This is a genomic window from Paenibacillus sp. J53TS2, assembly GCF_018403305.1.
In the GTDB taxonomy this organism is placed as follows: Bacteria; Bacillota; Bacilli; order Paenibacillales; family Paenibacillaceae; genus Fontibacillus; species Fontibacillus rhizolycopersici.
Genome location: NZ_BOSK01000007.1, coordinates 56,494 through 171,836 on the forward strand (window position 1 = coordinate 56,494; position 115,343 = coordinate 171,836).

A 115,343-nucleotide genomic window follows, 5' to 3' on the forward strand; every position below is an offset into this window, starting at 1 on the left:
CAACTGGGAGATATGCACAAGCCCATCGTTTTTGATCCCGATATCAACGAAAGCACCAAAATCGATGACATTACGTACGGTTCCCTGCAGCTCCATGCCCGGGACCAAGTCCTCGATCTTCAACACGTCGGTACGGAAGATCGGCAGCGGCAGCTCCTCGCGTGGATCGCGTCCTGGGCGCTGCAGGCTTTCGAGAATGTCGCGCAGCGTTGGGACGCCAACCTCGAGGCGAGGCGCCAGCTCGCCGGGATCCAGCCCAGCCAGCTTCTCATTCAGCTCCTTGGAGCCCAACTGATTCAAAGAAACGCCCAGCTCCGCAAATAGTCGGGTCACCACGTCATAAGATTCCGGGTGAATCGGCGTCTTATCGAGCGGATGCTCCCCTCCGTCAATCCGCAGGAAGCCGACGCACTGCTCGAACGTTTTGGCGCCGAGCCGCGGCACCTTCTGCAGCTGTTTGCGGCTCTTGAAACGCCCGTTCTCTTCGCGGAATTTAACAATGTTCTTCGCCGTAGTCGCGTTAACGCCGGACACGTAGGACAAGAGCGCCGGGGAAGCGGTATTCACATCCACGCCGACGTGGTTTACAGCCGATTCCACGACGTTCTTCAAGCTTTCGTCAAGATGCTTCTGGGAGACGTCATGTTGGTATTGCCCAACACCAATCGCCTTCGGCTCAATCTTGACCAGCTCTGCCAGCGGATCTTGTAGCCGCCGCGCGATGGAAGCCGCGCTCCGCTCCGCGACGTCCAGATCCGGAAATTCCTCCTGCGCCAGCTTGGAGGCGGAATAGACGCTCGCCCCCGCTTCGTTGACGATCAGGTACGCCAGCTCACGGTCCTTGCCCTTGCGTTCGGCGATGACCTCGGCAACGAACTGTTCGGTCTCCCGCGAAGCGGTGCCGTTGCCAATCACGATCAGCTCGACGCCGTATTTGTCGATCAGCTCGTGGAACTTGGCCGCCGCCTCCCGTTTCTTGTTGTTCGGCGGCGTCGGGTAAGTGACCGCCACCTCCAGCAGTTTGCCGGTGTCGTCGACAACGGCGAGCTTACAGCCGGTCCGGTAGGCCGGGTCAACGCCAAGCACGTTCTTACCTCGAACCGGCGGCTGCAGCAGTAAGCTGCGCAGATTGCCGGCGAAGATCGATATCGCCTGGGCTTCGGCTTTCTCCGTCAGCTCGCCGCGCACCTCCCGCTCGATCGACGGGGCGATCAGGCGTTTATAAGCATCGTCGATCACCGCGCGCAGCACGTCCTCCGTTGCGGAACGCCCGCGGATGACCTGGCCGGCGATGTAGCGGCAAATCGCTTCGGCGTCCACTTCCAGCGACACCTTCAGCACGTTCTCCCGCTCGCCGCGGTTCATGGCGAGGATGCGGTGGGACGGCATTTTTTTCGCGGCCTCCCGGTAGTTGTAATACATCTCGTAGACGGATTCCTCTTCCGGCGTCTTCGCCTCGGACACCATCAGCCCGTGATCCATCGTATATTTGCGGACCCAAGCCCGAATGACGGCTTCGTCTGCCACTTGTTCGGCCACGATATCCATCGCGCCTTGCAGCGCCTCCTCGGCCGTATCCACGCCGTTTTCGATCCCGGCAGCCGCCGTGAACTTCGCCGCTTCCCCCAACGGATCGCCCTGCTTCGGCTGCGACAACAGCCATTCCGCCAGCGGCTCCAGCCCTTTCTCCTTGGCCACGCTCGCCCGGGTTTTCCGCTTTTGACGGTATGGTCGATACAAGTCCTCCACTTCCTGCAGCTTTACCGCCTTCCCGATAGCCGCCGCCAACTCGTCCGTCAGTTTCCCCTGCTCGTCGATGATTCGAATGACTTCCCGTTTCCGCTCCTCTAGATTGCGGAGATATTGCGTCCGCTCCTCGATGTCGCGTAGCTGGTTCTCGTCGAGTTCTCCGGTCATTTCTTTCCGGTAACGAGCGATAAACGGAATCGTGTTGCCTTCGTCCAATAGCCCGATCGTCGTTCGTACCTGCTTCAGCGATAATCCCAGCTCCTTGGCGATTTGAACGATGATCCGCTCCTGTTCCCCCGTGTCGGCCGTACCTTGTACCGCTGTTCCGTTCGTCTCCGTTTGCGCCATGGCAGAATCCCTCTTTCATTCAAAAAATTGCGATTGTTTCTATTATCACAAACTTTGCACGCCTTTTCCAGCGTGTCCGGACGATCACCTCCGGGGAAAAACAAAGAAACACCGCGCCTTAAGGCAGCGGTGCTTAGTTTCGGGCAATTTAAAACGTGCTGTACGTCGAATCAAACGTTGTGGCATATACCAGAACCGCGATGATCGCGATCACGATAATGATGCCGTACAACACCGTGCCAACGATGCCGCAAACGAGGCCGGCGACACTAAGTCCCTTGCCCTGCTCGCCCGTGCGTTTGATCTCTTTGAACGACAGACTGGAGAATACAATAGCGACGATCCCCAGAATAAAGCCTACATAAGGAATGACGATCGATAAAATGCCCAACACCAGCGACACGATCGACTTTCCGTTCGTTTTTGCCGGCGCCGGCGGTGCCGACGGCGGATATTGACTGAAGGTGGAATAGGAATAAGGCGTTTCAGACGGACGTTGATCCATGAAAAAAGGTTCCTCCCCGGAAAATGTTACATTTATTGTACTTGATCGTAGCAGATGACGCCATGATATATTTTTTCGCAAACCCCGGCTTTATCAAAAATCCATTCAGAAAACTTTCAGCTAGACTTCAGGTTGGCCTCATCTTCATCCCTTAAAATAGGTTCGACTTGTTGAGTGTAAAGGGCCGTACAAGCCCCGACGCTTGTTGGCGGAATACATAGGTTGGAGGGATTCGATTGAAGAAGAAGTGGTTATGGATCGGGATTGGAGCCGGGGTCATTATCGCGATCGCCCTGATTTTGATCTTAACGATTCCGAACAAACCGAAGCAAGCAGCGACACCCGTTCAGAATACGACGCGGGTCAGCAAAGGCGACATTACGGTCAGCGTCTCCGGTTCCGGTTCTACCGTCTCTACGGAGAGCGAAAGCGTCCGCACGAAAGACGAAGGCAAAGTCAGTGAGGTTCGCGTAAAGGCGGGAGATATCGTAAAAAAAGGACAGGTGCTGCTTACGTTTGAAGGCACCGATAACTCCGATAACCTCAAAGCGCAGCAATCCTCCTTGGAGTCGCAACAATTGGACCTAGTCGATTTGCAGGAGCAGTTTAAGCGTCAGGTGCAGGAAGGAGCCGATGAACAGACGCTAAACGCCACGAAAAAGTCGATCACCAAACAGGAGCTGAACATCGGCAACACCGAAACGGAGATTGCCAAGCAGAAGGAGGATATGGTGCCCCCTGACCCGTTAACCTCGCCGATCGACGGCACCGTCACGGCTGTCAATATCACGGCTGGCGAACAGGCCAAAACCGGTGCCGAACTATTCGTCATTAACGATTACCAGAAGCTGAGCGTCAAGATTCAAGTCGATGAACTGGATATCCCTAGCGTCAAGGAGGGGATGAAGGCGACCGTACAGGTCGATGCCCTTCCGGATCAGACCTTTGAAGGCACTGTCTCCGACATCGCCGACGAAGGGACTGCCTCAGGCGGCGTATCGTTATTTGACGTCACGATTGCACTAAACGATTCTGAGGGCGTGCGGGTAGGCATGTCGGCGGAAGCGACGATTATCACCGAGGAAAAACAGGACGTTTTGACCCTGCCGATCGAGGCGGTTCAGCAGCGGGGCGGCCGGTACGTAGTCTTGTTAGCGGGAACCGAAGCCGGCACAGAGAACGCAGCCGCGGGTGTGGCGAACCCGGCCGAGGGTGCGACCGGCGCCGGTCGGACGGGCCAGCCCGGGGCCGCACTGGACGCCGAAGGAACGCCGCCGCAAACCAGTTCCGGTACCCGAAGCAGCGGTGCCTCGGAGGCCCCGGCGAACCGCCAGGGCCGGGGCACCGGAGCCGCCGGGGGGGCCGGTGGCATGGGAGGTCGCATGCAAGTCGTAGAGGTCGGCGCGCATAACGAAACGTTAATCGAAATCGTCAGCGGATTAACTGAAGGCCAGGAGGTCATCATTCCTACTGTGATCAGCAACTCCTCCGGTTCCGCCAACCAGCAGCAGCAGACAAGAATCCAGAGCGGATTTGGTGGAGAAAGTGGATTTAGCGGCGGTAGCGGCGCTGGGTTCGGCGGAGGTGCGGTGCCCGGCGGAGGCGGGTCTGCCCCCACCGGCGGCGGAGGTGGATTTGGCGGCGGAGGTGGCAGATAATGGCCCTAGCACATCCCCCGCTGATTGACGTGCAGAACCTTGGCCATGGTTATCGCATGGCCGGTGAAATGATGACCGTGTTAAGCGAGATCAGCTTCCAGGTCGGGCACGGCGAATTCGTGGCCATTATCGGTCCGTCCGGCTCCGGCAAATCCACGCTGATGAACATGCTGGGCTGCCTGGACGTAGCGAACGAAGGCACTTATCTGCTCGACGGACAGGACGTTCGCAAGCTATCCGATAATAAGTTGGCGACGATTCGCAACGAGAAGATCGGGTTCATTTTTCAGCAGTTTAATCTGCTGCCCAAATTAACCGCCTACGAAAATGTCGAGCTCCCGTTAATCTACCGCAATGTTCCGCATAAGGAGCGGAAAAGATCCGTCGAGGAGTCGCTCCGTCTCGTCGGCTTGGACGACCGGATGCACCACCGCCCGTCCGAATTGTCGGGCGGGCAGCAACAGCGGGTGGCGATCGCCCGAGCGATCGCCGGCGCGCCGCCGATGCTCCTTGCGGATGAACCGACCGGGGCGCTCGACAGCAAAACCGGCGTCGAGGTGATGGATAAAATGAAGGAACTGAACGCGCTGGGCCATACGATCATCATCATCACCCATGACCTCTCCATCGCCGAGCAAGCCAAACGGCTCATTCGGATTCAGGATGGACGGATCGTCGAAGATCGGGGGAACCCGGCATGAACCTGCTGCAAAGCGTCAAAATGGCCTGGAAGAGCATCGCAGGCGCTAAGATCCGTTCTTTTCTCACTATGCTTGGCATCATCATCGGCGTCTCTTCCGTGATTACGCTCGTCTCTGTGGGGCAAGGCACGACGTCGCAAATTACCGATCAGCTTGAAGGTCTGGGAACCGATCTGCTCACGGTAAATATCATGGGCCGGGGCAGCGCAACCTCGCTCTCTTTCGAGGAGGCGATGGCTTTGGGAGACCTCGATGGAGTGAAAGCCGTATCGCCCGTGATCAGCGGCTCCGTCACCGCCAAGAAAGGGACAACCAACGATACCCTATCGATTGAGGGCATTGCCCCTTCCTACGAGGAGGTTCAGGATTTCCACGTCCAAGCCGGTCGTTACATCATCGACATGGACAACGAATTCCGCATGAAGGTGGCATTGATCGGCACGGAAGCAGCCAGCACTTACTTCGGTACCGACAACCCGGTCGGACAAACGATTCAGCTTAACGGGAGCCGCTTCACCATCGTTGGTTTGCTGGAGTCGAAGGGCTCGAGCTTGACCGCATCCAACGACAATAAGCTGTTGATTCCGATCGCCACGGCGGAGCGCTTTCTGCAAAGCCGCGGCGTGCGTTCGATTACGGTCCAGGTGCAGGACACCAAGGAAATCGATACGGTCAAAACCTCGCTGGAAGCTGACTTGGACAAGAAGTTCCAGAACGCCGACAACGCCTACAGCATCTTTAACTCTCAAGAAATGCTTGATACGTTGAACTCGACGACCCAGATGCTGTCACTGGCTCTCGGCGGCATCGCCGGCATCTCGCTGCTTGTCGGCGGCATCGGGATCATGAATATCATGCTTGTGTCTGTAAGCGAGCGTACACGAGAAATTGGCGTACGCAAAGCGATCGGCGCCAAGAAACGCGACATCTTGATGCAGTTCATGGTCGAATCGACGGCGCTCAGCGGCTTCGGCGGTTTAATCGGAATCGCGTTGGGCTACGGCGCCTGCGCATTGATTGGACACTACTCAGCTTTGACGACAACCGTCTCCTTTCCGATCGTCCTCATCGCTTTTGGCTTCTCCTTGTTCATCGGCGTCGTCTTCGGGATGATTCCGGCCAACAAGGCGGCCAAGCTTCGCCCGATTTACGCGTTGCGCACCGAATAAGCGAAGAAAATAGCGAAAGAATACAATATTTTAGGTTAGAAAAGTAAGGAATTTATGCTATATATTAAAATAGAATTCGAGGGGGAAGGAAGAGAAAACATTGAGTTTAATTGAGACAAGAGGACTGCGGAAAGTGTTCCGGCAGGCGGTCAAAGACCCAGGACTGTCTGGTGCGGTGAAGCATTTGTTTACCCAACGGTACAAGGATAAATGTGCCGTTGAAGGGATCGATTTGAGCATCGAGGAAGGGGAGAGCGTTGCTTACGTCGGCCCTAACGGCGCGGGAAAATCGACAACGATCAAAATGCTCAGCGGCGTGCTCGTTCCTTCCGACGGCGAGATCACGGTTGACGGGCTGGTCCCCTACAAGCAAAGGATGGAGAATGCCCAACGGATCGGGGCGGTCTTTGGCCAGCGAACGCAGCTTTGGTGGGACATCCCGGTCCGGGAATCGCTGGCATTGCTGAGAGATATCTATCAGGTTCCGACTACGGTGTTCAAGAAAAATATGGATGCTTTTTCGGAACTGCTTGGGATGGAGGACTATCTTCACCTATCGGCCCGCAAGCTGTCGCTTGGGCAAAGGATGCGTGCCGATTTGGCCGCCGCCCTGCTGCATGATCCGAAGATCGTCTACCTCGACGAGCCGACGATCGGGCTCGATGTTGCGGTGAAGCATCGGATTCGTGATTTTATCAAAGAGATGAACCGGGAGAAAGGAACTACGATCCTTCTGACCACACATGACCTCGGCGATATTGAGGATTTATGCGAGCGTCTGGTCATCATTGATCAGGGCAGAATCATATACGACGGCAAATTGCAAGAAGTGAAAGACGCATTTGCCCAGGAGCGTACCCTACATATCCAATTAAGCTCGCCTTTGTCGGATGCGGAGAGCTTGTTTCGGGACTTGCCGGAAGTAAGCGTTAAACGGACAAACGACGGCTCGGAGGCTGCGTTTTCATTATCGATCCGTTTTAACCGTTTTCGCAGCACGGCCAGCGATATCGTCAAACGGGTCATGAGCCATGCGGAGGTTATCGATTTTCGCATCGATGAGCCCAGTATCGAAGAAATCATCCGCCGCGTTTATGATGGACAGCTGGATGCGGCGGAGTTGGCCGCTGCTGGGAAGGGAAGTGCTTAATACTATGGTACCGGCCTTCAAGAAATATATCACACTTGCACTTTGTTCTATGCAAAACACACTGGCTTACCGGCTCTCATTCATCTTAAATTTCTTATCCGGCTTTATCGGGTTAATTGCAATGTACTTTCTCTGGCAGGCCGTTTATATCGGCAGGGATCAGCTCTCCGGCTTTACATGGGAGCAGATGCAAGCTTACTTGCTGGTCACGTTCTTCGTAAACTCGATGCTGTCCTATTACTCCGAATCGAGTATTACAAATAAAATCATCGACGGCAGCGTGATGATGGACCTGCTGCGTCCGATCCAATTCCAAAAAGCCAGACTCGCGGAAACCCTTGGCTCCTGCGTGTTGGAAGGGCTGTTGAGCTGCATCCTGATTGGACTTGCGGCGATATTCACCTTCGGCATTACCTTGCCGCATGACGTTTGGACTCTTACGCTGTTTGCCTTAAGCCTGCTTTCCTCCATTCTGTTGAAATTTTGTATCGTCTATTTGTCTGCTTTGCTCTGCTTTTGGACCACCAGCGGTTTCGGCATTTATTGGGCCAGAGTCTCCATTACCAACCTGCTATCCGGCGCGCTCGTGCCGCTGGCATTCTTTCCGGGCTGGCTGCAATCCTTCGCCATGGTACTGCCTTTCCAGGGGATTGTGAACACGCCGGTCATGATCGGCCTCGGGATGAGGGGGAGCTTCGAAGCGCTGGAACTGATCGCAATACAGCTGGGCTGGATCGTCTTGCTCTGGCTGTTAGGCAAGATGCTGTGGTCCCGGGCCATCCGGCAAATTACGATTCACGGAGGATAAGGTCATGAAAATCAGAAATACGCCTTGGCGGATTTTATATCTATATTGGCGGCTTTACAGCCAACAGCTTAAGGCGATGATGGAATACTCTGCAGACTTCTATATCATGGTGGGATCCGCGGCGCTGACCCAAATCACCGGCTTTTTATTCCTGTGGGTGGTGTTCTCCCGCATCCCGGATATTCAAGGCTGGGGGCTGTGGGAAGTAGCTTTTATGTACGCCGCGATTTATGTGTCGGAGGGCGTCGGGTCGCTGTTTTTCGAAGGTACCTGGCGGATGCTGCGGCTGATCAATATGGGAGAGCTGGATCGTTATCTCGTTCGGCCGGTTCCGCTTGTGCTGCAAATTTTCTGCACGGGAATCGGGATGAACGGACTTGGCAACATTGTGATCGGCGGGAGTATTATCGTCATGTCGTTAACTCGTATGGATATCGCTTGGAGCGCGCAACATGTGGCTATGGCTTTCCTGCTTTTCGTTTCCGCAATGACGACTCGGGTCGCCATCAATCTGGCGGCAAACTGCTCGGGTTTCTGGATTCGCAGCAGCGGGAACGCCTTCCCGATCATGATCCACAATCTCGGCGAGTTCGCCAAATATCCGATCACCATTTTTTCACAAGGCCTGCAGCTTTTTATTTCGCTTGTCGTGCCGTTTGCGTTCGTCAGCTTCTTTCCGGCGGCCGCCATATTCAGCAAGGCTCCCTGGAGTTACTGGGGTTGGCTCGGCCCGCTGGTCGCTGTCTATTTCGTCTTCCTAGCCCTGCTGATTTTACGTATCGGACTTACGAAATACGAAAGTGTGGGGAACTAAAAACAGGCATTGCTTCCCTTGCTCATGCAAGGAAGCAATGCCTATCAAATTCCTTGGAGCCTCCTCTTCTCGTTGACGCTCAGCTCACCCCGTACACCGATGCCATGCAATCCACGAACATTCGGTTGTACTCCTGCCGGGTCAGGTCCTTGTTACACTGGATATCGCGACCCAGGAACTGGTACCAGGTGATCTCGACCTGATCCTTCTTATACAGGAACCGGCCGTTCGCAAGCGAAAACTTGTCGTTTTCGAAAGATGCTACATTTCCGTAATCCAGCTTGCTGCCTTGCTGCTCCGCCACGAATGTCGCCAACAAAATCAACATTTTAAAGGGATCGTCATAGATTTCATATTGAGCGTTCAAACGGCAACCTCTCCTTTATCCGTGATTACTCTCATCGTACTCGAATTGCCTCCGATCGAAATAGCAAAATCATAAGATTCTTTTATCAAAATTATCGGCAAAACAAAAAACGCCCCGGAGCAAAGTCCAGAGCGTTTGAAGCAATCTGAAAACGCATTAGTTAAAGAAAACTCAAAAATCGATTAAACCGAGACTGATGAGCAGCGAATCATTCACTTTCTTCATCGTCTCATCGTCCAAATGCGTAATTTTATCCGTTAATCTTTGTTTGTCGATCGTTCGAATTTGCTCCAGCAAGATGACGGAATCCCTATCAAATCCGTGCGTAGCCGCGTCAATCTCAACATGGGTTGGCAATTTCGCCTTTTGGATTTGCGCCGTAATAGCGGCAACAATAGCCGTTGGGCTGAATCGATTTCCGATATCATTCTGGATGATAAGCACCGGTCTGACCCCACCCTGCTCCGATCCTACCACAGGAGAGAGGTCTGCAAAAAAAACGTCGCCGCGCTTTACGATCAATGTTTACACCCCGCTTACTAGGCGGTCCAGAGTGATGTCTGCATCTTCTTCCGCGTGGAACGCTTCGGAGGCCATGGACAAATTGATTTTTGCCATCTCCATATAGCCGCGCTGCATCGATTCCCGGATGAATCGTTTCTTCCGCTCGTTCAGATACAGCTTCATGGCCTGCCTGATCAACTCGCTGCGGTTGGAATTCTCCATCGCGACGATTCCATCGACTTCCTGCAAAAGATGATCCGGCAAACTGATCATAATTCTTTTGGTGTTGTGCATATTGGCCATCTTAAAACTTCCACCCCCAAAACCTACTCGACCCTGTTTCCTGATATCAGTATAGCATTATTCAAGGAAATTTATACAAAAGAAATATATGCCGATAGTATATCAAGTATGCTGCATTTCATTATAAACAAAAACGCTCGTGCCGTACATACCTGATCATTTCCATGTTTAGTATTCGATAGACTCGGCATAAATTCCTTCCCTCAGGAAAAGTTTTGTAGAATTTTGTCTGCCGCTCCATTCTGTCACAGCAGCGGGTTTAGCAATACGTCAGGTTCACCCTTCCGTCTGTATACCCGGGGCACTCGGTGGGCCAGCATGCAGATCAACTCGTAATGGATCGTTCCCATGGCGGAAGCCAGCTCCCCGGCGGTAATTTCCTCGCCGGCTTGCCGGCCGATGAGTACAACCTCTTCGCCGGCTTGAATTTCTTCGGCTTCCTCAGCCAAAGCTTGAAGCGATACCATACATTGGTCCATACAAATAACGCCTGCTACAGGAACGCGGCGGCCGCGTATCAGTACTTGTGCTTTGCCGTTCAGCAATCGCGAATATCCATCGGCATACCCGATCGGGAGGGTGGCAATGCGCTCCTCCTGCTGGGTGACGTATTTCGCTCCATAGCTGATGGCGGAATGAGGCGGCAGCGTCTTGACCCGTACCGTTTCGGTTTTCAAGGATAAAACCGGGGTGAGCCGCACTTGATCGCGGCGGACCTCGTCGGACGGATACAAGCCGTACAAAGCGATGCCGATGCGAACCATTTGTACTGACAGTTCCGGCATATCGATGGCGATTGCGCTGTTCCCCGTATGTATGATCGGGATACGAATTTCATGTTCCCGCAGCGCGTCCACCACACCCTGAAACCGGCGAAATTGTTCCAATGTATAGCTTTTGTCTTCCTCGTCCGCCGTGGAATAATGAGTGAACAGGCCTTCCACTTCCACCTGCGGCGCTTGCGTGGCCTTGCGTATGAAGGCGACCGCTTCTTCTCCGGGCAGCAGTCCGACGCGGCCCATGCCGGAATCGATCTTGATATGGACTTTCAGCTTATGCGGGAATTCGTCGGGATGCAGCGCTTCGATCGCCTCCAGCACTTCCATGCTGAATACGTTCAGCGTGATATCTTGCTCCCACGCGGCGCGAACCCCGTGGGGCGGCGTATACCCGAGCACCAGAATCGGCAGCTTTACACCGGCTTTCCGGAGCTCCAGCGCTTCATCCAGGAACGCGACGCTGAGGTAATCCGCGCCGATCCGTTCCAACTCCTTCGCTACGAGCACGGCGCCGTGCCCATAAGCATTAGCTTTCACACATGCCAGCATTTTCATGTCCGCCGGTTGTTTTCTTCGCAATTCCTCGAAATTGCTGCGCAGCGCGTCCAAATCAATTTCCGCACGGGTAGGTCGATACATCACTTGCACTTTCGGGTCACCTTCTCCAAAGATTGAGAGTTCAAATATCTGAGCAATAACCTAATGGTAATGTTCATGGATGCGACTGTCAATTCTGCAAAAGAACCCAATTGCGAAAGAAGGGCCGTTTTCAGTTACAACCTCGCTATAGAATAAAGAAGCGAATCGTCGGGGCCGGTGGGAGAAATCTCCCGCCGGCGCAGCCGCAATCCGCCTGTTCTGATTTTATTTACCGGTTTGGTCCTGCATCGATGCGGCGACTTTAACCATTTCGGTCACCGGCAAATTCTCGCTGGTAATCCGGAATTCCAGCCCGTCCACGGTCCAGGTGAGGGTCCGCAGCGCATCGCCGGTCAGAAGTCCCCACGTAAAGCCCATGTCGACCAGTTCGCCCGGTACGAGCGAAGCGGTGCGGTCCGGGGAACGCGTCTCCGATAGCGTAAATTGATATGTACCATCATAACGCAGCATGACGGTCGTGCGATCGGCACCTTCCACGGCTTTGTCATCCTGGTACAAGACCCCTTCCGGCAGATAAGTCGGGATAATCACGCCAAAAGGTTCGGTTAAAGCCGGTTTAGCCGGAGTTTTCGCGCCATCCGCTTCGCTGGACGCGGCATCGCCGTTAGCGCCTGCGCCCTCCTCAGTTGGCGTCTTCTCCACGAGCATGCCGTTCTCATCGACTTCCAGCAGCGTGCCTTGAGAATCCTGAGCCGCCGTATCCAGATTGTGCTGCATGTCAAACGAGTTCTTGTCGAACTTGGCATCGAAGTCGAATTTATCGAATTTCACTTCGACGACGACTTTCGCCTCGGCATCGGATACCTGCACTTGCTTCGGCGCATAGTCATCTTTGGCCAGCCAAATTTTTTGCCGCACTAAGGCATGGGTGTTGTAATTGGCCGCGACTTCGAAGATGTAGTTCTCCTTATCGCTTTCGAATTGCCGCGAACTGTCGCTCAAAATGCTGCGAGCCAGCGTTTGGTACAGATACACCTGACCTTGGTTCTCCGGCCAGTCGCTTTGGAAGCGGAAGCTCTTGTTCAGGCTTGGCGTCAGCACGAACACTCCTTGTTCATTGCGGAGCACGATTTGTGTGACGTCCTTCTGTGCATTCGTGAGTGCGATCCGGTAGAACGACGGGTTTTGATACCAAACTTCCACCTTGTACTCCTGAGGCTTGTCACCCGTATAAAGCGTCATCGTGCCTGAACCTTGATAACTCTCCAACTGGGCAACCACTTTGTCCAAATCCTTGACGACGCCATCGGCGTCCTTTTTCCCGCATGCAGCCAGCACGAAGCTTAAGGCTATCACGATGGTCAGCATCCACGTGAAACGGCGCATGAGATCATCCCCTCTGCAGTTTGATTTCCTAAACTGATACATGTCTATGAGGGAACTTGGCCGATTATGCAGACTAGCCCCAGCAGGGCGAAGACAAGTTGCCGAATGCAGGTTACCCTGCCGCAAATGCAGTTTACCGATTACGGTATTGCGTATGCAAAAAACAGCGTGCTATGGTTAACTCACCAACTCATTTCACAGCGGATGTGGCTTACCCCGAACCCCGAGGAGTGAAACCTTTGAAATTGATTATTGAACAATCCCTCGACCACGAGGACGTAGAAATTACGATCAAATGCCAGCTGATCGACGCCGATTTGGAGAAACTGATCGCCCAGATACGGCTGTATGGTTTTTCCATCATGGGCAAAAAGGACGGTGCCGTCCATCCCCTGCGACCGGAAGATATCTTCTACTTCGAATCGATCGACGACAAGACTTTTGCTTATTGCGAGAAGGACGTCTACGATTGCAGCCTGAAGCTTTACGAGCTGGAGCAGCAGCTAGCTAAAGCCGATTTCGTTCGGATCAGCAAAAGCTGCATTATGAATATTGCGATGTTATCCAGCGTGAGAGCCCTAATTAACGGGCGTTTCGAGGCTCGCCTCCAAAACGGGGAGAAGCTGGTCATTAATCGCCATTACGTGCAGGGATTTAAGGAAAAATTCAATTTTTAGGAGGGCTGAAGGATGACCCAATTTAAAACCTACTTCACGATCGATTGCATCTCGTTTACGTTCGTTATTTTGATTTTCTCAGGTTTGTCACTGCTGGATCTGCTCCCTTCCTTAACGACCCTGATTGCCTTGCAGATTTTTGCTATGACGACATGCATCACCTTCTTAATGACGCTTACCAATCGCATCCCCTGGAAGAGCCTGTGGCCATCCATCCTTGTTGATATCGTGACCATGTTGTTTTCGGTATTTGCCATCGGGTGGCTATTTCACGTATTTCCGATGGATTGGCCCAATTTCGCGGTGATCAGCGGCATGTCGGTGGTGGTGTATTTTGCCGTATACGGCGTTCTGATCATCAAGGACCGCGTGGATGCGGATAAAATTAATCAGCAGATTCAATCCAAACATAACAAATAGTTGAAGTCGGAGGGGAATAACCCATGGGTAATATCATTGAGGTCACCGGCCTAAAGAAATCATTTGGTTCGCTGGAGGCCGTGAAGAAAGTGGATTTTACAGTGAAGGAAGGAAGTTTGTTTGCTTTTCTGGGTCCTAACGGAGCAGGTAAATCAACGACGATCGACATCATATCCACCCAGCTTCAGCCGGACGCCGGCGAGGTGATCATCGACGGGTATCGCTTGGGACAGGACGATGACCGGATTCGTTCTTCCATCGGGATCGTGTTCCAGGACAGCCTGCTGGATCCACTGCTAACGGTCGAGGAAAATTTGCAGATCCGGGGCCGATTCTACGGGCGGTCTCGTTCGGAACTCCAAGCGGCGATCGAAGTCGCGGCAGAGACGGCGGGTGTCTTCGAATTTCTAAAGCGTCCCTATGGTAAGCTGTCCGGCGGGCAGCGTCGGCGGGCAGACATCGCACGGGCGTTAATCCATACGCCAAAAGTGCTGTTTCTGGATGAGCCAACAACCGGATTGGATCCGCAAACGCGCAAGAGAGTGTGGGAAATGGTCCTCAAGCTGCAGCGAGAACAGGGCATGACGGTATTCCTGACCACCCATTATATGGAGGAAGCCGCTCAAGCCGACTACATCACGATCATCGACCATGGTGAAGTGTTGGCTCAAGGTACGCCGCTGGAACTTAAGAACCGGTATGCTTCGGACATGCTGAGAATTAAGCCAGCGGATGACGGCAAGTTGACTGCCCTGCTAGAGGAATTGGGCCTTGCCTTCGAACGGGATGCCGCAGGTATCTACCGTATTGCGCTAAATTCTACCCTAGAAGCGCTCGGGATCCTAGACCGGTGCCGGGACAATATCGCCAACCTGGAAATCGTCAACGGAACGATGGACGACGTCTTTATTAACCTGACGGGAACGGAGGTCAGAAGCTGATGTTAAGCATCGCAAACCGAAATTTGAAAATCTTTTTTAGGGACCGCGCCGCCGTATTGTTTTCCTTGCTGGCCGTGTTCATCATTCTCGGACTCTATGTCGTCTTCCTTGGTGACACCATCGCAAACAGTCTGCCGGTGATTGAAGGGGCGTCTGTTCTGATTAATAGTTGGGTACTGGCCGGAATCCTGGCCGTCACCTCCGTTACCTCAACCATGGGGGCTTTCGGAATCATGGTCGAAGACCGCTCGCGTAAGATCCTCAAGGATTTTACGACTTCTCCCCTCCGCAGAAGCCGGCTAACCGGCGGTTATATTCTCAGCGCTTGCTCCGTGGGCGTCATCATGAGCGTAGTCACGTTTATCCTTGGGGAGTTGTACATCCTGATGCTGGACGGGGAGTTGCTGCCGCTGCTCAGTATCCTGAAGGTGCTTGGACTCATCGTGTTATCCGTGCTCGCCAGCAGCTCGATCGTCTTCTTCATCACCACGTTCCTGCGCAGTCAGAACGCCTTCTCGGCAGCCAGCACGGTGATCGGGACGCTGATCGGTTTCCTAACCGGCATCTACGTGCCGATGGGCAGCCTGCCCGAGGCGGTGCAATGGGTCATTAAGATTTTCCCGATCTCCCATGCCGGGGTGCTGATTCGTAGCGTCATGCTGGAACATCCGATGGAAGTGTCCTTCAACGGGGCCCCCGCCGAGGCACTGACGGAGTTCACGGAAAGTATGGGCGTCATCTATCATTTTGGCTCCTACCAGGTCGAGTCCTGGTTAAGCATCGTCATTTTGCTGGCGACTACAGTGTTGTTCTTCGGCTTGTCCTTACTGAGTTTGTCGCGTAAAAGCAAATAAAACAAAAGACCGGACCGGGCGTGTGAATCGCCCGATCCGGTTATTTGGTGTGCCCTGACTTAGCTATTGTTGATGAACCCTATTAACGGTAGAAAATCCAGTGGGTTGATTACCTTATCAACCCGACACCCCCGCCTGCGCCTCCCCATTCCCAGCCGCCGCTTCTCGCACGGTTAAATGGCGTTTCGCCAGCAGCAGGAACGGCACGCCGAAGGCGGCCGTCAATGCGATGATCCCAAAGATGATCAGGGATTCTGGGGCACCGAAGGCATCCAATAGGAAGCCGCCCAGCAGCGGCGCGAGCACATTGCCTAATTGGTTAAAGCCAAACATGCCGAAATACGTACCGCGCAGCGATGCCGGGGCAATGCGGTCGACCAGCACGTCAGTCATCGTAAACATCAGCACCTCGCCGATCGTAAAGATGACGACGCCTAGCAGGAACGCCCAGATCGCGTGAACCGAGCCGAACAGCAGCAGGCTGCCGGAGACGAACAAATTACCCGCGATCAGCGGCACAACCGGCGAGAAGCGGCCGGCGAACTTGACGATCGGGAACTGTACCACCAGGACGACTACCGCGTTCAGTGACAGCATGTAGCCAAACAGCTTGGCCCCGTCCTGGATACTCGGCGTCATCTCTAAGTATTGCGCCAACGTCGAGCTGAAATGTCCGTACCCAAGCACGCAGAAAATCATACCGACCAGCACATACAAGAAGGTCCTGTCCTGTCCGGTCACCTGCATCGCGCCCTTCAGGGACAGGCGCTCGCCCGCTCCATGATCCGCCGTTCCGATCTCCTTATGCAGCATAAACTGGAATACCAAAACCAGCCCGTACACCAGATAGACGAGACCGGCGAAATAGAACGCAATTCCCGAATCCGAAGCCCCCATTTGCAAACCTAGGATCGGTCCGATGACTACGCCAAGATTAATCGCTGCGTAACGCAGATTAAATACCAGCATCTTGCTTTCCTGTGGCGTGATATCAGCCAACAATGCCCGGGAGGTCGGTTCGAACAACGCACGGCACAATCCGTTTAAGGCATTCATAATAAAAAAGAGCCACACTTGATTCGCCAAGCCAAAGCCAATGAACACGAGCACCCAGCCGAAAATGGAAATGTACAGCACTCTCTTGCGTCCGATGACGTCCGAGATATACCCTCCGTAAAAGCTGGCGAACACCCCGATCAGCGAGCTGACCGCAACGACGATCCCAGTTTCGGACGGGGACGCTCCAAGGGACTTGATGAGATAGATGGATAAGAACGGAATGCTCATGGACGAAGCCATACGTCCAAAAATGGTCCCCACGATGATGGTCCACGATAAAGGGTGAATATTTCTGAGATGTGCGTTCATACGGTTTTCGCCTTCTTTGTTCACGAGTTGTACAAAACTATCTCCCTATTAAACCCGCGAAGTAAATAATTGTCAAGGCTTGACAGGCTCCGTGTTCCCTGACATTTCAAAGACCCGCGAATCCCCCTGGATCCCCCCGACTGAAGGGATTGCCGGGAACCGGATCAACACTGTCGTGCCGATCCCGGGACGGCTAAACATCTTCACCCCATACTCCGTGCCGAAATGCAACTGAATGCGGCTATGTACGTTGCGTATGCCAAACCCGGCCTCCGCCCCGGGTGCCGGGTCGAAAATTTGCCGAAGCCGATCTTGCGGCATGCCGATCCCATCGTCGATGATTTTGAAGCAAACTTCCCGCCCTTTCGCATAACCTTGAACCCGGACGTGAATCGGATCGCCGAACCAGGCATGCTCCAACACGTTTTCGATAAACGGCTGCAGGACTAGCTTGACCGTGGACAAAGATAGGATCGCCGGGTCGACCTCGAAACCAAAGGACACCGCCTCCCCGAATTTCGTTCGCTGGATATTGATGTAAGCCTCCGCCTGGGCCAGCTCGCTGCGAATCGGAATGATGGTCCGCCCGTCGCTAAGCGACAAGCGGTAGAACTTCGCCAGATCAAGCACCATGCGCTGCAGCTTGTCAATCTCCCCGAACTTGGCGAGCCGGCTGATCGAGGACAGCGTATTATAGAGGAAATGCGGGTTGATCTGCGCCTGCAGCGTTTCCAGTTCGGCTTCCTTCTTCTCTAATTGGGACAGATAGACCTGCTCAATCAGCCGTTCGATATTGTGCCCCATCTCGTTTAGGGCAGAGGCGATCTGGGAAAACTCGTCTTTCCCCCGGTAGCGCATCCGTTTATGGAGATCCCCTTCGCGGAAGGCATTCAGAACCGACACGATTTTCGTTACCCGGATCGAAAAATAACGGGAAATGAACATCCCGGCAAACGTAAACACGATCAAGCACAACACGCAGATCAGGGTCACGAACCAACGTACCTTCGTCGAGTCCTGTTCCATGATCGTAAGCGGAACCCGGGCCGTGAGTACCCATCCCGGACCTGCGACCTCCTCGCGGATCGTTAAAAACTCTGCCGATTCCCCCCGACTTCCGGCAACGCCGGTCTCTTCGATCCCGCCGGATTCGTATAACGTCTTCCCCGCCCCATCTTGAATCAGCAATTGGCTGCCCTCGCCGATTTTGCGGTAGTCCAGTGCTTCGAACAACTCGCCGCTTCGCACGCTCAGTCGCAAGAAGCCGATTACCTGCAAATCGAGCGGCTTATCGCTGTCGACCAGCCGGCGCAGCAGCGAAATTCGGCCATACTCCATGTCCCTCTCTACCTCGCGCCAAACAAGCGTTTCTCCGTATTCCTCTTCCGGAAACTCCAGAACCCACGGTTTGTCCTGAATCCTCTGAAGATGATAGATGTTGTATTGCCCCTCGAGCGCATCCGGGTTCTCTTGTAGGAATGAACCGTGATACACTTCGGGCAGCGTATCGTTCTCAAGGAACACGTACATGGCCAAATTCAAACCGGTCGCATTCATGGCGATATGGAGCTTCGGTTGGAGTACCGTTGTCGTGCGTTCATAGCTGCTCCAGCCTTCCTCATAGCTGCGGAGTTGCCTCACCAGTGTATAGTCGTGGTATAGCATGGAGGAAACGCGCTCCACATCCGCCATTTTGTATTCCATGTTATCGCGGATTTGCAACAGCGTGCCTTGAATAGTGCTGCGGGTTTGCTTGCGGATGGATTCCTGATAAAGAGTGTGGGAGAAATAACCGATGGCGAGCACCGGAATCAGGATAAAAACAAGGTAGGTCAGCATCAGCTTGTAGCCGAACGGTAGGTAACGGGGCGACCGGTTTGGCGAAACGCGGAGAATCTTCATCAAGGCGACTCACTCCCGTTTGCGGAATTCCATCGGCGTCATCCCGAAGGTTTCCTTAAATTGCCGGCTGAAATATGGCATATAGCGATACCCGACCTGACCGGCGACCTCATAGATTTTCACCTTGGGGTCCCTTAGCAGCTCACGCGCCCGCTTCATCCGAAGCTCGGTCAGCATTTCGCTGAAGCCTTGGCCGGTTTCTTCTTTAAAGAGGTGTCCCAAATAATTGGGGGAAAAAGCAAACTGCTGGGCGATTTGCTTCAAAGTGAGGTTCTCGTGGAGACGCGCCTGCATGGTGGCCACGATTTCCTTGATCAACCGGCTGCTGCCTGGCATGTTCCTCAGGTCCGATGGGTCCGAAGGCTCCGGTTCGGCGAGCCGATCACGGGCGTCCTTTGACTCTCTGCCGTCTTGTGCTCCCAAAGCTTGCATCATTTGAAGGAACTGTTCCTCCGTGCGTTTGCGATTCGCCTCGTACTCAAGCTCAAGGGTGATTTGCCGCAACGAAGCGACCAGCTCTTCATCGTCCATCGGTTTCAGCACATAGCTGCACGCCTTCAACGAAAGCGCTTGCTTAACAAAGTGGAAGTCCTGGTGCCCGCTGACAAACACGACGCGGACGTCCGGCTTTCGGTCCAACGCTCGGCGCGCCAGCTCCAGTCCCGACATATTCGGCATGTTGACGTCTGTCACCAAAATATCGACGGACTGCCGTTCCATCAGCTCACAGGCCGAGAAGCCGTTGCTTACGGCGCCTACGACCTCCATCCCCAGCTCGGACCAGGGAATAAACGTCCTCATGCCCTCCAGGTCGAGATGCTCGTCATCGGCAAGTAATACCTTATACAAGATCGTCTGCCCCCTTTTCCCTTTGCGGAAGTTCGGTGTATCCCTAAGTATACCCGTCCCCCCCGGCGGTTGAGAACGGAGAATATCCTCTAATAACAGCAGGCGTTTACGGATGTTCGGCGCGATGCAAGAAAGGGGAGCCCGAAAAAAACGGGTCCCCTCTTCGTATGTCCTGCTTCCTCGCCCTAGTTGCCCTGGATCATCTTCAAGTTTTCATGCCAGCGCTGAGTGTAATAATCCAGCAGCTTCTCGAACCCGATGGACATCGTATCGTCATGCGCTTTGTCCAGAATCGCCAGCGCCTCCTCATCTGTCTTCGCGTACAGGGCTTGAGCTCTCGCTTTCTGCCAAATGTCTTTGCCGCTTTGGAAGGTGATTCCCTCCTCTGTATCCGGCAGCGGGAACAAGTTGATAAACTCGGTCGCATCCCCTTGGGTTTTCCACGTGATTTCATACTGCCAATAGGTCGACCAGTTTCGCTCGTTCTCCGGCAGCGTTGCTTCGAATTTCCCCTTGATGTCGTCGACGTATACGGTATTGCCGACCCACATTAACGGGTCCATCTTCGCTTGGTAGTCCGCGAGCTTCTCTTTGTCCTTCGTATAGTTCTCCGTAAACTTCGGCGTGATGCCGTCGGCTTCACGTCCCTGCCAGAACTCGCCCTCGACGCCCCACATCTGCAAGGTCATCCCTTCCGGACCGGTCCACCAATCCAGGAAAGCGAAGATCGCCTCCGGATCTTTGGCGCCGGTCGTAATCACAGCGGCGTTCCAGCCAAGCATATTATAGGTGCCGGGATACGTTTTGTTTTTGTCCAGCCCTTCCTTGTGGATCGGCCAGATCATGATGTAGCCGGCGTCCGGATCCTTCTGGGTTAAAGCCGCATGGGCCTGCATTGCATATAAGGTCGGGTTAGAGGAAGTATATACCGCCACTCGGCCGTTCATCAACTTCTCCTGCACCTGATCCCGCGTTTGCGTCATCGCATCCTGCGTCATCAGCTTCTCGCGGAACAGCTTCGCCGCGTACACCACCGATTCACGGTAAGCCTCATCCTTATAAATCGAAGTCATCTTATCCCCGCTCGGAACGGCAAAATAACGCGGAAAGCTTAAATTGTTCTCTTTAAACGCGGAGTAGATTTGATCCAGGCCGTGGCCTTCGCTGGCCAGATCCGTCTCCAGCGGAATCACGTCCGGATATTTCTCCTTCACGAGCTTTAAGTAGGCGTACAAATCATCGGTCGTTTCCAGCTTGGGCGAGCCCAGCTCCGTATATATCTTCTTGTTCACGACCCACCCGGCATTGCCGTTCGGACGGTTCGTATACCAGTTCGGGAACTGGTACAGCTTGCCGTCGGGGGATCGCAGCATATTTAGCGCTTTCGGATCCAGCCACTTCTTCAGATTCGGATACTTCTCGATGTAATCATCCAAGGGGACCAGCAGCCCTGCTTCACGCAACCGCTCGACATCGGCTCCCCGCTCGCCCCAAATCACGTCCGGCAAATCTCCCGAGGCGATCATCGTATTCAGCTTTTGAACCGTATTTCCGCCGTTCGGGATTTCCGTGATGTTCACCTTCTTGTTCTCCTTGACCCAGGTGGTGGTCTCATCGGCGCCCCATTTCGGCATGGTGTACCAATCGTAGTTGCCGTATAACGTAAATTCCAGCGGCTCCTTGCCAAGCTCGTAAAGCTGCGGTTCAGCAGATTCGGCTTGGTTGTTCTTCGCATTGCCGCTGTTCTCCTTCGGCGCCTCGGCGGTATTGCCGCCATTTCCGTTGTTCCCCCCGCCGCCGGAGCATCCCGCGATAAACAAGGCGATCACCAGGAAAATAACCATCATTCGGCTTAACCGTATTCCCCTCTTTTGCATGCGACTGTTATCCCCTTTCTACTTACATTTTTATGTTCAAAGCAAAACCATTTGCTCCAAACCCCATGGCTACTCCTTCAGGGAACCCACCAGAACCCCTTTGACAAAATACTTCTGCACGAATGGATACACCAGGACGATCGGGAGCGTTGCCACCATCATCGTTGCCATCGAGAGCGATTTGCTGGTGACGGTTTTGGCCTGCGCCATATGGGCCTGCGCCGCTGCGTCCAAATTGGCCGTCTGCTCGGAGACGATATTGGAGGCGAGAATTTGCTTGAGAATGGTCTGAATCGGCAGCAGCTCCTCCTTCGAAATGTAGATGCTGGCCACAAACCACTCGTTCCAGTGTCCAACTGCCGTAAACAGCGACAGCGTTGCGATAACTGGCCCCGACAACGGCAACACAATGCGGAACAGGGTTCCCCAATTCCCGCAGCCATCGATCTTGGCCGATTCCTCTAACCCTAGGGGTAGCCCCTGGAAGAAGGTACGGAAGATGATCATGTTCCACACCCCGATCAGCGAAGGAATAATATAAACCCAAAACGAGTTGAACATCCCTAAGTTACGAATGAGCAGAAAGGTCGGAATCAACCCGCCGGAAAAATACATCGTAAAGATACATATCAGCATGTAATACTTACGTCCCATCAGCTCACGTTTCGTCATTCCGTAGGAGAAGATCGCGGTTGCCAAGATCGCACTGACCGTCCCGACGACGGTCCGGAGTACGGAGATGACGAAACCCGACATTAACCGTTCGTCCTGAAAGACGACCTCGTAATTCTCCATGGTGAAGGCCCGCGGCCAGAGAGTAACCCCGCCTTTCGCGGTATCCAACCCCTCATTCAGCGAGATCGCAATGGCATTCAGGAACGGATATAACGTGGAGAGAGCAAAGACGATTAAGAAGACATAGATGAAAGCAACCATGACCCGGTCACCTCTGCTGCTAAACATCGCAAACACCTCCTCCTGATTACCATAAGCTGTTGCCGGATTTGCGGGCCACATAGTTGGCGATGGTCAACAACCCGACGCTGACGACCGCTTTGAATAATCCGACGGCGGTAGCGTAGGAATATCGGTAGTTGTTGATCCCGACCCTGATCACATACGTATCGATCACGTCAGACACATCCCGCAGCGCCGGGTTCACGGCCAACACGAGGATATCCTCGAAGCCGGCGCTTAGCAAATTGCCGATCGCCAATATCATAAAGATCGAGATCACCGGCATGATGGATGGAAGCGTTATCAAATAAATCTGCTTGAAGCGGCTGGCTCCGTCAATCGAAGCCGCCTCATACGTATTCGGGTCCACCCCGGCAATCGCCGCCAGGTAGACGATGGAACCGAAGCCGATTTCCTTCCACACGTTGGTCGTAATCAGGATGCTCCAGAAATACTCGGGCAGGGACAGGAAGTTGATCGGTTCCTGAATGGTACCGAGCCGCTCCAGCAACAGGTTTAAGCTGCCATTATCCGTTGCGAGCAGCGAGGCGACCAGTCCGCCGAGAATGACCCAGGACATGAAATGCGGTAAATACGTAATGGTCTGCACCACTCTTTTGAAAGCCATTTTCCGCACTTCGTTCAGCATTAGAGCCAACAGGATCGGCGCAGGAAAACCGATGCAGAACTTCAGCAAGCTGATCACAATCGTATTGCGCATCACCGTATAGAAATCCGGCGATTGAAAGAAGTAGGCGAAGTGCTTCCAGCCCACCCACGGACTACCGGTAAAGCTGTGTCCGATCTTGTAATCCTGAAAGGCGATCAGGACGCCGTACATCGGAATGTAGCTGAACACGAATATGAGCGCGAGTGCCGGGAGTACCATAAGCTGCAGGTCGATTTGCCGAATAAAACGCGCGAACCCGTTGTTCCTCCTCTTGTAAGGCACGCGCGGCATGGCGGGTTGCATTTCCTGATCGACGGATAGCCGGGCCATACGCTTCTCCCCTTTTCGCTTTATTCATCTTGTGAGTTATTGTATATTGGCCCCGGCCGCTTGCCTACCTGACCAATCAACGAAATGTGATAATAATCAATCGGCTATGATTTCATTTCCTCTGCCTGGGGAATTAGTGTAATATAAGTCCGTATTGCATTTAAGGGCATTTCGAGGATTTAACTTATGTTTAGGGGGCTTTATTTACGTGAAATCCGAATCTTCTACGCTGCAGAAAAAACTGCTGCCCCGCCATATCAGCTTCATGGCTATGGGCGGTGTCATCGGCACCGGCATCTTTAAAGGCAGTGCCGAGACCGTCAGCTTGGCAGGTCCTGGCGTGATCTTCTCCTACGTCTTCGCCGGCCTGCTGCTGCTTGTCGTCATGGGCGCAATTGCCGAAATGGCCACCGTGTATCCCGGCCGAAACATGAAGGACTTCATCCGCGAGGCGTTTGGGGAGCGTATCTCGTTCATCTTGGGTTGGCTGTATTGTTTCATGTGGCTAGCTGTTTGCGTGATTGAAGTGATCGCTGCCGGCAGCTTCCTGCAGTTCTGGCTGCCGGACGTGCCGCTGTGGGTGCTCAGCCTGGCCAGCGCCATCTTTATCCTCGCCATCAATATGATGAGCGTAGGTGGTTACGGTGAATTTGAATTTTGGCTGGCCGGGGTCAAGATCGCGATGATTATTGTGTTTATCTTGCTTGGTGCGGCTATGTTGTTTGGCTTCATCCCGGGTGCGGAAGCCTCGTTCCCGCGCAATTACATCGATTACGGCGGCTTTTTTCCGAACGGATGGACGGCAATCTTCTCGGCGCTGCTGGTCGTCATGTTCTCCTACGGTGGCTCCGAGCTGATCGGCCTCACCTTGTCGGAGGCCAAGGACGCTGAAAAGGTACTCCCCCGGGTAGTCAAAAACTTTATTTTGCGCGTGGTGCTGTTTTATACCTTGCCGATCTTGATCATTTGCGGGCTTATTCCGTGGAATAGTCTTAGCGAGCAGACCAGCCCGTTCGTACAAGTGCTGACGTCGGCAGGGCTGCAAGGCGCGGCGCATTTAATGAACTTCATCCTGATTACGGCCGTCTTGTCCGCAGCCAATTCCGGCATTTACGGTGCTACTCGGATGCTCCATTCGATGGCCACCGGCGGCGAGGCGCCGGCCAAGTTGGCGCGGATTTCGTCCAAGGGCGTGCCGATCAACAGCTTGATTCTTAGCGGGATTGTCCTGATCCTGGGCTCCATGCTCGCCGTTCTCAATCAAGCGGGATTGTTCCGCCTGCTGATGGCCGTGCCCGGCTTTGTCGTCCTGCTCGTGTGGATTACGATCTGCTTGTCCCAGCTGAAGCTTCGTCGGCGTTATCCGACTGTGCCTAGCTTTAAAGTTTGGGGATTTCCTTATCTAACGGTGCTGGCCGTCATCGGTTTAGCGGTCATTGCCCTGCTGTTCCTGTTCGACGCGCAGAACCGCATCAGCATCGGCGTATGCCTTGCCGTACTGGTTCTGTTGATCGGATGGTCAACTGTCCGATTCCGCACGCGCCCAAGCCAGAGAGACTAGCAGCCTAGCAGTTCAAAAGCTCGGACCCTGCATTCCCCTGTTCCTCCCGTTCCCCTGCCCATGTTACAATGAAGGCAGAGGAGAGATTACAACTATTGGGGGAGACCATGGAACTTCAGGTTGTTACGGAATTAGTATTGCGCAAGCCAAAACGGCGTCACCGGATCGCTCGCCGCATCCGGAATGCCTACCAATACGATACCGCCTACTGGCGATCCGCCGTTGCCGGCCCCTGGGGGGCCGGCATGTTCGCGTTTGGTCTGTTGGCGCTGGGCATGCCGACCGGGCTCGGAACCGCGGTCGACTTACTCCTGTTTCTGCTGGCGGGAACGCTCGCGCTTTACCTGATTGCTCACCTCACTACACTGCTGATAGCCTTGATCGGCTTGCCGATCCCCCGGCTGTTTACGGGGGCGGTCTTGTTTGATTACGCCGCCTCCTTCCTGATTTTCTACTATAACGAAGTATCCCTAGCCGCAGCTGCGATGGTGGCTGCGGTAATCAGCTTGGCGGGGATCGCCGCCGGACTGCTGGCAGGAATGCTTGCCAGCCGGCGCCTCCGGCTTCGTCATAAAGCGGCGATCACCCTGACGGCGGTGTTGCTCGTTGCGGCGGCTGCGATCTGGTCTTTTGCTCCGGGGACGGGCAACGACTCCACCGTGCCCGCATTCCAAGGCGTGCAAAGCGCCGGGTTGTTGCAGGAAGCCGGCGAGGCTGGGGACGGCGGCAGACTATTGGCCGATCAGCCGGATAACCCCGCCGAACCCGGGCCCTATGCTGTGTCGACCTTTACGTACGGTAGCGGGAACGACACTTGGCAACCCGAATACGGTGAATCGGTTGACGTTACGTCCCAGGCGGTGGATGCTTCAGCTTATATCAAGAAGTGGTCGGTCTACCGAACCGCTTATTGGGGATTTAATCAACGTGCATTACCGCTGAACGGCAGAGTCTGGATGCCCGCTATGGCGGAAGGGAAGGACTCTACTGAAAGTCCTTCCCACTTTCCGATCGTCCTCATCGTTCACGGGAATCACTTAATGGAAGACTTCTCCGACGACGGCTACGCTTATCTCGGGGAACTGCTGGCCAGCCGTGGGTTCATTGCCGTCTCGGTTGATGAGAATTTCCTGAATTACTCCGTATGGACAGGGATTCCCGACAACGATATGAAAGTCCGGGCCTGGGTCCTGCTCAAGCATCTGCAGCAAATCGGCGATTTTGCCAACGAGCCCGGCAACCCGTTGTACGGCAAAGTCGACTTTGCCCGCATCGGCCTAGCTGGCCATTCCCGAGGGGGGCAGGCGGTGGCGATGGCCGCCGATTATAAGGATTGGTTCGGGAGTGATACGGAGCTGATTCAGAGCCTCGCCTCGTACCAAATCGAGGCCGTAGCCGCCATAGCGCCTACCGACAGGAAAGTAGACGGCAAGGTCACTCAGTTGAAGGATGTCAGTTATTTAACGCTCCAAGGCGCCCGGGACGGCGACGTTAGCGACTTTGACGGAGACCGGCAGTACATGCGAACGAGTTATTCATCGGGCGAGGAGCGGTTCAAGGCTTCTCTGTACATCGGGGATGCCAATCACAGCCAATTCAACAGCAGTTGGGGCGGCCGCGACGTCAGCTATCCGAAGGGCATCCTGCTTAGCCGGGACGGAATGTTGTCGCCGGCCGAACAGCGAAGCATCGCCAAGGTGTACCTTTCGGCATTCTTCGAAGAGACGCTGCGTGGCGGGGAGTCAGGGAACGACGGCCAATCGGGCCGGTACCTCCCGTTACTGCAGGATTATCGCGTCGGTCTGGACTGGCTCCCAGACACGGCTTACTACAACCGGTTTGAGAGCGGTTCGTTTACGGCCTGGGCCCGCTACGATGAGGATTCGAACCGGGCGACGCTGCCCGGTGGCGGGAAAGCGGCAGCCCGTGGATTATCCTGGAGAGAAGAGGATGCGAAGAACCGGCAAAAAGGCGTCAAGCCCTCCCGCGGGATCGTCCTGGAGCGCCGGCTGAGCGGAAACGAGCCGTCCACTTACGCGCTAAGCTGGAAGCAAGGCGCTCCCCTACCAGCTAGCGGTAGGCTGGAGGGGCTCGCGTTCTCGCTAACCGACCGCAGCTTTGAGCTGGAAGACGATACGCCGGATGCGCCCTTGGCTGCGGGGGCCGTCACGGTTGAGGTAGAGCTCATTGACGGCAACGGCACCTCCGTCCGCCTGCCTCTGACGAGATTCATGGAAGCCGAACCGTTGCCAATCACGTCGTTTACGATCCACCCTTGGCTGGACCGCCACCTATCGGACGGGAAATACAAGCATCCGACGGAAGCGGTATATCAAACGTACCGGCTGGCGATGGAAGACTTCATTGCAGCCAATCCGGATTTCGACCCGGATACTGGAATCCTAGAGTTTGCCTTTCAACTCAGCGGCGGCTCCGCCAAGCTGATGCTCGACGATATCGGAGCCTACTGACACGCAAAAAACGCTTATTCCCAACGGCCACCTAATGGCGTCGTTGGAATAAGCGTTTCTTTTTTTGATCATGAACGTGATTCGGTTTCTTTCGGGACCAGCTTGTAGATCTCTCCGCTTTCCATCGTATCGATGAGACGATCCAGCCATTCGTAATACTTCACCGTTTCCTTCATCTTGCGGACGTCTTCCTCCAACACCCTGCGAAGCGGCCCCTCCACCTCTTCCGTCATCGCTTTGGTCAATTCCTCGATCGAGCGGCGCAACACCAGGATATTGCCTTCCACCGCTTTTCTCCATTTTATTGCGAAAAAGTCCGTAAACGTTTGGTACCAGTCGTATTCTACTTCATATAAGTCCTTGCGGGAGCCTTTCTCCCACACTTTATTGACCATTTTGAGATCCAGCAGGGTGCGAACTCCCGTACTCATGCTGGTTTTGCTCATTTTCATTTCCATGCCCATCTCATCAAGCGTCATCGGTTTGTCGGCAAAGAATAATAACCCGTACAAGTGCCCTGTCGATAAGGAGACCCCGTACAAATCCATGTTTCGTCCGATCGCCTCGATCACTCGCTTGCGTACCTTCATTAATAATGCCTGTTGCTCATCGGTGAGCTGGTCCAAGCTCATGCTTGCAACCTCCTATTCATTTGCAAAAAAACTCTCCGGCTGTAGCGCGTTTAACCCGTAAACCTTAAATCACCACGCGGCTCAACGCTTATTCTATCTTAAGAAAGTCAAGACCAAATGTAAAGAAGCAGCCTAGGGAGCATTTGGGAGGATTATGGAGTTATCCGGAAGATCTTTACGTTCAGTTTTTTCTGTACGTTCCTTACGTACGGTTTTCGGCTTTGCGTTCTTGACAAGAGGTTTGTTAAGCTTACATCACGGATTGATGCGATACGGTCTCGCTCGGCCATTTTCTAGCAGTGAGCTGATATCGAAGGGGGAACTGAAGATTTAGAAAAGGAGTGAATCTATGAATCAGCCATTATTGCAAGTACGTGAAGTCAGTAAGTTATTTGGCCCTCATCCAGAGCAGGGCATTCCCTTATTAAAACAAGGTTACACCAAAGAGCGTCTACTCAAAGACAAAGGGGTTACGGTCGGCGTCGGGCAGGTCAGCTTGGACATCCGAGAAGGTGAAATTTTCGTCATCATGGGCTTGTCCGGGAGCGGCAAATCGACGTTGGTTCGCATGCTCAATCGGCTAATTGAACCGACGGCCGGAGAAATCCTGCTGCATGGCCGGGACCTCCGTAAAATGAACAAAAGCGAGTTGCGCGAGGTGCGGCGTAAATCGATTAGCATGGTGTTTCAGAAGTTCGCCTTGTTCCCACACCGAACCGTCCTGCAGAACGTGGAATACGGACTGGAAATCCAGAAGGTTGCAAAAAAAGAGCGTCGCGACAAAGCGATGCAAGCGCTGGAGCTCGTCGGCTTGAAGGGCTGGGAGCTCAAAATGCCCGATCAGCTAAGCGGCGGTATGCAGCAACGGGTCGGCCTGGCCCGCGCGCTGGCCAATGACCCGGAAATCCTGTTGATGGACGAAGCGTTCAGCGCACTCGATCCGCTCATTCGCCGTGACATGCAAGATGAACTGCTAGAACTGCAGGAGAAGATGAAGAAAACCATCGTCTTCATTACGCATGATCTGGATGAGGCCCTGCGCCTCGGCGATCGGATTGCCTTGATGAAAGACGGGGCGCTCGTCCAGATCGGTACGCCGGAGGAAATGTTGATGAACCCGGCCAACCGCTATGTGGAACGATTTATCGAGGATGTGGATTTGTCCAAGGTGCTGACTGCGGCCCGCGTGATGCGCCGGCCGGAGACGGTCACCTTGGATCGGGGGCCACGTGTTGCCCTCGAATTAATGCGCGAACGTGCGATCTCTAACCTGTTCGTCATCGGTCGGGGCAAACAGCTGCTCGGTGTTATTACGGCTGAGGATGCCTCCCGCGCCGCGAAATCCGGTGTGGGACTCGAGGAGATTCTGATCACGGACGGCCCCCGCGTAGCTCCGGACACGGTACTGAGTGATCTGTTTGAGGTCACTAGCTCGTCCAAGGTTCCGCTTGCGGTCGTTGACGAGCAAGAGCGGTTGCTTGGCGTGATCGTACGCGGCGCCGTGTTGGGTGCCCTCGCCGGAGAGAGCCATCACGAATCCAAGGAGGTGAGCCCAAATGAAGTCCATACCGAAATTGCCGTTAGCCGAGTGGATTGAATCGCTGGTGGACGGTATGGAACAGACGCTCGGCGGATTTTTCGACGGATTGTCCATGGCGATCGAAACGATCGTTGATTTTTTCGCAGGATTGTTTCTGCTGCCGCACCCCCTGCTGTTTATCGTCATCATCGGAATCATTGCTTATTTGATCGGAAAATGGCAGTTGGCCCTATTCACCGTCATCGGGTTCCTTCTGATCGATAACCTCGGTTATTGGGACGAAACCATGAGTACGTTAGGTCTGGTTATCACGTCCGGGCTGATTTCAATCCTGCTTGGGATTCCAATCGGCATTTGGAGCGCCTACAGCAAGCTAGTCCATCGGATCGTTTCGCCGCTGCTGGATTTCATGCAGACGATGCCGGCATTCGTCTATCTGCTGCCGGCCGTGACTTTCTTTAGCCTAGGTGTCGTTCCCGGGGTGATCGCTTCGGTGATTTTCGCCATCCCGCCAACGATCCGGCTCACTTATCTTGGCATCAAGCAAGTGTCCGGCGAGCTGACGGAAGCGGCCAACGCCTTCGGCTCCACGTCCTGGCAGAAGCTGTTCAAGGTGGAGCTTCCGCTTGCCATGCCTACGCTGATGGCCGGGGTGAACCAAACGATCATGTTGTCGTTGTCAATGGTGGTCATCGCCTCCATGATCGGAGCGCAAGGTATCGGGGCTACCGTCTATCGAGCAGTCACCCAGTTGAAAATCGGGCAAGGGTTTGAGGCCGGTCTGGCCGTGGTCGTCTTGGCCATCGTGCTCGACCGCTTTACACAAAATTTGTTTAAATCCAAATCACAAAGGGGAGATTAAGATGAAAATGAAGTTGAAGACGACGAGGAAACTGATGGTGCTGGCAGGTCTGGTTGGAATGTTGGTACTCTCCGCATGCGGACAAGCGAACAATTCCGCCGCAGGGGGCGGTAGCAACGCACCTGATGCGTCGGCGAACGGGGCAGGCAACTCCACTGCCGTCGCGATTGGCGAGCAAGTCGACTACGAAATCATCGGGATCGACCCCGGCGCGGGGATCATGAAAGCGACAAACCAAGCAATCGAAACCTACGGCTTGGCGGACTGGAAGCTGATCGAAGGCTCCGGTGCGGCGATGACGGCGATGTTAGATAAGGCGATCAAAGCCGAAGAACCGATCATTATCACCGGCTGGACGCCGCACTGGATGTTCGCCAAATACGATCTGAAATATTTAGAGGACCCGCAGAAGGTTTACGGCGAAGCCGAGGAAATCCACACGGTGGCTCGGAAGGGCCTGAAGGAAGATCATCCGACCGCTTATGAATTCCTTGACCGTTTTGAATGGACTTCGGATGAAATGGGAGCGATTATGACCGCGATCCAGGAAGGTCAGGATCCGGCTGAAGCCGCCAAAGCCTGGGCAGAGGCCAACACGGACCGCGTTGACAGCTGGACCGAAGGCTTGACGCCGGTGGACGGGGACAAACTCAAGTTGAGCTACGTCGCTTGGGATTCCGAGATCGCCAGCACAAACCTGCTGGAATACGTGCTGGAGAGCAAGCTGGGTTATGATGTTGAGTCCCTCCAGGTCGAAGCCGGCCCGATGTGGACCGGCGTCGCCAGCGGGGACGTCGATGCGACCGCAGCCGCTTGGCTGCCACTCACCCATGCGGATTACTGGGACAAATACGGCGATCAACTCGATGACCTCGGCGCGAACATGACCGGCGTCAAAACCGGCCTGGTCGTCCCGGCTTACGTGAATATTGGCTCGATCGAGGATTTGAAGTAAGGAAGTCACGACCTTCTCTTCCTAACGGAACTCAGAGACCTTATTCCCCCATTTCCCGGTGATTTCCCGCTGTAACGGAACCCAGAGACCTTATTCGGCTCTAATGCCCGCAAATTAGCTGCTTATATCCGAAATAAGGTCTTCTAGTTCCGTTATCTGCGCTGAACATCTATAAAGTGCGAAATAGCGTCTCCTGGTTCCGTTAGCACTTTTAAGAGTGAGCAACGGAGCGACCGGCTGAATTCAAGGTTCGACGCCGAATAGGCTACATCGGCTTGCCTCGTGATCGGAAGATGACTTTTTGAACTACCGTTTCAATGAAGGTTCAAAAAGTTAGGTTTCGAGCACCGAGAAGCTTGAATGAAGCTAGGGAGTGAGTAGCGGAGCGTACGTTTTGGGTACGTGAGCAACGGAGCGACCGGCTGAATTCAAGATTCGACGTCGACTCAGCTCCTCTGATCCACTTCGTGATCGGAAGATAACTTTTTGAACACCCTTGCGTAACAGGAAGAAGCCACCCCGGGCAGGGGTGGCTTCTTCACGTATATATCAATTAAGAAGAGGGAGTATCTAAAGAATAGCATCGGTTCCTTAAAGGAACATTACAGAAACCTGAAGATCAGCTTAAAATTTTATTTCCAAATCCGTTTTCGCTGCAGCGCCTCCTGCACGTACCCATAAACGGAGACCGGGCTCATCACCATTTGATAGAGCAGCACATAGGCAATAAAGCCAAACAGGTTTTTGCGGATCCGCAGGTTGAGCGAGCGGAACACCTGACTTTGATACCGATACAAAATGAAGTTTTGGATAAACGTTAGCGGCAGCACCAGCAACGTTGCCGGCCCAACGATCCAGAAGATGCCGAAAAAGGCGAGTACCAAACCCGGCAGCCAACAGAAGGTGTACACCAAATCCAAATACGGCATCAGCAAATTGCAACCGGTCAAATATTTCGCATAAATGGACGGTTGGTTCCACGGCTTCAACATTTTCAGAGCTTCGATCATCCCCCGAGCCCAACGGCTCCTCTGCCTGACGAGATGACGGAACGATTCCGGAACGTCTGTAAAAGCGACCGCCAACGGTTCAAAATACACGCGCCATCGCCGGGCCAAGAATTTCCACGTCAGCACGATGTCCTCGCCGATCGCATCCGGCCAACCCTCCACGGCGCGCACGGCATCGGTTTTATAGAGGGAAAAAGCCCCTTGCGCTACCAGCGTTCCCTGGAACATTCCCTGCAACCTTTTTATGCTGGCAATCCCGAGAAAATAATCCCATTCCTGCAGCTTGGCCCAGAAATTATGGCGGCTGTTACGGGCAAGCACCGCTCCCGCAACTGCGCAGATATCCGGTGGCGCCGACTCCATGCGGGACACGATATGCTTGACCGCCAGATTGTGCAGCAGCGTGTCTGCATCCAGCGTGATCATCAGCTCGGTCTCCACCAAAGTTAGAGCCGTGTTAAGCGCATGGTTTTTGCCTGGCGTTTTCTCCTCGATCACGAGCAGGTCCAGACCAAGCTCCCTGCCGGCAGCCTTGGCCCGCTCCGCCGTTTGATCCGAGCTATTGTTATCGATCACGATGACCTTCATCGTTCCCGAATACTCTTGAGCGGCTAGATACGCAAGCGTGGTCCTGATCCCACGCTCTTCATTATGACAAGCGATCAACACGGTCACCGGCTGTTCGGGGGAGCCCCCCGGAAGCGGAGGTTGTCGGTCTAGCAACAGGCTGACGATCATAAAAGCGTTCATGTATCCGGGAATATACGAGATTCCCGCGATGATCAGAACCGCTGCAGGCAGCGTCACAAATCTCGCAAAATCTTGCAGCCACGGCATCGATACCCCTATGGAAAAGAGCATCCACAGACCTGCCGCCACATGGCTGATCCAAAATTTCTGATTCACCGATATGTAAATTCGTTTGGGATCGTCGTAGCTGCGATTCATGATGTTCTCCCTTATGTGAAAACGTTAGATTATGCCCATTATACGCGGTGGGTTCAACCCTGTAAATCATTCGACTCCTTGGGAAATTTATCATTTGTCACCGAACAGCCGATACAAAATGGAGAGGAGGTGACATTATGGATATTGCAGCAACGTCCGTAGCCATGAGCCAAAGCGCGCTTTCCCAAGCCGTTGGGATCCGCGTGTTGAGCATGGCCAAAGACCAGGCCGAAATCCAAGGTCAAAATCTCGTGCAAATGATGTCTCAAAGCCAAGCTCACCCGACGCTCGGGAAGAACTTGGATATCAAAGTTTAACTGTCCCAGTTCCACAGTCCTTGTTTGCCGAGGGCAGGAATCGGCTCGAGAAGCGGACGCAGCTCGGCCAGTTCCCAGGCGTACCGGCCTGGCGCAAAGTCTCCGAACCGGTATTCCTGCCCCACGGCTTCCAATTGTCTTTCTCCTCCACCCAGCCAGGCAGTCTCCCCGTTGTTGCTCAACACGGATAGACAATCATTCAACCGACAAACGGCTACGATCGCACCAACTGGCAGTTGTTCAGTAGACGAGTATCCGTGCGCTAGTAAAAGGGACCGAATCGGTTCTGTCTCGCAAGCCTTCCGATCCATATGCTTACCGGCATGTATGCCAAGCTCACCGCGATAATTCGTTCTCCAGCTCCTCGTTTCCAACCGCTTGGCCCCTATTGCAATCAGTGTTGCCCAAGGTTGTCGGATCGTGATGCAACGCATGATTTCCCCCCACTTCGATTATTTTTCATCTGAACGTTTAGTACTTCACCCGCCGTACCTCCGCCTTCAGCTCATCCATCATCAACTCGGCCGCTTCCTCTCCAGCTTTGATGCAATCGGTTATTTTGGAGAAGTCGAACGCGGACACATGCCCCACGTCCGGCCGGATGACGATGTCGGCAAGCCGCAGGCTGGTATGTTTGCGCTCCGCGGTCATCAGACTATAGGAGCGGTAAACAACCTCGATCATGTTGCGGGGCGGTTTCTTCTCATGTTCTCGGGTCACATCAACCGCAATAATCAACCCTACGTCCTTCCGCTTCAACTCCTGAACAGGCAAATTGTTCAACACCCCGCCGTCAACCAGCAGTTGATCCCCCCGTACTAACGGAGCAAACACTCCGGGAAACGCTGTCGTTGCCCGCAGCGCGGTCCCCAAGTCGCCTCGATCCAGGATGACCTGCTTACCCTGCATCAAATCGACGGCAACGGCCTTGAATCGGATGGGAAAATCCTCGATCTTTAGCTCATCCTTGCCATGCTGCTTCAATAATTCGTTGACCGTGTGATAGATTCTATTTCCGCCGATCAGACCCCGGTGGCGGATTCCTAAGTCCATCAACCGGTATTTCGGCGTGTGGTACAGCAAATCCTCAATGTCCCCCGCGGGAATGCCAGCCGCATATAAGCCCCCAATCGCACCGCCCATACTGGTGCCTACGATCGTGTCCACTGGAATCCCATGCCGCTCAAATACCTTCAGCACACCCAAGTGAGCGAGTCCACGTACGGCCCCGCCGCCTAACACCAACCCCACTTGTTCCATGGCCATCTCCCCGTCAGCCGTTCCTTTTTACTAAAATACATATTCTTCAGCTTGGCGGAAGTTCCTCCTCTCCCAAACAAAGCGCCCCGAATCGACGATGGCAACATCGACCCGGGGCGGACCAGAGCAAGTCAATCAACTTATTGGAAGGCGGCGTAAGGAGTCGTGAATTCCGGCATCCCCGCCGCATAAGGCGTATATTCATATTGGGTAAAGTAGATGACAACCCCATTCCGGTTCAGGAAAAAGTCGCGATCCGCCTCGATCGAAGTAAACGGATGAAGCAGCTCCAGCTTACGCTCTTTGATTTGCTCTTTAATTGTACTGTTAATAATCGAAACGTAATTGGCGTTATTGTTCGCCGCCTCTTTCAAGGTCAGCACTTTACCGGTAGACAAATCAAACGTGTACGGAATGCGTGCCGTCGTGCCATGTGCACCTCCAAGATCCACGTAATAATCCACATAGAGGCTTAACCGGCCTTTTTCGTTATAAGTCACTGTGAATCGTCCGTCAACGCTGGGCTGACGTACCGACGCGTTCGGGTCGTTATCGAGAATCCGGCTGTTTTCCTCCGCGACCAGGCCGATTTCCTTCGCTCCTGCAGCTACGTGCTTATCGGCTTCTTCCTTGAGGAAGGTATTGATTTTTTGTTGGACCCCGCTATCTGCCAATCCCGAAAGGACCGGATAATACACCAACAGCGATTTTCCGTCCCCGTCCGCTCCAAGCTCTTTAGCGCCAATTTTCACGTCATTCTCTTGAACGGCTTGAAGAGCAATAAGCTTTGTGGAGGAATCATAACCTACGATATACCCCATTTGTTCGAGAATGAAGCGCATCGGCAAATAGGTCGTATTATCCTGGACCACAAGCTGCGGCCCCCAGAGGAGCTGCTCATTTAACTTAAAAGAGGTTGCGTTCAGATTGATTTCCAGCACCCGGTTTTTGCCGGTGACTTTCGCCACCTGCGTCGCTTTATCGAAGCCGATGCCAAGCCCCAGACCATTACTCAAATCACGCAGCGCAATATACGTAGTGCCATGTAGGTTGATGGTTTTGATCGTTTTTTTGGCGCCTTCTATGCTGAACGCTTGAGGAGACACTGTATATTGGGCTTTGGCCGCAGCTTCTGCCTGCTGCCCCGGTAATGATATGGCCAATGGAGCCGCCATAAGTGCTGCAGCAAGGGTATAAATCATCCATTTATTGCGTTTATTCATCGTAAAGGATTCCTTTCCGGTGGGCTCACCTGAAACTAAGTATCACTGAAAAAACGAAATTGGGGTTAAAAAAGTTGCATGTTGTGATGGGTGGCCAAACTCGATTTTCGAACGAAATGAACTGCACTTTTGCAGTTGACTAACCTTAACGTACTCGGTGACCTTAGTGGGGCTGGTATGCCCACGAACAAATCGATTACAATGTTAACAACAATACATCGATACGATGGAGGGTTCCCCTATGTGCGGGCGATTTACGATTACACTTCCCCTGGACGAGCTGATTGTCAGGTATCTGATTTTTGAAAATCGGCTGGCGAAATTCGCTCCGAACTATAACGTAGCGCCGATGCAATTCATCCCCGCTATCATTTCGGGCAAGCAGGGCAACCGTCTCGGCGAGCTGCGATGGGGGCTGGTTCCATCCTGGGCCAAAGAGGACAAGATCGGCGGCAGCATGATCAACGCCCGGGCCGAATCGCTAACGGAGAAAGCGGCGTTTCGCAAGCTGCTCACGTCCCGGCGTTGTCTTATCCCGGCCGACGGCTTCTACGAATGGCAGCAGCGGGAAGGCGGCAAGCAGCCGTTCCGGATCGTCATGAAAGACGAGAGCCTCTTCTCCTTTGCGGGGTTGTATGATATTTGGAGCGATCCGCACGGAAACAAGCTGGCGACCTGCACCATCATCACCACGGAACCCAATTCGCTTATGGCTGAAATCCACACCCGGATGCCTGCCATCCTTCGTCCGGAGAACGAAGCCGAGTGGCTGGCGCGAGAGCATGCAGACGCCGCTTCTTTACTTAAGCTTCTTCAGCCCTACGAAGCAGCGAAGATGCGAGCTTACCCGGTATCTACGGCCGTCGGAAACGTGAGGAACAATTCCAAGGAACTGTTGGAAGCGGTCAAATAGTCGGATAGAATCGGTCTTACTCCCGATAAAAAGGGCTTCGCCTTACGCGCAAGCTGATCCACCCTGCTGCGTAAAAGACGAAGCCCTATTCGCTGTTCAAGCCTTCAATCGTGGTTACTCGCCCACATTCCGCCGCCCGGCAGCGGACAAGTCCTCTCCTTCAACCAGGCGACTACCGGGATGATGCAGCCGCAGGCCGTACAAGTCATCCCGTCCATCAGCTTGGGGCAATCACCGCAAACGCGCAGCCTTTCCTGATATTGCTCCTCGCTTACTCTTCGTTCCGGCGCAAACGCCGTCGTCTTCAGCAGGCGCTGGATCTGCTCGTCCGTGACCCGATAATCGTCTCGGCATGCTTTGCACGAGGTATCCGCCATCAGAGGTTAACCCCTTGTCACCAATTCGAGTGTCGTCACCGACATCGCCGGCAGGTTAACCGTCAGCTTGCCGCCATCCAGCTGAAACGACTCGAATGGCTGTGGCTTCACCGCGTCCGGTTGGTCGAACGTATTATGGGCGTCGATCGAATGGCCGGTCAACGTCGAACCCGTCGCCGTCAAACTGCCGCTGTCCAACCCCCGAACGTCGATCGTCACCTGCGCTTCCGCCTGATGCTGCAGATTACAGAAGCTGAGATGGATCTTCCCTTGCGTATCGCACGATGCCGTGGCGGTCACCGCCGGAATTTCCCCGCCGTCCAGCTTGTAGCTGCCTGTATCCAGCGACAGATCCAGCATCTCGGCATCCTGATGAACCTTATACATATCAAATACATGATACGTTGGCGTCAGAAGCATCTTCTCGCCTTCTGTCAGGATCACGGCTTGGAGCACGTTGACGGTCTGGGCAATATTTGCCATGCGTACGCGCTGGTTATGCTTGTGGAAGATGTTCAGCGTAAGCCCGGCGACGAGCGCGTCGCGCATCGTATTTTGCTGATACAGGAATCCTGGGTTGGTTCCCGGCTCCACGTTGTACCAGGTCCCCCATTCATCTACGATCAGCCCTACCCGACCTTCCGGATCGTATTTATCCATGATCGTACGGTGGCGGGTAATCAAGTCGTCCATCCGAAGCGCTTTTTGCAGAGTGGTAAACCAGGCTTGCTCGTCGAACCCGGTTGCCGGCCCTTTATCCTGCCAGTTATCGGTTGGCAGTGTATAGTAATGCAATGTGATGGAATCCATGAACCGTCCAGCTTCCCGCATCAGGACGTCCATCCAGTTGTAATCGTCGGAGTTCGGACCGCAGGCGATCCGGTGAATTCGGTTGTCGTCATAGTTGCGTACGTAGGTCTGGTACCGGCGGTACTCATCGGCATAATATTCCGGACGCATGTTACCGCCGCAGCCCCAATTCTCGTTGCCGACGCCGAAGTAAGTGACCTTCCAAGGCTCCCTGCGCCCGTTTTGTGTCCGAAGCTCCGCCATCGGCGACACACCGCCAAAGGTCAAATATTCAACCCACTCGGACATCTCCTGGACCGTCCCGCTGCCGAGATTACCGTTAATATAAGGCTCACAGCCCAGCTGTCGGCACAGCTCCATGAACTCATGGGTCCCGAAATGGTTATTCTCCACCACGCCGCCCCAATGGGTGTTAACCATCCGTTTGCGTGTTTCCTTTGGTCCGATGCCGTCTTTCCAGTGATATTCGTCAGCAAAGCAACCCCCAGGCCAACGGAGTACGGGAATCCGAATCTGCTTAAGCGCTTCCACAACATCGTTACGGATTCCATTCGTATTCGGGATCGGCGAATCCTCACCCACCCATATGCCCTCATAAATACAACGACCCAAATGCTCGGAGAAATGTCCATAAATATTGCGGTTAATCGTTCCTTTGCCGGAATCGGCGTTCAGCGCACCTCGTAGTGACATCCGTTGCTTCACTCCTTAGTTAATATATTTATTAATTAAATAACCATATCACTAATATTATAGGCGGCCCTCCGCCGGTTCGTCAAACGATTTTCGAGCAAGAATAGAACCCTGTCCATGCTTGCTAAACAAATGACTTTTCGTTAATATAATGGTTAATTAAACTTCGGTTAAGGTGGGGAAACCGTGAAACTCGATTTAACTGAAAAATCACTTCCGGTCTATGAGGCGCTTGCGAGCCCGGTTCGTCTGCGCATTCTGCGGCTGTTGGCCAACCGCCCAATGAACATTAAGGAATTGGCCGCAGCGGTCGGGTTATCCAGCGCGATCATGACCATGCATGTGCGCAAGCTGTCCGAATGCGGACTGGTCGTCACGCAAATGGCGCCCGGCAAGAGCGGTCTGCAGAAGATTTGTTCGCTTGCCGTCACTAGCGCGGATATTCACTTTCCGGTACAGGCAACCGCCGAGCGCAAGAGCTACCGGGTCGAAATCCCGGTGGGACATTACTCCGACTTTCATATCGAGCCAACCTGCGGCATTGCGACGACCGCCAAGATCATCGGCAGCTTTGATGATCCCCGGTATTTTTGGGATCCAGAACGGATCGATGCAGCCATCCTTTGGTTTGGCACAGGATTTATCGAATACAAGACACCTAATTATCTGCTATCCAGTCAAGAACCGGAGGAGTTAGTCTTCACGATGGAGCTCGCATCCGAAGCCCCGGGAACCAGGGATGATTATCCTTCCGATATTACGTTCACCCTGAACGGGATGCAGCTCGGCACCTGGACGAGTCCCGGCGACTATGGGGATCAACTCGGCAAATATACTCCCGATTGGTGGCCAAGGCAGGCAAATCAATATGGACTGTTAAAACGGCTGCGCATTACGGGCGACGGGACGTATATGGACGGCTTGAAAATGTCAGACATCACTTTTCGTGACATCGACATCAGGCAGAAGCAATGGACATTCCGCTTGTCCGTTGAGCCGGACGCCCGCTACCCCGGCGGTTTGACTCTGTTCGGTAAAGGATTCGGCAATTACGGCGAGCATCCGAGCGCGGAAGTGTTTTACGTGGAGTAACCAGGTTCACGAAAAACAATACTCATGAATGCTATCCATCCGACGGACCGTTGTTTCGCCCCCGGATGGATCTTCCTGACGTTAACGAGTCCCTGCCTCCCTCGTCTTGCCTCACTGACGAAACGTATAAGTTCGTCCGGCCTCACCTTCAAACGTCACGGGTACGAGACCAGGAGCCACCAAACGGCAAGTGCCAGTAACTGAGCATGTCACCAACGCTTCCGTCACTTGGCTCGCAGCCCAGGTGAAGTCGACGGTAAATCCTCCTCGAGCCCGAAGTCCCGTAACACTCCCTTCATTCCACTCCGCAGGCAGAGCTGGCAATAGCCGAATCACTCTATCGTGGCTTTGCAACAACATTTCGGCAATCCCCGCCGTTCCGCCGAAATTACCGTCAATTTGAAACGGAGGGTGGTTGTCGAAAAGGTTGGGTAGCGTGGAGTGGTTTAACAACTCCTTCAAGTTCTCGTATGCTTTGGAACCCTCGCGCAGTCTGGCCCAGAAGTTAATGATCCATGCCCGGCTCCAGCCGGTGTGGCCACCGCCGTTATCCAGCCTGCGTTCCAGTGTCGTCCTCGCGGCTGCAGCCAAGTCCGGTGTGCGATCCAAACTAAAGCCATCACCCGGATAAAGGGAAAATAGATGGGAAATATGGCGGTGTCCCGGCTCTAATTCTTCATAATCCTCCATCCACTCCTGAATTTGCCCATGTCTGCCGATTTGCGGTTTGGGCAGCCGCTTCAACGCGGCTGTGAGTTCCTCGCGAAACACCTCATCCTGCCCAATAAGTTCCGCACTGCGGATGCAGGCTACAAACAGCGCTTCGATAATCTGAAAATCCATGGAGGCCCCCACGCAGAGCACACCCATTTCCCCATTTGGGAGCTTATAGCTGTTCTCCGGTGAGACGGATGGACAAGTAATCAGGTGTCCTTCCTTGTCTTCGATCATGTAATCAAGCAGAAACAACGCTGCTTCCTTCATCGTTTCATACGACCTGGCCAGGAAGTGCTGGTCCTGACTATACTGATAATGCTCCCATAAATGCAGGCATAACCATGCGGCGCCCATCGGCCAGAAAGAAGCCGGAAGGTACGTGTCCTGCGGAGCTGTGTCCGCCCAAATATCCGTATTGTGATGCGCCGTAAATCCCCGGCAGCCATACATCACGCCAGCCGTAACTCGCCCGGGTTCTCGCATCCGTTCGATGAGATCAAACAGGGCCTCATGGCATTCGGCCAGGTTGCAATTTTCGGCCGGCCAGTAATTCATCTGCGCGTTGATATTAATAGTGAATTTGCTGTCCCATGGCGGGGTAAAGCTATCGTTCCAGATACCCTGAAGGTTTGCTGGTAACGAACCTGGCCGGCTGGAGGAGATCAGCAGGTAACGGCCAAATTGGAAATAAGTCGCGATCAGTCCATGATCCTCTTCACCCTTCCGGAGCCGTTCCAGCCTTTCATCGGTCGGCAGTAAGCTAATATCCAGACTCTCCGGTAGCTTCAGGCTAACCCGCCCGTACAGCTCCCGATAATTCGCTACATGCCGGTCTAGCAGCTCTGCATAAGGTACCCGGCTCCGTTCATCCAACTGCCGTTTGCAATAAAGCTCCGGGTCAGGCTGTCGGAACGTCGTACCGGCAGCGAGCAGCAGCGTGATCGCATCCGCACCTTCCACCAGCAAATACTCTCCCAAGGTCCGACAGGTCCCGCCTTCCGGGAGCGCCTTTAATACCGCGCAAAAAGAGCCGCCTCCCTGACCGCCGCATTCCCCGCGCATGACCAGTCCGCTTCCCTTCCATTTATCCGTCTTCTCCAGGTATCTCCAATCACGACGGTTAAACCGGGCTTTTAACGAAACACTCGCCTCCTTGTCCGCGGAAATACGGATTACAATCGCTTGATCCGGGTAACTGGCAAACATCTCGCGGGTATACCGAACCTCGCCGATCCGATAGCTGACCCGGGATACGCCCCACTCCAAATCAAGCTCACGGATATAGTCCTCGGCAGGTTGCCCTTGGTGGTCGAACGACAGCAGCAGATCGCCGAGCGGCAAGTAATGCCGCTGCGCTTCTGGCAGCCCGGCCATCGTCATCGCTGCCAGCTCCTCCGCCTTCTTCAGCTGTCCTTCCATAATCAGCCTGCGAATATCGGGCAAATGGGGCAAAGCGTCCTCATTATTGCGATTACGTGGCCCCCCATACCATACTGAATCCTCGTTAAGCTGTAGCTTCTCCTCGGCCGTGCCTCCAAAGATCATCGCGCCCAGTCTGCCGTTTCCGATCGGTAAGGCCTCGTTCCATTCGGAAGCAGGTTTACTGTACCATAATCGGTGCTTCTGTTCCGTGCTAGCCATGCTCGTCATGCTACTCCTCCTGTCCACTTCGCAAGCGAAAATACGTGTTAAAGGTTAGTCCAGCTCCACCAGTGCTTTAATCACTCCAGATTCAGGAAGAAGCCATCCCTCAAATTGGTCAATCATCTCTTCGAACGCGCAACGGTGGGTGATATAACTGCCGATGTCAATGCTGCCTCCCGTAATGGCCGTAAGCACACGCTCAAAATCCTCCCGGGTCGCGTTTCGACTGCCCTGCAACGTCATTTCGCGCGCATGAAAATCGGGATCACTAAAGCTGATCGTGCCTTTTACCAATCCGACATAAGTTAAGGTTCCGCCGTGGCCGACGAGCCCAAAGGCGCTTTCCATCGAAGAAGCGTTACCTGTGGCGTCGATGACATATTTCGAAAAATTGCCCTCCGTAAGCTTGGCTAACCGCTCCTTCGGCTCCTGAAGCGCGTTCACCGTATGTTCGGCTTTAGCCCATCTCTTACAAAATTCAAGACGCTCCTCGTTCACGTCCATCGCGATCACCTTCGCGCCGGTATATCCAGCCATGGCCATTACGCCGAGCCCGATCGGTCCTGCGCCGATGACCAGCACCTGATCGCCTGACTGTAGCCCGGAACGTCTGACGGCGTGAGCGCCGATGGCCAGCGGCTCCAGCATCGCAGCCTGGTCCAACGTAAGTCCTTCCGTTCGGATTAAATGAGCTACGGGCACAGCCATTCTCTCCCGCATTCCTCCGTCGATATGGACGCCGAGCACCTTCATCTGCTGGCAGCAATTCGTTTTACCGCTGCGGCAGGCATGGCAATGGCCGCAATGCATATATGGGATAACACTCACCTGATCGCCGATCCGTAACCCTTCCCGGTTGTCGCCGATCTGCTCGATCGTCCCGGATAACTCGTGACCTAATACGCGCGGATAAGTGAAGTAAGGTTGGTTCCCCCGATACGCATGCAGGTCGGTTCCACAAATCCCGATTCGTCGAATCCTTACGATTGCCTCACCCTCCCCCATTTGCGGTTCCGTCATATCCACCCGGAATCCGAATCGTCCGATCTCTTCACAGATCATTCCTTTCATGATCAAAGTCCCCCGTTCCACTGGGCCTGCTCCCCGCCCCATTCCGCACGTCCGCTTGGCCATGTTGCTCCGTCGATCGGCTTCAGAATCTCCAAAACTTCCTTCAGCAACCGCTCATCTATGGGTTCTTCCGTCCACAATATATTGTTGCGGATATTTTCCGGATTTGCCGTGCTGACCAGCGTCGTCGAGATGCGCTCATTCGCCGTAGCGTACTGAACCGCCAACTTTGCGATATCCGCACCATTGCTCCGGCAATACTCCGCAGCGCGCCGGCAAACCGCCTTGATATCCTCACTCGCGGGATGCCATTTCGGCACGTCCCGGTTACTTAGCAATCCCATGGATAACGGGGAAGCATTGATCAAACCGGTCCCTTGCTGTTCCAGCATCGGAAGGAGCCCCAGCAGTGTAGTGTCGTTCAAGGAATAATGACAGTACGAAAGAATCACATCCAGCGAAATGCGGGACAACACCACATCAAAGATACTCAAGGGCAACCCGGATACGCCGAAGAAACGGATTTTCCCGGATTTTTTTAACTGTTCGAGCGCGGGGATTCCTTCCTCCAGCACTTGCTCCAGCGAGCCAAATTCGATGTCGTGCAGCAGTAGAATGTCGAGGTAATCCGTCCCCAGACGCTGCATGCTTTCTTCCGCGCTTCGAATTAGCCGGTTTCTCGAAAAATTAAACTCATCTTGACCATAACGCCCCGCTTTGGTGGACAATACATATCGGTTCCGGGGAATCGACCGCAGCGCTTCGCCCAGCACCGTTTCAGCTTTCGTCAGGCCGTAATAAGGCGAAACGTCGATCAAGTTGATCCCCATATCGATGGCGGTATGAACCGTACGTATCCCCTCCTCCTTCTGAATGTCCCGAAACACGCCCCCAAGCGAAGAGGCCCCAAAACTTAACGCCGAGACGTCCAGCCCCGTATTTCCTAACTTTCTATAATGCATTGCGCCCGCCCTCCATTTATAAGTTCATCACAACTTGTAAAATTTCGCGGCGTTACCGCCAAATACCGCTTCGGTCTCTTCCGGCGACAGCCGGTCTTGTACGGTATACCGGAACAAGTCCACCACCTCATCATAAGTCGCGGCAAGCAGACAGACTGGCCAATCACTGCCGAACATGACCCGTTCTGGGCCAAACATATGGAGCGTTTCATGAACGTACGCCTTGAAATCTTCCTTTCTCCAGCCCATTCGGTCGGCCTCCGTCACTAATCCCGAGAGCTTGCAATAAATCTTCGGATGACGAGCAATTTCGGCCATTTGGCTTCTCCACGGCTCCATTGCCCCCAAAGCAATCGGCGGCTTTGCCAGATGGTCGACAACGCCCCGCAGCTGCGGAACCCGCTCCAGCAACTGGACAAGCTGCGGCAGCTGTTTCGTCAGCACAAGCAAGTCGATCGGCACATCCTGCTCCGCAAAATAAGAAAGCGCTTTTACATAGGTGGGGGATAATACAAGGTTCGGGTCCTCCATCTCCTGGATCATCACGCGAAACCCGACGAATTTGGGATGCTTGTTAAACCGCTCGTACTGTTCCCTGTAAGAAGGATCCGCAAGATCCAGCCAGCCAACGACGCCAGTGATGAAATCAGCTGTTTCGCTTAATTCAAGAATAAATTCGGTTTCTTCTATGGTTGGCGCCGCCTGTACCAAAATGGATTTTCCGATGCCATGTTTTTGCAAAAGGGGTTCAAGGTCGGATGGCCAATAATCACGGAAAAGCACCGGAAGTTCCGGAGTAATCCAACCATAATCGTTTCTATCGATCTTCCAGAAATGCTGGTGTGCGTCTATACGCATCGAATCCCCCCATTCCATTCATTGGGCATCGGACTGCATCTTCGTTAGAAGTAGGCACACGGCAGAAAACGGTTGATTTAGGCGGCAGGCGATATTCCCATCTTCCAGTGTGACCTCCGCAGTTCCATCCGAGAATACCTGCGTGATTTCGTAGCGCCCAAATGCAGGAAGCGGCAGCCGGATTGCCTCCGGGACATCGCCTCCAAAGGCGTGTATAACCGCCATCATTTCGGATCCGTCCGGAAACAAACGCGTAATGCCTTGCCATCCTTGGGGATGGCGATAGCTGTGCACCGCAGGTCCGAATCGACTAGTCGTGCCTTCCTTAAGGATTGGAGAAACCCGCTTGTAAAAAGAAATCGCCTCATCTACCTTTTTCCACTGATCTTCATTTAACTCATGAATATCGCCGGATAAACACATCCTGCCAAGCATCGTACTGGACAGGGAGTAAACCAATCGCTGCAAACTGTCGTTTTTCCTTAAAACAGCCCATATCTGATTTTGTCTAGGTAAGATCACCCTATGCATATTGGCGGCAATGATCGGGATTTCCTCGCATTCATGCGCGTCCGAAAAGGACGACATGCTTGTAAGCCCAACCATGGAAGGCTCCAAACGGTGTCCGCCGGATGCGCAATTTTCGATGACGAGATCAGGGACCTCTTGCTTAATCAACCGAAAAAAGTCCTGGACCGCTTGCATTTGCTTGCGTAATTCTTCACCAAGCGATTCAGCGCCATCACATCCAATGCCAAGATTATCGTTGTAATCTACCTTCAAGTATCCGAATCCATGATCTTTAATGAGACCGATCACTTTCTCTTTCAAATAGTTGATGACAAACGGATCACGGAAGTCCCAAAACCGCCGGCCGCCACTATTAATCGGCACACCGTCCCGCTTTAGCAAATGATCGACCCAATGGAACGCCGCAGATTCCGCACCACACACCTCCATTTCAAACCAGATCCCGGGAATCATCCCGCATCTTCGAATATGTTCGACGGTCAGCTTCAGTCCTTCGGGAAAAGCGATTGGACTGACTTCCCAATCGCCCATACTGTTGAACCAGTTTGTTCCTTCTTTCCTATACCAACCGCTATCGATCACAAGATAACGAATCCCCTTGTTTTTCAGCCGTTCGGCAATTTCGTAAAGATTTTCTGCGGACGGGGATCCCCAGGTCGTACAATACTCGTTAAATAGAATCGGCAAATCTTCTTCCACAGCCGGACCTTGCAATAGAGGCCGGGCCTGGATTCCGGTTAACCGCTCTGCAGCCCGGTCCACATTGCCTACTACGGAGGTGAGATAGGCACTGGGGGTTTGAAACGTCTCACCTGGCTCAAGCGTCTTGGTCCAGTGGCCGAATTCTCTGTCCGCCAATCCGCCTGACAGGTATAAGGCGTGATCCAATCTGCCGATTTCGATCTGCCAAGAAGCGGGGTGTGCGATCTGAACCCCCCAGGTCACGCCGGAGCAGATATCCTCGATAAATGCGGTCGGGAAAAATCCCCGCACCGGCATGGAACCGATTTGGCCGAATCGCAGGCATCGTGTTCCAAAAGGGGCCCAAGCCGGTTCAAGATTCAAATCTTCGATGGCATTGGAGAGGATCCGCCCTTCTGCAGACCACGAACTAAGAATACGGTGTAGAGTTAATGTTCCAGGCGCATCGTCTTCAGCAAACGGGGTTAGCCCTGTTAATGAGAAGGAGGAGAGCATTTCTAAGGTAACGGGAACCTCGCTTTCGTTCCGGATCACCGTATAAGACTCCAACGCAGGATACCCCGCATACCCTTTTAAATGATGTTCGATCCTGCATGAATTTGGGCTGCGCCATACGGTTACAACCGTCGAGCCGTCGTCGCGTTCAATTTCGCGAAACTCTTCAAACAACAACACGCCCATCGTTTCGCTGTTACGCATGGAATGACCGTGCGCAAAACCGCCAGGGTACGCGTCCCCGATGAATTTGAGCTGCACTAAAGGATCAACCTTGAATTTCTTTGGACACACCTGCGATACCGTGGACTTAGGCAATAAGATCAGCCCCATTTGCCCCGTAGGTTCATCCTTCACGTAGCGAGCGATCATATCGTCGAACGTATGGTCTATCCAATTCACGACTCCATCCCCTCTTCAATATCAATCGAGTTCTCGCTATTTCGATAGGCGCCCGGCGTAGTGCCCGTATATTTCTTGAACACCTTTGTAAAATAATGCTTGTTGTCATAGCCGACTTGCTGCCCGATGGTGCTGACGGGAAGCTCGCGTTTGGCCATCAGCAATTTCTGGGCTTCCTGAATACGCAGCATGTTCAGGTAATTCACGAAGGTATGGCCCGTTTCTTTCTTAAACAGGCTGCTGATATAATTCGGATGAAGGTTCATCCGATCCGCAAGATGATCTAGCGAAAGATCTTTCCTGAATTGGTTCTCCATGTACGCGAGAATGCGTTGGACATGGCAAGGATAATCGGAGTCGGATTCGTTCGGCAGTTCTCCCTGGACACGCTCAAGCAGCGAGGCGATTTCATTCTTATCGATCGGCTTGAGCAAGTAATCAACCACTCCGGCACGCAGCGCTTTGCGTACGTATTCAAATTCATCGTAGCCTGTCAGGATAATGAATCGATCGCACCATCCTCCCTGCCTGGCTTCCTCAATGAGCTCGAATCCGTTCTTCTCGGGCATATTGAGATCCGTAATGGTTACATCTGGCATATAATCCTTCATCAATGCGAGCGCCTCATAAGCGTTTGGTGCTTCACGAACCTCGGTTCCTGCAGGTGCGGCTTCACGGATGATCTTAACCAGTCCGCTCAGGATCAGTGGTTCATCATCAACAGTCAACACTCTCATCGTTAGCCCCCATCCTTTTTGTGATGAAGATGCAAAGACTCGTCCCCTTCCCCGGTTCACTCGAGACTTCGAGTCGTGAATCCCCGCCGAAGAAAGACTTGATTCGTTCGTTTACGTTCATAAGCCCCACCCCGCCTTCGCTTTCGGCCCCCTTGGTGAGATGGCCTAAAAGCCGGGATTGTAAGGCGACAAGCTTCTCTGGGGGAATCCCGTTCCCATTGTCTTGAAGAGCAATCTGTATCTCCCGTTCATTCTCGCTGGCCTGAAGACGAATGTGTACCGGACGTAGAATGGCCGAAGCTCCATGGACTACGCAATTTTCAATCAAAGGCTGTAAAATAAACCGCGGGCAAACGATATTCTCCGCGTTGACAGCGACCTCAATCTCATAGGTCAGTCGGCTCTGAAGTCGCATTTGATGAATATTGAGATAAAAGGTGACCATTTCGATCTCCTTCGCCAGAACGGTGACGTCCTGCTCGGACAATAAACTGTAGCGCATCAGCCTTCCGAACCAGTAGGAAATGTCGGCAACCTCTTTGTCGTTGTTGGACTCGGCAATCATCCGGATCGTTTCGAGCGTATTATAGAGAAAATGCGGTTTAATTTGGGCTTGCAGCACTTTGTAAGCGGCTTCTTTATTTCTTAGCTCAGCACGATGAACATTGTTTATCAGCTCATCCATCCGCTGGAGCATCGAATTGTAGGTTTCCGTTAAGAAACCGATTTCATCTTTCGGGTTTAGCTTGTCATGCTTGATCATTCGCTGCTTCAGATTATCGTCGTTTAAGGTGCGCATATGTCTGGCCAATCTGAGAATGCGTTTGGTGATCGTAGAGGCCATGACATAATAAGCTAACGACAATACTAGGAGTAACAAGACGATGATCGTCACCAATACGCTCTCTCTCTGCTTGATGGAGTGGAATACGTTGCGGACCTCCCCGGTGATCAGGAAGCTCATGCCGAGCTCTTCGATCTCCAGCTGATTCACAATGGTTTTTCGGTTGATGAAGAACGGCTTCCCCTCCGCTTGCCATTGCCGCAACGTGTCCTCATCCAGTTCCATTCCCATCCCATTCGCAGCCCGCGGCTTTCCCTCCTTGGAGAGGAGGATCGCCCCCCAGTTCCCTTCAACCCCTGCCGCCTTGTAGAAATTCGCGATTAAGCGGTTACTGACCCGCATTTCAAGGAGTCCGATTTTTTCGGTGTATTGACTATTGTATAAATATTGGTAATAAACTAACTCCGATGTCTTGGAATCAGCAAAGACCCATACGCCCTTGCCGGGTTCCAAATCGCGGGCTACCCCTTCCATCTGCGGATCCAGGAGCGAGCGGTCCACAAAATGATCCGTAATGGAAAAAACATCTCTTTTCATTTTATAGATTACAAGAGAGTCGATTTCCGGGTGGGCAAAAAACAATTGTGTATATAACGGCCGGATATAGCGAAGATACACATACACACTTTCGGCATCGGACGGATATGCCCCATCCAAATAATCTGTGACATACGGATTGTATTGAAGTATCCGTTGCACGGATTGAATCCGGGTAAAATCTGTTTTTAGATTCGCATAAGCCTGTTCCAATATTTTTTGCCGACTTTCAACAAACTGTTTTGTCAGGTTACTGTAGATTTGTGAATAGTAAAGGTAACCGAAGGCAATGACCGGGATGAAGATCAGAACGACATAACCGAAGAGGATCTTTCGCATGATGCTCATGGCACAATTCTCCCTTCAAGCATTGGAACTGTATGATAGTTACCTTACCATGAGCGATCCCCTTTCAGGAAGAAGCGCCGCAGCAGATAAAAGTTCGGTAGAGACATATAGTCCCTACCGAAGCATCTCTATTATTTAAACAAATCTTTCTTCTTCTGATAAATCCCGTTCGCCCAATCCACCAACTCCTGGAGTCCCATCGATTCGGCATTTTTAATCATCTTCTCATAATTGGCCACAGCTTCCTCTTCTGAATCGGCGAGATAGATCTTCACTTTTTCATTCTTAATCATTTCGTCTATCTTGGTTTTGATGGTCTTCTCTTTGGAATCCGGCTGCGTTTGGATCAACCCGATCTCCGGCTTATAGACCGTGACGGCTTTCCGTTCCATTAACGCCTGGGTCTTTTGCGTGCCGGGAACATAACCCTGCAATCCTTCCATCACGCCATCGTTGTACAAATACCACCACTTGATGCCATTGCCGTTGATGAAATCCGCGTCCGACGGGTCGTATTTCAGATTCGGGTATCCTTCTTCATTCCAAGTCCAATGCTCACCCTCGACGCCGAACATGGTCAGCTTCTTGCCTTCGTCGCTGGCTAGATATTGCAAGAATTTGATCGACGCTTCCGGATCTTTATTTTTCTTAGTAATAAAAGTACCTGCAAACCCTAGTCCCGTGCTGACGATTTTGGTTCGTTCCGACAAAGCGCTTGGAAGCATTTTGAACGTATACGGCTTCCCGCTCGTTTTGGCCTTGATGTTATCCGCATCCGCTACGCTGACGGTATGACTGTGTGCGAATGCCTTTCCGTTTAGGGCGTATTGATCATCGAGCTGATCGTTCGTATAAGCATAATTTTCGGCTAGAACATATCCGTTCCGGTAAAGGCTGTTCATAAACTTGAAGAACTCCAGCATTTCCGGCTGTCTGATCGCATAATCCACTTTTCCGTCTCGTTCATACCAACCATCTAATAACGCCTCAACACCGAACTGTTGCAGAAAATACTGCTCAATCCAGTCCTTGTCCATAATCATGGGCACCATATCGGGGTATTTCGTCTTAACCATGCCCAGGATTTTGACGAAGTCTTCCACCGATGCAAGCGGCGGATTACCCAGCTCCTTCAAGATGTCTTCCCGAACGGCAATCCCCGGATTTCCATCACTGCCGATCGCATATTTGTTCTGGGCCATTTCTTCCTGCGTAGCAAAGGAATTTCGCACGGTATAGAAATTTCCGTCGTCCATGGTATGGATCGCGATTCGAGTGTTATCGATTTTAAAATCCGGCGCATACTTCTCAATCAACTCATTCCAGGGATAGGAGAGCTTGGAATCCGACATCCGATCGATTTGCGCATAGGTAAAGACGAGATCGGGGAGATCGCCGGAGGAAATCATCAGGGGAAGTTGCTTGTCGTCCGTCGCGACGGTCACTTTTAGCTTAACCCCCGTTTTCTCCGTGATTTTCTCAGCCACCGGTCCCTTCCATTCCTTAACTGGATACCAAGATGCATCAATAAACAACGAAAGTTCCTTGACTTCTCCAGTATTCGCCGATGATGATGGTTTATTGGTCGAAGCGTCCTCTTGCGGGTTGCTCGTCTCCTTGCCGCATGCAGACAACAACGCCATGACCAAAACGGTGGCCAACGACAAAAGCATAACCTTCTTGCCTCTGTGCTTCTTCATATAACACCCCTCCATGCTTGTAATATATATTAAAGCCTAATGCCTTAATATCAAGTGGATCATCCGCCCATCAACCCTTTACTGAACCTAACATGATACCTTGAATAAAGAATTTCTGCAGGAACGGATATACGCATACGATCGGTGCGATGGAGATCACCATGGCTGCGACCTGTAGAGAATAACTGGTGACGCCTGCCGATGCACTATTAGCCACGGCAATTGCGTCCATCGGTGCATTGCTTTTATTGATGACTTCCATCATTCGAAAAGCTAGTGTCCGTAAAGCCTCCGATTGAACGAAGTACGCGGAATCCAGCCAGGAATTCCATTGGCCTACACCCATAAATAGCGCCATAGTAGCGATCAGCGGCTTGGATACGGGGAGAATGATCCGATAGAAAATGACGAACTCGTTCGCTCCATCCATATGAGCCGATTCTTTGAGTTCTCCAGGAATCTCGCGAAAAAACGAGATGGCGATGAGTAGAAAAAAGGTGCTTAACATCGACGGAATAATATACACGCCAAACGAATTGAGCAGCCCGACCGAACGCAGCACTACGTAATACGGAATCAGACCGCCCGAGAAATACATGGCGAAGATGATGACCGTGAAATACATTTTATGGAGGAGAAGATCTCGGTGGGACAGACCGTAAGCAACAAGGCAAGTAAATAAAACGCCCAATGCGGTGCCTGATAACGTTCTCGCAATCGTTACTAGAAAAGCCTGATACCAATGCGGATCACTTAAGAATTGAGTATAGTTCTCCAGCGTAAAGGTTCGGGGCCATAGGTAAATCCCCCCCAGCAGTGAATCGGTTCCCTTGTTGAACGAGAGGATCAGAACATAATAGAACGGATAAAGCATGGACAACATGATGAGAAATAAGAGGATGGTGACGAAGGTATCCATAATCCGGTCCTTTTGTCTTTGGCTCAGAGTCAATGCCGACCTCTCCTTTCCTAGAATAGACTTGATCCGGACGTTCGTTTCGCGATGAAGTTACTGGAGAAGATTAGAACGACCGAAATGACGGATTGGATCAAATCAATAGCCGCCGCATAAGAGAACCGGCCATCCCTAAGCCCAACCTTAAACGCGTAGGTTTGCACGATTTCGGATGTTGGATTGTTAATACTGTTTCCAAACAGAAAGGCCTGCTCAAAATTGGAGCCCACCAATCCTCCGCCCAAAATACTACCTATCGTTAGGATGAGCACGACAACGATCGTTCCTTTCATACCCGGGAAGGTGATGTGCCGAATGCGCGCTAGCCTTCCAGCACCATCAATTTGTGCCGCCTCATACAAAGCCGGATTGATGCCCGCTATGGCAGCCAAGAAAATGATCGTCCACCAGCCCATCTCCTTCCATACGGCGCTAGTGACAGCCAATCCCCAGAAATAGTTCGGATTCGTAAGGATATCCAGCGGCTGGTCAATCATCCCTAGGGACAATAGCACCTTGTTGACCATTCCAATATCCGTAGAGAGCAGGGAAAAGGCGATGCCGACAACGACGACCCAGGAGATGAAGTGCGGCAGGTAGCTGACGGTTTGGACAACCCGCTTGAATCTAAGGTTCTTCGCTTCGTTTAACAAGATGGCCAAGAGGATCGGAGCCGGAAAGGCAAATATGACTTTCAAGAAGCTCAAGACCAGCGTGTTCCTCACAATGGTTCCGAACTGATAGTCATTCACGAACTCATCGAAATGTTGAAGACCAACCCATTCGCTTGTGAATATACCTTTGATGCCCGTGGATATGGAATAGTCCTTAAATGCCATAACAATGCCGAACATCGGTGTATAGGAGAAGATCAGCAAGAAGATCATGCCCAGTCCAACGAATAGATGCAGAACCTTCTGTTTTTTAAACCGCTTCCAAAATTGGGATCTCTTCTTCGTTATTCCGGTGGGTCCGGCCAACCGTGTATCTACATCCATATGTGTCCCTCCCTTGTATATAGGTTACGCTCTGGAAAAGGGTCGGCGTAAGCCCACATTCTTAAGAAAGCGTTGTCATTTCTTAATATTAAAAGAAGATACCCCTTTCCGTTTTCGAAAAGGAGTATCTCCAAGCTTTATTCCAATGTAAATGAGGCCAAGCTTGCGCTCCCCATTCCCTTATAAGTAAAGTACAACGCCTGCGTCCCGTCAGGGAAGGAGAGATCGGCGGCGTACTCGGTCCAGATATTCGTAAAGTGAACCGGGATCTTTCCGAGGACCGGACCGTCCCATGCCGTCTTGACTTCAAAGTCTCCTTGGCAGTATCCCCGCACCTTGAGTTTAACCTTCACGATGCTTTGACAATTGAAGTACTTGAACCCAGCCGTAGCGGAGTCCGTCATATTGGCGATATAACCGATTTCTTCATCCCCGTCTCTCCCGTCCTGGGTGATCTTCGGAAAACGGCTGTCCATCCATTCCCCGGCACCGAAACCGCCGGTATACAGAGCCTCATCTTTACAGAACAGATTGCAAGCCAGGTAAGCGGGATATTCCCCGCGTCCCACAAGCGGTCCTCCATTCGGACCACACGAAGTCATTTCCGCCTGTCGAATCGTGCCGTCTTCCCGAATAGTAATCGGCTCGATGCAGCCCTGTCGGCAAAATGCCGTACCATTCGTGTGACGGTGGTAAAAAACGTACCACTTTCCGCCAATTTGCTCGATACTGCCGTGGTTATTTCCGCCATAATAAATCGGCTTATCGGCCGGCTTATAGGAATCGATGTGCAGATCATTATTACTGACGACAACGCCTTGGTAAACGAAGTCCTTGGTCGGAGAATGACTTGTAGCATAACACAACTCATGCATCGCAATTGAAGAGTACACAAAGTAATAGGTATCTCCTTTTTTGCGGATCGAAGGCGCCTCAAAAAATTCATGTCCTTCATATCCAGTCCCCTTGCTGTAAGGCTCGCTCGGCGCCACAAATACCGGCTCTTCCACGATCGTCAGCATGTCCGGACCAAGCACTGTCGCCATGGCCCCATGTCTTGACTGATCTCCAACCGCACAGAAGCCGGTGTACAGATAGGTCCGCTCTCCTTCCGTCAACACGCCGGGGTCAAACTGGGGCTCATCGCCTTCTCGTTCCCCAAGCCTCTGGCCTTCGGCATATCTGACATACCCATAAAACTCATATTTGCCAGCAGGGGTATCACAGACGGCTACTGAAACGACGGATACCTTATCGAGAACATAATAGAGATAATATCTCCCATCAGGTCCGACGGTAACGTCCGGCGCATACAGACACATCCGTCCGTCTGGATTTAGCGGATCATCGGTTTTTCTGTAGATCACACCTTCATACCGCCAGTCGCTGAGGTTCTCTGCGGGGGCCGACCAGCATACATAATCGTTTAGGCAAAATACATGTCCATTAAATCGGTCATGCGATCCAAATACGTACACTCTGCCGCCGAAAACATGCGGCTCCCCGTCGGGGATGTATTCCCAAGACGGAAGGTAGGGGTTCAGTCCTTGTTTTTTCATGACTCCCATTCACTCCTTTGAGGTTTCATTTCTTCTTCCTTGACGACAACTTGGGAGCCATGGTAGGCAACGACGATTTGACCGGAGTTCCCGGCCATTTCCACAACGAATTGTCGGTGCTCCTGCATCCCTTCGTAACTCCCAATCCTCCCTCCTATCGTCAGCATGCGATCCGATTCATTCCAGGACATCTCGATCATCGAACAGGCTCCGTTCTCGTAATGATAGGCGTCTCCTTCATCTTCATAGAGCGTGAATCTGCCGTCTTTGCCGGGATATACTTTCAGACGAAGCATCGCTCCCGGCTGTTCCTCCGCATATTGCACGTCCGGACCAATGGGAACGATGGAACCGGCGCGAACAAAGAGGGGAAGCGTTTCTAAATCAGCTTTTGCTTCAATACTCTTACCGCCTTCAAACCGTTCGTCGGTCCAATAATCGTACCAATCATCACCGGGTAAGTAGACATTTCGTGACTTTCTGACTTTATGAAGCTCGCAGGAACCGGGTTCGTAATACATCGCCGAGGTTACGGGGGCAACAAGAAATGCAGGTCCGAACATAAACTGGTCATCGATATCATGCACACTTCGATCCTCCCGGTAGTCAAAGGCGAGTGCCCGAAACATCGTATAACCCCGATGCGCAATCGCCCCCGCAAGCGAATAAATATAGGGCAGCAGCCTGTATCGAAGCTTCAAATATTTGACCAATGCCTCGTAGAAGGGTTCACCTGGTTCGCCAAATTGCCAAATTTCCCTTGGCGTATCCGTCCCATGGGCGCGAAACATCGGTAGAAAAGCCCCCAATTGGAACCAACGGACATACAATTCACGATACCCCAGATCAGCGACTCCTTCGTTGTAGTCCCCGTTCCAGAACCAGAGATCCTCATGCTTATGAACGAAAAACGCCCCAATATCTAACGTCCAGTAGGGAGACCCCGTCGCGCAAAAGTTAAGACCATCCGCAATCTGTTTCCTAAGGGTTTCCCAATTGGCGGATGTATCTCCTGACCAAGTAATCGTACCGTAACGATGCTGGCCAGCATAGGCGGAGCGCGTTAAGTTCACTACTCTTTTCCTATCCGTTACGGAGCGCTGTCCTTCATAAATACCTTTGGAGTGCAGCAACGAGTACGCATTAATATATTCGGGATCGAGATACCGCTTGGCTTCAGCGGTATTCATCCGCATCCGCTGCTCGGGCTCCGGCTTGACCGCACCTTTCCAATCCGCTTCGAACGGCTCGGTGCAGTCGCACCACCAGGCGTCTATCCCATGGGAGAACAGTCCGGTATGAGCTTGCTTCCAATACAATCGACGAGCTTCATCCGTAAAGGCGTCATACGTGGCTTGGTTACCTAACAGGTAACCCTGCTCACTCATCTCCCGATGATTGTCGCCGCCCTCTTTCATAATCGGCCAAATCGATACCATCAGCTTGGCATTCCGCGCATGCAACTGGGTCATCATTTCCGAAGGGTCCGGAAATCGCTTGGGGTCCAGCGTCTTTTGCCCCCATAACTCTCCCGTCCAAGATTGCCAATCCAATACGATGCCATCGACAGGCAGCCCCCTGTCCCGGTATTCCTGTACGGTATTAATCAACTCCTCTTGAGAAATGTAGCGCTCCTTCGATTGGATATAGCCATACGCCCACTTGGGCAGCATCGGCGCTTCGCCCGTCAACTTGCGGATCCCTGCGACAATATGATCGAATTCCGGACCGTAAATAAAATAAAAATCCATCTCATCGTCGACCTCGGTCCAAATGTAGGATCCGAAGGCATCGTCATGAAAGCTCATCATAGAATAGCTGTCCACTAAAATTCCGTAACCTTTTGTAGATATAAGGACTGGAACAACCGCTTTCATATTTTGCTGATATAAATATTGATGTTTGCCCCGAAGATTCATCATTCCCTCTTCATGGGAACCAAGCCCGTACAACGCCTCATCGGTCTGCCATTCGAACTCTAGCTTCGTATGATAGGCCTGCCTGTTGAATTTGCGGTTCATTCCTTCGGCCCGGGCACGGAACCCGTCCGCCCCGCGATCCGTTTCAATTTCTTCAGATAAAGCGTCGAATACCGTACGGTAGACGTCGGTGCGTTCAAGCGTTTTACCGCCTCGAGTTGGTTCCTTCGTCAACAGACCGCCGCTTGCATCCCAATAGCTGAAGGCGCAAGTCGATTTGTCCACTCGAACCGTGAGCTGCTCAGTGGAGATATCCAGATAACTTGATAGGTCCGTAATTTCAAAAGACACATCCCCTCTCCCCGGGCGCTCCACAACCATGAGGCTCTGTCTCCCGTTGAACTCTGCTTCCAACGTATAAAGGATTCTGACAATCCCCGGTGCGCAAAATTCGATCTGCATGATTCCATTCGTCGTGTTCAACCTAACGCCGTTTGTTTCCTCTTGCCATTGAGTCAACTTCAGAACCATCGCTACCTTTCCTCGTGGATTTGATCTAATATAATGATATTATTGATTTTATCGAATCATCTATCAGATAATCCGGCAGTAATATCACGATATTACGATTTCCAGGAGGGTATCATGTACGAACATCGTTACCGGGAAAACAAACTACACGGAGTCCCCGAGTTTCCGCTGAACATTTACAAGGTAAAGCATCCTGCTGGAGTTCCTTCCATTCTCCCCATCCATTGGCATAATGAGATGGAAATCATCTATTTGGCCCAAGGATCGGCATTATTTCGCATCGAAAACCGAGAGTTATCTCTTTGTGAGGGGGAGGCGCTCGTCGTTCATCCGGGCCTGCTTCATTCGGGAACAAACGATCATGATGCAGACGTATGCTATTACTCCATCGTGTTCAAGTTGTCCTGGCTCTCCTCGTACCAAAACGATCGAATCCAGGAGTTATTTCTCGGACCGATCCTTCAAGGGACAGACAGGCTCCCCACCTTGTTGTCCGCTTCCAAGGGGACGCCTGCCAAGCTGCTGGAATCTATTCGGCAGCTCCTCAGCCGCTTTGAGGAACGGTTGCCTGCATACGAATTGAGCCTGAAAGGCCTTCTCCTGTTATTCATTGCTGATATTTGCCAGTACGGATTGATGGAAAAAAGCATTTCCCCCGGCGTTCGCCATAGACGTGAAGATAATCAGCAAATCAAGAAAGTATTAACTTATATGGAGGAGCACTCCCACGAAAAACTCGAGTTAGAACAACTGGCTGCCGTCGTATCGCTGAGCCGTTCCCACTTTTGCACTTTTTTCAAGACGCAAACAGGGATGCGACCGATGGAATATGTCAATTTTATCCGGATCAATAAGGCCGCGGGATTGCTGCGCTCGGGGGCGTACAACGTGCTGGAGGCCGCACTGGAGTCAGGATTCGAGCATGCCAGTTATTTCTCTAAATGGTTCAGATTTTATATGAATATGACGCCTTCAGAATACAAGGCTTACCATGCTTCCGGGCTCTAAAATGGCGGCTTAAGTGTATGCAGTCCCCCCTGACATGCTCAAAAAAAATAAAGCTCCAATCTTATTCAGATCAGAGCTCAACATAGGTTTACCCCCACTATTCCCAAAACGACGCCCCGCCGTCCTTCAGCCGGGCGAGGCCTTCCGCAAAGAAGTAATCGCCGTAAATCAGCGGGACGTCGATGTTCGTTCCCTGCGGGTAATTGCTCGTACCGTGCAGGATCAGGCCTTCCTCCGACGGGTCGTCCCAGGCGCCGTAGTTGTCGTACAGCGATTTGAGGATGCGTTCGCCCCCCTCGCGGTACTTCGCTGCAGCCGCATTTGCACCTTCCCTGCCAAGCTTCTCTGCCAGCAGCAACAGACCGCTGGCCGCGCAGGAACCGGCGGACGAGTCCCGCAGATCGCGTATCTCTAACGGCGCACGAAAATCCCAGGCCGGCACCTGATCGTCCGGCAACTGGCTAAGGAAGAAGTCAGCCGCCCGTTGCGCGGCGGACAGGTATTCCGGCTTCCCCGTATGGTGGAAGCCCAGCGTCAAGCCGTAAATCGCCCAAGCGGCACCGCGCGACCACGCCGACTCCGGCGCATATCCTTGCCCGCCTTGCGGCCCCACCACCTCGCCTGTGGCCGGATCAAAGACCACGATGTGATAAACCGAACCGTCTTCGCGGATAAACTGCTCAAGCACCGTATCCAAATGCGCTTCGGCCACATGGGCGAAGCGGGGGTCACCGCTTTCTCGGGACGCCCAGAATAACAGCGGCATGTTCATGCAGCAGTCAATGATTGCCCACCCTTCATTCCGCTCGCCTTCCTTCCACGGGTTCCAGGCCCGAATGTAACGCCCCTTCAGATTAAAGCGCGCCGCCAAATAGTTTGCGGCCTTCAGCGCCCGAATCCGCGAAACGTCGCTCCCCGTCAGCTTATAAGAAGCGATGCTGGTCAGCGTCCACATAAACCCCAGATCGTGGTCCAGCCTTACATAACCGTCCAGCACCACATCCAGCTTGGCCTCGCATTCTTGCGCCAACGCCTTCAATTCCTCTCTTCCGCTTCCCTCATACAAGACCCACAGCAGTCCCGGCCAAAATCCCGCGGTCCACCAAGCCGGCTCGGCCAAATCATAAACCCCGCCCTGACTTGCGTGTGGAAACCCGGAACCGATTCTTGCCGTATTCCGCAGCGTTTTGTCCAACGTCTTCGACCAAGCTTCTTCTACCCATGCTCTCCCGTTCCCCATAAGACTTCAGTTCCTCCTCCATTCCCACTTCCTACAACGTGACAAAATTAAAAAGAAAATCGATACCAAGATCCGCTTCCGTGCGCCGCACCCGAAAATCCAGTGCGTACCAGACCGTATCCTTCCCGTAATGATCGCGGTACGTCCGTTCCTCAACCTCGGCCTCCAGCCGCTTCGGATCATAATGCAGCTCCAGCATCAGCTCAGCGCGGGCGAAGCGCAGCGCTCCCGCCTCGGTGACCTCCGGCCGAACCGGGGACACGAACCGTTCCGTCAGACGCTCCGGTGCTTCCGCAAACCGGAATTCATCCCGGAGCGACAGGCTGGGCAGGTCTGTTTTATTCCAAACCCACCTTCTATCGAACGCCCGCAGATTTCCGTCCTCGTAAGCCCCGGACAATTCCAACTCCAAACGGCATACTTCCTCTGAAGTCTCGCATCGAACCACAGTAGCGGATCTCTCCGTTCCCTCTTGCTGATAACGCCCGTCGATGATCGGGACGGAATGCCCTTGCGAGCCGTTACAATCATACTCATACCTAGCCTCGCCAAAATAATCCCGCGTATATTCCCCGCACCCGAGATCGGACAAGAAAAACGCGCCCCTGCCCGCCAGCATGAAATGGCCCAGATCGTTATGGTTATGCGATTCGCCGTTATGCCCGCCCTTCGCGGCAAAACCAAACGTCCCTCCCGCGGCAGTAAACCGCGAGATGACCCAGCCGGCATCCCTGAACACAAAGTCGCCGTCCTTCCACTCCGCTGCCCCTTCAACGGCGCGGTCCCGCCAGATCAGGTTGCGCAGCGCCGGAGCCCACCGGCTGCAATGATCCTCGCGGTAATCCGCATGAAGCGAGGCGGGCGGAGCTTCCACCTCCGCATACCGCGCCGCGAGGTAATGCGACAGCCCGGGATGGACGCTGCCGTACGGCTGCGTGTCGGAGAAATTGGCGACCAGGCGGCCGCCCATAAAGCTTTTTTGCTGGAAACCGGCAATTCGCCGAACCTTATCCTCGCGGAACCAGTCCCGCTGGCCCCCGGTTCGCTTCAGCAGCAAATCCGCGTAATAAGCAAAATAACCAAAACCATAATTCCAGTATCCCAGCCCTTCCGGACAAGCCCCGTCCTCACCGAAGCCCTGCAAATAGAAGGACATACTGCGCTCGGTCTTCTCCAGAATTCGAGCCAGACGGGCGTGATCCCGCTTCTCTTCCATCAACAGTAGCGCTGCCGAACCTATCGAACCGGCGCAAACGGCCGACCAGTTGTTCGTCAGCTCCTCCCAATGAAAAGGCCCCTTCTCGAGAAAAGGACGGAACAACCGCTCATCCACCAGTTCGGCAATCCGCACGCGCAGCAGCTCCGGCAACCTGCCGCCCAGCAGCAGGGACAACTCAGCCAGCGCAAAACCGGTCTCCGCCGAGAACAGGTCAATCGTCTCCGAGACCGGGCGGTTTGCATCCACATGCGCGGGAAGACACCAGGTGAACTCGCTGCTGATCGCCCAGATCGCATCCCACAGCGCGGCCTCGTACGTCTCCGACTCCGGTTCGAGCAGTGACAGAAAGGCAAAGGTGTTCAGACGCCGCCTCTTCTCGAAATAAACCCGCTCATACTCCAGCCGTGACCCCTGCACGGCAAACAAGGAAAACAGCGAATAAGTCAGCTCTTCCGACGGGCTGCATAACAGCCTCTCCCCCTCGGTCCGGATCACATTGACCTCGGTCTGGGCGTCCGGATCCACGCGCAGCGACTTCCAGAATGCAGTCCCGCCTTCACCCTCCGGATAATAATCGTCTGCCCTTAAGGGGGGCAGACCCTCAGCCAGCTTCTCCCATTCTTCGTGTTCTGCCATCGACTCTCCTCCTTCCGCCACAGTTTGAAGACGGCGCGGATTACCCCAGCTCGATCCGTACCTCATTCCCTTGGCAGTTCTTCAAGACGATGTCCCGCTCCCGAATCACGAGGTTCAACGATTCAAGCGATACCGGCTGCCAGGAAACGCCCGGTGTCGGATCCCCGTAAATGGCCGACGCAAGCACATGAACTCCCGGCTTCAAGGAAGCGTGGAGCGTCGGAAGAATGGTGCGTGGATGCAGGATATTCGAGTTGGCGTTCGGGCGGATGAGTTCAGCCGTCTCGTAGCCAAGCAGGCTCTGCACGCCGCTTGCTCCATAAGGACTTGCCGCCCCCGCCGCCGTCCGGTCTGCTTCCGTCCACTCCGTCAGCTCCGTTTCCACCCCTAACGCGAATCCGCCTTCCGCAGCGTCGAGCGGACGCCCGTTCACAATCCGGTGAATCCGTACATGCCAGGGGAGTCCTGCCACGATCCAGGTGCGCACCTCCACGTCGGACCAAGGCTTCCATAATGCGTACAGCACGTTATCCTGAATCGACATATCCAGGTTACGGCGTCTGACCCGATACAGATTCTCCCCGCGTTCGCTAAGCGCAAGCATGGAGTCGAACGCGCCTTGGGCCAGGCCCCATTCCGCACGCGGAACGCTAAACCCGAACCCGGTCGAATAGACGAACTTCTCGTATTTGGCCGAAGTATGGGTATGCTCGTTCGTACCGCGATGGCCGCTGTTGAAGGCCGCAACGTGACCGGACTGGTTATTGCGGGCCAGCACAAGATGCGCCGGACGCTGCACCGACAACGCCGGAAGCTCCGGCAGCGGCAGCTCTTCCGCCGTCCAGAACGGATGATCCTCCGGCAACGCCAGGGGCAGGAACGCCTTAAGCGCCCAATACGGCGAGCCAGGCGAATTGTAGTTCTCCGCCATCACCAGATTCGGATAGGCGTAACCTACCGTAAGGAGCCCGTCAGAGCTCCGAATCGGTTGATTTAGCCACCAACGTAAGTTGCGCAATACAAGCCCCTTCAGCACGCCGGCCGGGAACCCTTCCACGCCAGCGTAGGCAAGCGCGCTCCAGAAGGCGGATTGAGCGAAACGATATGCGAGGCTTCGCCCGTACGGCAACGCAGCGCCATCCGGCGCGAACCAAGCCAGAAAATCGCATGCGAACGCTGCGGCGCGTTCCTTGAACAATTGAGATCGTAGAGGATCTTCCTCTTCCATCAAGCGTGCATAGAGCAGCCCATAATAGTGGAACGCAAAGGGGACGTAATAGTCGCTGTGTCCCCCGATCCCGTCGCTGTACCAACCGTCCTCCAGATAAAATGCATCCAGTCGGTCCAAATTCCGCTCCAGCTGCACCGCATCGTAGGGCAAGCCGGCCTTGCGGAAACCTATATTCACCAGGACGTTAAAGAACAGCCAATTGCAGTCGTAACAAGGATGCTGATTCATTTGATTCAACCAGCGGTGCAGCCGGTCACGTTCCGCCGGGCGTAGCGGTTCCCAGATATGCTCCGGGATCAGCGCCAGCGCGTACCCAAAGACCGCCATCTCCACCAGCCGCTGATCATAATCGCCGACTTCGCCCCAATATTCTTCATGCTCCGGATTTGTACCTGAGCGAATGCCGTCCAGGACGATCTCCCAAAGCTCACTGGAACCTCCGCCAGCCAGCAGAGGAACCAAGCCCCACAGTACACGGGAGAACCCTTCCATCTCCGCCACCGTCGCCGGGTAAGACACGCCGGTTCGGCCAAGCGCCAACCGAGCGCCGCCTTGGCTATAGAACGGCCGAAGGGGGCTCACCAGTTGCTCCAAAGCTTTTACCATATCGCTTCGTGTTTGGAGCGGATGATCGAAAGTCACGTTCATTTCGTCAACTCCTTTTTACCCGTGATGATTACCCCTTGATGCCGGACGAGGCTACGCCCTGCACGAAGTACTTCTGCAGCGCTAAGAACACAATCAGCACCGGGATGATCGATACGACGCTGGCCGCCATGATCAAGCCGTATTCGGCGGAATATTGCGTGATGAACATCCGTAGGCCGATTTGGATCGTCTTTAACTCCGTTTTGGTCAAGTAAATCATCGGACCGAGAAAGTCGTTCCAGGTATTCACGAACGTGAAAATCGTAAGTGTCGACAACGCCGGTTTGGAGAGCGGGAGCATGATTTTTCCCCAGATTCCATATTCGCTGAGTCCATCAATCCGTGCCGCTTCGCACAGCTCATCGGGAATACTCTGGTAGAACTGACGCATCAAGAAGACGCCAAACGCCGAGAAGGCTTGCAGAAAAATGATCGCGAGATGGGTGTTGTTCAGCCCCATAGAACGCATCATGATAAACTGCGGAACCATATAAGCCTGCCACGGAATGGCGATCGTTGCGATATAACCGAGAAACAGCAGGTTTCTCCCCTTGAACCGCAGCTTCGAGAAAGCATATGCGGCAAAACTGGAAGTCAGCAGCTGAAGTACCGTGACAATAACGGACAACTTCGCCGTGTTGTATATAAATCGGCCGAGCGGAATCCGCGTCCAAATCTCCGCATAATTGAGCCAGCGGGGAGCGTCCGGGATCCAATGCATCGGAAACGAAAAGACGTCCTTGTTCAGTTTAAGCGAGGACGACAGCATCCACGCGTAAGGAACGAGCATACACAGAATGACCACCGCGAGGATCAGGTACGCAAAAATTTTAGCGACGGTTTTGGCTTGTTTGTTGGCTCTTGTCATTTTTGCATCCTCCTATTGTCCGTACTTCTTCTCGCCCTGGAACTGGATCAAGGTAATGCCCAAAACAAGCAAGAACAGCACAATCGCCATGGCGCTGGCGTACCCGTAATCCAGAGAGCGGAACGCGGTGTTGTAGATTTGATAGACAAGTACCCGGGTCGAGTTGTTCAACTGATTGTCGGCACCGGCGAACAGGTTGATAAAGATGTCGTATACCTTAAACGAGTTGATGACCAGAATCATCAGTACGAAGAACGTTGTTGGCGCCAGCTGCGGGATCGTCACGTTGCGGAATCTCTTCCATGGACCGGCTCCGTCCAGCTCGGCGGCTTCATAAAGCTCGGGATTTACTCCCTGCAGCCCCGCCAAATAAATCACCATGTAATACCCCATATTTTTCCACACTGTAAAAAGAACTACCGTAAACATGGCCCAATCCTTATCCGCGGCCCAGCGGGGTAAATCCTCGATCGGAACCCCGGTGATCGCGTGCAGGATATTGTTGACCGGCCCCATCGTCGGACTGAACACGAAATTCCATACAGCCGCTACCGCCACCAGCGAGGCGACGTAGGGGAAGAAGAACACGGTCCGCATAAAGTTGCGCCCGCGCAGCTTCTGATTCAGCAGGATCGCTAGTCCGAGCGCGCATACCATCGTGACCGGCACGACGCCGGCGGTATAAATAATCGTATTCCAAAACGCTTTGTGGAAGGTGCTGTCCTGAAGAAGCCGGGCGAAATTGTGCAGCCCCACGAACTCCATCGGATTGGCGCCATCCCATTTTACGAAAGCGAGAACAAATGCATAAATCATCGGTACCAGCGTAAATACGGCAAAGCCGATAAAATTGGGGGCAATGAAGCTGTACGCCACCAAATGATCCTTCACGTTTTTGGACATCGCGTTTCTTTTTACCATTTCGTTACCTAACACGGGTTCATTCTGCATGATTTCTCCTCCAAACCTGCTTGCTTGTGCTAGAGAATTCGGAAAAAAGAGGCGGGCTCTCAAGCCCGCCCCCGGCAGCACTGAAACTTCATACGAGTTGATCGAATTAGTTGCCTAGCGCCTCTTGTACCCGTTTCTCCATATCCGCTATACCTTCGTCAATGGTGGCATTCTTCGTCATAATGTTATCGTGCGCTTCGTTCAGGATGACTTCGATGTCTGCGCTCTTCTCATGTAGCGGCATTTCCAGGTAGGTTCTATCTGTCGTCAGAGCCGCTTTGCTGTTCTCGTCCGAAGGGAAGCCATCAATGGAAGCGATGGAGTTAACAACCTCATCGTTTTTGATCGCCGGAATCGTCCCCGTGGATGCGATCACGGATGCGCCTTCTTCTCCGGTGACAAATTTCAGGAAGTCCAGAGCGGCTTCTTTGTTGGCGGACTTTTGGTTCACCGCCAGCGAGGTAATCGTCCCCAGCGTCGTACCGGCTTTCACGCCGTCCGGATGCGGGTATTTCACGATCCCCCAATTCGTAGCCTGGGACTCGCCGCTTTTCACTTTGTCGATTTGCGTGGCGATAAACCAGCTGCCCATGTTCATCATGGCGACGGAGTTATTGTAGAATACGCCGGAGTAGTGCGTGCTGGAGGTCTTCAGCGTTGCGTAATCCATCACAATCCCGTCGTCTTGCTCTTTCAAGATCCGTTCGTAAACCGGTTTCAAGAACGCGTATTTCCCGTCAACGATGGTGTTCTTCCCATCCAGGATGCCAAACAGTTGTACCGCGCTGCGCCAGGTGTGGTAGTGAGCGCCGTATACTTTCTCCGAGCCGCTGCCGGACGTCATTTTTCTGGCCAACTCATCATATTGATCCAGCGTCATATCGTTTGTAGGATAAGGAACGCCGGCTTTATCAAACAAATCCTTGTTATAGTAGACAATCCAGAAGTCACTGCGGAAAGGCAGCGCGTACACGTCACCGTTCACTTGAATTTGCTCCACGGTTCCGCCGTATAGGGATGTATCGATGCCATTGGAGTCAATGTAACTCTTCAACGGTTCCAGATGGTTCTGCTTCACCAGGTTGGCATAGCCCGGAATATCCTTGATGGTCAAAATATCCAGGTCCGCGCCGCCGGAGAGCTGCGTACTGAGCATCGTCATATAGTCGGTAGAGCCCAGGTCGACATATTCGATCGTTACGTTCGGATGATCTTTCTTATAAGCGTCGATCAATGGCTGATAATAAGCCGTTGCCTCCCAGTCCCATAATGCCCATTTCAGCGTGACGGGTTCGTCGCTTTTCTCATTGGAAACGCTTGCAGAATTGTTCGTTTGAGGCTCTGCTGCAGGCGTTTTGCCCGAGTTTCCGTTATTTCCGGAACATCCTGCGAGCAGACCTACGAGGAGAACTGCTGCCAAGGTAAAGCCGAATACTTTCTTTCGTCTCATGTTCAAACCCCTTTTCCTCCTGTATTGAACTTCCGGATCGGCATCGCCAAATCCTTAGGTTCATGGTAACGAAATCTCAAATGAAAGGGCATACATTTTTACGTTCTTTTCCTACACTTTTCTATTCGCTTCTTCAATAAACGGGCGGAAAGCTGTAAAATCATACTCAAAAGATGTAAAAATGGTTGTTTATGATCCATGCCGCTGTCTGTGCAGCCAAGTCATGTTATTGTAATTTATATCGGTTTATCCCGGCAGGAATCTTACTTCGGACGAGGTGATCGACACGAGCGCAAGAAAAGCCACCATCAAAAGCCGCATCATCTTGATCATGACCTTGTTTGCCTTGCTGATCGCGGGGATGCTCTCCTTTTTCAGCTATGAGTTGATCTCGTATTTCCAACGCAAAACGACGATCCAGGCGACGGAATTCAATCTGCAGCTCGTTTCTCACATCATCGACCAGGATCTCAACAATTTATCTGCCTTGGCCTTGGCCAGCAGTACGAACTCCCCTACCAATAACCTGATTCAAGACTATTTTGTCTCGCCGAACGCCAGCCCCAAGGACGGGCTGAACGTCTTCGCCTCCATGCAGGAGGACTTCCGGGTCAACCGGTCCAACAGCTATGTGCGTCGTCTGATTATCACTGACACCCAAGCAAAATTTATTCAAGTCGACAATTCTGGAAGCGCTTCAGTTCCACTGAGTATCCATAATATCAACCAACTGCCCGGGCTTTCCGCCGACGCGAAGGAAGCGTGGGAACGAGTCGTTCAGGATCCGTTCTCCCGTTCAAGCGGCATTCCGATCGTATTACCGATTTACGGAGATCGGGCCGCACGCATCGGAACCGTATACCTTCTGGCCAACACCTCGGTCATTACCGATAAGCTGAAGGGATATGGCCTGCCGGAGGGCTCGGAATTGCTGGTCACACTAGGCAGCCAGAAATATCGGATCGAAGGGGACACCGTTCAGCCTCTCTCCAGTCCTTACACCCTGCTTCCTTATGAGAAAAATGAAGCCACCGGAGCTCTCACCCAGCTGGCGTGGATGGAGCAGGACGGGAAGCGCCGCATTTCCGTGTCTTATCCGGTGAAGGAAGGGGTCCTCCTATCGCAGACGCTGGACGAGAAGCAATTCGCTCCGCAGTTGAACGCTTGGCTGCTATTGATGATCGGCGTATCTCTGCTGGTCATTGCGTTAAGCGGCTTTATTACCCTTTACCTCACCCGGACGATCAGCCTGCCAGTAGAGAAATTGCGAAAGCGGATCGACAAGATCGCCCAAGGCAATTTCCTCATCGACCGGAATATCGAATGGAACAGCGAGCTGGGCGATGTGGGACGAGGCATCAACCGATTGTCCCATGATATCCTGACCCTGATGGATTCCCGCGTGGCGGATGAGAAGCAGAAGCAGGAGCTGGAATACCGGATGCTGCAAAGCCAGATCAGTCCTCATTTCCTCTATAACACGCTGAACTCGATTAAATGGATGGCCACGCTCCAGAACGCCACGGGGATCGCGGAAATGACCACCTCCTTGTCCAGACTGCTTCGCAGTATCGCCAAGGATCACCGCAAGCTGGTTCCCCTGCGGGAGGAGCTCAGCTTAATGGACGATTATTTCCTCATCCAGAAATATCGCTACGGCAACACGATTACGATGGAACAGAAGCTGGAAGACGAGGAGTTATTGTCCGGTCTAATTCCCCGCTTTACCCTGCAGCCGCTGGTGGAAAACGCGATTTTCCACGGGATTGAGCCTAAGGGGCGAGGAGAAATTGCCGTTACTGTAGCCAAAAGCGGTGTAAACGACATTCGGATCACAATTGAGGATAACGGGGTCGGGATGAATGAGGCGCAGATCGCCTCCATCTTGTCCCAGCAGGAACCCGGATCGAAAGGCCTGTTTGAAAATGTCGGACTGCGCAGCGTACATGATCGTCTGCGCTTGACCTTTGGGGAGCGTTACGGCCTATCCATCGAAAGCGAGCTGGGCCAATATACAAGCATGAACCTGTTATTGCCTTACCGGAAGATGTGAACATCCGTGTTTCAGTCTATCGCGAACGTAAACCACGCAAGGAAGTGATGGGATGATTAAACTACTGATCGCCGATGACGAGGCTCTGGTCTGCATCGGCCTGCAGTCCATGCTTAAATGGGAGGAGTATCAGATTGAAGTTGTCGGCATCGCCCATAACGGGGCTCAAGCCGAGGAGATGATCGAGTCTTTGCGTCCCGACCTTGTCATCACCGACATTAAAATGCCGGTCAAAACCGGTTTACAGGTCGCCGAATCCGTTCGCCATAAATATGGCCGGATTCCGTTGTTTATCTTTCTAACGAGCTACGAAGAATTCGAATATGCGCGCAGCGCGATTCACTTGCAGGCGGCGGATTACCTGGTCAAGCTGGAGCTGACGCCGCAGACGCTGGCCGAATCCGTACGGAAGGCCGTGACCCTACTGGAAGATTACAAGACCGTGGAGAGCTACCCCAATATGCTCTATCGCAGCAATTTGCATGCCCTTCGCGACAAATTCTTTATCCGGCTGTTTAACCAGCTGTTCGAGAACAAAAACCAGTTTCTCCTGCAAAGGGATGATCTCGAGCTGGATTTATCGGCTCCCGCCTATCTGGTCTGCACCTGTCGGATTCAGGGGCCGGAAAGTGTCCCTCCGCGCGGGGATAAGCTGGTCGCCTTATGCTCCAGCACGGTGCAGATGGCCAAGGACACGCTCGCCTCGGCACGGCCTTGCTTCGTCACTAGCCTGGATCTGCGGAACTTCGCGATTGTGCTGCCCGTTTCCGATAAAGACCCGCAGCACTGGATGCCGGAGGTCGAAGGCCTACTTCACGATATGGCCGCGGTACTCCATGCCTATTTCAATGTGAATATCATCGGCGCCGCCGGTTACGCCGTGGATGACCCTTATCTGCTGCACGAGAGCTACCTGGCTGCCCGCCGGGCATTGCCGAAGGCACTCGAGCGGCAATCCTTCGTCTTCTTTGCCCAGAGCAGCGCAGCCGAGCTTGCTCCTTCGGGTGAAGACGATGCGGCCTCCCGCTCGGAAATTCGCCGTGCTTTTGAGGAGCTCGATATCGGCGCCTTATACGCGATGATCACGAATCTCATCGATCGATATGAAGGCAGATCCGAGCTGCTGGTTCCAGCCACCGATGCGGCCTGCAACATCTTGTATATGGCGACCTCATTGCTGGCGGATGGTGAAAACGTGGTCGAGCAAATTTACGAGAACGAGCCGGAGGGCTACCGCGCGATTTATAAGAAGCAAACGACCCAAGGCGTAATCGATTGGCTTGTCCAATTTCGGGACGGGTGCTGTGATATTCTGTCTTCGCGTAAACAGAGCTACAAGGAGCAAATCGTCCGGAACGTTCAGGATTACGTCAAACGGAATCTGAGCAGCAAGCTGTCCCTTAACCAGGTTGCCGATGTGTTCAACTTTAGCCCAAACTACCTCAGCCATCTGTTCTCCAAGACCGCCAAAATCAATTTCGTGGAATATGTGACGGAAACCAAAATCGCGGCGGCCAAGGAAATGATGGTTCGCGGTGAGGGACGAATTTATGAGATCTCGCAAAAGCTGGGGTATGAAAGTGCCTTCTATTTCAGCAAAGTGTTCAAAAAAGTGGAGGGAATCTCGCCGCGGGAGTTCATGCAGCGCAAAGACAGCTCGATTCCTTCCGGCTGATCAACGCCGCAGGATGCCTTTTCGGTGAATTTTCACGCGAGGATCCACGATCGTGTAGAGCAAGTCCGCCAGGAAGTTGGTGACCACCACAAATGCGGAGATAATCAAGATGCTCATGAGCAACACGGGATAATTCCGGCTTTGCGCGGAGCTCACCGCCAAGCTTCCAAGACCGTTCCAGTTAAATACATTCTCTACCACGGCTGCGCCGGAAATTAGAACCGGCAGGTCCAACATGAGGATCGTGATCATGGGGATCAAGGCCATTCTCAATGCATGTCGATAGGTGACTCTTCGTTCCGATAGTCCTTTGGCGCGGGCCAAGTTTAGAAATTCGGAAGGCAGTACCTCGATCATGCTGGTACGGATCATTTTTAAGTAGTATGCAATGAGGCCGATCGTTATCGTGGTTACCGGGAGAACCATGTGGTAGAGGAGGTCGCCCAACTCCCCAGTTTTGTTCGGGGTATGCATGCTGCTTGGCGGGAACCAAAACAATTGGAAGGCAAAGATGTTCTGCAGCCAGTGCCCCAGCACAAATACGGGAATGGAGTACCCGATCAGGCTCAGGATGAGACCCAGCTTGTCGGAGAGTCCGTCCTGCCTTTTGCTGTTATAGATCCCCCATGGGATAGCGATCAGTAGGGCAATGATCAAGGATGTGCTTAACAAGGTGAAACTGTTCCATACATATTTCCAAATGTAGTGATTAATCGGTGTGCGGTAATAATCCAGACCAAAGTTCCCATGCAGGAGATCGTTGATCCACCGGATATATTGCTGATAAATCGGGAGATCCAGTCCAAACAGATGCTTCTGCTCGTTTGCCATTTGGATCTGCTCTTCCGTCATCCCTATGCTTAATGACCAGAAGTTCCCCGGCATCAAACGCATGATACAAAAGCACACGCTCATCACGATAAACAATACAATCAACGAATGAATCCCACGACGGATCAGATAGGTCCACATCTTCGTCCTCCTCCTGATGGAATAAAATTTTTATTCATTCTATCACAGATCGAGAACACCGTAAGCTGGAAATTGAAAATTAAATTGTTAAATTTTCATAAAGCTTCATAGGATGTAAGGAAATAGAGAACTGTCCTTCGGCTATTCAGGTTGGTAATCTTCTCATAATAACCCCATCACAATGGTATCGTAGTACAGTTCAATCTCGAACGCTAATTTAAAGATTTCTTTAGGTTTCGTTGATGACAAACTCTAAATGATAAAATGCAGGGAGGGATTTTCGACATCATTCATCATTCTATAGGGGGAAATGTTATGAAAGTGCGAGTGCTTTGTATATTGTTAACACTTCTGCTGAGCCTGCCCTTCCCTGCTGCCTATGCAGCAAGTAAGGGTGCCACATCAGACGTCCAAGGGCATTGGGCGGAGAAACAGCTTGAGAATTGGATCGGCAAAGGTCTGATACAGGGTTATGGGGATGGTTCATTCAAGCCGGACGGCACCATTACAAGAGCAGAATTCATGGCTCTAGTGAACCGCTCTTTTGGGCTTACTGACATGGCAGAAGTAACCGTTAAAGATGTGGATTCGACTAGATGGGAATATGAGCAGGTCGCGATCGCTAAGCATGCGGGGTATATTAGCGGCTATAGCGATGGCACGATGAGAACGGGCAATAAGGTTACACGCCAGGAAGCGGCTGTGATGCTCGCCAAGCTGCTGAAGCTGGACACGTCTGCGGGTGCCGATCTGAGCAAATTTGCGGACGCTGCTCGAATCCCCGCTTGGAGCAAGCCTAGTATTGGCGCAGTCGTTGCGAAAGGGATATATGGCGGTTATAACAACGGTACGATCGGATTCGATAAAGCCTTGACACGTGCGGAGACGATCGTTATGTTTGATCGCGCGCTGGGCGTCAAAGTCGCAGCAGCCTATGATCAGGCAGGCCTATACGGACCTGCAACCGGACATGAGACGATCATCGGCGACGTTCTTCTCAATGCTAGCGGTGTGTCGCTAAGGAACGTGACCATTAAAGGAGATTTGACCTTCGGCGAGGGAATTGGCGAAGGCGAAGCGATGATTCTGGACGTTAAAGTAGATGGAGACACTTTCATCCGCGGTGGGGGCACCCATTCGATCTATATCGTGGAATCGACGCTTGGTGAGATTGAAGTGAATAAGTCCTCTGGCGATGTGAGAGTGGCCATAGATGATCAGAGTCAGATAGATCATATTATTACGTACAGCAACACAACTATAGAATCAACAACGGCTACTCAAGCGAAGGCTGCAGTTGCACCACAAATCGCTAAGCAGCCGGGAGTCAAAGTATTAGCGGCCACTCAAAGGCCTATAGCGCCTACAGCGCCTCCTGTGGGCTCGAAATCTGCTGTTTGGAATGAGTATTTTGATCAAATACGTCAATACCAAGAAGATTTACTAGCATACACTTTGTATATGTCAAGTCTACCTGATGTAACGAGTGCAGGAAACAATACAACAACTTCAGTAATCGGTAATGTACTCAATGCGACTAATACGGGAAACAATACGCAACTGAATGTAACAGGGTCAGTCAATACCCTTGTGATTTCCGGGGGCAACTCACAATTGAATGTAGGTGGGGGAGTTGGCAGCCTTACGGATTCCGGAAGCAATTCGAGTATCGGGATAAAGGATTTCGCAGGGAGCGTTAACCTTCTTGGGAACTCAGCACAATTGAGTGTTGGAGGCAATTCCAGCAATATTATTGTTTCCGGGAACAATAACACGATCACAAGTGGCGGTTTGATCGGGAACCTCTCCGTCGGTGGAAATTCATCGGGCAATCAGTTGGGTTTCGTCGACACGAACGGCATTATGAAGCTCACTCCATTAGAAAGGGCATCCTTATTATCGGCAATTAGCCCCAGCAATCCGCCTGTAACGGTTACTCCTATTCCTAATGCTACTCCTACTCCCACGACGCCTGCTACGAATACGACTCTCTCCATCGTGCAGGCAAAGGCAGTAGGTGCAAAGAAGATTGAAGTGAAGTTCAATAAGAGCATCGACCCAGCATCGATTCGTCTATCCGTCTCAAAGAATGGCTCTCCTATAGCATTTCAAGCCGTCCCAGATCATGAGACGAAAGTCTATACCTTGACCCTCGCTGAGAAATTGACGGAGGGAACATACAGCGTGACCGCAAGCTACACCAATTCGTCAACAGTCATCGGTTCAAAGGAGCTAGCTGTAGAGAACGAGAAAATGATTTATATTACTTTTGCTAATTCTTCGGATACGGTTGCCAAAGGGACTCAGATCGGCGTTGAGGTGGTGGCTAAAAATCAGTACGGTGAGTCGATGCCAAATCTGTCCGGATTTGAAGTAAGCAGTACTGTTCCCGTTGAAATTGCAGCGGGGCGACCGATTGTTGTTGTGGATACTTCGTCCCAGTCCTTGCAAACGGGTATTTCCATTATTCCGATTACAGTAAGAACTACGGATAACCAACTCACAGCCACTAAAGATTTCAGACTCGGAACTGCTCCCCTTACCTCAAAAGCAGAGTTCAGAGGTTCACTCCGCGGCATAGACGGGCAAGAAGTGTCCCGAGCGGATTGGTCGCGTACTTATCATATGAACTTCGATCTCTATGATCAATACGGCCATATGCTGCTATATCCCTTGTCATCCGGAGTGGGTACTGTTCTTAACCCTTCTTCGGCCAGTATCTCCGTCGGAGCGTTGGGCAGGGCACCTGCCGGAGAGCCCGGTACTTTCTCGCTGCCGATCACGTTGAATCCGTCCGGACCGGAGGAAGGCAAAGATTATACCTTCACGATATTCGTAGGCTCGGTATCCGCCAGTCAGACCTTCCATGTGGTCGAATGGTCGACTTCGCCACTAGATTTAATCAATGAAGCATCGGAATCGGGCACATGGACAGGGATTACTGCGGATACGTTTACTGCTGCAGGTGTAACAGGGGTTACGTCGTCTAACCTAGCTGCTGTTATAGATGCAATTAAAGCAGAAGACAGTACTACTTGGACCGTTAGTGAGCTCCAGGATATGGTTGATGCTGTGAACAATGAGCCTAACAAGCTAGCAGCGCTAAACGCGATTAATGAAGCTGCAGCTACGAAGATCTGGGCAGACATTAGCGCTGATACCTTTACCACTGCAGGTGTAACTGGTGTTACGTCGTCTAACCTTGAAGCTGTTAAGGATGCGCTGGACGAAGACAATAATGCATCATGGACGGTTGCGGAGCTTCAAGCCATTGTCGATTCAATTCTATCCCTGGCTTTAATTAATTCTTCAATGGGCTCTGGCGATTGGACCGGCATCGCGGTAGAAACCTTTAATAAAGCTGGAATGAACCGCGTTACACAAGAGAACCTCATTAGTATCATGATCGCACTTGAGTACGGCTACACAGGGGCTAGGACTTCCACTGAGCTTCGAGGCGATATCAACGCAATTATAGATTCGATTCAAATTTCACTTGAAGATATCAATAAGGCATCGGATTCTGGAAATTGGGAGCTGGTTACCGACGACCAGCTCAGCATGATTGGCGTGTGGGGCGTCAATGGCGACAATTACATGGCCATCACTGACGAGCTTAAAAAGGATGTAGGACGCGTTTGGACCATTGTTGAGCTTCAAGTCGCGATCAATCACATTCTTGAAAACTTACAATAAGAAAAGGCGTAGGAAATCGAACTATCTGTACAGATTTGTGGGAGTGGATTTCCGAGGATCAGCTCAGCATGATGGGATTGGGAGAAGTTTTGCTTAGCAAGCGCCACAAATCATCGAGGATGACAAGCACTACACGAAGCCTGTTCATGTAACATAAATGCGGCGCAAGGGCTCACACCCCTGCGCCGCATTTTTCTGTCGTTTCTTTCGGTTGAGGCTCGTTAGTGGGTCTTACAGCTTATACGCTGGTATCATTACGTACTTCGCCAAAGAGTAGCGGCGAAACCACCAGAGACATTATTACAAAAAAGCCACTTTCGTTTGCGGTACCCATGCACCGTCAAGGAAAGTGGCTGATGTCAAATACTAGATTAACTCAGACTTCTGAAGAAGTCGTTGAATGATGAGCGCTACTTCTGCTCGTGTGATGAATGCCTGCGATGCAAGCTGTGAGCCGCCTTTACCTGTAATGATTTCAGCCTGCAACACAGCTGCAACACTGTCCCTCGCCCACAACGACACTTGTTTCGCATCGTCAAAGGATTGCAGCAGCTTGTTCGAATCCCGAGCAGAAAGTTGATCGCTAAGTCCTGTCACTTCCATCGCTCTTGCGACCACGGCCATCGCTTGCTCACGTGTGATTTGCTGGTGTGGACGGAAGGTTCCGTCCACGTAACCACTGATCAGTTCGTAATCAAGAGCCGTTAACACTGCACCACTATACCAATCCGATGAACGTACATCAGAGAAAGGCGTTACCCCTCTATTCTCTTTGAGCCCCATTGCTCGTACAACAATCGCCGCAAACTCTGCACGAGAGATCGCTTGATTCGGATTGTACAGATCAGCACCGATTCCACTAACCACCAAACGTGATCCCATTTCATTCACAGCTTTCTCTGACCAATGACCAGCTACATCCTTGAACGCCACTGGATTCGAGATGAGAGCGTATATGCTGTTTGTCAAACTATGAATCGTTGCATAATACTTGCCGTTTATTCGTTCGATTATGGTAGGGACATGTCGAACCGTTCCATCCGGATCAATCACAACCCCTGTTGTGATCTTATCCGGGTCAACACCATCTGGAATGGCTAACGTTCTCTTTACATAAGCGCTAAACTTGGAAACATCAACGGTCGCATTATCGTAACTGCCCCTGACTGAGAAGTTCAACGGAGGCAGTACGAGTGTGTACTCTCCCTGATTTACCGCATTCTCCACGATCTTCAATTGTTCCTCTGTAGGTTCGGATATTTCAATTTCAATTCGAATATCCTGAAGTTCCACGTCTCGTCCGATCTGCTCAGAGATGGCATCAATATGAATTTGCAGTGCAGGAAGTGTGTAAGACGCCTTCTCTGTACGAATCTCAATTGTCCCCTGCTTGACTTCCATATCCTTAATCATCTGTCCATTCAGTACACCAATCGCCACAGCAGAGGGATCGCTAAACGGAACGGTAATGACAGGACGATTACCTTCCGCCTGAAGGCGATCTCCTAGCTTCTTCGGGTTAAGTGCTACCGTCATGATCTTACGACCATTCTGCACAGTGGTAGATGCAATTCCAGCGTTCTCTGGCTTGCCGTTAACAAGTACTACCACTTCCGTTGTTGAACGAGTAGGCATACTCGGCACTTGTGGTACCACCACGTTGTCACCGCTTGGGGGCGATTGCGGAGATGACCCAGGCAACGTAACCGCTCCACTCGTAATTTCCGGCAATGTGTCAGTCTGGAATGCCAACCGAGCACCTGTTACCTGTGACGCATTCGTTGCTCCCAGATCACTGAATGTCGCTACACCTGCACTTGCGGTTACGGTAGTCGTACCCGTCAGCGTCCAATCGCCCGTATCTTTCTTTACCACGGTTACTGGGGTGTTGTTATCCCCAGTTCTGATGTTCCCGTATGCATCGACAAGCGCCACCTTCGGCTGCTGTGAGAACTGCCCGCCATTCGACGCAGGCGCTGTAATATCCTGCGTAAGTTTCATCGCCGACACGCTGCCCACGCTTGGCGTAACCGTAAGCGTGTTCGTCTCAGGGGTCACTACCCCAGTAATGCTGAATCCAATGTTCTGCTCGTCAGCCATGTGTAGAACCAAGACTGGCGTAGCCACGCCATTAGTGAAGCTTACGCTGATCGTCTGTGATGCACTACTTAACTTCGTTCCATTAAAGCTGCCATATGATCCGTTAGGTGCTAGCTCTACGCCAGAGATTGTTACGTTACGCGCCCCGTTGAAATTCGTGTCCATATTCCCGAGCGCATCGTACACGTTTAGCGTCACGGTATTGTCTGCACCTGCAACAGGTGCCAGCGTTGCTGCCGAAGCAGTTACATTTAGCGGTAGTTTAATGATCCCTGCATCAACCGCTTGGTTCACTTCCCCAGTCGCCAGTGAAAACACCGATGTCTTCCCGGTTGCTGGATCGGCATCGGAATCAATTTCCCGATCAGCACCTGCCGTTTTCACCGCAAATCCGTATCCAGCCGGCAATTCAAAGTGAACTTGATAATGACCTGGGTCGAGATTCGGGAATAAGTAAGCACCCGCCTGTCCAGAGAAATCATTCGCTGTAATTGTTTCTGCCAGCTTGATTTCATGTTCATCGTACAGCTCGACTGTAACGCCATTCAGCCCTGTCTCTCCTGCATCCCGCAACCCGTTCTCATTCACATCGTTCCAGACGAGATCCCCGATCGATGCTTTCGACGAGCTCATAGTTTTCATTCCGACCTTATTAGGCTCTGCCGGTAAAAGGGACTGCCCTGATACATTTTTCATGTGATAAGCAAATGAATTCCAAGCGATCTCGCCGCTGGTTGGCGCCCCGACTGGCGCTCTCATCGCCCATTCCAAAGTCGTCCTATTCAGGGGATCGATCACATAATCGGGATCAAATTTCATCTTGATGGCCGTTACCGATGTCGGATCAGCAGGAAGACTCGCTGTCCAGATGCCATTATCCGCTCCTGTAGTCGTATCCATCATGATGCCAGACGTTGTCGAGTAGTACACCGTTACAAAATCTGGTGCAGTGACCGCTCCCATAAGCACGGGACCCCACGTGCTTCCACGCGGGATACTACCATTAAGAACAGCAGCATCGCCAATGCGCGGGAACGGATTGACGATGGTGAGCTCCTTCATTGCGACATTGCCGATATTTTCGATTTCCAAACGGTACAACGCTTGTCCGCCGGGAGTCGTTGTTCCCGACGTTTCCGTCCAGCTTGCATCGAGCTCTCCCTTTACCCACATCCGAGATTGAAGAGCGGTGCTTGGGGTCACGGTCATGCTGCTCGTTTCTTCAACACGGTAAATCCCATCCGCAGGTGTATTAGCAGGTATTTTGCGATTACTATACTTAACGTCATTCAAGTAATCTCGTGAAGCTACACCAAACGTATTCTTTACGATCTGGGCTGCTGTTCCCGACTTTATCTTCGCATTAAACTGGATATTTACAGTTTCGCCGATGAGCAGTCCTCCCGGGTTACTATCATCCCAGCTCCAGGTCAATTTCGTTTCACCCGAAGGTTGAGGCTCTGCTGTGAACGTTGGATCAAGTGAAAGACCTGCTGGTTTAACAATCCTCCACGAATCTGGCGCGTATTCCAACTCGGCTGGCAACATATTATAGATGACAGGGTTATCCAACCTCTTAGAGCTTCGCTGAGCGTCATTCTTAACCGATAGGGTATAAGTGACCGTATCGCCAGGAACTGCGCTTGTTTGACTAACCGCATTCTGCAGCTCAAGCAGCGGACGAGGGTTTACGAGGCTGGTCGAGCTAGTATTATATGATGTCTTTTCATCTCCGTTAAAGACATAATAAAATACAGGCTTCCATTCAATGGTCTCGCTTGAATTTGCGGGCACAGGAAAATCTGAATCAACCAAATACGTAAACACAAAATTGCTCTTTTGGCTCCATTCAACTGGTAAATTCCCGAATCTAGCCTGTATGCCTTTGATATTTCCAAGTGCTGTCGCGTCATAAGTATTGGAAGTGCTTGCATCTCGCTTCTCCCAGAGATACCAATCACCCGCTGCAGGGTTTTCATGTAACGTATAATACAAGTCATAATCCGATATACCTGAGAAAAGGGCTGATGTGAACGACTGCAGTTCCAGTCTAGTTGGTGTCCCCTGCAACGTTTGAGTAGGCATCATGAACTCCAATACTCCATAATCCAGCGGGAGATTTGCTTTGTTGGATAAGCCAGAGAGATTCAGCGTTATGGTTTGGCCAGGTGATCTTTCTAGATCGTTGGTAGTGAGATGAAACGAAGTTTTTCCATCAACTGGCGATGTTTCGAAACCATGCGTGTAATTGGCACTTATTGTCACTGGAGTTTTACCAAGAGGCGTAGCAGTCATATCTGCATCTAAAGATACTACTGTCGCGTCCAGGGATCCAGGATAATTGACGACAAGCTTGAGCTTCTTTTCATCCCGAAGGCCGTCGATTAAATTCCAGAATACGGTATTACCTGCACCGAGAGTTCCGCCATTGTCAGCACTAATGAAGACTGCACCGTTATCTAAACTTGCTGTAACGACGATATCTCTTATGTCTAGCAATCCGTTCCCGTTTCCAATATCGGGTTTCACGACTATTTCATAATGCACATTGGAACCTTTATAAGGATCGGGAATTGGAAAAGTTCTTTCGATGCTAATACTCCAAGGTGCGGATCCTTGGGAGGTCACCGTCGCTACATTAGATTCCATTGAAACTGGAGTGCCGTTTTCAGTTGCCGTAAATACGGCTTGCGCGGTCACCGCTGTGCTATCGGGCGTAACGTAATTCTCAAACTTCCCTTTTACAACAAGTTGGCCAGTTGTACCTGCAGGCAGAACTCCGTTTCTAAATTGAAACGTGACCTCCTTTCTTCCCGGAAAATAAGTTGAGTCGGTAACTGTACTCGTCGTATTCGAACTGTCTGTTTTCCCCGTGTACGTTACCCCTTCCGGGACAATAAGTGAAATTCTAGGATCCGTATAGTTGCCTATCGTTGATGAGGCAGAATAGTTAATGAGATAGCTGAATTCTTCACCCGAAGCAACTTCGGACTCGTTCGTAGATAAAGTCATCACAATCCCCTCTATGGGTGATGCGAACGATCTTGTACCAGGAGCGAAGGTTTGTGCGCATACAATCAAAGCCAACAATACTACCACGATCTTCTTCAAAACGGTTCCCCCTTCTTAACCTACACCTTCAGAAACATACAGGATTCTATAAAATATCCTCTACTATATCATGGTAGATCGACCCATCTGTTCAATGTAAAGAAAACTTTAAGTTCGTATTTGCAATCCATTTTTGTAGTAAAAATACTCTCAGCTAAGACATTGAAAAAAGAGGCTTCTCACAAAGTTCGAATCGAACTCGTGAAAAGCCTATTATTAATTCGATATAAGGTTTTGCTGTCTACGTAGAGGAATTTCCATATTCAACAAAAATAGCGGCGCAAGGGCTCACACCCCTACGCCGCAATTAGTAGAGGCCCCCTCTCGGGGTCCTCTAAACCTAATATAAATTTGCTGATGTACTTCTTACATCATGCCGCCCATGCCGCCCATGTCAGGCATAGCTGGTTTTTCCGGTTCTGGTTTGTCGGCGATCACCGCTTCGGTGGTCAGGAACAAGCCAGCAACGGATGCTGCATGTTGCAATGCGGAACGAGTAACTTTCGCTGGGTCAACGATCCCTGCTTCGATCATGTTCACCCATTCGCCGGTAGCGGCATTGTAGCCGACGCCAACTTTTTCTTTTTTCAGGCGATCCACGATAACGGAGCCTTCTTCGCCAGCGTTTGCAGCGATCGTGCGTACCGGTTCTTCCAGGGCACGAAGCACGATGTTAACGCCGGTTTTTTCGTCGCCGGTTGCTTCAACCGCAGCTACAGCGCCATATACGTTCACGAGGGCAACGCCGCCGCCGGATACGATACCTTCTTCAACGGCTGCACGCGTTGCGTTCAGCGCGTCTTCGATGCGCAGTTTGCGTTCTTTCAATTCAGTCTCGGTTGCCGCACCAACTTTGATAACCGCTACGCCGCCAGCCAGTTTAGCCAGACGTTCTTGCAGTTTCTCTTTGTCGAACTCGGAAGTGGTTTCTTCCAGTTGAGCACGGATTTGGTTCACGCGAGCCGTAATGTCGCCTTTGTCACCGCTGCCGTCCACGATCGTTGTGTTTTCTTTCGTAACGATCACTTGACGTGCGTTACCCAGTTGATCCACCGTTGTGCTCTTCAGGTCAAGGCCGAGCTTCTCGGTGATCACTTGGCCGCCGGTCAGAGCCGCGATATCTTGAAGCATTGCTTCGCGACGGTCGCCGAAGCCAGGAGCCTTAACTGCTACCGCGTTGAACGTGCCGCGCAGTTTGTTCACGATCAGCATCGCTTGCGCTTCGCCCTCGATATCTTCAGCAATGATAAGCAGCGGTCTGGATTGTTGGACGATCTTCTCCAGAAGCGGCAGGATTTCTTGCGTGCTGCTGATCTTCTTGTCGGTGATCAGGATATATGGGTTATCGAGTACGGCTTCCATTTTGTCCGTATCGGTAATCATGTAAGGAGATACATAACCGCGGTCGAATTGCATCCCTTCAACCACTTCGAGCTCGGTGGCAAAACCACGGGATTCTTCAACAGTGATAACGCCGTCCTTGCCGACTTTCTCCATCGCTTCAGCGATCAATTCGCCGACTTCTTCGTCCGCAGCAGAGATCGCGGCAACTTGAGCGATCGATTGCTTGCCTTCGATGGCTTTGGAGATGTCTTTCAGTTCAGCCACTGCAGCGCGAACCGCTTTGTCGATCCCTTTGCGCAGGCCGATTGGGCTAGCACCTGCAGTCACGTTCTTCAAACCTTCGCGGATCAGCGCTTGCGCCAGAACCGTTGCCGTCGTCGTACCGTCACCGGCTACGTCGTTGGTTTTCGTTGCTACTTCTTTAACGAGCTGGGCGCCCATGTTTTCAAAAGCGTTCTCCAATTCGATTTCTTTCGCGATCGTTACACCGTCATTCGTGATCAGCGGGCTGCCGAATTTCTTCTCCAGCACGACGTTGCGGCCTTTCGGACCGAGTGTTACTTTAACTGCGTTTGCCAAAGCGTCAACCCCGCGAAGCATAGCGTGGCGGGCTTCTTCACTGAATTTAATGTCTTTTGCCATTGTTCAATTACCTCCCATATAGATGTGTGTAGGATTGTTCGTTCGATACCCTTCGGCGGTTTAGCCGAGGATCGCGTGGATGTCGCTTTCTTTCATAATCAAATATTCTTTGCCTTCGTATTTCACTTCGGTGCCTGCATATTTGGAGAAAAGAACGCGGTCGCCTTCCTTTACTTCCAATGGAACGCGGACGCCATCTTTCAAAGTACCGCTGCCAACAGCGATGACTTTACCTTCCTGCGGTTTCTCTTTGGCCGTGTCTGGAAGCACGATACCAAATGCCGTTGTCTCCTCTTGCTCGATCGGTTGCACGAGAACGCGTTCACCTAAAGGTTTGATCATGAAAAAACAGCCTCCTTTAAATATGTGGTGTTATGGGTAGATGTTTGTCATATGTATTAGCACTCGATCTACTCAAGTGCTAACAACCACTTTTATATTACTCAAGTTGCGAGTAGATTTCAAGTTCCTTTGTACAAATTTTTTTCTTTGTTTCATAGGGCTTCACCCACGCCCTTCCCATTTTATCCTTGCACTTGGATAAATATTCCGCTGGTCACGGACAGGGCCCCTTCACCCAACCAAGCCCAGGTCCAGCGGGCAAAAGAAAAACGCACCCCGCTTACGCGAAGGTGCGTTCCCCCTCATTTATACTTTTCCGCCCGTTCCGCATCCGCCGCTTGCTGCTTTGCATATACCCGCTTGGACAGGAACACGCTGAGCTCATAAAGCAGGACCAGTGGGACGAGCACCAGGAAGGCAGAAAAGAAATCCGCCGGCGTAATCATCACCGACACGACCACCAGCGCGAAATACGCTGCCCGGCGCATCTTCTTAAGCCGAAGCGGGTTCAATATTCGCAGCTGCGTCAGAAACAAAATGACCAGCGGCAGCTCGAACAATAACGAAATCGGCAGCACGATATTGGTCAGAAACTTGAAATAGTCGGCCATCCCGTAGGTCTCGACAAGTCCCAACTGCTTGTTCAACGAGCCCGTAAACGTCATGGCCAGCGGGAATACCACGTAATACCCGAAAGCCAAGCCCGCTAGGAAGAAGACGAACACGTACGGAATATACCTTGCGGTCGCTTTACGTTCCTGGGCCTTCAGACCGGGGCTCACAAACGCCCAAACCTGATAAAGCGTAAACGGCAGTGTAATCCCGAGTGCGACCAGCATGGCGATTTTCATGTAAACGCCAACGCCGTCCCAGAACGAAAAAGCGTTGAGTTCGATGGCCACGCCGGAAATGGCGTTCTTCGTCACATAGTGGTAAATCGGATCGACCACGAAAAAGGCCGCCACCAGCACCGCGACGAACACGACGCCAACAACCACTAATCGCCGCCGCAACTCCGTCAAATGATCCACGAGACTTTGCGCATTGTCTTTCTCCGACATCTCCTGTTCTCCTTCCCCATCAAGCTTCCCTTCAAATCTCAAACAAAATCCCTCCGCGAAGGAAGGGATCAGGTTACGCCTATGTAACTGGATCTACCGTTTCCGTTTATTCAGGAAGACGGCGGTCGTCCGGTTTGGGGCCTTCTACCTGCGGTTGCGGTGCAGTTTCCGTTCTTCTGACTTCCGGTTGATCGTCTACGATATCCCGGGTTGCCTCTTTGAATTCACGAAACGTGCGGCCAACAGCCCGCCCCAGATCAGGCAATTTATTCGGACCAAACAGCAGCAACGCCGCGATGACGATCAACAAAAATCCGCCTGCGCCCATGGTTGATTCTCCTTTCGTTACGGCAAATAAATAGACAGCGATCATCCGAACCGATACATTCACTCGCCCACATCATACCATAATGAATATCACAGTTACAGTCTATTTATTTCACAACTTAACAAAGAAACAGAGAATAAGGCCCGATAATGAAGGTTCATTATAAACGAAATTGTCCCGTGACCATCAGTAACGCTTCCGGCAGCTGGTCCATGATCGCCGCCAAATTTTCGTGCACGCCTTTAGGTGTTCCCGGCAAATTCACGATCAGCGTACGTCCACGAATGCCCACGATCCCCCGAAATAGCATGGCTGCAGGGTTCTTCTGCATCAACCGGTACCGCATCGCCTCCGCCATGCCCGGCACTTCGCGTTCGATGACTCGGCGGGTCGCTTCCGGTGTCACGTCACGAATCGCTAGCTCCGTCCCCCCCGTAGTTAACACCAAATCGGCGTGAAAATAATCGGTCATTTCAATCAATGCGGCGATAATTTCATCCGGTTCATCGGGGACGATCCGGTATTCCACGATTTCGCCGCCCAATTCCTCCTCCACCAGCTCACGGATTACTTGGGCGCTCGTATCTTCACGTTCTCCCCTGGCTCCTTTGTCGCTGGCGGTAAGGATCGCTGTTTTCCAAACCATGAAGTCACCCTCCTCATCCATATAGGAACTCCCTGCGGAGTCCAACGTAATGCCGGATCATGTCGATTCATGCTGAAATCAACTTTAAACTGCCATCTATATATCTATATCAAAATCTAGTAGCCGCCGCAAATGTCATGAACGCACGTAATCCCCGCTTTTGCCGCCCGACTTCGACCGCAGCTGCGTCGGACCAATCACCATGTCCTTTTGCAACGCCTTGCACATGTCGTACACGGTCAGCGCGGCGGCGGACACCGCGGTGAGCGCCTCCATTTCAACGCCCGTTTTGCCTTCTGTCTTCACTGTCGCCTCGATGAATAGCTCGTCCTGTCCGTTGTCGCCAAACGTGATGTTAACGCCCGTCAACGCCAGCGGATGGCACATCGGAATCCAATCGGAGGTTCGTTTAGCTCCTTGGATTCCCGCAACCTGGGCCACGGCTAGCACATCGCCTTTGCCGACCCGCCCTTCTTTAATGGCCTCAAGGGTTGACGGCAGCATGGTGACCTTCGTCTCCGCCACGGCCACGCGAACGGTCGCCGATTTCCCGGAAATGTCCACCATACGGGCTCGGCCTTGTTCGTTAAAATGCGTCATTCCTTGACCCGATTCCGAGGTTGTCAAGCTTATCACTACTTTCCTTCATATATATCGTTTCTTTTGCCGTTAACAACAGGTCTAGCCGGAAATCATGCGGTTCCATCGGGATTGCCCCCTCCGGCAGGATCAACTCCTGAAGGACGAGGGCAGCCAGGACGACCTGATCGGTACCGCCACTCAGGCGGCTCAACTCATCGATTAGGCGATCGTAATACCCTGCTCCAAATCCGATCCGCCCCCCGTTTAGATCAAAGGCCAGCCCCGGAACGACAATGACGTCGATTTCGGGATAGCGCTCAGGAGGCCAAACGGCCGTATGCCCCGCGGGCTCCCGGATCCCCCAGGTACCGGGAACGAGGTCCTCCGTCCCGGAAATCTCGTGCAAGGAAAGGCTGCGCTCCGGTCCGATCCTCGGCGTGAGCAACCGGTCCCCCTGGGCCAGGCCGTTAGCCAGCAATGGCCAAGTATCCGGTTCATCTCGGAAAGCCACGTAGCAGAACAAGTTCAGCTTCCCGCCTCGCCGCGCCCGCAGGGGGCTTAGCACCTCACGTTCGGCTATACGGCCGGCGGCCAGAGATTGCTCCAAACGAGATCCCTCCGGAATTTGGGCGCGAACCTTCAGCATTCGCTGGCGCAGCTCTTTTTTGGCATCCATAAACTCCATGCCGTTCTCCCCTTCCGCTCCCGTCACACGATGACCGGTCTTCCACTAGTAACATAGCCGATCCGGCTGTTCTCTCCCTTAGTGTATCATTGTTATATGAAAATGAAAACCAAAGCACCCGGTTTGCAAAACGCGGTCTTCCTAGCATTCAGCGATGCAATTCGCTTGGGTTTCATGTACACTGAAGGTACGAGTTTCAACGAACTAATGCTTTCCCCATCATGAACAGAATGCAAATCTTTTTTTGGAGGATCGAATTCGCTATGCTGCTTCAAGCTTCGAACATTACGAAATTATACGGCGTAATCCCCGTGCTGGAGGGGATCAACCTGCAGGTGCTCGAACGGGACCGGATCGGCCTCGTGGGCGTCAACGGCGCGGGTAAATCGACGTTTTTGCAGATTTTGGCTGGAGAACTATCCCACGATGGAGGACAAATTTTCAAAGCCAAGGAGACTACGATCGGTTACCTCGCGCAAAATAGCGGATTACAATCGGACCGCACCCTCTGGGAAGAGATGCTTGCCGTGTTTGCCCCGTTGATCGAAACGGAACGCGAACTGCGCCGGATGGAAGAGCAGATCGCGGATCCGGAGTTAGCCCGGGACGAGAAAGCGCACCAGGAGTTGCTCGACCGTTATGCGCTTAAATCCGACTGGTTCAAAGATCATGGCGGTTATGAAATGGAGACCCGCATCCGCATGGTGCTGCACGGTATGGGATTTGGCGATTTTGCGCCGGACACCCCCATCGCAACGTTAAGCGGCGGACAGAAAACCCGGCTTGCGCTTGCCCGTATTTTGCTGCAGGCACCGGACCTGCTGATGCTGGACGAACCAACCAACCATCTTGACATCGAAACATTAACCTGGCTCGAGGATTATTTGCGCAATTATTCCGGAGCCTTGCTGGTCGTCTCGCATGACCGTTACTTCCTCGACCGGCTTGTCACAGCGATTGTAGAGATCGAACGACATCAATCCCGCCGTTATACGGGGAACTACAGCCGTTTCATCGAGCTGAAAGCGGCGGAATACGAAAGCCAATTGAAGCAATACGAGAAACAGCAGGATGAAATCGCCCGAATGGAGGCGTTTATTCAGAAGAACATCGTCCGTGCGTCCACGACGAAACGGGCGCAAAGCCGTCGGAAGGCGTTGGAGAAGATGGATGTTCTCGACCGGCCGCTTGGCGACTTGAAACGGGCGACCTTCTCCTTCGAGGCCGAGGTTATGACGGGGAAGGAAGTGCTGCACGTCAATGGCCTTACCTACACGTTTGCGGATAAACCCAAACCGTTATTCCAAAACGTCAACTTCGATCTATACCGCGGCGAAACCGTAGCCTTGATCGGCCCGAACGGGATCGGAAAATCGACGCTGCTGAAAATGCTGACCGGCGATTTGCGACCATCGGATGGAACGATTTCTTGGGGCGCCAAGGTCAAGGTCGGTTACTACGACCAAGAGCAAACGCATTTGAATGCCGCCAACACGGTGCTTGAGGAAGTCTGGGGTGCCTATCCCCACATTGAGGAAGCGCGTATTCGCAGCGTACTGGGCAATTTCCTGTTCAGCGGCGAGGACGTGCTCAAGAAGGTCGCGGCGTTAAGCGGCGGTGAGAAAGCCCGGGTCGCCTTAGCCAAGCTAATGCTGCAAAAAGCCAACGTGTTGATCCTGGACGAACCAACCAACCATTTGGACCTATTCAGCAAAGAAGTCCTGGAGTCCGCTCTGATTGAATACGATGGAACGCTGCTGTTCATCTCCCATGACCGTTACTTTCTGAACAAGATGGCGGAGCGTATCGTTGAACTTCATCCGTATGGTGCGGATCATTTCCTGGGTAATTATGACGATTATTTAGCCAAAAAGCAGGAGCTTGCCGAACTCGCTACCGAGCAGGCGAACGCTGAGGCAGCCAAGTCGAACGCAAACTCGACCAACAAGCCGTCCGAACCGGAGTCTTCGACAGCTAAATCCGGTGCCGCTTCCTATGAAGCCGATAAACAGGCGAAACGCGAGGAGCGGAACCGACAACGCCGGTTGGAGCAACTGGAGGAATTGATCTCCGTGCTCGAGGACGAAATTGCCCGACTGGAATCGGAACTGACCCTTCCCGAGGTCTATCAGGACTACACCGCAGTCCAAGAGCGGCAGGACGGGATCGACCGCCGGAAAGAACAGTTATCCACGGCCTATGAGGAATGGGAATCCTTGGCTGAAGGATAAAATTCACAAAATATTTTGATCCTTACCCCATTTTTTTCACCTTGGTTATACACAGCGTTATCCCCATTATGCAGAAAATATTCGACCTAAAAACGGCCCGTGGGGCCGTTTTTTTCCGGGGAAATCGTCGTTTTTTGTCAAAACCCTGTTTTATCCACCAACTTGTCCACATTATCCACAGTTTTCTGAAAATATGAGACTCGTTTTCTTCGATCTTGCTTCATAGGTTGGTACGCAAGCTTTCATCAACTTTTCATCAAGATAGCCAACAAGCTGTGGATAACCTTGTCCACAACTTGACAAAACCTTCGTCTTAGGTCCAACTCCTCAACCCATCCCCAAATGCTGATTTTCTTCACAGGAAATCGCCCAGGTTCGAAGCTCATAGTTCTCCGCTCCCGATTTCACGAACGGATCGCGTTCCGCGATTTTCCTTGCTTCCTCCAGACTGTCCGCTTGGATAATGACCATCCCGCCCTTATAATCGAGAAAAGGCCCGCATATCACAAGTTGACCGTTTCGGTCCAGTTCTCTTAGGTGAGCAACGTGTTCGCGGATTAATTCCTCTTCCAATCGTCGGCCCGGATTTAGGGAAAGCAGGATCACGTACCTCTTAAATTCTTCAAAAGAGGGGGCTCCACTCATAGTTAATTCCTCCTTCATCTAGTCTGATGCTTACTTCCCAATTTCCTGCCATTTTGCATGTTCGCTCGCCCCGAGCCCCTGAAACCATCCAAAATGCCTATTGCCCTGCCCTTTTTAAAATCATTATGATCTCTATAGAACTGCGGCCAAAAAAACACATAGGCCGTCAAATATTCACCGAAAAGGAGAGAATGGAATGAAATTTGTCAAAGCCGCTTCAATCGCCGCACTAAGCGTCAGCCTCGTCTTTGTAGGAGGATGCCAAATGTTCGGCTCTTCTAAGGGCGCTTCATCCACGACATCCCCTTTTACGGAGTCCAAGCTGCCCGGAGGGGGTCTAGCCCTCCCGCAGAACGAACGAATCCATTTGTCTACCGATAATCAATGGATCGAAAAAGAAGGGCATTTATCCGACCTGATCCGCCTGCAGTGGACGGGGGACCGCGCCAAACCCGCGATCGCTTGGGCCGATGAGCAAGGGAAGGACAAAACGGCGATCATCTCGCATGATAAAGCTAACAATCCCGAACAGCATGATCATAAGCATATTTCGATCGAAACGACGATGTCACCTACCGGAGAGAATAAGGATCAACTGTTTACCCGTTTGGAAATCCCTTACGATACCGACGTCGCCGAGATTCGCACCCACTCTTCCAATTTTAACGTCATGGACGGTATTTTGCGCGTAGCCGGCGAAGGTAATCGGGACGTGCAGTTGGCCAACACCGGCAAGGATAACGCCACCTCCCCGCTTTGGAGTCTGCGTGCCAACAGCGCCGAGCTCAAGGGAAGCAATGCCGGGGCCGATTTTAACGTGATCCGTTACTCGGATGAAGGAGAAGTGCTCGACAGTGCCCTGACAATCAAACGGGATCATGGACAAGTTGGCATCGGTACGGAGGATCCGCAAAGCGCGCTGGACATCAATGGAGACGGAATTCGTATCCGCGAGTCCCGCACGCCGGCTTCTTCCAAAGCTCCCGGAAATCCCGGCGACATCGCCTGGGACGAAAACTATGTTTATGTCTGCGTAGCCAAAGACACCTGGAAACGAACGGAGTTGTCCAATTGGTGACCTTGCTCAATGATCGGCGGCTACGATACGTATGCCCGCATCTGCCTGGATTTCCGTCTTCACTCGGCCCTTGGCATTGTTACCTACAAATTTGATGCGGTACGTTCCCGGGCTAACCTTCAGCTCCATCTTGCCTTCGCTAGTTCCTTCGGCAAGCGTCGTCACCTCGCGATCCGGTCCGATCGCCACCAGCTTGAATCGGCCGCCGTCGATCTCTTGCTGATGGATGAAATTCACCTTGCCCTTCGCCGAGGCGTGGATGAACCAAATCGTTTCCATCCCGTAGAAAGAGGAGAAGGACACCGTGTTCGACTCGTTGCTCGTATCGCCTACCCGCTTCACATAGGTGAAGGTGTCGCCTTCCTGGGCCAGCTCCGCTTCGTCGTCGTAAAGCTGCTTTTGCCTTTCCGTAGCCAGACTGCAGCCCCCCAAAATGGCCAGCAGCATCACAGCGCACAGAAGGCCGAGAAGCAGCCGTATTCCGCCGGGCAGCCGCGTAGAGTTGCCCGGCATCCTTTGATTACGCATATTTCTCCCCTCCTAGGCGTTGTCCGTAAATGACTTTCGATAAAATCCTGTGACCGAAGGCAGTATGGTTAACGCTTGGATCGCCAAGCCCCAAGCCGTATAAACCAAATGTACGACCGAAGAACTGCCGAGAATGTAGATTTGGACCGAAAGCCAGACGATTAATCCAAAGCCGATATAAAGGGAAAAGGCCCAAGACCAATGCCGGTCTTTAAATGGGTTCAGTTTCTCTCCTAAACCCCAATTCCATTTCCATACGAGAGCCGTCGTGACCGTAAGCGGTAACACGCCAAAGGCCATCAGAAGGATCACCCCCGGAATCAAATAATTCGGGAACAGCGGGATCTGCATCAACTCTGTCGGCATCCCCAACAAGGCGCCTGACGGATCTAGCATCAACGCTCCACCGCCGAATACAGCACCGATTCCGAGTAACCCCTGCAATCCTATCAATAACAAACTTGCCACCGGTTTATCTACCGTTCCCCCCATTTGTACACCCCTTTTGCGTCTTTCTATTTGTGATTCAATTCACCCATTCACAAAAAAAAAAGAAGATGGGGCCTATTTCGGCTCATCTTCGTTGTTACTGCTACTTTATCATAGGATGCCCGGGTTGGAAACGGTTAAATGTCGAATAAACGGCGTGGCTTGAAAGAATAGGAGGTTCCCGAGTAGAATAGATAAAAACTTAAAATTTAAGAGAGAGAGGGCTCGGCCATATGAATCGTAAAGCGGTCAGAAGCATTACAGACCTGATTGGCGAAACCCCGGCCGTCAAGTTAAACAAACTGGTCTCCAACGAGGAGGCGGACGTATACGTCAAGCTGGAGTTTGCCAATCCGAGCGGAAGCGTTAAGGATCGAGCCGTTGCCCACATGCTTGCAAAGGCAGAACAGGCCGGTCTGATTGCTCCGGGGGCCACGATCATCGAGCCGACGAGCGGGAATACGGGCATCGGGCTGGCGATGAACGCCGCGGCCAAAGGGTATCGGATTATCCTCGTCATGCCGGACAACATGACGAAAGAGCGAATCGCCCTGCTGCAAGCTTACGGGGCCGAGGTCGTGCTGACGCCGGCTGCGGAGCGCATGCCCGGCGCAATCGCCAAAGCCCGGGAGCTGCTGGACCAAATCCCCGGCAGTTTTATGCCGCAGCAGTTTCAAAACCCTGCCAACCCGGAAATTCACCGGCTCACGACAGGGCCAGAAATCATGCGGCAAATGGATGGCCGGCTCGACGGGTTCGTAGCCACGGCAGGCACGGGCGGCACCATCACCGGAACCGGCGAGTATCTGCGGGGCGTATTGCCGAACATCCATATCACCGTCGTCGAGCCGCAAGGCTCCCCCGTCCTCTCCGGAGGGGTACCCGGCCCGCATAAGTTGGTCGGTACCAGCCCGGGTTTTATCCCACCGATCCTAAATACCGCTGTCTATGATGAAATCGTCCAGGTCAGCGATGCGGATGCGCTGGATACGACACGGCGATTAGCGGCACTAGAAGGCCTATTGGTCGGACCTTCGTCCGGGGCCTCGGTTTGGGCGGCGATTCGTTTAGCTCGGCACTTAGGCCCTGGGCGCCGCGTTTTGTGCATCGCTCCGGACACCGGGGAGAGGTATCTTAGCATGGGCATCTTCGATGAGCCCGCACGCGTAGAAGAATAAGTAGATGAAACAAACCATTTTATCGGGAAAAGAGGAATGAATTTATGCCCCAACTAATCGGAGGCATCTCCCATTTCGACAAAGCGGAGTTGCACGCCATCCTTCAGGATCCTGCCAGCGACATCGTCGTCATCGATGTCCGTGAGCCGTTTGAATACGAAGCTGCGCATATTCCAGGGGTCCCCCTGATTCCGATGGGTGAAATCCCCTACCGGCTGGAAGAACTCGACCCGGAGCAGGAATACGTGTTGGTCTGCCGAAGCGGCTCCCGCAGTTACGAAGTCGCCCGTTACCTACAGGCACAGGGCTTCACGCGGATCCACAATTTTCTCGGCGGCATGCTTGGCTGGGACCTCGAGGTGACGTCCGGGCTGGAAGAAGATGCATCCCATTAAGAAAACAAAGGAGAACAGAAGATGAGAAAACTCGTTCTATTTCTGCACGCATCGCTTGACGGTTTTGTGGAAGGTCCTAACGGAGAAATGGATATTGGCTGGATTTCCTACGATACGGATCTCGAGAGACACGCGAAAGAAATTCTGAGTACGGCCGATACGGTTATTTGGGGCCGCGGTACTTATCAGATGATGCACAGTTACTGGCCGTCCGTGCCTTCAAACCCGTCAGCTTCGCAGCATGAACGGGATCATGCCGAGTGGATCGATAAGACAGAGAAAATCGTTTTTTCCACTACGCTGGAGAACGTCGATTGGAATAACTCCAGACTTGTGAACAAAGATATCGAGAATGAAATCCGTCACCTCAAACAGCAGCCTGGTAAGGACATGGTCATTCTCGGCAGTCCTAGGTTAGCGCACCACTTTATGCAGCTTGACTTAATAGATGAGTATAAAATTACCGTATCCCCTGTCCTGATCGGAAAAGGTTTGCCCTTATTCCAAGGTCTCAAGGAGAAGATTAACCTTAAGCTCATCGAAAACAAGACCTTTGACTCTGGAGCCATCGGTCTCGTATATCAGACGGTAAGATGATCTTGCCGCTTGCGGTGGCGTTCCAACCATCCTACGGCATAATCAACCAATTCTCGTTGGGGCATCAGCAAGGCGGTTGCCCCGGCGATTTGTCCCTGTTTCACCATGCCGGTTTCCCGTGCAAAATCTGCACCGAGCTGAATAAAATCCTCCGAATCGTATTCGAGCTCGGGAAATTCCACCCACTGTCTTTCCCCATTCACCTGCATCGGTGCTTTTGCCGTGTAAATTTCTTTGCTCTGATCGTCCATCCGACACTCCGCCAAATGGATCGACGTATTGTTCCCGTGACCTACGCCAAGCAGCAAAACATCTCCTCGAAGCTCGTAAATTCGCGCAAGCGGAGAACGCTCGCCTAGCCCGAATTCCAGGCCGTGATCCGCTGTAATGGTCTCGGCCTCGCGGCCTCTGGCTGCAAACGACACTTGCGGATGTCCACTGCGCAAGGTGCCCTTTTGCTTGCGGAACGTGTCCGGAATCACGCCCATGTACCATAACGACGTCAGCTCGGGATCATAAACCGGCATCTGCTCGCGAATGGTGTCCCACCATTCCTTGGGTACCGGCGGATTTTGCCATCTGGCCGGGTCTCCAACGTCGCCCGAATGGGTGGGCATTACCAAGGTCCCTTCCTCCCCCAACGCTGCCTCTAGAGCCAGGACAACCGCCGTTGGGCCGCCGCACACCCATTTCCCCAGCGCTTTAAAAGACGAATGGACAAGCAGTGTCGACCCTTCTCGAACCCCTAGAGCCGCTAAGTCTGACCGCAATGTTTCTACCGTGTACAATTCCCCTTGAATTTCTTCCATTATGCTTCGATCTCCCCTACTTTCTCTAGTCTGCAAACGACGACGGTAAGCCGTCCAGGCTTACGGCGTTTTTCTGGCGACGATATTCCTCCAGGCCGGAAGATCCTTTGGTTTCAGCCCATTTGACCAAGGTTTCGCGATCCCCGTCATAGCTGAACAGCGGTACGCCGTAGCCGCAGGATGTCTGCACCCCGTAAACAGAGACAAGAACGATTTGGCGCGCCCCGCTCAGATTGGGAAACAACCCTTCGAGTCGCTCCCAATCCGCCGATCCCGGCAGAATCACTTGGCCTTTCCCATACAGGCGCAGGATCAACGGCTGCCCTTCGAAAGCGGCGAACATGATCGTGATCCGTCCGTTCTCCTCGAGATGGGCTGCCGTTTCATTCCCGCTGCCGGTCAAATCCAGGTAAGCGACCTCGTTTGGCGAAAGGATCCGCAGCGAATCATACCCTTTGGGCGACAGATTGACATGCCCTTTTGCGCTAAGTGGTGCCGAACCAACAAAAAAGAGATGCTGCCGACGAATAAATGCCTCATGCTCTGGCAGCATCGAATCGAACATTTTCCCCATGTCTACCCCTCCCATCTATAAATGCAACCAACGGTGCCGTCCTTACTTCCGGCTGTTTCTCATCGCGTTCAGCAGCTGGACATCGGTTGAAGCGGTAAACCGCTGATAATCCGGCGAGTCCATGCCGTAGATGGCGATTTTCCCCTGTTCGTCATAGTGCACGCCCCATCCATACTTCTTGGGAAGGACCGAGGCCCGCAAGCAGGGGTGCGGTTTGCTGAACAACTCCTCCCAGAGTTCCTGCCTCCGCTCCTGCACAACTTCCTTCGGAATCTGCTTATGGCGAATATGTACCTCGAACAGCAGCTCCTCGTGATTGTACCGGTACGGAGCTTGCGAGAGCAGCTCGTATTGGATCATGTGCGCAGGTTTCGCAGGTCTCGTCGACACCGGCTCGATGCCACGATCTGCAGGACAATCGGGCGATACGCGAATAAACGTATTTTTGTAGCTCACGGCCCCCGGCCTCCTTCGCTTTTTTTTCCTTATTATACCTGAATCCTCAAATTTAAAGAATATGATCCTTCTTCGTCAATTGTATTCGGTTTTTCGCATACAAAACGGTGCTGAAGCCCAAAAATCCGAAATCTATTCGATATTTCATACAGAATCTAGGCTTACGCTTTCCTGATGGGCAAATAGATATGAAATTTCATATACATTCCGTTAATAACGCCGAAATCGCCCCATTGTATTCGGTTTTTCGCATCCATTTCTGCCTGTGGGCCTCCGGTATCCAGGAGATGAACATCTAAACTCATAAAAAAACCGGCGGTGCATGCACCGCCGGAACAATTACTTGAATCTTACGCCGGGTTCGGCTGTTGGCCGGCCTTATTCTTGGCCAGCTTCAAGTAACCCTGCACGTTCAGAATCTCGCTATTCTCTTCAAACCGCAAACGCATGGGGCCGGCCGCATCGATCAAGTACGATTTCAACGCCGCGGCGCCGCCGCCAAGCACATAAAAGCATTCGATGTCCGGGTACTTCTTCCACCGCTTGCGAATCAGATCAACCAACTTCTGCGCGGCTCGGCTGAAATACATATCGACAATCGGCCGAATATCCGCTTGTCCTTCACCTACACGCTGGATGACGAATTCGCGATTCCGGATGCGTCCAATCAGCTTCGTACGGCTCGGGAAGCGGTAGCCGAACTGGTCCTCTATATCGCGGATAATCGAATCCAGATAGGTTGCAAGTCCGAACTGCTCCCCTGTACTGAACTGGTTGTCGATATTCATCCGCTTCACGACCGGGAAATCCGTTGTCAAAGCGCCGATTTCGCAAATGCCGATACAGCCGTTATGGAGTTCTTCGTTTCGCACCTGGAGCGTATCGTTCGTCGCCAAATGGAACAGCGCCGCCGCGCCTTCCACCGACACGATCGTACGGCGGATCTGAAGGCGTACCGTGCGCCCGCGCAGCTCCGGCGTGGACAGGAACGTCACTTCGTGCTCGCCGGTCAGCCGCTCCTCGAACGCTTGATGAAAGGCAACGTAAGAACGGACCGGAAGTCCTGTCCCGATTATGTATTCAGCCTCTTCGATCCCGTTTCCCGCCGTCGGATAAGTTTGTCCAGACAGGGCTGCATAAGCCAGCGCCGTCAGCGCCACGACCAGGGACTGATCGCTGGTGGCTTTGTTGTCCGTCTCCTCCAACTCGGAATTGTCTTGATCCTCCATCGCCAGCAAGCCTACAAAATACCGCTGGTTATTTCTCTTTAATTTAGGGCTATAGACCCGAACATCCAGCGCCTTCAGCGGAGAGTCTTCCTCTTGCAGCACATGTCTATCATATCCGGGAGAAACGATACTCGGAATAATGATCGGTCGTTGTGAACCGTCAACCACTACCTTAACGCTGTCGTTGCCAACGTCGATTCCGGCAATTCTGATCATAATAACCTCCTTACATTAGGAAAGAAGACACTTTTCCAATTATTTCTCATTTCGCTTCCCTTCGACAAATTCCTGCTTTAGGAGTGAAAATAGTTACAAAATTTTTTTAAATGAAAAAGGGATTTGCCACATTTTGCCGAAATAGTTGTATTGGCAAGTCGCAAGGAATGACCTTGGTCCTACATAATGGCATATTCAACCCAAGAAGATCAGGAGGAAGTCATGAAGATCAGATTCAAAAAAAACGTGAACCGGCGCTACACGCTGCTGATCGTGCCGGAAGGTACCAGCCCTGTGTTCCGCTTTAAATTCCGCTTGTTCTATTTATTGGCCATCCTGGTCACCGCGGTGGTGCTGCTCAGCTCCGTGTTGGTTTTGTATGCCGTCAACCGCACGCATACGAGCCGGATCGGGACGCTCGAAGCGCAGCTATCCGATTCTTCCGACCAGTTCAGGAACACCGTCGTCAATAAGGAACAGGAAATCGACCGGCTCTTAAACGAGCTGATGGAGTTATCCAAGAAGTCGAAGACCATTGAGACGAAGATGAGCGAGCTGGAGCAACTGGAAGCCGAGCTTAAATCGATTACGGACGGCGGATCGACGAAAGCAAAAGACAAAACCGCAGCCGCGGGCAAAGAAGCAGCGATGGACTCCCTCGCTTCCGAAGGTGGAGTTGGCGGAGAATCGATCCCACTCACCGAACAGGATGTGGCAAAGCTGGTCAAAGAGACGAAGGAGAGCATCACCACCTCGCTGACGGAGATGCCCGAATTGCAGCAACGGCTGGAGCAAACGAAAATTTCGATCCAGGAATATAAAGCGTTGATGGCCATCTTGCCGACCTTTTGGCCCGCCGATTCCGTCAGAGTCACCTCCGAGTATGGTGAACGAGAAGACCCTTTTAACGGGCGTTTGACCATGCACGCCGGAATGGATATCGGGGGAAGCATCGGCGATCCTGTCTATGCGGCAGCGAACGGTAAGGTCGTCGATACCGGATACAATAGCGCACGCGGGAACTTTATCACGATTTCGCATCCTTCGGGATTGAAAACGAACTATATGCATTTGAGCAAAATCCTAACCAAGGTTGGCGCCACCGTTAAGCAAGGCGATACCATCGCAGAGCTGGGCTCCACCGGGCGTAGCACCGGTCCTCATCTACACATCGAAGTCGTGAAGAACGGCAGTACGGTCGACCCGGCCAAATACCTTAGAAAACCCGGAGAGGAAGAGTAATTCATGAAATTAAGGAATAACGCGAAACCTGTTAAGCTGGACCCGAACACCACCGACACTTTGATCGGGGAAGGCAGCATTTTTGAAGGGAAAATCCGCTCGGACGCCGGCGTGCGCATCGAAGGACAAATTACCGGCGATATCGAATGCGAAGGCGACGTGACCGTTGGGGAGAAAGGTGTGGTCCATTCCAACATCCTGGCCCGTAACATCATTATCGCCGGCACCGTGAACGGCAACGTGCAGGCCAAGCTCAAGCTGTCCATCACCTCCAAAGGCAAGCTGTACGGCAACATGGTTGCTTCCTCTCTCTCCATTGAGGAGGGCAGCGTATTCGAAGGTACCAGTAAGATGGGCGGCTCGGACAAGCCCGATCCCGCTGTAATGAAGGAAACGGCGGCGGCGGTTGACCCCGAGCAACCGCCTACTGCCAAGAACAATGCGAAGTCGGAAAACGATGCGGTTTATAAAACGTGGTAACGCGAAACCATCGAATAATAAAAGGCCGGACAATTTGTCCGGCCTTTTGCTTGGGGCGGTCGCCTCAATATTGAATTAGCTTGGGTTAACAGACCAGCCTTCCAGCGAAAGTGAAGGCTCGGCTTTTAGCTCCAGGCTGGAAAACTCACCGTTCTTCCACTTCAGGTAAGCGGCTGCGCCAATCATCGCGGCGTTATCGGTGCAGTATTTCAACGGTGGGATCAGCAGGGCAATCCCCTCGCGATCACAGCGTTCGGCAAGCGCAGCCCGTAACCCCCGATTGGCAGCTACGCCGCCGCAAAGCAACAGCTGCCGCGCACCGGTGGCACGAACAGCGCGAATCGCTTTCTCCACGAGCACCTCGATCACCGATTCCTGGAACCCGCGGGCAATGGCCGGCTGGTAGCCGTCCTCGCCGCGCATCTTGTGCTGGTTCACCGCATTCAGTACGGCTGACTTGAGGCCGCTCAAGCTGAAGTCGTAAGAGTCCGGCTCCAGCCACGCCCGCGGCAGCTCCTCTGCTTCCTCCGCCTCCGCAGCCAGCTTGTCCACGAAGGGCCCCCCCGGATAAGGGAAGCCAAGCGCCCGGGCGACCTTGTCATAGGCTTCGCCAACGGCATCGTCGCGCGTCCGGCCGAGCAGGCGAAAGCTGCCCTCCTGCTCCATCAGCACCAGCTCCGTATGACCGCCCGAGACGACCAACGCCATGGACGGGTATAACATCTCCGCCTCCAAACGATTGGCGTAGATATGACCGGCGATATGATGAACGCCAATCAGCGGCTTGTCCAGCGCGAAGGCAAGGCTCTTGGCGGCCATAATCCCGACGAGCAGCGCGCCAACCAAGCCGGGGCCTTCCGTCACGGCGATTGCCGACAGCGATTGCGGCGGGATCCCCGCCTCCTGGACCGCCTCCTCCAGCATTCGCGTAATGCTCTCCACATGCTTGCGTGAAGCGACCTCCGGCACGACACCGCCGAACGCCCGGTGTGTTTCGATCTGGCTGGCGATCAGGTTGGACAGCACCTCCGTCCCGTTCTTCACCACGGACGCCGAGGTTTCGTCGCAACTCGTTTCAACCGCCAATATATATACATCCTGCTCTTGCTTTACCACAAACTTTCGCTTCCTTCCCCGGTCTCCGACTGCGATCCTGGCAGCTCGCACCACATTATGATTGCATCTTCATGATTATCGGAATAATACCCTTTGCGCACGCCCGCCGGGGCAAAGCCCATTTTCTCATATAGCGCGCGGGCGACCCCGTTGGACACCCGCACCTCCAGCGTCATCCGAACCATCCCCAGCTCCACCGCCCAGTCCATCATCCGGCGCAGCAGCTTCTCCCCGAGATGACGTCCGCGGTAAGCGGTTCGAACCGCGATGTTCGTGATGTGGGCCTCGTCGAGGATCGTCCACATCCCGGCGTACCCAATCGGTTCGCCGTGAATTTCCATGATTTGATAACGGGCAAAATGATTATGGGTCAACTCGTTGCGAAAGGCTTCCTCGCTCCATGGAAGCGAAAACGACTCATGTTCGATGACCATGACGTCTGGAAGGTCCGCGAGCCTCATGTTACGAAATACGATCTCTTGTTCCAGCTTCGCCGCCCCCTCGCCTTACACGTTCCGCAGCCGTTTGGCTTCGGCTTCAGCCAGCTGCGTATAATTCGGCTCCAGCGCATGGACCTCGTCCGCCGGCAGCCACGTGCGCGCCATGCCGGCGATTCCCATCCAAGCGCCTTCCAGCTCGTAAGGCACGAGCTGAACAAGCTCGCCGAAGGCGGCGATCAGCGGCGCGATCGCCGCTTCGTGCTTCTCGGTCTCGCCCACGAACCAGAGGCGGGCCGGCCGTTCGTCCGGCGGCAGCTGTTCCAGCTGCCGCTGGAGCTCGTCGGCCCACCCGTCCATGAGCCGGATCGCGTCGGGTTCGAGACGCTCCGGCAATCCGCCCGGCGCGGTTACGCCGAACAGCGCCGTAAAGGCCTGGCCGCGCCGCGCATCGATCAGCGGCGCGATCCAGTGGCCGCCGGCAGTGGCGCGGCGGCCTTCTTCGCCCCGCCGCGCGGCGAGCTCGCCCAGCGCGGCGGTGTCTTGCCCGCTGGCGCCGGCCCAGCCGCCCAGCGCCAAAGCGGCCAGGCTCGAGACACCGTAAACCGGAAGCCGTAACGACCACGCCAAAGTCTTGGCGGTCGTGACGGCAATCCGGATCCCGGTGTAGGAGCCTGGCCCAATCCCGACGGCGATCCCGTCTAGATCCTGCTTGGCGAGCCCTGCCGCCTCCAGGCAATCCCCGATCGCCGTCACCAAATATGCCGAATGGTTCCGTTCGGCATGGATATTTCGTTCGGCCAGCACGCGGCCGCCCTCCGTTACCGCCACCGCCAGCGAGGACGTGGCGGTGTCAAACGCCAACAGCCGCTGCGGTGGCCGTATGTTTTCGTATTCGTTCATCTTCAGGATACTCCATTCTCTTTCAGGGCCGACACCCATGCTTCATAGGTTCCGCCCTGACCCTTGATATGCATCCGCCGTCCAATCGCTGACACCGTCTCTACGTAGATGCGCAGCACGTCTTGCGGAAGCAGCTCCTCAATCAAACTCGCCCACTCCACCAAGGTGACGCCATTTCCGTAGAAATACTCGTCCAGCCCCAGCTCATCGGCCTCATCCAACGACAGCCGGTAGACATCCATATGGTAAAAAGGCAACCTGCCCTCATACTCCTTGATCAAAGTAAACGTCGGACTGTTCACCGTGTCCTTCACGCCGAGGTGCTTCGCAAACAGCTGAGAGAACGCCGTTTTGCCCGCGCCGAGATCCCCGTCCAAGGCGATCACGGTTCCCGGCAGCGCCAGCTTCGCTAAAGCGGCCGCCAACTGCTCCGTCCCTTGTAGATCTTCGGCTTCGTATACCCATTGCGCAGGGGGGTTACTCTTGTTATCCTTCACACTCACTCTAGCTTACCACCTTTATCGCGACTCCAACAAAATCGTCCGTCAGACACCTAAGTTTCGCTAACGGACCGAGATGACCTTATTCGCTCCATTTCCGAACATTTCCCGTGCTAACGGACTCAGGAGACGTTATTCCGCCCTTCCGGCAGAAAAAACACCCCAAAACAAGCAAATAAGGTCTTTCCGGTCCGTTAACGGCCGGAACTTCACACATGCAGACAAATAACGTCCCTGATGTCCGTTACGTCCGTGTTACCTCCACCGGTCACTGCAAGGCACTGTCCTCATTATATCGGTCCGCCGCACCCCCCGCAACCGCAGAACGCAGGAACGAATGGGGATGATCACGAGCGTAAATAGAAACCACTTTTATAACCATACTACGAATAGGCGAATCTATAGCGAGTATCCGACGGAAAGAAGAAAGGGGTTTAATCCATGCATACGGTCTGGAAGGGGGCGATCAGCTTTGGGCTGGTCCATGTCCCGGTCAAAATGTTTTCGGCCACCGAAGACAAAGACATCTCCATGAAATACATTCATCAGGTTTGCGGTAGTCCAATTTCGTACGTGCGGCGATGCCCGGCTTGCGAGGTGGACGTGAACTGGGAGGAAATCTCGCGGGGATACGAATACGAGAAGGGCAAGTATGTGCTTTTCGAAAAAGACGAGCTGGAGCAGCTCTCCGCCCACGCCGAAAAAACGATCAACATCATCGATTTCGTGGATTTGAAGGAGATCGATCCGATTTATTTTCAAAAAACGTATTATCTGTCGCCGGACCAGGCAGGCGGAAACGCCTATCAACTCTTGCTGGAAGCGATGCGCCAATCGGGCAAAATCGGCATCGCCAAAATCGCCATCCGCTCCAAAAGCAGCTTGGCTGCCATCCGCGTGATGGAAGGATGCCTCGCGATCGAAACGATTTTCTACCCGGACGAAATCCGGCCGATATCGCAAGTGCCCAATCTACCGGAGAACCTTCAGGTGAACGATAAGGAGCTAACGATGGCGAAAATGCTGATCGAGCAGCTGTCCACCCCATTCGAGCCGGAGAAATACACCGACGATTACCGCGAGGGACTGCTGCACTTGATCGAGCAAAAGGTGGCCGGCGAGGAAATCAGTTTGGCTCCGGCCAAGCCGGAGACCAACGTCATCGACCTGATGGCGGCGTTGCAGGCCAGCATCGAAGCCGTCAAGCCGGTCGCTACCGATCCGGGTCCCGCGGCCGCTACACCGGCGAAGCGTACGCGCAAGCCGGCGGCCAAAAAAGCGAAGGCCGAGCCCGAAGCCGCTCCGGCAGCAGCAGATGCCGGGACCGCAACGCCAACCGTCGCGGTCAAGCCGAAGCCCAAGCGGCGCACTGCCGCCAAGCCGGAGGCGAAGTAGGGGGACGCGCCGAGCTGGTCTGTGCCGGGTCGTACCGCGCCATACCACGCCGCTGTACCTCGTCCCACTGGCCCTTCCGCCGCCCCCGCCTACATGCTTTGCCCCATGTCGCACGCCTCGGGCGGGACATTCGCCCATCCCTGGATAATGGGGTGGCGCATCGTCCCGCCGGGCGTCCATTCCAGGAACTGAATCTTTACAGTGAGGGCCGGCTGAATCCAGACGGCCCCTTTCATGCGTTCAGGGACGTTCGCGAACGTCCGTTTAGGCACGATCAGCGGCTTCACGTTCTCCGTCAGGTCGCGCCAGTCGGACCCCTTCCATTTCCCGCTGCCGGCATGCCCAATATAGATGAACCGTCCCTCCGGATCGTACAATCCCAGCAAAATCGCGTTCACCCCACCGTCCCGGTACGTCACACCGCCGATGGCCGCGTAGAGATCACGGGCCAGCTTCTTTTTGACCCAGCGAGCATCCTTCCCTCCGATTGCATAAGCGCTGTCCAGCCGTTTCGAAACGATCCCTTCCCAGCCCCGCTCCTGCATCAAACCAAACAAGAGCTCCCCGTCCGCCACGTTAGGCACAAGCTGCACCCGTTCGGAGGGGATCACGATCTCTTGCAGCAGCTGCTGGCGATTCACGAGCGGCTCCGTGTTCACCCATTTGCCGTCATGATGCAAGATGTCAAATATCATGTAAATCGCCGGAATCCGCCTGGACGCAAAGCGGATCTCTTGCTCCCGTCGCAGGCTGTCGCGGCGCATGATTTCGTGGAACGACGGCTTCCCGCCCGAGAGCGCGATCATTTCGCCGTCGAGAATAACCGAACCCGCGCGGCAGTAGGCGCTCGTATCCTGGAACTCCGGATATTGGAGGGACCGGTCATTCCCCTTCCGATTGATCAGCTTGACCTCGCGGCCGTCGTTGTACGTGAGCATCCGCACTCCGTCCCACTTGACCTGGGCCACCCATTCTTCCCCTTGCGGGATCGTATCGCTGCGAATCGGTTCAAACGGCGCGACCGGTTTCCATTCCATGTGGCTCACAAGCCTCCTCTTTTAACTCCAACGTCCAACCTTTCTCCCCAAGTTTGCCCTCGGCCCTCGGGAACCATTCCGCTAACCCCTCCATTCGCTCATAGTTTCCAGGCCCCTAGGCAAGCCTAACCTCAAACCCCAATCGATCCGGAAAGGAGGATCTGCCATGCCGCGAACAATCAAAGGGACCATCTCCGTTGAAGGCGAAGAGGTCCCCGTCTCCAACCCCGACAAGCTGCTATGGCCCGAAGTTGGCATCACGAAGCTGATGTATTTGGAGAAGCTTGCCGAGCTTTCACCCTACCTGTTGAAATCCTGCCGCAACCGTTTGCTGACGACCATTCGTTATCCGGGCGGCATCCACGGCAAGTTTTTTTACCAGAAAAACGCACCTGATCCGCTGCCCCCATACGTCCGCACGGCGGTCTATGAGAACATCAACTATGTCGTGTTGGACCGACTGCCCGTGCTGCTATGGCTCGGGAACCTCGCCTGCATCGAATTCCATCCCTCGCTGCATTATGTCGGGGAGCAGTTACCGTGCGAATGGATGATCGATCTCGATCCTACGTTGGAGGACGAACCGCGAATTATGGAGGCTGCCGCAAGGGTCGGGGATATCTTGACGTCGCTGGGTTTGCAATCCGTGCCGAAGACGTCCGGTGCCACCGGCGTGCAGATTATCGTGCCGATCGAATACGGCGTGACCTTTGACGAGCTGCGTTCCATCGGCCATTTCGTCGCGAGGTACGTGACCGAGAAGCATCCGAATCTATTTACCATCGAGAGGCTGAAGAAGGACCGCGGCGACAAAATCTATTTCGATTATTTGCAGCATTACGGCGGCAAAACGTTGGCAGCTCCGTATACTCCGCGAGCCCGCGCAGCCGCCAGCGTCTCGACCCCGCTCACCTGGGACGAGGTGCGGCAGAATCCTAAGCCTGCCGATTTCAATCTGCTGAATATCGGAAGTCGGCTGAAGGAACGCGGGGATTTGCTGGAAACGGTGCCCCCGCAATCCTTGAAGCTGATTTTGCAGCATTTGAAAGCCCCAATCCGCGCCTAGTGCCTGTCCATTATAAGAGTGGAGACAACAGCCGGGCCAACAGCTCCAGCCCTTTTTGCCACCGTGAGCGCTCCGCGAATGCCTCCGGCAGGATCGGCACCGAATCGGTCAGATCTTGCTGGAAGTCGCGCTCCAGTTGTGCGATCGTATCCGGATCAAACAACAAGGCGGTCATTTCAAAGTTGTAGAAGAAGCTGCGCATGTCCATGTTCGCCGTCCCCACGGAAGCGAGCAGGCCGTCAATGATCATCACCTTGGCATGTATAAAGCCCTTCGTATACTGAACAAACTTAACCCCGGCCTGCAGCAGCTCTTCGACATAGGATAACGAAGCCAGCTTGACCAAGCGGCTGTCCGAATGATAAGGCATGATGACGATCACTTCGACCCCGCTCAGCGCCGCTGTTTTGAGCGCCAAATGGACGCTGGGATCCGGAATAAAATAGGGCGAAGCGATCCATATCCGGCGCTTCGCCACCGCAATAGAATTAAAGCACATTTCTTGGATCAGGTTACGTGTCCGATTGGGGCCGCTGGTCAGGATCTGCACCTGCTCCCGTCCAGGCCCTTCGTGGGCCGGAAACAAAGCGGGGTCTCCGAGATCTTCACCCGAAGCTAGCAGCCAATCCTCCAGGAAGGCGATCTGCAGAGAATGGACCGAATCGCCTTCCAATTGCAGATGCGTGTCGCGCCAATACCCCATTTTTTCATAGAGGCCCAGATAGTCGTCGCCAACGTTTAATCCCCCCACGAACCCGATCCGTCCATCTACCACGACGATTTTGCGATGATTGCGATAGTTTACCCGGCGATTCCGCACAGCCACTCGGGGCGGTAAAAAGAAATAAACCTCCACGCCGGCATCCTTCAACCGTTTGACGAATGCAGGCTCTAGCTTGATGCTCCCCAGCCCGTCGCAGATCATCCGCACCTTGACCCCTTCCCGAGCTTTGCGAATCATCACCTCTGCAAAGGCCGATCCGATCATGTCGCTGCGAAAGATGTAAAATTCAAGATGGATATGATCCCGCGCCTGCTCCATCCGTTCCAGCATCGCGCCAAAAGCCTTCTCTCCGGAGGAGTACACTTCCGTCCGGTTTCCGCCCGTAATCGGGTTGGCTCCATGATGCGTCAGCAGCCGGTAAAGCCGCTCTTGATGAACAAACTCGGGGTTCCTCATCCCCTCCAAGGTTTCCACGATCGCCGACTGGGAGCGCAACTGGTCTCGGAGGCTTTGGAACAGAACCGGCCCCCGATGCAGCAGCCTCTTGCGCTTCTTATATTCGCGAGCCATGAGATAGTAGAGAACAGGCCCCAAAGGGGGACATAAGAATAAAATGAACATCCAAGCAATGGCTTTACCGGGATTGCGGAATTCAAGCAGCAGAATCAAAGCGATATGTACGATAAAAAGAAGCAAAATGCCGATCAACCAGATCATGACGTCCACCCTCCCTGCCATCATCATTAACCATCCGGGCGGCGGTTTATTCATTTGTTCATTCCGATTCAAGGGCAGGAGCCTTCATTTATATCAGACAGGATCCGATTTTTGACATGATTTAAGAATCATAGGAATAGATAAGATATAGAACCAACGAAGCGTAGGGAGGGGATGCCATGAAGAGCGTAAGCTTACCGAATCCCAATCGGATGACGTTGCTTGTCCTTCGGGATGCCGGCCGGCCCGTCAAACAGGTGCAAGTGTCCAAGCCGCTTGTGGTTGCCGTGCCTTTGCTGGCACTGCTGTCCATTTCCGGACTGATTATCAGCCTGCAGGTTCATTCGGATCAAACCGTTTCCCGCCTGGAAAGTAAGCTAGAGCAGCAAACCCTGGCTTTCGAAGCGGTGGTAACCAACAAAGACGAGGCGATTCAACGCTTGCAGAACGAAGTGATTGCCTTGTCTAGCCAATCGAAGGATATGAAGGACCGAATGGAACGTGTAGCCGAACTCGAAGCGGAGCTTCAGAAATTTATCGATAAATACGGAGACGGCGATGCGAAGAACCTGGGCAAGCTGTCTTCGCTGTCCTGGGACGAATCGTTGAACTCGCTTGGAGACAGCGGCGTCGGCGGCGAGTTCATTGCGGTCCATGAGAACGAAATCGAGGCGCTTGCTGCGGACACGCGGAACGATTTTGCCGCGATGAACGACATGCTCGACGAGATGGAGAAGAATGTGCCGCTCACGCTAAAAAAAGCGAAGCAGACGCAAAATTCCCTCTCCGGCACCCCCTCGGAATGGCCCACGTTATCCACGCGGCTGACCTCCAATTTCGGTTACCGCACTGATCCCTTCACCGGTCGAGCTGCCTTCCACGCGGGGATCGACATCGCCGGAAAAGTAGGCGACTCCGTTTATGCCGCGGCCGCAGGTAAGGTTGTTACCGCCAAACGGGACGGCTCCCACGGCAAATACATCGTGATCGAGCATCCGGGCGGCCTGCAAAGCTGGTACATGCATCTGAGCGATATCGACGTCTCCGTCGGTGACGAGGTGAAGAAAGGCGAAAGCATCGGTAATCTGGGCAATACCGGACGCAGCACCGGGCCCCACCTGCATTTCGAGATCGTCAAAGGCGGCAAAGCGATCGATCCGATGCCTTATTTGAAGTAATTCAAACTTGGAAAAGGAGGACGATGACAGCGATGTTCAAAGACAACAAAAAAGCCCCCCGCCCGACCGACACCCTGATCGGCCAAGGCAGCCTGGTAGAAGGCAGGCTGGAATGCAAGTCCAATTTGCGCGTAGAGGGCCAGATCCATGGCGAAATCGAATGCCAAGGCCAGGTCATCATCGGTGAAACGGGCGAAGCCATGTCTAACATTAAAGGAGCCGAGGTGATCGTCGCTGGCAAAGTCGTCGGAGATGTTTCTACGACGGGCAAATTGACGATTACGGCGAGCGGCCAGGTCGACGGCAACGTGGAGGTTGCCAAGCTGATTATCGTCGAAGGCGGCCTGCTGAACGGGTCGAGCAAGATGGATCGAATCGCGCCCGTCCCCACGCCATCGGCCTCTTCCGGCAAGGGAAAGATGAAGAAGTCCGCACGCCCCGAAGCGGGGTAAGGCGAAATAACGCGAAAAAAAGTTCCCGCCTGACGAGGCAAACGGGAACTTTATTTTTTGCGTTTTTTTAGGCTGCGACATCCCTTTTCTTGAACACCAGCCAGGCGATCGCCAGGAACAGCAGCACATACGCTGCCAGTACCGCAGCGGAAAAACCTAACGTCATGCCGGCTGGACCGATCTGCCCGCCGCGGTATTGCCCCAGATCCATGTTGGCGAACAGCAGGTATTTCGCCCAAGGATAGCGGACGGGGTTAAACAACATCGTAAAGATGTTGCCCGCGAATAGAATAAAGATCGACAGCCCAATGGCGATGCCGCTGGAGCGAAACACCGTCGATAGCATAAAGGAAAACGCCGCGATGACCAGCAGGTCAATATAGCTGTAGAGCAGGCTTTCCAAAATCCGACCTAACGGACTTTCTCCCGGCAGGAAGATTTGCGACGGCACATTCGGGAAAATCAGGAACGCGACCGCCAGGGCGGCAGCGAAAAAGACCGCACTCATGGCCAGCGTAAATAGCAGTACGGCCGCCAGCTTGGACAACAGGACCTTCGTGCGCGTCCACGGGCGGATCAGCAGCAGCTTGATCGTCCCCCAGGTGAACTCGCCGGCCACAATGTCGGCGGCTACGACCGCCGCATAGATGCTGACGAGATAGTACAAGAAGCTCAGTTGATCCAGGGCATCCCAGGCGCTCATGCGGCGGCTGCCCCCATCGAGCGAAAACAACACCCCAAACAGAATCGTCAGCAGGACAAGCAGCCCGAACATAATCCAGGTGCGGACCCGCCGGTAGATTTTCATGTTTTCGTTTTGGATCAGCGCGAGAAAATTATTCAATGTCCTTCCCTCCCGTCAGCTCCAAGAATTGATCTTCCAGGGAACGCGTCACGGCCTGGATGGCGTAGACGTCGATGCCTGCCATAACCAGCTTCGTGTTGATCCCCGCCGCGGCTTCCCGGTCGGCGGACACAATCAACTGGCTGCCTTCAATGCGTCCGGCGCCAACGAGCTCCGCTGCACGCCGCGGATCGCTCACCTCGAAGGCCGTCTCCCGCTCACGGCCTTCTCCCGCCTCCGGATGCAGGGACTTGACGTCCACGAGCCGTCCCTGCTGGATCACCGCGACCGTGTCGCACATCAGTTCCATTTCCGACAGCAAATGGCTGGAGACGAACACGGTCGTGCCTTCCTCCCGCGCCAGCACCCGCAAATAATCGCGGAGCTCGCGGATGCCCTGCGGGTCGAGCCCATTGGTCGGCTCGTCCAGCACCAGCAGCTTCGGCCGATGCAGAATGGCCTGCGCGACCCCAAGTCGTTGGCGCATGCCCAGCGAATACGTTTTGACTTTGTCATGGATACGGTTCTGCATGCCTACCCGCTCGACCGCTTCCCATATCCGTTGCTTCGTCACCCCCGGGGACATGCGAGCGTAATGCAGTAAATTCTGATACCCGGTCAAGAACTTGTACATCTCCGGATTCTCCACGATGGCGCCGACATGCGAAATCGCCTCTTCAAATCGGTCCTTGATACTCGCCCCTTCAATGAGAATGTCTCCTTCCGAAATGGACATCAATCCGACCATCATCCGAATCGTTGTCGTTTTCCCGGCCCCATTCGGCCCCAGGAATCCATACACTTGCCCTCTCGGGATGTCCAGCGTTAATCGGTCGATCAGCGTCTTGCTGCCGATGCGCTTGCTGACGTCCTGCATGCGCACGACCGGTTCCTGCGTCATCTCCATGGATACTCCAACTCCCTCTTCGTTCTGTATCCCGTTAAGTCAGGATAATTTATCCTATTCTACCATAAGGCGCTGATCGGCTAAAGCTTTGGCGAGTGATGTTGAAGTGACGGAGGGCTGATGGAGGCGATAGCGATAACAAAATAGCAAACGTGAATACGCCCTCGCTTTCGCTGAGGGCGTATTAGATTAGGTCTACGGCTGGAGAAACGCCGCAGTAATTGCCTGCGGCTTGTTGCCGATGCCCGGTTCACGCCTCGCCGGCCTGGGACTCCTCGCCATACCATAGTTGGCGGAAGCTGGCGCTAGAGGCGAGCAACTGCTCCGCCGTGCCTTCGGCTTCAATCGTGCCGTCCTGCAGCACGATGATATGGTCCGCGTGCGAGAGCGCGGCCTTGCGGTGCGACACCACGAGGCAGGTCGCCTGGCCTCGGGTCTGGAACAACCGCTCCCACAGCTTACGTTCGGTTTCGACGTCGAGCGCGCTCGACAGGTCGTCGAACACGTACAGCTGCGCCTCGCGCACGAGCATCCGGGCGGCCGCGGTCCGCTGGACCTGGCCGCCGGAGAGCTTGACCCCGCGCGGCCCGACCATCGTGTCGAGGCCGTGCGCCAGGTGCGCCACGTCGTCTTCCAGCACGGCGACGTGCAGCGCCTGCGTCAGGCTGTCCCCGCTCTCGGGCAGCCCGAGCAGGATGTTGTTCCGCAGCTTGTCGCTGTATAGGCGCGGGATCTGCGCCGTATACGCGCTTTGCGGCGGAACGAAGAAGTCCGCCGGCGTGCGGACGGGTCGGCCGTTCCAGCGGATCTCGCCGCCTTCCGCCGGCAGCAGGCCAAGCAGCGCCCGCAGCAGCGTGGTCTTGCCGGAACCGATCATGCCGGTGACGACGGTAAATGAGCCACGCGGAAGGCGCAGGCTGACGTTCTCGATCCCCCGGCCGGTCTCCGGATAGCGGTAGGTCAGGCCATTCGCCTCCAGCAGCTGCAGCGAATCCACCGGAAGGCTACTCGAGTGTCCCGGCTGCACCAATTCAGAGGAGTCGGGCGTGGCTCGAGAAGCCGTCATCGTGTCGCCAGCATCTGCCTCCTTGCGCTTTCCGATGCCAATATACGCCGGAAGCGTCAATAGCTTGGCCGGAGCGCCCTGAAGCATTTGCTTCAAGCGGGTAAAGCTAATCGCCATCTGCTTATAAAACGTCATGAAGTTGCCGACGTTCGAAATTAATTGGGTGACGAAGGTTAAGTAGTAGATGAACAACGACAAGTCCCCGACGGAAAACGATCCGCTGCGCATCTTGTAGCCGGCCAACACCAGGATTAAGCCGGTTCCGAGGTTGACGGAGTTCGTAAACACAGAGGACAGCGATTCGGTGATCAGCTTGTCTTTGACCATCATCTTCCGGCGATCGTCGCTTAGGCGTTCAAACCGGTGCACGATCCGCCCTTCCGCCCCGGCAACTTGGATCGCCTGAACATTCGCGAACATCTCGCTGATCGAGCCGGTAACCTTAGCCGTTGCGGCGCGGCTGGCTGCCCGGTATTTCTGGATGCGCGCCGTCGCGATTTGCGCCGCCGTAACGACCAGAATCAGAGGTACAAAAACGAAGAACGTCAGCTCAGCATCGATTGAAATCAAGATCGAACTCGATACGGCGACAAAACCGATCAAACCAAACATATCGACCGACCAGCTCATCGCTTCCTCGGTTTGGTCCACATCGTCGCGGAAATTACTAATCGCTTCTCCCGGCGAACAGGGAATCGCTTTGGCGCCAGGCTCCTTAAGCACGTGGGCCAGCATATTCCGCCGAAGCAGCATGCTGATCCGAAAGCGGTAGCCCCCGTCCGTCCAGCAACCTACGGCGATCAGCATGATACGCGCCAGCGCCACGCCGACAAACAGCGCCATCAGCCCCTCGACTCCGTACGGGAAGTCGGCGTTGCCTTCCAAATCATCGAAGAATGCCTTCGTAATCAGCCCCGGAAGCAAGGGAACCATATGGATGACCATCCAGGAGAACAGGTTCGCGAAATAATAGGCCGGCCGATACAAAAGCAGCCTCCAGAAAAAATGCCGCGTACTCATGCCAATACCTCCTCCAGTCCAACGGACAGCATCCGACTGAACCGCGACCCCGGATCCGCGGCCAGATCGACGCGCGGCCCATATTCCACGATTCGGCCGTTCTCCAGAATGAGGATCTGGTCGGCGCGTTGTACGGTCGATAAACGGTGCGCGATCATGATGCAGGTCCGTGATTCCAGCAGTTGGTTGATGGCCGTCTCGATCCGGTTTTCAGTCAAAGGGTCGAGACGCGAGCTGGCTTCGTCCAGGATGACCAGCCCCGGGTTGGTCAGGAACACCCGGGCAAACGCGAGCAGTTGCGCTTCCCCTGCCGACAGGCTGCCTCCCCCCGAGGCGAGCACCGTGTCCAACCCGTCCGGCAAGGCGGCGTACCACTCTTGCAGCCCCAATTCCTTCAGCACGTCGATGATATCCTCGTCCTGAATGCTTGCATCAAACAATGCCAGGTTATCGCGTACGGTGCCTTCCATAATCTCGATGTTTTGCGTCACCATTGCTACCCCACTGCGCAGCTCCTGCAGCTTACAGTTGCGGATGTCGATTCCGGACAGCTCGATCTTGCCCTGCTGAGGATCGTAGAAGCGCAGCAACAGCCGGGCAAGCGTTGATTTGCCGCTGCCGGTGCGCCCCAGCAGACCCAGCGTTTCCCCCGGCTTCAGCATTAGATCGAGCTCATGCAGCGTCGGGTCTCCGTCCTCCTCATAAGCAAACGTCATCCGGTCGAATTTCACGGATAGCGGTCCTTGAGGTAAAGGAGCGCCCGGGCCGTCGGTAATCCGTGGTTTCGTGTTCAACAGTTCGCGGACGCGGATTAGGCTGGCATCGGCTTTTTGTAAATCGTCTAGTTGGGTACGAATCTTCTCGATCGGCTGGGCCAGCAGTTCTGTATAGTAAAAGACGAGGTAAATCGAACCGATCGTCAACTCTCCCCGTCTCCATAACCAAGCGCAGACCAGAAAGGCGGCAGCGTTGCCCAGTGCAAACACCAGGATGGTCGTCCCCCACATCATGCCAAAGCCCAGCGAAGCGCGAATGCGCACCGGCAGCATCCGCCGGGCCATCGCGTAGAAACGCTCCAGCACATAGCCGGCGGCCCCGTTGGCCCGGGTATCTTCCGTGCCTTCCAGCTGTTCGCCGATAAACCCGTAAAGCTCCGCATTTTGCGCCCGCCATTTGGTCCAGACGGGAACAGTAAACTGACGAATTTTGCGGATGATAAAGATCGCGCCGACGACGAACAAGCTCATCGCTAAGCCAATCCAGACGTTTTCACGAAATAGTAGCACCAGGATCCCCGTCATCAGCAGCAAATTGCCGAGCAGGTGGATTAAGAAGCTAGAGAAGAAATTGGCCAGCGCATTGACGTCGCCGTCCACCCTTTCGATCAACGCACCGGAGGTGTTCGATTTGTGAAATGACATATCGAGCGACAAGCAATGTCTGACGAGGTCCGCTCTCAGCTTGTTGGTTGTGGTCCAGCCCAGGTTCTCGCTGAAGTAGGACGCACAGACTGAAACCAGCTGCTGCGCGAGGGAAAAGCCGATGAAGAGTCCAGCCGCAATATACAAGGGCCTGAGACTTCCTTCCCCCTGAGCGGTATCGATAAAATAACGAATGACCTGCGGGTTGATCAACTGCAAGGCGATCGAGATCAACAGCAACGCGGTCATTGCGATCAGCAGCTTACGCTGCGTAAACACGTATTTCTCCAGCATTTCACGGTAATGCCCTAGCGGCTTAGTCCTTCGTTGTTTACCGCCTTTCATTGCATAAGTTTGTTCTGCCAAGGGACGACCTCTCCTCTCGCATCCGCTTACTCCTATTCTCCAAATCATTTTATACAAAAACATATGTTCGCACAATGGAATTCTTTATTTTCCTATGCAAAAATCCGCCCCGCTGTCTTAACAAGACAAACGGGGCGGTTCTCACCTTCTTGAGGTTACATTCAATTTAATTATTGCCGGCTCGAGCCAACTCGCGCGCGTTTGCTTCAAAGGCAGCCAGCAGCGCGGCCTCACCTTTCAGGCCTTCATCCTCAACTTTGCGAATCTGCTCGAGCATCCGCTTATAGTCCTTCGGAATGACGCGGACGAACTTCGGCAGGTACTCGTTCCACCGGTCCAACACACGGTGTCCCACCGAACTGTCCGTGTAGAGGATATGACGGCTGATTAACGTCCGCAGTTGATCCGCTTCCGCCGGATCTTCCACCGCTTCCAGCAACACCATTTCCAGGTTGCAGCGGCTGGCGAAGTCTCCGCTCTCGTCAAGCACGTAAGCGATCCCGCCCGACATCCCGGCGGCAAAGTTCCGACCTGTTCCCCCAAGGACGACGACGCGTCCGCCGGTCATATACTCACAGCCGTGGTCGCCGACGCCTTCAACAACGACGTTGGCGCCGGAGTTCCGAACGGCAAACCGTTCCCCGGCAATACCGCGGATGTATGCCTCTCCGCTCGTCGCACCGTAGAACGACGTATTACCGATAATAATGTTCTCCTCAGCGGCAAACGTGGCGCGCGGCGACGGCTTCACGATCACCTTGCCGCCGGACAGCCCTTTCCCGGTGTAGTCGTTGGCATCGCCGTCAACGGTGAGCGTCATGCCCTTCGGTACGAACGCCCCAAAGCTTTGGCCAGCCGAGCCCTCGAAATGGAACGTGATCGTATCCTCTGGCAGTCCTTGTTGTCCATAACGGCGGGTAACTTCGCTGCCCACGATCGTCCCGGTCGCCCGGTTCACGTTGCAGATTGGAAGCCGAGCGCTGACGGCCTCTCCCTGCTCCAACGCGGGTAAGGCCAACCGCGTCAGTTGCGTCATATCGAGCGTCTCCTCCAGCCCATGGTTCTGCTGTTTCGTGCAGTAGCGGCTGCTGCCTTCCTGCAGCTCCGGCATATGCAGTAGCGAGCTGAGATCAATGCCTTGCTTCTTCCAGTGATCGACCGCCTTAACCGAATCCAAGCAGTCAGTGCGTCCGATCATCTCTTCCAGGGTACGGAAGCCCAGCTCGGCCATCCATTCGCGCAAATCCTCGGCCACGAAAGTCATAAAGTTGACGACGTGCTGCGGATCCCCGGTGAAGTTCTTGCGCAGCTCCGGATTTTGCGTCGCAACGCCAACCGGGCACGTATCGAGATGGCAGACGCGCATCATGATACAGCCAACCGCCACCAAAGGTGCGGTCGAGAAGCCATACTCTTCGGCACCGAGCAGTACGGCAACCGCAAGGTCGCGGCCGTTCAAAATCTTGCCGTCTGTTTCCAGTACGACGCGGTCACGCAGGTTATTCAACATCAGCGTTTGATGCGTTTCGGCCAGACCCAGCTCCCAAGGCAGACCCGCGTGGCGGATCGAGCTTTGCGGCGAGGCCCCGGTTCCCCCATCGTAACCGCTGACCAGAATGACATCGGCACGGCCTTTGGCCACGCCGGCGGCAATGGTTCCGACACCGGCTTCCGAGACCAGCTTCACATTGATGCGGGC

General features: G+C 53.3%; 97 protein-coding genes and 1 pseudogene (2 of these 98 only partly in view). 33 read left to right on the forward strand and 65 right to left on the reverse strand.

Translation table 11 applies throughout. The features are described 5' to 3' along the window. Together KJS42_RS16015 and KJS42_RS16020 are read right to left on the reverse strand one after the other, a co-directional pair. Window positions 1–2,097, reverse strand: partial view of a Tex family protein gene (locus KJS42_RS16015; RefSeq protein WP_239483492.1) — the 5' portion only. It extends 138 nt beyond the left edge of the window; 2,097 of the gene's 2,235 nt are visible here — the first part of the coding sequence; its start codon is at window positions 2,095–2,097; the stop codon falls past the left edge of the window. 148 nt (window positions 2,098–2,245) lie between these two features. Next, window positions 2,246–2,602 (reverse strand): DUF4190 domain-containing protein, encoded by a 357-nt coding sequence (locus KJS42_RS16020; protein ID WP_155606481.1) that lies wholly within the window; start codon window positions 2,600–2,602, stop codon window positions 2,246–2,248. Window positions 2,603–2,838: 236 nt separating this feature from the next. Between KJS42_RS16020 and KJS42_RS16025 the strand changes: the two genes are divergently transcribed. The 6 genes from KJS42_RS16025 to KJS42_RS16050 all read left to right on the forward strand — a co-directional run bounded on the left by KJS42_RS16025 (window position 2,839) and on the right by KJS42_RS16050 (window position 8,902). Next, the gene (locus KJS42_RS16025) at window positions 2,839–4,260 is read left to right on the forward strand and encodes an efflux RND transporter periplasmic adaptor subunit (RefSeq protein WP_213623429.1); all 1,422 of its coding nucleotides are present in this window, start codon (window positions 2,839–2,841) and stop codon (window positions 4,258–4,260) included. Further along, window positions 4,260–4,961, forward strand: coding sequence for an ABC transporter ATP-binding protein (locus tag KJS42_RS16030; RefSeq protein WP_193415517.1), 702 nt, complete (start codon window positions 4,260–4,262; stop codon window positions 4,959–4,961). Before KJS42_RS16025 ends, KJS42_RS16030 begins: the two co-directional genes overlap by 1 nt. Beyond that, on the forward strand, window positions 4,958–6,130 hold the full coding sequence (locus tag KJS42_RS16035; RefSeq protein WP_213623430.1) for an ABC transporter permease: 1,173 nt from the start codon (window positions 4,958–4,960) through the stop codon (window positions 6,128–6,130). Before KJS42_RS16030 ends, KJS42_RS16035 begins: the two co-directional genes overlap by 4 nt. A 100-nt stretch (window positions 6,131–6,230) precedes the next feature. Then, on the forward strand, window positions 6,231–7,280 hold the full coding sequence (locus KJS42_RS16040) for an ABC transporter ATP-binding protein (protein WP_213623431.1): 1,050 nt from the start codon (window positions 6,231–6,233) through the stop codon (window positions 7,278–7,280). Window positions 7,281–7,329: 49 nt separating this feature from the next. Continuing rightward, a complete protein-coding gene (locus KJS42_RS16045) occupies window positions 7,330–8,088 on the forward strand; it encodes an ABC transporter permease (protein WP_280516413.1) in 759 nt (252 codons plus the stop codon). A 4-nt stretch (window positions 8,089–8,092) separates the two neighbouring features. Continuing rightward, window positions 8,093–8,902, forward strand: a complete 810-nt coding sequence (locus tag KJS42_RS16050) for an ABC transporter permease (RefSeq protein ID WP_213623433.1) — start codon at window positions 8,093–8,095, stop codon at window positions 8,900–8,902. A gap of 79 nt (window positions 8,903–8,981) precedes the next feature. Here KJS42_RS16050 and KJS42_RS16055 read toward each other — a convergent pair whose 3' ends face one another. The 5 genes from KJS42_RS16055 to KJS42_RS16075 form a co-directional block, all read right to left on the reverse strand. After that, window positions 8,982–9,269 carry a hypothetical protein gene (locus KJS42_RS16055; protein ID WP_213623434.1) on the reverse strand — a complete coding sequence of 96 codons (288 nt, stop codon included), beginning with the start codon at window positions 9,267–9,269 and terminating at the stop codon, window positions 8,982–8,984. A 171-nt stretch (window positions 9,270–9,440) separates the two neighbouring features. Beyond that, window positions 9,441–9,791: a type II toxin-antitoxin system PemK/MazF family toxin gene (locus KJS42_RS16060; protein WP_059046614.1), complete on the reverse strand. Its 351-nt coding sequence runs from the start codon at window positions 9,789–9,791 to the stop codon at window positions 9,441–9,443. Between the two features lie 3 nt (window positions 9,792–9,794). Continuing rightward, entirely contained in the window at window positions 9,795–10,076 is a 282-nt protein-coding gene (locus KJS42_RS16065; protein ID WP_018750966.1) for a CopG family ribbon-helix-helix protein, read from the reverse strand. A 245-nt stretch (window positions 10,077–10,321) separates the two neighbouring features. After that, window positions 10,322–11,503: an alanine racemase gene (gene alr / locus KJS42_RS16070; RefSeq protein ID WP_213623435.1), complete on the reverse strand. Its 1,182-nt coding sequence runs from the start codon at window positions 11,501–11,503 to the stop codon at window positions 10,322–10,324. 216 nt (window positions 11,504–11,719) lie between these two features. After that, on the reverse strand, window positions 11,720–12,841 hold the full coding sequence (locus KJS42_RS16075) for a LolA family protein (RefSeq protein WP_213623436.1): 1,122 nt from the start codon (window positions 12,839–12,841) through the stop codon (window positions 11,720–11,722). Window positions 12,842–13,080: 239 nt separating this feature from the next. On the opposite strand from KJS42_RS16075, the gene KJS42_RS16080 reads away from it, so the two are divergent. The 4 genes from KJS42_RS16080 to KJS42_RS16095 are packed head-to-tail and all read left to right on the forward strand — an operon-like array spanning window position 13,081 to window position 15,733. Beyond that, a complete protein-coding gene (locus KJS42_RS16080) occupies window positions 13,081–13,518 on the forward strand; it encodes a LytTR family DNA-binding domain-containing protein (RefSeq protein WP_213623437.1) in 438 nt (145 codons plus the stop codon). 12 nt (window positions 13,519–13,530) lie between these two features. Continuing rightward, window positions 13,531–13,938, forward strand: coding sequence for a DUF3021 family protein (locus tag KJS42_RS16085; RefSeq protein ID WP_213623438.1), 408 nt, complete (start codon window positions 13,531–13,533; stop codon window positions 13,936–13,938). 23 nt (window positions 13,939–13,961) lie between these two features. Beyond that, the gene (locus tag KJS42_RS16090) at window positions 13,962–14,879 is read left to right on the forward strand and encodes an ABC transporter ATP-binding protein (protein WP_213623439.1); all 918 of its coding nucleotides are present in this window, start codon (window positions 13,962–13,964) and stop codon (window positions 14,877–14,879) included. Beyond that, entirely contained in the window at window positions 14,879–15,733 is an 855-nt protein-coding gene (locus tag KJS42_RS16095) for an ABC transporter permease (RefSeq protein WP_213623440.1), read from the forward strand. The genes KJS42_RS16090 and KJS42_RS16095 overlap by 1 nt, the downstream gene beginning before the upstream one ends. A gap of 117 nt (window positions 15,734–15,850) precedes the next feature. Here the strand turns inward: KJS42_RS16095 and KJS42_RS16100 are convergent, their stop codons facing one another. The 6 genes from KJS42_RS16100 to KJS42_RS16125 form a co-directional block, all read right to left on the reverse strand. After that, the gene (locus KJS42_RS16100; protein ID WP_213623441.1) at window positions 15,851–17,101 is read right to left on the reverse strand and encodes an MDR family MFS transporter; all 1,251 of its coding nucleotides are present in this window, start codon (window positions 17,099–17,101) and stop codon (window positions 15,851–15,853) included. A 72-nt stretch (window positions 17,102–17,173) separates the two neighbouring features. Then, entirely contained in the window at window positions 17,174–19,003 is a 1,830-nt protein-coding gene (locus KJS42_RS16105) for a cache domain-containing sensor histidine kinase (protein WP_213623532.1), read from the reverse strand. A gap of 9 nt (window positions 19,004–19,012) precedes the next feature. Then, the gene (locus KJS42_RS16110; protein WP_155606470.1) at window positions 19,013–19,852 is read right to left on the reverse strand and encodes a response regulator transcription factor; all 840 of its coding nucleotides are present in this window, start codon (window positions 19,850–19,852) and stop codon (window positions 19,013–19,015) included. 185 nt (window positions 19,853–20,037) lie between these two features. After that, window positions 20,038–21,729, reverse strand: coding sequence for an extracellular solute-binding protein (locus KJS42_RS16115; protein WP_155606469.1), 1,692 nt, complete (start codon window positions 21,727–21,729; stop codon window positions 20,038–20,040). A gap of 69 nt (window positions 21,730–21,798) precedes the next feature. Further along, window positions 21,799–22,692, reverse strand: coding sequence for a carbohydrate ABC transporter permease (locus KJS42_RS16120; RefSeq protein WP_213623442.1), 894 nt, complete (start codon window positions 22,690–22,692; stop codon window positions 21,799–21,801). A gap of 19 nt (window positions 22,693–22,711) precedes the next feature. Beyond that, on the reverse strand, window positions 22,712–23,686 hold the full coding sequence (locus KJS42_RS16125) for an ABC transporter permease (RefSeq protein WP_193415530.1): 975 nt from the start codon (window positions 23,684–23,686) through the stop codon (window positions 22,712–22,714). A 208-nt stretch (window positions 23,687–23,894) separates the two neighbouring features. On the opposite strand from KJS42_RS16125, the gene KJS42_RS16130 reads away from it, so the two are divergent. Both KJS42_RS16130 and KJS42_RS16135 read left to right on the forward strand, forming a co-directional pair. After that, window positions 23,895–25,247: an amino acid permease gene (locus KJS42_RS16130; protein ID WP_213623443.1), complete on the forward strand. Its 1,353-nt coding sequence runs from the start codon at window positions 23,895–23,897 to the stop codon at window positions 25,245–25,247. Window positions 25,248–25,354: 107 nt separating this feature from the next. Next, window positions 25,355–27,718: an alpha/beta hydrolase family protein gene (locus tag KJS42_RS16135; RefSeq protein WP_213623444.1), complete on the forward strand. Its 2,364-nt coding sequence runs from the start codon at window positions 25,355–25,357 to the stop codon at window positions 27,716–27,718. A gap of 68 nt (window positions 27,719–27,786) precedes the next feature. Here the strand turns inward: KJS42_RS16135 and KJS42_RS16140 are convergent, their stop codons facing one another. Then, window positions 27,787–28,350 carry a GbsR/MarR family transcriptional regulator gene (locus KJS42_RS16140; protein ID WP_213623445.1) on the reverse strand — a complete coding sequence of 188 codons (564 nt, stop codon included), beginning with the start codon at window positions 28,348–28,350 and terminating at the stop codon, window positions 27,787–27,789. A 349-nt stretch (window positions 28,351–28,699) separates the two neighbouring features. Between KJS42_RS16140 and KJS42_RS16145 the strand changes: the two genes are divergently transcribed. The 3 genes and pseudogenes from KJS42_RS16145 to KJS42_RS16155 all read left to right on the forward strand — a co-directional run bounded on the left by KJS42_RS16145 (window position 28,700) and on the right by KJS42_RS16155 (window position 31,707). Then, on the forward strand, window positions 28,700–29,947 hold the full coding sequence (locus KJS42_RS16145) for a quaternary amine ABC transporter ATP-binding protein (RefSeq protein WP_155606463.1): 1,248 nt from the start codon (window positions 28,700–28,702) through the stop codon (window positions 29,945–29,947). Further along, window positions 29,907–30,738: pseudogene (locus KJS42_RS16150) on the forward strand (ABC transporter permease); the annotation flags it as partial. The gene KJS42_RS16145 and the pseudogene KJS42_RS16150, both read left to right, overlap by 41 nt. A gap of 21 nt (window positions 30,739–30,759) precedes the next feature. Beyond that, window positions 30,760–31,707 (forward strand): glycine betaine ABC transporter substrate-binding protein, encoded by a 948-nt coding sequence (locus KJS42_RS16155; protein WP_155606551.1) that lies wholly within the window; start codon window positions 30,760–30,762, stop codon window positions 31,705–31,707. A 632-nt stretch (window positions 31,708–32,339) separates the two neighbouring features. Here KJS42_RS16155 and KJS42_RS16160 read toward each other — a convergent pair. Further along, window positions 32,340–33,665: a glycosyltransferase family 2 protein gene (locus KJS42_RS16160; RefSeq protein WP_213623447.1), complete on the reverse strand. Its 1,326-nt coding sequence runs from the start codon at window positions 33,663–33,665 to the stop codon at window positions 32,340–32,342. 137 nt (window positions 33,666–33,802) lie between these two features. Here KJS42_RS16160 and KJS42_RS16165 point away from each other — a divergent pair, with 137 nt between their 5' ends. Then, window positions 33,803–33,982, forward strand: a complete 180-nt coding sequence (locus KJS42_RS16165) for a YjfB family protein (protein ID WP_155606460.1) — start codon at window positions 33,803–33,805, stop codon at window positions 33,980–33,982. On the opposite strand, the gene KJS42_RS16170 is transcribed toward KJS42_RS16165, so the two are convergent. From KJS42_RS16170 to KJS42_RS16180, 3 genes are all read right to left on the reverse strand, one after another. Next, on the reverse strand, window positions 33,979–34,416 hold the full coding sequence (locus KJS42_RS16170; protein ID WP_213623448.1) for an ASCH domain-containing protein: 438 nt from the start codon (window positions 34,414–34,416) through the stop codon (window positions 33,979–33,981). The two genes, KJS42_RS16165 and KJS42_RS16170, sit on opposite strands and share 4 nt — an antisense overlap. 37 nt (window positions 34,417–34,453) lie before the next feature. After that, window positions 34,454–35,242, reverse strand: coding sequence for a patatin-like phospholipase family protein (locus KJS42_RS16175; RefSeq protein WP_213623449.1), 789 nt, complete (start codon window positions 35,240–35,242; stop codon window positions 34,454–34,456). A gap of 140 nt (window positions 35,243–35,382) precedes the next feature. Continuing rightward, window positions 35,383–36,465, reverse strand: a complete 1,083-nt coding sequence (locus KJS42_RS16180) for a stalk domain-containing protein (protein WP_213623450.1) — start codon at window positions 36,463–36,465, stop codon at window positions 35,383–35,385. A 241-nt stretch (window positions 36,466–36,706) separates the two neighbouring features. Between KJS42_RS16180 and KJS42_RS16185 the strand changes: the two genes are divergently transcribed. After that, window positions 36,707–37,378 (forward strand): SOS response-associated peptidase, encoded by a 672-nt coding sequence (locus tag KJS42_RS16185; RefSeq protein WP_213623451.1) that lies wholly within the window; start codon window positions 36,707–36,709, stop codon window positions 37,376–37,378. A gap of 104 nt (window positions 37,379–37,482) precedes the next feature. Here KJS42_RS16185 and KJS42_RS16190 read toward each other — a convergent pair whose 3' ends face one another. Both KJS42_RS16190 and KJS42_RS16195 read right to left on the reverse strand, forming a co-directional pair. Then, complete coding sequence (locus KJS42_RS16190; protein ID WP_155606455.1) at window positions 37,483–37,755, reverse strand: DUF6171 family protein; 273 nt, start codon at window positions 37,753–37,755, stop codon at window positions 37,483–37,485. A 6-nt stretch (window positions 37,756–37,761) separates the two neighbouring features. Continuing rightward, window positions 37,762–39,258, reverse strand: coding sequence for an alpha-N-arabinofuranosidase (locus KJS42_RS16195; RefSeq protein WP_213623452.1), 1,497 nt, complete (start codon window positions 39,256–39,258; stop codon window positions 37,762–37,764). Window positions 39,259–39,444: 186 nt separating this feature from the next. On the opposite strand from KJS42_RS16195, the gene KJS42_RS16200 reads away from it, so the two are divergent. Beyond that, entirely contained in the window at window positions 39,445–40,350 is a 906-nt protein-coding gene (locus KJS42_RS16200; RefSeq protein ID WP_213623453.1) for an ArsR/SmtB family transcription factor, read from the forward strand. A gap of 111 nt (window positions 40,351–40,461) precedes the next feature. Here the strand turns inward: KJS42_RS16200 and KJS42_RS16205 are convergent, their stop codons facing one another. The 12 genes from KJS42_RS16205 to KJS42_RS16260 form a co-directional block, all read right to left on the reverse strand. Beyond that, window positions 40,462–42,717 carry a glycoside hydrolase family 95 protein gene (locus KJS42_RS16205; protein WP_213623454.1) on the reverse strand — a complete coding sequence of 752 codons (2,256 nt, stop codon included), beginning with the start codon at window positions 42,715–42,717 and terminating at the stop codon, window positions 40,462–40,464. Between the two features lie 45 nt (window positions 42,718–42,762). Further along, window positions 42,763–43,782 (reverse strand): zinc-binding alcohol dehydrogenase family protein, encoded by a 1,020-nt coding sequence (locus tag KJS42_RS16210; protein ID WP_213623455.1) that lies wholly within the window; start codon window positions 43,780–43,782, stop codon window positions 42,763–42,765. A 2-nt stretch (window positions 43,783–43,784) separates the two neighbouring features. After that, entirely contained in the window at window positions 43,785–44,744 is a 960-nt protein-coding gene (locus KJS42_RS16215; protein ID WP_213623456.1) for an aldo/keto reductase, read from the reverse strand. Between the two features lie 27 nt (window positions 44,745–44,771). Continuing rightward, a complete protein-coding gene (locus KJS42_RS16220; protein WP_213623457.1) occupies window positions 44,772–45,602 on the reverse strand; it encodes an amidohydrolase family protein in 831 nt (276 codons plus the stop codon). A gap of 18 nt (window positions 45,603–45,620) precedes the next feature. Beyond that, window positions 45,621–47,732: a glycoside hydrolase family 36 protein gene (locus tag KJS42_RS16225; protein WP_213623458.1), complete on the reverse strand. Its 2,112-nt coding sequence runs from the start codon at window positions 47,730–47,732 to the stop codon at window positions 45,621–45,623. Beyond that, a complete protein-coding gene (locus tag KJS42_RS16230) occupies window positions 47,729–48,469 on the reverse strand; it encodes a response regulator transcription factor (protein ID WP_213623459.1) in 741 nt (246 codons plus the stop codon). The genes KJS42_RS16225 and KJS42_RS16230 overlap by 4 nt, the downstream gene beginning before the upstream one ends. Further along, window positions 48,450–50,198 (reverse strand): sensor histidine kinase, encoded by a 1,749-nt coding sequence (locus KJS42_RS16235; protein WP_213623460.1) that lies wholly within the window; start codon window positions 50,196–50,198, stop codon window positions 48,450–48,452. Before KJS42_RS16235 ends, KJS42_RS16230 begins: the two co-directional genes overlap by 20 nt. A gap of 131 nt (window positions 50,199–50,329) precedes the next feature. Next, window positions 50,330–51,898 (reverse strand): extracellular solute-binding protein, encoded by a 1,569-nt coding sequence (locus KJS42_RS16240; RefSeq protein WP_213623461.1) that lies wholly within the window; start codon window positions 51,896–51,898, stop codon window positions 50,330–50,332. Between the two features lie 70 nt (window positions 51,899–51,968). After that, on the reverse strand, window positions 51,969–52,850 hold the full coding sequence (locus KJS42_RS16245; RefSeq protein ID WP_213623462.1) for a carbohydrate ABC transporter permease: 882 nt from the start codon (window positions 52,848–52,850) through the stop codon (window positions 51,969–51,971). Window positions 52,851–52,867: 17 nt separating this feature from the next. Continuing rightward, on the reverse strand, window positions 52,868–53,851 hold the full coding sequence (locus KJS42_RS16250; RefSeq protein ID WP_213623463.1) for an ABC transporter permease: 984 nt from the start codon (window positions 53,849–53,851) through the stop codon (window positions 52,868–52,870). A 137-nt stretch (window positions 53,852–53,988) separates the two neighbouring features. Next, window positions 53,989–55,410, reverse strand: a complete 1,422-nt coding sequence (locus KJS42_RS16255) for a family 43 glycosylhydrolase (RefSeq protein WP_213623464.1) — start codon at window positions 55,408–55,410, stop codon at window positions 53,989–53,991. Next, window positions 55,407–57,860, reverse strand: a complete 2,454-nt coding sequence (locus KJS42_RS16260) for a glycoside hydrolase family 31 protein (protein ID WP_213623465.1) — start codon at window positions 57,858–57,860, stop codon at window positions 55,407–55,409. The genes KJS42_RS16255 and KJS42_RS16260 overlap by 4 nt, the downstream gene beginning before the upstream one ends. A 114-nt stretch (window positions 57,861–57,974) precedes the next feature. Between KJS42_RS16260 and KJS42_RS16265 the strand changes: the two genes are divergently transcribed. Next, on the forward strand, window positions 57,975–58,868 hold the full coding sequence (locus KJS42_RS16265; protein WP_213623466.1) for a helix-turn-helix transcriptional regulator: 894 nt from the start codon (window positions 57,975–57,977) through the stop codon (window positions 58,866–58,868). Window positions 58,869–58,965: 97 nt separating this feature from the next. On the opposite strand, the gene KJS42_RS16270 is transcribed toward KJS42_RS16265, so the two are convergent. The 6 genes from KJS42_RS16270 to KJS42_RS16295 all read right to left on the reverse strand — a co-directional run bounded on the left by KJS42_RS16270 (window position 58,966) and on the right by KJS42_RS16295 (window position 67,111). Further along, entirely contained in the window at window positions 58,966–60,108 is a 1,143-nt protein-coding gene (locus KJS42_RS16270; RefSeq protein ID WP_213623467.1) for a glycoside hydrolase family 88 protein, read from the reverse strand. Between the two features lie 31 nt (window positions 60,109–60,139). Continuing rightward, window positions 60,140–61,963: a heparinase II/III family protein gene (locus KJS42_RS16275; protein WP_213623468.1), complete on the reverse strand. Its 1,824-nt coding sequence runs from the start codon at window positions 61,961–61,963 to the stop codon at window positions 60,140–60,142. A gap of 40 nt (window positions 61,964–62,003) precedes the next feature. After that, window positions 62,004–63,842: a DUF2264 domain-containing protein gene (locus KJS42_RS16280; protein ID WP_213623469.1), complete on the reverse strand. Its 1,839-nt coding sequence runs from the start codon at window positions 63,840–63,842 to the stop codon at window positions 62,004–62,006. Between the two features lie 28 nt (window positions 63,843–63,870). After that, the gene (locus KJS42_RS16285; RefSeq protein WP_155606450.1) at window positions 63,871–64,710 is read right to left on the reverse strand and encodes a carbohydrate ABC transporter permease; all 840 of its coding nucleotides are present in this window, start codon (window positions 64,708–64,710) and stop codon (window positions 63,871–63,873) included. A 12-nt stretch (window positions 64,711–64,722) separates the two neighbouring features. Beyond that, a complete protein-coding gene (locus tag KJS42_RS16290) occupies window positions 64,723–65,661 on the reverse strand; it encodes a carbohydrate ABC transporter permease (protein ID WP_193415545.1) in 939 nt (312 codons plus the stop codon). A 106-nt stretch (window positions 65,662–65,767) separates the two neighbouring features. Next, entirely contained in the window at window positions 65,768–67,111 is a 1,344-nt protein-coding gene (locus KJS42_RS16295; RefSeq protein WP_193415836.1) for an ABC transporter substrate-binding protein, read from the reverse strand. A 277-nt stretch (window positions 67,112–67,388) separates the two neighbouring features. On the opposite strand from KJS42_RS16295, the gene KJS42_RS16300 reads away from it, so the two are divergent. Then, window positions 67,389–69,164 carry a sensor histidine kinase gene (locus KJS42_RS16300; protein WP_213623470.1) on the forward strand — a complete coding sequence of 592 codons (1,776 nt, stop codon included), beginning with the start codon at window positions 67,389–67,391 and terminating at the stop codon, window positions 69,162–69,164. 52 nt (window positions 69,165–69,216) lie between these two features. After that, the gene (locus tag KJS42_RS16305; RefSeq protein ID WP_155606448.1) at window positions 69,217–70,839 is read left to right on the forward strand and encodes a response regulator transcription factor; all 1,623 of its coding nucleotides are present in this window, start codon (window positions 69,217–69,219) and stop codon (window positions 70,837–70,839) included. On the opposite strand, the gene KJS42_RS16310 is transcribed toward KJS42_RS16305, so the two are convergent. Further along, window positions 70,840–71,811: an ABC transporter permease gene (locus tag KJS42_RS16310; protein ID WP_155606447.1), complete on the reverse strand. Its 972-nt coding sequence runs from the start codon at window positions 71,809–71,811 to the stop codon at window positions 70,840–70,842. Between the two features lie 315 nt (window positions 71,812–72,126). Between KJS42_RS16310 and KJS42_RS16315 the strand changes: the two genes are divergently transcribed. Next, window positions 72,127–75,507, forward strand: coding sequence for an S-layer homology domain-containing protein (locus tag KJS42_RS16315; protein ID WP_213623471.1), 3,381 nt, complete (start codon window positions 72,127–72,129; stop codon window positions 75,505–75,507). Between the two features lie 366 nt (window positions 75,508–75,873). Here the strand turns inward: KJS42_RS16315 and KJS42_RS16320 are convergent, their stop codons facing one another. From KJS42_RS16320 to KJS42_RS16355, 8 genes are all read right to left on the reverse strand, one after another. Further along, window positions 75,874–80,718 (reverse strand): S-layer homology domain-containing protein, encoded by a 4,845-nt coding sequence (locus tag KJS42_RS16320; RefSeq protein ID WP_213623472.1) that lies wholly within the window; start codon window positions 80,716–80,718, stop codon window positions 75,874–75,876. A gap of 366 nt (window positions 80,719–81,084) precedes the next feature. Then, window positions 81,085–82,704 carry a chaperonin GroEL gene (gene groL / locus KJS42_RS16325; protein WP_193415549.1) on the reverse strand — a complete coding sequence of 540 codons (1,620 nt, stop codon included), beginning with the start codon at window positions 82,702–82,704 and terminating at the stop codon, window positions 81,085–81,087. A 60-nt stretch (window positions 82,705–82,764) separates the two neighbouring features. Then, a complete protein-coding gene (groES, locus tag KJS42_RS16330) occupies window positions 82,765–83,046 on the reverse strand; it encodes a co-chaperone GroES (protein WP_155606444.1) in 282 nt (93 codons plus the stop codon). A gap of 302 nt (window positions 83,047–83,348) precedes the next feature. Continuing rightward, window positions 83,349–84,107, reverse strand: a complete 759-nt coding sequence (gene tatC / locus KJS42_RS16335; protein ID WP_155606548.1) for a twin-arginine translocase subunit TatC — start codon at window positions 84,105–84,107, stop codon at window positions 83,349–83,351. A gap of 106 nt (window positions 84,108–84,213) precedes the next feature. Next, the gene (locus KJS42_RS16340) at window positions 84,214–84,435 is read right to left on the reverse strand and encodes a twin-arginine translocase TatA/TatE family subunit (protein ID WP_193415837.1); all 222 of its coding nucleotides are present in this window, start codon (window positions 84,433–84,435) and stop codon (window positions 84,214–84,216) included. 160 nt (window positions 84,436–84,595) lie between these two features. Next, window positions 84,596–85,081 carry a MogA/MoaB family molybdenum cofactor biosynthesis protein gene (locus tag KJS42_RS16345; RefSeq protein WP_009226288.1) on the reverse strand — a complete coding sequence of 162 codons (486 nt, stop codon included), beginning with the start codon at window positions 85,079–85,081 and terminating at the stop codon, window positions 84,596–84,598. 135 nt (window positions 85,082–85,216) lie between these two features. After that, entirely contained in the window at window positions 85,217–85,681 is a 465-nt protein-coding gene (moaC, locus tag KJS42_RS16350; protein WP_213623473.1) for a cyclic pyranopterin monophosphate synthase MoaC, read from the reverse strand. Next, window positions 85,668–86,348 carry a 5-formyltetrahydrofolate cyclo-ligase gene (locus KJS42_RS16355; protein WP_213623474.1) on the reverse strand — a complete coding sequence of 227 codons (681 nt, stop codon included), beginning with the start codon at window positions 86,346–86,348 and terminating at the stop codon, window positions 85,668–85,670. Before KJS42_RS16355 ends, moaC begins: the two co-directional genes overlap by 14 nt. Window positions 86,349–86,611: 263 nt before the next feature. Between KJS42_RS16355 and KJS42_RS16360 the strand changes: the two genes are divergently transcribed. After that, window positions 86,612–88,579: an ABC-F family ATP-binding cassette domain-containing protein gene (locus tag KJS42_RS16360; RefSeq protein ID WP_155606441.1), complete on the forward strand. Its 1,968-nt coding sequence runs from the start codon at window positions 86,612–86,614 to the stop codon at window positions 88,577–88,579. A gap of 327 nt (window positions 88,580–88,906) precedes the next feature. On the opposite strand, the gene KJS42_RS16365 is transcribed toward KJS42_RS16360, so the two are convergent. Further along, the gene (locus KJS42_RS16365) at window positions 88,907–89,224 is read right to left on the reverse strand and encodes a YciI family protein (protein ID WP_213623475.1); all 318 of its coding nucleotides are present in this window, start codon (window positions 89,222–89,224) and stop codon (window positions 88,907–88,909) included. 196 nt (window positions 89,225–89,420) lie between these two features. Between KJS42_RS16365 and KJS42_RS16370 the strand changes: the two genes are divergently transcribed. After that, complete coding sequence (locus tag KJS42_RS16370) at window positions 89,421–90,302, forward strand: hypothetical protein (RefSeq protein WP_213623476.1); 882 nt, start codon at window positions 89,421–89,423, stop codon at window positions 90,300–90,302. 6 nt (window positions 90,303–90,308) lie between these two features. On the opposite strand, the gene KJS42_RS16375 is transcribed toward KJS42_RS16370, so the two are convergent. Continuing rightward, window positions 90,309–90,830 (reverse strand): hypothetical protein, encoded by a 522-nt coding sequence (locus KJS42_RS16375; RefSeq protein ID WP_155606438.1) that lies wholly within the window; start codon window positions 90,828–90,830, stop codon window positions 90,309–90,311. A gap of 12 nt (window positions 90,831–90,842) precedes the next feature. Beyond that, window positions 90,843–91,322 (reverse strand): hypothetical protein, encoded by a 480-nt coding sequence (locus KJS42_RS16380; protein ID WP_155606437.1) that lies wholly within the window; start codon window positions 91,320–91,322, stop codon window positions 90,843–90,845. A 230-nt stretch (window positions 91,323–91,552) separates the two neighbouring features. On the opposite strand from KJS42_RS16380, the gene cysK reads away from it, so the two are divergent. Genes cysK through KJS42_RS16395 form a run of 3 tightly spaced genes read left to right on the forward strand, consistent with a single transcriptional unit; the run spans window position 91,553 to window position 93,489 of the window. Further along, window positions 91,553–92,497, forward strand: a complete 945-nt coding sequence (gene cysK / locus KJS42_RS16385) for a cysteine synthase A (protein WP_213623477.1) — start codon at window positions 91,553–91,555, stop codon at window positions 92,495–92,497. 44 nt (window positions 92,498–92,541) lie between these two features. Next, window positions 92,542–92,892: a rhodanese-like domain-containing protein gene (locus KJS42_RS16390; protein WP_155606435.1), complete on the forward strand. Its 351-nt coding sequence runs from the start codon at window positions 92,542–92,544 to the stop codon at window positions 92,890–92,892. 21 nt (window positions 92,893–92,913) lie between these two features. Next, a complete protein-coding gene (locus KJS42_RS16395) occupies window positions 92,914–93,489 on the forward strand; it encodes a dihydrofolate reductase family protein (RefSeq protein ID WP_213623478.1) in 576 nt (191 codons plus the stop codon). Here KJS42_RS16395 and KJS42_RS16400 read toward each other — a convergent pair. The 4 genes from KJS42_RS16400 to KJS42_RS16415 form a co-directional block, all read right to left on the reverse strand. Next, on the reverse strand, window positions 93,474–94,298 hold the full coding sequence (locus tag KJS42_RS16400; RefSeq protein WP_213623479.1) for an AAC(3) family N-acetyltransferase: 825 nt from the start codon (window positions 94,296–94,298) through the stop codon (window positions 93,474–93,476). The two genes, KJS42_RS16395 and KJS42_RS16400, sit on opposite strands and share 16 nt — an antisense overlap. A gap of 25 nt (window positions 94,299–94,323) precedes the next feature. Then, window positions 94,324–94,872 (reverse strand): pyridoxamine 5'-phosphate oxidase family protein, encoded by a 549-nt coding sequence (locus KJS42_RS16405; protein ID WP_213623480.1) that lies wholly within the window; start codon window positions 94,870–94,872, stop codon window positions 94,324–94,326. Window positions 94,873–94,914: 42 nt separating this feature from the next. Next, on the reverse strand, window positions 94,915–95,328 hold the full coding sequence (locus KJS42_RS16410) for a DUF6157 family protein (protein WP_213623481.1): 414 nt from the start codon (window positions 95,326–95,328) through the stop codon (window positions 94,915–94,917). Between the two features lie 350 nt (window positions 95,329–95,678). Continuing rightward, window positions 95,679–96,773 (reverse strand): ParM/StbA family protein, encoded by a 1,095-nt coding sequence (locus tag KJS42_RS16415; protein ID WP_213623482.1) that lies wholly within the window; start codon window positions 96,771–96,773, stop codon window positions 95,679–95,681. Window positions 96,774–96,995: 222 nt separating this feature from the next. Between KJS42_RS16415 and KJS42_RS16420 the strand changes: the two genes are divergently transcribed. Further along, window positions 96,996–98,015, forward strand: a complete 1,020-nt coding sequence (locus KJS42_RS16420; protein WP_239483489.1) for a M23 family metallopeptidase — start codon at window positions 96,996–96,998, stop codon at window positions 98,013–98,015. 3 nt (window positions 98,016–98,018) lie between these two features. Further along, window positions 98,019–98,495 (forward strand): bactofilin family protein, encoded by a 477-nt coding sequence (locus tag KJS42_RS16425; RefSeq protein WP_213623483.1) that lies wholly within the window; start codon window positions 98,019–98,021, stop codon window positions 98,493–98,495. Window positions 98,496–98,570: 75 nt separating this feature from the next. Here the strand turns inward: KJS42_RS16425 and tsaD are convergent, their stop codons facing one another. The 4 genes from tsaD to tsaE are packed head-to-tail and all read right to left on the reverse strand — an operon-like array spanning window position 98,571 to window position 101,448. After that, complete coding sequence (gene tsaD, locus KJS42_RS16430; RefSeq protein WP_213623484.1) at window positions 98,571–99,611, reverse strand: tRNA (adenosine(37)-N6)-threonylcarbamoyltransferase complex transferase subunit TsaD; 1,041 nt, start codon at window positions 99,609–99,611, stop codon at window positions 98,571–98,573. Next, entirely contained in the window at window positions 99,605–100,072 is a 468-nt protein-coding gene (gene rimI / locus KJS42_RS16435; RefSeq protein ID WP_155606428.1) for a ribosomal protein S18-alanine N-acetyltransferase, read from the reverse strand. Before rimI ends, tsaD begins: the two co-directional genes overlap by 7 nt. A 45-nt stretch (window positions 100,073–100,117) precedes the next feature. Then, window positions 100,118–100,951, reverse strand: coding sequence for a tRNA (adenosine(37)-N6)-threonylcarbamoyltransferase complex dimerization subunit type 1 TsaB (gene tsaB, locus KJS42_RS16440; RefSeq protein ID WP_213623485.1), 834 nt, complete (start codon window positions 100,949–100,951; stop codon window positions 100,118–100,120). Window positions 100,952–100,953: 2 nt separating this feature from the next. Next, window positions 100,954–101,448: a tRNA (adenosine(37)-N6)-threonylcarbamoyltransferase complex ATPase subunit type 1 TsaE gene (tsaE, locus tag KJS42_RS16445; protein ID WP_213623533.1), complete on the reverse strand. Its 495-nt coding sequence runs from the start codon at window positions 101,446–101,448 to the stop codon at window positions 100,954–100,956. A 444-nt stretch (window positions 101,449–101,892) separates the two neighbouring features. On the opposite strand from tsaE, the gene ku reads away from it, so the two are divergent. Beyond that, entirely contained in the window at window positions 101,893–102,846 is a 954-nt protein-coding gene (ku, locus tag KJS42_RS16450) for a non-homologous end joining protein Ku (protein ID WP_213623486.1), read from the forward strand. Window positions 102,847–102,935: 89 nt separating this feature from the next. On the opposite strand, the gene KJS42_RS16455 is transcribed toward ku, so the two are convergent. Then, window positions 102,936–103,883, reverse strand: a complete 948-nt coding sequence (locus tag KJS42_RS16455) for an ATP-dependent DNA ligase (RefSeq protein WP_213623487.1) — start codon at window positions 103,881–103,883, stop codon at window positions 102,936–102,938. A gap of 166 nt (window positions 103,884–104,049) precedes the next feature. On the opposite strand from KJS42_RS16455, the gene ligD reads away from it, so the two are divergent. Next, window positions 104,050–104,949, forward strand: a complete 900-nt coding sequence (ligD, locus tag KJS42_RS16460; protein WP_213623488.1) for a non-homologous end-joining DNA ligase — start codon at window positions 104,050–104,052, stop codon at window positions 104,947–104,949. A gap of 10 nt (window positions 104,950–104,959) precedes the next feature. On the opposite strand, the gene cls is transcribed toward ligD, so the two are convergent. Continuing rightward, window positions 104,960–106,390: a cardiolipin synthase gene (gene cls / locus KJS42_RS16465; RefSeq protein WP_213623489.1), complete on the reverse strand. Its 1,431-nt coding sequence runs from the start codon at window positions 106,388–106,390 to the stop codon at window positions 104,960–104,962. 179 nt (window positions 106,391–106,569) lie between these two features. Between cls and KJS42_RS16470 the strand changes: the two genes are divergently transcribed. Both KJS42_RS16470 and KJS42_RS16475 read left to right on the forward strand, forming a co-directional pair. Then, the gene (locus tag KJS42_RS16470; RefSeq protein WP_213623490.1) at window positions 106,570–107,568 is read left to right on the forward strand and encodes a M23 family metallopeptidase; all 999 of its coding nucleotides are present in this window, start codon (window positions 106,570–106,572) and stop codon (window positions 107,566–107,568) included. 23 nt (window positions 107,569–107,591) lie between these two features. Next, on the forward strand, window positions 107,592–108,020 hold the full coding sequence (locus tag KJS42_RS16475; RefSeq protein ID WP_239483487.1) for a bactofilin family protein: 429 nt from the start codon (window positions 107,592–107,594) through the stop codon (window positions 108,018–108,020). Window positions 108,021–108,087: 67 nt separating this feature from the next. On the opposite strand, the gene KJS42_RS16480 is transcribed toward KJS42_RS16475, so the two are convergent. From KJS42_RS16480 to gltB, 5 genes are all read right to left on the reverse strand, one after another. Then, on the reverse strand, window positions 108,088–108,864 hold the full coding sequence (locus tag KJS42_RS16480) for an ABC transporter permease (RefSeq protein ID WP_213623491.1): 777 nt from the start codon (window positions 108,862–108,864) through the stop codon (window positions 108,088–108,090). After that, window positions 108,857–109,765, reverse strand: coding sequence for an ABC transporter ATP-binding protein (locus KJS42_RS16485; RefSeq protein ID WP_213623534.1), 909 nt, complete (start codon window positions 109,763–109,765; stop codon window positions 108,857–108,859). The genes KJS42_RS16480 and KJS42_RS16485 overlap by 8 nt, the downstream gene beginning before the upstream one ends. A 256-nt stretch (window positions 109,766–110,021) precedes the next feature. Continuing rightward, on the reverse strand, window positions 110,022–111,857 hold the full coding sequence (locus KJS42_RS16490; RefSeq protein ID WP_213623492.1) for an ABC transporter ATP-binding protein: 1,836 nt from the start codon (window positions 111,855–111,857) through the stop codon (window positions 110,022–110,024). Further along, window positions 111,854–113,623, reverse strand: coding sequence for an ABC transporter ATP-binding protein (locus tag KJS42_RS16495; RefSeq protein ID WP_213623535.1), 1,770 nt, complete (start codon window positions 113,621–113,623; stop codon window positions 111,854–111,856). Before KJS42_RS16495 ends, KJS42_RS16490 begins: the two co-directional genes overlap by 4 nt. 187 nt (window positions 113,624–113,810) lie before the next feature. Continuing rightward, window positions 113,811–115,343 carry the final stretch of a glutamate synthase large subunit gene (gene gltB, locus KJS42_RS16500; protein WP_213623536.1) on the reverse strand. 3,066 nt of this gene lie beyond the right edge of the window, so the window shows 1,533 of its 4,599 coding nt (coding positions 3,067–4,599); its start codon lies beyond the right edge, outside the window; its stop codon occupies window positions 113,811–113,813.

Excerpts from the sequence above, each read along its gene's own strand:
- KJS42_RS16020 (WP_155606481.1), bottom strand. The coding sequence starts at position 2,602 with ATGGATCAACGTCCGTCTGAAACGCCTTATTCCTATTCCACCTTCAGT.
- KJS42_RS16030 (WP_193415517.1), top strand. The coding sequence starts at position 4,260 with ATGGCCCTAGCACATCCCCCGCTGATTGACGTGCAGAACCTTGGCCAT.
- KJS42_RS16035 (WP_213623430.1), top strand. The coding sequence starts at position 4,958 with ATGAACCTGCTGCAAAGCGTCAAAATGGCCTGGAAGAGCATCGCAGGC.
- KJS42_RS16045 (WP_280516413.1), top strand. The coding sequence starts at position 7,330 with ATGCAAAACACACTGGCTTACCGGCTCTCATTCATCTTAAATTTCTTA.
- KJS42_RS16050 (WP_213623433.1), top strand. The coding sequence starts at position 8,093 with ATGAAAATCAGAAATACGCCTTGGCGGATTTTATATCTATATTGGCGG.
- KJS42_RS16065 (WP_018750966.1), bottom strand. The coding sequence starts at position 10,076 with ATGGCCAATATGCACAACACCAAAAGAATTATGATCAGTTTGCCGGAT.
- KJS42_RS16075 (WP_213623436.1), bottom strand. The coding sequence starts at position 12,841 with ATGCGCCGTTTCACGTGGATGCTGACCATCGTGATAGCCTTAAGCTTC.
- KJS42_RS16085 (WP_213623438.1), top strand. The coding sequence starts at position 13,531 with ATGACCCAATTTAAAACCTACTTCACGATCGATTGCATCTCGTTTACG.
- KJS42_RS16090 (WP_213623439.1), top strand. The coding sequence starts at position 13,962 with ATGGGTAATATCATTGAGGTCACCGGCCTAAAGAAATCATTTGGTTCG.
- KJS42_RS16095 (WP_213623440.1), top strand. The coding sequence starts at position 14,879 with ATGTTAAGCATCGCAAACCGAAATTTGAAAATCTTTTTTAGGGACCGC.
- KJS42_RS16100 (WP_213623441.1), bottom strand. The coding sequence starts at position 17,101 with ATGAACGCACATCTCAGAAATATTCACCCTTTATCGTGGACCATCATC.
- KJS42_RS16105 (WP_213623532.1), bottom strand. The coding sequence starts at position 19,003 with ATGAAGATTCTCCGCGTTTCGCCAAACCGGTCGCCCCGTTACCTACCG.
- KJS42_RS16115 (WP_155606469.1), bottom strand. The coding sequence starts at position 21,729 with ATGCAAAAGAGGGGAATACGGTTAAGCCGAATGATGGTTATTTTCCTG.
- KJS42_RS16120 (WP_213623442.1), bottom strand. The coding sequence starts at position 22,692 with ATGTTTAGCAGCAGAGGTGACCGGGTCATGGTTGCTTTCATCTATGTC.
- KJS42_RS16125 (WP_193415530.1), bottom strand. The coding sequence starts at position 23,686 with ATGGCCCGGCTATCCGTCGATCAGGAAATGCAACCCGCCATGCCGCGC.
- KJS42_RS16135 (WP_213623444.1), top strand. The coding sequence starts at position 25,355 with ATGGAACTTCAGGTTGTTACGGAATTAGTATTGCGCAAGCCAAAACGG.
- KJS42_RS16140 (WP_213623445.1), bottom strand. The coding sequence starts at position 28,350 with ATGAGCTTGGACCAGCTCACCGATGAGCAACAGGCATTATTAATGAAG.
- KJS42_RS16145 (WP_155606463.1), top strand. The coding sequence starts at position 28,700 with ATGAATCAGCCATTATTGCAAGTACGTGAAGTCAGTAAGTTATTTGGC.
- KJS42_RS16155 (WP_155606551.1), top strand. The coding sequence starts at position 30,760 with ATGAAGTTGAAGACGACGAGGAAACTGATGGTGCTGGCAGGTCTGGTT.
- KJS42_RS16160 (WP_213623447.1), bottom strand. The coding sequence starts at position 33,665 with ATGAATCGCAGCTACGACGATCCCAAACGAATTTACATATCGGTGAAT.
- KJS42_RS16165 (WP_155606460.1), top strand. The coding sequence starts at position 33,803 with ATGGATATTGCAGCAACGTCCGTAGCCATGAGCCAAAGCGCGCTTTCC.
- KJS42_RS16170 (WP_213623448.1), bottom strand. The coding sequence starts at position 34,416 with ATGCGTTGCATCACGATCCGACAACCTTGGGCAACACTGATTGCAATA.
- KJS42_RS16175 (WP_213623449.1), bottom strand. The coding sequence starts at position 35,242 with ATGGAACAAGTGGGGTTGGTGTTAGGCGGCGGGGCCGTACGTGGACTC.
- KJS42_RS16180 (WP_213623450.1), bottom strand. The coding sequence starts at position 36,465 with ATGAATAAACGCAATAAATGGATGATTTATACCCTTGCTGCAGCACTT.
- KJS42_RS16185 (WP_213623451.1), top strand. The coding sequence starts at position 36,707 with ATGTGCGGGCGATTTACGATTACACTTCCCCTGGACGAGCTGATTGTC.
- KJS42_RS16190 (WP_155606455.1), bottom strand. The coding sequence starts at position 37,755 with ATGGCGGATACCTCGTGCAAAGCATGCCGAGACGATTATCGGGTCACG.
- KJS42_RS16195 (WP_213623452.1), bottom strand. The coding sequence starts at position 39,258 with ATGTCACTACGAGGTGCGCTGAACGCCGATTCCGGCAAAGGAACGATT.
- KJS42_RS16205 (WP_213623454.1), bottom strand. The coding sequence starts at position 42,717 with ATGACGAGCATGGCTAGCACGGAACAGAAGCACCGATTATGGTACAGT.
- KJS42_RS16210 (WP_213623455.1), bottom strand. The coding sequence starts at position 43,782 with ATGAAAGGAATGATCTGTGAAGAGATCGGACGATTCGGATTCCGGGTG.
- KJS42_RS16215 (WP_213623456.1), bottom strand. The coding sequence starts at position 44,744 with ATGCATTATAGAAAGTTAGGAAATACGGGGCTGGACGTCTCGGCGTTA.
- KJS42_RS16220 (WP_213623457.1), bottom strand. The coding sequence starts at position 45,602 with ATGCGTATAGACGCACACCAGCATTTCTGGAAGATCGATAGAAACGAT.
- KJS42_RS16230 (WP_213623459.1), bottom strand. The coding sequence starts at position 48,469 with ATGAGAGTGTTGACTGTTGATGATGAACCACTGATCCTGAGCGGACTG.
- KJS42_RS16235 (WP_213623460.1), bottom strand. The coding sequence starts at position 50,198 with ATGAGCATCATGCGAAAGATCCTCTTCGGTTATGTCGTTCTGATCTTC.
- KJS42_RS16240 (WP_213623461.1), bottom strand. The coding sequence starts at position 51,898 with ATGAAGAAGCACAGAGGCAAGAAGGTTATGCTTTTGTCGTTGGCCACC.
- KJS42_RS16250 (WP_213623463.1), bottom strand. The coding sequence starts at position 53,851 with ATGGATGTAGATACACGGTTGGCCGGACCCACCGGAATAACGAAGAAG.
- KJS42_RS16255 (WP_213623464.1), bottom strand. The coding sequence starts at position 55,410 with ATGAAAAAACAAGGACTGAACCCCTACCTTCCGTCTTGGGAATACATC.
- KJS42_RS16260 (WP_213623465.1), bottom strand. The coding sequence starts at position 57,860 with ATGGTTCTGAAGTTGACTCAATGGCAAGAGGAAACAAACGGCGTTAGG.
- KJS42_RS16265 (WP_213623466.1), top strand. The coding sequence starts at position 57,975 with ATGTACGAACATCGTTACCGGGAAAACAAACTACACGGAGTCCCCGAG.
- KJS42_RS16270 (WP_213623467.1), bottom strand. The coding sequence starts at position 60,108 with ATGGGGAACGGGAGAGCATGGGTAGAAGAAGCTTGGTCGAAGACGTTG.
- KJS42_RS16275 (WP_213623468.1), bottom strand. The coding sequence starts at position 61,963 with ATGGCAGAACACGAAGAATGGGAGAAGCTGGCTGAGGGTCTGCCCCCC.
- KJS42_RS16280 (WP_213623469.1), bottom strand. The coding sequence starts at position 63,842 with ATGAACGTGACTTTCGATCATCCGCTCCAAACACGAAGCGATATGGTA.
- KJS42_RS16285 (WP_155606450.1), bottom strand. The coding sequence starts at position 64,710 with ATGACAAGAGCCAACAAACAAGCCAAAACCGTCGCTAAAATTTTTGCG.
- KJS42_RS16290 (WP_193415545.1), bottom strand. The coding sequence starts at position 65,661 with ATGCAGAATGAACCCGTGTTAGGTAACGAAATGGTAAAAAGAAACGCG.
- KJS42_RS16295 (WP_193415836.1), bottom strand. The coding sequence starts at position 67,111 with ATGAGACGAAAGAAAGTATTCGGCTTTACCTTGGCAGCAGTTCTCCTC.
- KJS42_RS16305 (WP_155606448.1), top strand. The coding sequence starts at position 69,217 with ATGATTAAACTACTGATCGCCGATGACGAGGCTCTGGTCTGCATCGGC.
- KJS42_RS16310 (WP_155606447.1), bottom strand. The coding sequence starts at position 71,811 with ATGTGGACCTATCTGATCCGTCGTGGGATTCATTCGTTGATTGTATTG.
- KJS42_RS16315 (WP_213623471.1), top strand. The coding sequence starts at position 72,127 with ATGAAAGTGCGAGTGCTTTGTATATTGTTAACACTTCTGCTGAGCCTG.
- groL (WP_193415549.1), bottom strand. The coding sequence starts at position 82,704 with ATGGCAAAAGACATTAAATTCAGTGAAGAAGCCCGCCACGCTATGCTT.
- groES (WP_155606444.1), bottom strand. The coding sequence starts at position 83,046 with ATGATCAAACCTTTAGGTGAACGCGTTCTCGTGCAACCGATCGAGCAA.
- tatC (WP_155606548.1), bottom strand. The coding sequence starts at position 84,107 with ATGTCGGAGAAAGACAATGCGCAAAGTCTCGTGGATCATTTGACGGAG.
- KJS42_RS16340 (WP_193415837.1), bottom strand. The coding sequence starts at position 84,435 with ATGGGCGCAGGCGGATTTTTGTTGATCGTCATCGCGGCGTTGCTGCTG.
- KJS42_RS16345 (WP_009226288.1), bottom strand. The coding sequence starts at position 85,081 with ATGGTTTGGAAAACAGCGATCCTTACCGCCAGCGACAAAGGAGCCAGG.
- moaC (WP_213623473.1), bottom strand. The coding sequence starts at position 85,681 with ATGACGCATTTTAACGAACAAGGCCGAGCCCGTATGGTGGACATTTCC.
- KJS42_RS16355 (WP_213623474.1), bottom strand. The coding sequence starts at position 86,348 with ATGGAGTTTATGGATGCCAAAAAAGAGCTGCGCCAGCGAATGCTGAAG.
- KJS42_RS16360 (WP_155606441.1), top strand. The coding sequence starts at position 86,612 with ATGCTGCTTCAAGCTTCGAACATTACGAAATTATACGGCGTAATCCCC.
- KJS42_RS16365 (WP_213623475.1), bottom strand. The coding sequence starts at position 89,224 with ATGAGTGGAGCCCCCTCTTTTGAAGAATTTAAGAGGTACGTGATCCTG.
- KJS42_RS16370 (WP_213623476.1), top strand. The coding sequence starts at position 89,421 with ATGAAATTTGTCAAAGCCGCTTCAATCGCCGCACTAAGCGTCAGCCTC.
- KJS42_RS16375 (WP_155606438.1), bottom strand. The coding sequence starts at position 90,830 with ATGCGTAATCAAAGGATGCCGGGCAACTCTACGCGGCTGCCCGGCGGA.
- KJS42_RS16380 (WP_155606437.1), bottom strand. The coding sequence starts at position 91,322 with ATGGGGGGAACGGTAGATAAACCGGTGGCAAGTTTGTTATTGATAGGA.
- cysK (WP_213623477.1), top strand. The coding sequence starts at position 91,553 with ATGAATCGTAAAGCGGTCAGAAGCATTACAGACCTGATTGGCGAAACC.
- KJS42_RS16390 (WP_155606435.1), top strand. The coding sequence starts at position 92,542 with ATGCCCCAACTAATCGGAGGCATCTCCCATTTCGACAAAGCGGAGTTG.
- KJS42_RS16395 (WP_213623478.1), top strand. The coding sequence starts at position 92,914 with ATGAGAAAACTCGTTCTATTTCTGCACGCATCGCTTGACGGTTTTGTG.
- KJS42_RS16400 (WP_213623479.1), bottom strand. The coding sequence starts at position 94,298 with ATGGAAGAAATTCAAGGGGAATTGTACACGGTAGAAACATTGCGGTCA.
- KJS42_RS16405 (WP_213623480.1), bottom strand. The coding sequence starts at position 94,872 with ATGGGGAAAATGTTCGATTCGATGCTGCCAGAGCATGAGGCATTTATT.
- KJS42_RS16415 (WP_213623482.1), bottom strand. The coding sequence starts at position 96,773 with ATGATCAGAATTGCCGGAATCGACGTTGGCAACGACAGCGTTAAGGTA.
- KJS42_RS16420 (WP_239483489.1), top strand. The coding sequence starts at position 96,996 with ATGAAGATCAGATTCAAAAAAAACGTGAACCGGCGCTACACGCTGCTG.
- KJS42_RS16425 (WP_213623483.1), top strand. The coding sequence starts at position 98,019 with ATGAAATTAAGGAATAACGCGAAACCTGTTAAGCTGGACCCGAACACC.
- rimI (WP_155606428.1), bottom strand. The coding sequence starts at position 100,072 with ATGAGGCTCGCGGACCTTCCAGACGTCATGGTCATCGAACATGAGTCG.
- tsaB (WP_213623485.1), bottom strand. The coding sequence starts at position 100,951 with ATGAACGAATACGAAAACATACGGCCACCGCAGCGGCTGTTGGCGTTT.
- ku (WP_213623486.1), top strand. The coding sequence starts at position 101,893 with ATGCATACGGTCTGGAAGGGGGCGATCAGCTTTGGGCTGGTCCATGTC.
- KJS42_RS16455 (WP_213623487.1), bottom strand. The coding sequence starts at position 103,883 with ATGGAATGGAAACCGGTCGCGCCGTTTGAACCGATTCGCAGCGATACG.
- ligD (WP_213623488.1), top strand. The coding sequence starts at position 104,050 with ATGCCGCGAACAATCAAAGGGACCATCTCCGTTGAAGGCGAAGAGGTC.
- cls (WP_213623489.1), bottom strand. The coding sequence starts at position 106,390 with ATGATCTGGTTGATCGGCATTTTGCTTCTTTTTATCGTACATATCGCT.
- KJS42_RS16470 (WP_213623490.1), top strand. The coding sequence starts at position 106,570 with ATGAAGAGCGTAAGCTTACCGAATCCCAATCGGATGACGTTGCTTGTC.
- KJS42_RS16475 (WP_239483487.1), top strand. The coding sequence starts at position 107,592 with ATGACAGCGATGTTCAAAGACAACAAAAAAGCCCCCCGCCCGACCGAC.
- KJS42_RS16485 (WP_213623534.1), bottom strand. The coding sequence starts at position 109,765 with ATGACGCAGGAACCGGTCGTGCGCATGCAGGACGTCAGCAAGCGCATC.
- KJS42_RS16490 (WP_213623492.1), bottom strand. The coding sequence starts at position 111,857 with ATGAGTACGCGGCATTTTTTCTGGAGGCTGCTTTTGTATCGGCCGGCC.
- KJS42_RS16495 (WP_213623535.1), bottom strand. The coding sequence starts at position 113,623 with ATGAAAGGCGGTAAACAACGAAGGACTAAGCCGCTAGGGCATTACCGT.